Source organism: Sphingomonas sp. BL-S-28 (assembly GCF_055521515.1).
Genome location: NZ_CM145484.1, coordinates 2369805 through 2485147, shown reverse-complemented (window position 1 = coordinate 2485147; position 115343 = coordinate 2369805). Strand labels below are relative to the sequence as shown.

Annotated in this window: 100 protein-coding genes, 2 tRNA genes and 1 pseudogene (2 of these 103 cut by a window edge); 51 read left to right on the top strand and 52 right to left on the bottom strand. The window is 63.6% G+C overall.

Annotated features, from left to right (window positions below):
• The 4 genes from ACZ1JC_RS20450 to parC all read left to right on the top strand — a co-directional run.
• A protein-coding gene (locus tag ACZ1JC_RS20450; RefSeq protein WP_465138421.1) for a cysteine desulfurase family protein crosses the window boundary here: on the top strand, positions 1–761 show its 3' portion. Its footprint begins 295 nt before the window's first position; the window shows 761 of its 1056 coding nt (coding positions 296–1056); its start codon lies beyond the left edge, outside the window; its stop codon occupies positions 759–761.
• Entirely contained in the window at positions 758–1837 is a 1080-nt protein-coding gene (locus tag ACZ1JC_RS20445) for a cysteine desulfurase family protein (protein ID WP_465138422.1), read from the top strand. The genes ACZ1JC_RS20450 and ACZ1JC_RS20445 overlap by 4 nt, the downstream gene beginning before the upstream one ends.
• Before the next feature lies 1 nt (position 1838).
• Positions 1839–2171 (top strand): 2Fe-2S iron-sulfur cluster-binding protein, encoded by a 333-nt coding sequence (locus tag ACZ1JC_RS20440; RefSeq protein WP_465138423.1) that lies wholly within the window; start codon positions 1839–1841, stop codon positions 2169–2171.
• A gap of 91 nt (positions 2172–2262) precedes the next feature.
• Complete coding sequence (gene parC / locus ACZ1JC_RS20435) at positions 2263–4557, top strand: DNA topoisomerase IV subunit A (RefSeq protein ID WP_465138424.1); 2295 nt, start codon at positions 2263–2265, stop codon at positions 4555–4557.
• A 52-nt stretch (positions 4558–4609) separates the two neighbouring features.
• Here the strand turns inward: parC and ACZ1JC_RS20430 are convergent, their stop codons facing one another.
• A complete protein-coding gene (locus ACZ1JC_RS20430; RefSeq protein WP_465138425.1) occupies positions 4610–4924 on the bottom strand; it encodes a Rieske (2Fe-2S) protein in 315 nt (104 codons plus the stop codon).
• A 179-nt stretch (positions 4925–5103) separates the two neighbouring features.
• On the opposite strand from ACZ1JC_RS20430, the gene ACZ1JC_RS20425 reads away from it, so the two are divergent.
• Together ACZ1JC_RS20425 and ACZ1JC_RS20420 are read left to right on the top strand one after the other, a co-directional pair.
• Positions 5104–6834, top strand: coding sequence for an FAD-dependent oxidoreductase (locus ACZ1JC_RS20425; protein ID WP_465138426.1), 1731 nt, complete (start codon positions 5104–5106; stop codon positions 6832–6834).
• Positions 6835–7008: 174 nt separating this feature from the next.
• Positions 7009–7782, top strand: coding sequence for an SDR family NAD(P)-dependent oxidoreductase (locus ACZ1JC_RS20420; protein ID WP_465138427.1), 774 nt, complete (start codon positions 7009–7011; stop codon positions 7780–7782).
• Here the strand turns inward: ACZ1JC_RS20420 and ACZ1JC_RS20415 are convergent, their stop codons facing one another.
• Positions 7783–8268 (bottom strand): hypothetical protein, encoded by a 486-nt coding sequence (locus ACZ1JC_RS20415; protein ID WP_465138428.1) that lies wholly within the window; start codon positions 8266–8268, stop codon positions 7783–7785.
• Between the two features lie 186 nt (positions 8269–8454).
• On the opposite strand from ACZ1JC_RS20415, the gene ACZ1JC_RS20410 reads away from it, so the two are divergent.
• From ACZ1JC_RS20410 to ACZ1JC_RS20400, 3 genes are all read left to right on the top strand, one after another.
• Positions 8455–9600 carry an acyl-CoA dehydrogenase family protein gene (locus ACZ1JC_RS20410; protein ID WP_465138429.1) on the top strand — a complete coding sequence of 382 codons (1146 nt, stop codon included), beginning with the start codon at positions 8455–8457 and terminating at the stop codon, positions 9598–9600.
• Positions 9600–10523, top strand: a complete 924-nt coding sequence (locus ACZ1JC_RS20405; RefSeq protein WP_465138430.1) for an acyl-CoA dehydrogenase family protein — start codon at positions 9600–9602, stop codon at positions 10521–10523. The genes ACZ1JC_RS20410 and ACZ1JC_RS20405 overlap by 1 nt, the downstream gene beginning before the upstream one ends.
• Positions 10524–10833: 310 nt before the next feature.
• Positions 10834–11637 carry an SDR family NAD(P)-dependent oxidoreductase gene (locus tag ACZ1JC_RS20400; protein ID WP_465138431.1) on the top strand — a complete coding sequence of 268 codons (804 nt, stop codon included), beginning with the start codon at positions 10834–10836 and terminating at the stop codon, positions 11635–11637.
• Between the two features lie 33 nt (positions 11638–11670).
• On the opposite strand, the gene ACZ1JC_RS20395 is transcribed toward ACZ1JC_RS20400, so the two are convergent.
• The 3 genes from ACZ1JC_RS20395 to ACZ1JC_RS20385 all read right to left on the bottom strand — a co-directional run bounded on the left by ACZ1JC_RS20395 (position 11671) and on the right by ACZ1JC_RS20385 (position 13577).
• Entirely contained in the window at positions 11671–12198 is a 528-nt protein-coding gene (locus tag ACZ1JC_RS20395; protein WP_465138432.1) for a nuclear transport factor 2 family protein, read from the bottom strand.
• 27 nt (positions 12199–12225) lie between these two features.
• Entirely contained in the window at positions 12226–13038 is an 813-nt protein-coding gene (locus tag ACZ1JC_RS20390; RefSeq protein WP_465138433.1) for an SDR family NAD(P)-dependent oxidoreductase, read from the bottom strand.
• A 104-nt stretch (positions 13039–13142) separates the two neighbouring features.
• Positions 13143–13577, bottom strand: coding sequence for a hypothetical protein (locus ACZ1JC_RS20385; RefSeq protein WP_465138434.1), 435 nt, complete (start codon positions 13575–13577; stop codon positions 13143–13145).
• 105 nt (positions 13578–13682) lie between these two features.
• On the opposite strand from ACZ1JC_RS20385, the gene efp reads away from it, so the two are divergent.
• From efp to prsR, 9 genes are all read left to right on the top strand, one after another.
• On the top strand, positions 13683–14246 hold the full coding sequence (gene efp, locus ACZ1JC_RS20380) for an elongation factor P (RefSeq protein ID WP_395395106.1): 564 nt from the start codon (positions 13683–13685) through the stop codon (positions 14244–14246).
• A complete protein-coding gene (locus ACZ1JC_RS20375) occupies positions 14246–14641 on the top strand; it encodes a hypothetical protein (protein ID WP_465138435.1) in 396 nt (131 codons plus the stop codon). The genes efp and ACZ1JC_RS20375 overlap by 1 nt, the downstream gene beginning before the upstream one ends.
• A gap of 83 nt (positions 14642–14724) precedes the next feature.
• Positions 14725–15543 carry an inositol monophosphatase family protein gene (locus ACZ1JC_RS20370; RefSeq protein WP_465138529.1) on the top strand — a complete coding sequence of 273 codons (819 nt, stop codon included), beginning with the start codon at positions 14725–14727 and terminating at the stop codon, positions 15541–15543.
• An 82-nt stretch (positions 15544–15625) separates the two neighbouring features.
• Positions 15626–15709, top strand: a tRNA-Leu gene (locus tag ACZ1JC_RS20365).
• Positions 15710–16290: 581 nt separating this feature from the next.
• Positions 16291–18117 (top strand): tetratricopeptide repeat protein, encoded by a 1827-nt coding sequence (locus ACZ1JC_RS20360; protein ID WP_465138436.1) that lies wholly within the window; start codon positions 16291–16293, stop codon positions 18115–18117.
• A gap of 76 nt (positions 18118–18193) precedes the next feature.
• Complete coding sequence (locus ACZ1JC_RS20355; protein ID WP_465138437.1) at positions 18194–19528, top strand: amidohydrolase; 1335 nt, start codon at positions 18194–18196, stop codon at positions 19526–19528.
• 183 nt (positions 19529–19711) lie between these two features.
• Positions 19712–21097: a TIGR03013 family XrtA/PEP-CTERM system glycosyltransferase gene (locus tag ACZ1JC_RS20350; RefSeq protein WP_465138438.1), complete on the top strand. Its 1386-nt coding sequence runs from the start codon at positions 19712–19714 to the stop codon at positions 21095–21097.
• Positions 21094–23214, top strand: a complete 2121-nt coding sequence (gene prsK / locus ACZ1JC_RS20345) for an XrtA/PEP-CTERM system histidine kinase PrsK (protein WP_465138439.1) — start codon at positions 21094–21096, stop codon at positions 23212–23214. The genes ACZ1JC_RS20350 and prsK overlap by 4 nt, the downstream gene beginning before the upstream one ends.
• A gap of 1 nt (position 23215) precedes the next feature.
• Positions 23216–24580 (top strand): PEP-CTERM-box response regulator transcription factor, encoded by a 1365-nt coding sequence (gene prsR, locus ACZ1JC_RS20340; RefSeq protein ID WP_465138440.1) that lies wholly within the window; start codon positions 23216–23218, stop codon positions 24578–24580.
• Positions 24581–24660: 80 nt separating this feature from the next.
• Here the strand turns inward: prsR and lpdA are convergent, their stop codons facing one another.
• The 10 genes from lpdA to ACZ1JC_RS20290 all read right to left on the bottom strand — a co-directional run bounded on the left by lpdA (position 24661) and on the right by ACZ1JC_RS20290 (position 37932).
• Positions 24661–26061, bottom strand: coding sequence for a dihydrolipoyl dehydrogenase (lpdA, locus tag ACZ1JC_RS20335; RefSeq protein ID WP_465138441.1), 1401 nt, complete (start codon positions 26059–26061; stop codon positions 24661–24663).
• A 172-nt stretch (positions 26062–26233) separates the two neighbouring features.
• A complete protein-coding gene (gene odhB, locus ACZ1JC_RS20330) occupies positions 26234–27466 on the bottom strand; it encodes a 2-oxoglutarate dehydrogenase complex dihydrolipoyllysine-residue succinyltransferase (RefSeq protein ID WP_465138442.1) in 1233 nt (410 codons plus the stop codon).
• An 8-nt stretch (positions 27467–27474) separates the two neighbouring features.
• The gene (locus tag ACZ1JC_RS20325) at positions 27475–30339 is read right to left on the bottom strand and encodes a 2-oxoglutarate dehydrogenase E1 component (protein WP_465138530.1); all 2865 of its coding nucleotides are present in this window, start codon (positions 30337–30339) and stop codon (positions 27475–27477) included.
• Between the two features lie 174 nt (positions 30340–30513).
• Positions 30514–31404, bottom strand: coding sequence for a succinate--CoA ligase subunit alpha (sucD, locus tag ACZ1JC_RS20320; protein ID WP_465138443.1), 891 nt, complete (start codon positions 31402–31404; stop codon positions 30514–30516).
• Between the two features lie 177 nt (positions 31405–31581).
• Entirely contained in the window at positions 31582–32544 is a 963-nt protein-coding gene (mdh, locus tag ACZ1JC_RS20315) for a malate dehydrogenase (RefSeq protein ID WP_395332903.1), read from the bottom strand.
• A 468-nt stretch (positions 32545–33012) separates the two neighbouring features.
• Positions 33013–33363, bottom strand: a complete 351-nt coding sequence (locus tag ACZ1JC_RS20310) for a hypothetical protein (protein ID WP_465138444.1) — start codon at positions 33361–33363, stop codon at positions 33013–33015.
• 112 nt (positions 33364–33475) lie between these two features.
• The gene (locus ACZ1JC_RS20305; RefSeq protein ID WP_465138445.1) at positions 33476–34444 is read right to left on the bottom strand and encodes a cell wall hydrolase; all 969 of its coding nucleotides are present in this window, start codon (positions 34442–34444) and stop codon (positions 33476–33478) included.
• A gap of 353 nt (positions 34445–34797) precedes the next feature.
• Positions 34798–36960, bottom strand: a complete 2163-nt coding sequence (locus ACZ1JC_RS20300; protein ID WP_465138446.1) for a M3 family metallopeptidase — start codon at positions 36958–36960, stop codon at positions 34798–34800.
• A 315-nt stretch (positions 36961–37275) separates the two neighbouring features.
• On the bottom strand, positions 37276–37437 hold the full coding sequence (locus ACZ1JC_RS20295; protein ID WP_465138447.1) for a hypothetical protein: 162 nt from the start codon (positions 37435–37437) through the stop codon (positions 37276–37278).
• Positions 37438–37512: 75 nt separating this feature from the next.
• Positions 37513–37932: an Rrf2 family transcriptional regulator gene (locus tag ACZ1JC_RS20290; RefSeq protein ID WP_465138448.1), complete on the bottom strand. Its 420-nt coding sequence runs from the start codon at positions 37930–37932 to the stop codon at positions 37513–37515.
• A gap of 92 nt (positions 37933–38024) precedes the next feature.
• Between ACZ1JC_RS20290 and ACZ1JC_RS20285 the strand changes: the two genes are divergently transcribed.
• Positions 38025–38474 (top strand): globin domain-containing protein, encoded by a 450-nt coding sequence (locus ACZ1JC_RS20285; RefSeq protein WP_465138449.1) that lies wholly within the window; start codon positions 38025–38027, stop codon positions 38472–38474.
• Between the two features lie 3 nt (positions 38475–38477).
• Here the strand turns inward: ACZ1JC_RS20285 and ACZ1JC_RS20280 are convergent, their stop codons facing one another.
• A complete protein-coding gene (locus ACZ1JC_RS20280) occupies positions 38478–39062 on the bottom strand; it encodes a septal ring lytic transglycosylase RlpA family protein (protein ID WP_465138450.1) in 585 nt (194 codons plus the stop codon).
• A gap of 117 nt (positions 39063–39179) precedes the next feature.
• Here ACZ1JC_RS20280 and ACZ1JC_RS20275 point away from each other — a divergent pair, with 117 nt between their 5' ends.
• Complete coding sequence (locus ACZ1JC_RS20275) at positions 39180–40703, top strand: ABC1 kinase family protein (RefSeq protein ID WP_465138451.1); 1524 nt, start codon at positions 39180–39182, stop codon at positions 40701–40703.
• A 14-nt stretch (positions 40704–40717) separates the two neighbouring features.
• Here the strand turns inward: ACZ1JC_RS20275 and ACZ1JC_RS20270 are convergent, their stop codons facing one another.
• The 3 genes from ACZ1JC_RS20270 to panB are packed head-to-tail and all read right to left on the bottom strand — an operon-like array spanning position 40718 to position 43767.
• Positions 40718–42394, bottom strand: a complete 1677-nt coding sequence (locus ACZ1JC_RS20270) for a M28 family metallopeptidase (protein ID WP_465138452.1) — start codon at positions 42392–42394, stop codon at positions 40718–40720.
• 42 nt (positions 42395–42436) lie between these two features.
• Entirely contained in the window at positions 42437–42892 is a 456-nt protein-coding gene (locus ACZ1JC_RS20265; protein ID WP_465138453.1) for a GNAT family N-acetyltransferase, read from the bottom strand.
• Positions 42893–42897: 5 nt separating this feature from the next.
• On the bottom strand, positions 42898–43767 hold the full coding sequence (panB, locus tag ACZ1JC_RS20260; RefSeq protein WP_465138454.1) for a 3-methyl-2-oxobutanoate hydroxymethyltransferase: 870 nt from the start codon (positions 43765–43767) through the stop codon (positions 42898–42900).
• Positions 43768–43948: 181 nt separating this feature from the next.
• On the opposite strand from panB, the gene ACZ1JC_RS20255 reads away from it, so the two are divergent.
• The 3 genes from ACZ1JC_RS20255 to ACZ1JC_RS20245 all read left to right on the top strand — a co-directional run bounded on the left by ACZ1JC_RS20255 (position 43949) and on the right by ACZ1JC_RS20245 (position 46670).
• Positions 43949–45511, top strand: coding sequence for an amino acid permease (locus ACZ1JC_RS20255; RefSeq protein WP_465138455.1), 1563 nt, complete (start codon positions 43949–43951; stop codon positions 45509–45511).
• 209 nt (positions 45512–45720) lie between these two features.
• Positions 45721–45918 carry a hypothetical protein gene (locus ACZ1JC_RS20250; protein ID WP_465138456.1) on the top strand — a complete coding sequence of 66 codons (198 nt, stop codon included), beginning with the start codon at positions 45721–45723 and terminating at the stop codon, positions 45916–45918.
• Between the two features lie 41 nt (positions 45919–45959).
• Positions 45960–46670, top strand: coding sequence for an extensin-like domain-containing protein (locus ACZ1JC_RS20245; protein WP_465138457.1), 711 nt, complete (start codon positions 45960–45962; stop codon positions 46668–46670).
• 37 nt (positions 46671–46707) lie between these two features.
• Here the strand turns inward: ACZ1JC_RS20245 and ACZ1JC_RS20240 are convergent, their stop codons facing one another.
• From ACZ1JC_RS20240 to ACZ1JC_RS20230, 3 genes and pseudogenes are all read right to left on the bottom strand, one after another.
• Positions 46708–47109 carry a TonB-dependent receptor domain-containing protein gene (locus ACZ1JC_RS20240; RefSeq protein ID WP_465138458.1) on the bottom strand — a complete coding sequence of 134 codons (402 nt, stop codon included), beginning with the start codon at positions 47107–47109 and terminating at the stop codon, positions 46708–46710.
• Between the two features lie 73 nt (positions 47110–47182).
• On the bottom strand, positions 47183–47494 hold the full coding sequence (locus ACZ1JC_RS20235; RefSeq protein WP_465138531.1) for an Lrp/AsnC family transcriptional regulator: 312 nt from the start codon (positions 47492–47494) through the stop codon (positions 47183–47185).
• 36 nt (positions 47495–47530) lie between these two features.
• A pseudogene (locus ACZ1JC_RS20230) lies at positions 47531–47629 on the bottom strand (winged helix-turn-helix transcriptional regulator); the annotation flags it as partial.
• 141 nt (positions 47630–47770) lie between these two features.
• Here ACZ1JC_RS20230 and ACZ1JC_RS20225 point away from each other — a divergent pair.
• Entirely contained in the window at positions 47771–49054 is a 1284-nt protein-coding gene (locus ACZ1JC_RS20225; RefSeq protein WP_465138532.1) for a cystathionine gamma-synthase family protein, read from the top strand.
• Positions 49055–49617: 563 nt separating this feature from the next.
• Here the strand turns inward: ACZ1JC_RS20225 and ACZ1JC_RS20220 are convergent.
• Positions 49618–51402: a transferrin-binding protein-like solute binding protein gene (locus ACZ1JC_RS20220; RefSeq protein WP_465138459.1), complete on the bottom strand. Its 1785-nt coding sequence runs from the start codon at positions 51400–51402 to the stop codon at positions 49618–49620.
• A gap of 38 nt (positions 51403–51440) precedes the next feature.
• A complete protein-coding gene (locus tag ACZ1JC_RS20215) occupies positions 51441–52769 on the bottom strand; it encodes a surface lipoprotein assembly modifier (RefSeq protein WP_465138460.1) in 1329 nt (442 codons plus the stop codon).
• Positions 52770–53070: 301 nt separating this feature from the next.
• Here ACZ1JC_RS20215 and ACZ1JC_RS20210 point away from each other — a divergent pair, with 301 nt between their 5' ends.
• From ACZ1JC_RS20210 to ACZ1JC_RS20200, 3 genes are read left to right on the top strand one after another with little or no spacing between them, the layout of a single operon-like run.
• Positions 53071–53250, top strand: a complete 180-nt coding sequence (locus ACZ1JC_RS20210; RefSeq protein ID WP_465138461.1) for a hypothetical protein — start codon at positions 53071–53073, stop codon at positions 53248–53250.
• A 54-nt stretch (positions 53251–53304) separates the two neighbouring features.
• Positions 53305–53871, top strand: coding sequence for a TetR/AcrR family transcriptional regulator (locus ACZ1JC_RS20205; protein ID WP_465138462.1), 567 nt, complete (start codon positions 53305–53307; stop codon positions 53869–53871).
• Positions 53868–55304, top strand: coding sequence for a hypothetical protein (locus tag ACZ1JC_RS20200; protein WP_465138463.1), 1437 nt, complete (start codon positions 53868–53870; stop codon positions 55302–55304). The genes ACZ1JC_RS20205 and ACZ1JC_RS20200 overlap by 4 nt, the downstream gene beginning before the upstream one ends.
• Before the next feature lie 247 nt (positions 55305–55551).
• Here the strand turns inward: ACZ1JC_RS20200 and ACZ1JC_RS20195 are convergent.
• Positions 55552–55641 (bottom strand) — tRNA-Ser (locus ACZ1JC_RS20195).
• Positions 55642–55908: 267 nt separating this feature from the next.
• Between ACZ1JC_RS20195 and ACZ1JC_RS20190 the strand changes: the two genes are divergently transcribed.
• From ACZ1JC_RS20190 to mazG, 10 genes are all read left to right on the top strand, one after another.
• Complete coding sequence (locus tag ACZ1JC_RS20190) at positions 55909–56877, top strand: lytic murein transglycosylase (RefSeq protein WP_465138533.1); 969 nt, start codon at positions 55909–55911, stop codon at positions 56875–56877.
• A complete protein-coding gene (locus ACZ1JC_RS20185; protein ID WP_465138464.1) occupies positions 56861–57850 on the top strand; it encodes an SPOR domain-containing protein in 990 nt (329 codons plus the stop codon). The genes ACZ1JC_RS20190 and ACZ1JC_RS20185 overlap by 17 nt, the downstream gene beginning before the upstream one ends.
• A gap of 190 nt (positions 57851–58040) precedes the next feature.
• Entirely contained in the window at positions 58041–59078 is a 1038-nt protein-coding gene (locus ACZ1JC_RS20180; protein WP_465138534.1) for a D-alanyl-D-alanine carboxypeptidase family protein, read from the top strand.
• Positions 59075–59713, top strand: coding sequence for a dTMP kinase (gene tmk, locus ACZ1JC_RS20175; RefSeq protein WP_465138465.1), 639 nt, complete (start codon positions 59075–59077; stop codon positions 59711–59713). Before ACZ1JC_RS20180 ends, tmk begins: the two co-directional genes overlap by 4 nt.
• Positions 59710–60687: an AAA family ATPase gene (locus tag ACZ1JC_RS20170; protein WP_465138466.1), complete on the top strand. Its 978-nt coding sequence runs from the start codon at positions 59710–59712 to the stop codon at positions 60685–60687. The genes tmk and ACZ1JC_RS20170 overlap by 4 nt, the downstream gene beginning before the upstream one ends.
• Positions 60688–60713: 26 nt before the next feature.
• Positions 60714–62279: a methionine--tRNA ligase gene (metG, locus tag ACZ1JC_RS20165; RefSeq protein WP_465138467.1), complete on the top strand. Its 1566-nt coding sequence runs from the start codon at positions 60714–60716 to the stop codon at positions 62277–62279.
• Positions 62279–63067 carry a TatD family hydrolase gene (locus tag ACZ1JC_RS20160; protein WP_465138468.1) on the top strand — a complete coding sequence of 263 codons (789 nt, stop codon included), beginning with the start codon at positions 62279–62281 and terminating at the stop codon, positions 63065–63067. The genes metG and ACZ1JC_RS20160 overlap by 1 nt, the downstream gene beginning before the upstream one ends.
• Entirely contained in the window at positions 63064–63843 is a 780-nt protein-coding gene (locus ACZ1JC_RS20155; RefSeq protein WP_465138469.1) for an MBL fold metallo-hydrolase, read from the top strand. Before ACZ1JC_RS20160 ends, ACZ1JC_RS20155 begins: the two co-directional genes overlap by 4 nt.
• On the top strand, positions 63840–64025 hold the full coding sequence (locus ACZ1JC_RS20150) for a hypothetical protein (RefSeq protein ID WP_465138470.1): 186 nt from the start codon (positions 63840–63842) through the stop codon (positions 64023–64025). The genes ACZ1JC_RS20155 and ACZ1JC_RS20150 overlap by 4 nt, the downstream gene beginning before the upstream one ends.
• 154 nt (positions 64026–64179) lie before the next feature.
• A complete protein-coding gene (gene mazG / locus ACZ1JC_RS20145; protein WP_465138471.1) occupies positions 64180–64965 on the top strand; it encodes a nucleoside triphosphate pyrophosphohydrolase in 786 nt (261 codons plus the stop codon).
• Here the strand turns inward: mazG and hflX are convergent.
• The 7 genes from hflX to dusB all read right to left on the bottom strand — a co-directional run bounded on the left by hflX (position 64942) and on the right by dusB (position 74428).
• A complete protein-coding gene (gene hflX / locus ACZ1JC_RS20140; protein ID WP_465138472.1) occupies positions 64942–66279 on the bottom strand; it encodes a GTPase HflX in 1338 nt (445 codons plus the stop codon). The two genes, mazG and hflX, sit on opposite strands and share 24 nt — an antisense overlap.
• A gap of 16 nt (positions 66280–66295) precedes the next feature.
• On the bottom strand, positions 66296–66871 hold the full coding sequence (gene hfq, locus ACZ1JC_RS20135) for an RNA chaperone Hfq (RefSeq protein WP_395333116.1): 576 nt from the start codon (positions 66869–66871) through the stop codon (positions 66296–66298).
• Between the two features lie 197 nt (positions 66872–67068).
• Entirely contained in the window at positions 67069–68466 is a 1398-nt protein-coding gene (ntrX, locus tag ACZ1JC_RS20130) for a nitrogen assimilation response regulator NtrX (protein WP_465138473.1), read from the bottom strand.
• A gap of 58 nt (positions 68467–68524) precedes the next feature.
• Positions 68525–70753: a sensor histidine kinase gene (locus tag ACZ1JC_RS20125; protein ID WP_465138474.1), complete on the bottom strand. Its 2229-nt coding sequence runs from the start codon at positions 70751–70753 to the stop codon at positions 68525–68527.
• A gap of 59 nt (positions 70754–70812) precedes the next feature.
• Positions 70813–72252 carry a sigma-54-dependent transcriptional regulator gene (locus ACZ1JC_RS20120; RefSeq protein WP_465138475.1) on the bottom strand — a complete coding sequence of 480 codons (1440 nt, stop codon included), beginning with the start codon at positions 72250–72252 and terminating at the stop codon, positions 70813–70815.
• Positions 72249–73388 (bottom strand): two-component system sensor histidine kinase NtrB, encoded by a 1140-nt coding sequence (locus tag ACZ1JC_RS20115; RefSeq protein WP_465138476.1) that lies wholly within the window; start codon positions 73386–73388, stop codon positions 72249–72251. The genes ACZ1JC_RS20120 and ACZ1JC_RS20115 overlap by 4 nt, the downstream gene beginning before the upstream one ends.
• On the bottom strand, positions 73385–74428 hold the full coding sequence (gene dusB, locus ACZ1JC_RS20110) for a tRNA dihydrouridine synthase DusB (RefSeq protein ID WP_465135198.1): 1044 nt from the start codon (positions 74426–74428) through the stop codon (positions 73385–73387). The genes ACZ1JC_RS20115 and dusB overlap by 4 nt, the downstream gene beginning before the upstream one ends.
• 161 nt (positions 74429–74589) lie before the next feature.
• On the opposite strand from dusB, the gene ACZ1JC_RS20105 reads away from it, so the two are divergent.
• From ACZ1JC_RS20105 to ACZ1JC_RS20095, 3 genes are read left to right on the top strand one after another with little or no spacing between them, the layout of a single operon-like run.
• Positions 74590–75732 (top strand): bifunctional 2-C-methyl-D-erythritol 4-phosphate cytidylyltransferase/2-C-methyl-D-erythritol 2,4-cyclodiphosphate synthase, encoded by a 1143-nt coding sequence (locus ACZ1JC_RS20105; protein WP_465135199.1) that lies wholly within the window; start codon positions 74590–74592, stop codon positions 75730–75732.
• 10 nt (positions 75733–75742) lie between these two features.
• A complete protein-coding gene (locus tag ACZ1JC_RS20100) occupies positions 75743–76306 on the top strand; it encodes a hypothetical protein (RefSeq protein ID WP_465135200.1) in 564 nt (187 codons plus the stop codon).
• Between the two features lies 1 nt (position 76307).
• Positions 76308–76817 (top strand): CinA family protein, encoded by a 510-nt coding sequence (locus ACZ1JC_RS20095; RefSeq protein ID WP_465135201.1) that lies wholly within the window; start codon positions 76308–76310, stop codon positions 76815–76817.
• Between the two features lie 49 nt (positions 76818–76866).
• Here ACZ1JC_RS20095 and ACZ1JC_RS20090 read toward each other — a convergent pair whose 3' ends face one another.
• Together ACZ1JC_RS20090 and lipA are read right to left on the bottom strand one after the other, a co-directional pair.
• Entirely contained in the window at positions 76867–77313 is a 447-nt protein-coding gene (locus ACZ1JC_RS20090; protein ID WP_465135202.1) for a type II toxin-antitoxin system RatA family toxin, read from the bottom strand.
• Positions 77314–77316: 3 nt separating this feature from the next.
• Positions 77317–78261: a lipoyl synthase gene (gene lipA / locus ACZ1JC_RS20085; protein WP_465138535.1), complete on the bottom strand. Its 945-nt coding sequence runs from the start codon at positions 78259–78261 to the stop codon at positions 77317–77319.
• A gap of 83 nt (positions 78262–78344) precedes the next feature.
• Here lipA and ACZ1JC_RS20080 point away from each other — a divergent pair, with 83 nt between their 5' ends.
• Positions 78345–79019: a carbonic anhydrase gene (locus ACZ1JC_RS20080; protein WP_465135203.1), complete on the top strand. Its 675-nt coding sequence runs from the start codon at positions 78345–78347 to the stop codon at positions 79017–79019.
• Between the two features lie 85 nt (positions 79020–79104).
• Here the strand turns inward: ACZ1JC_RS20080 and ACZ1JC_RS20075 are convergent, their stop codons facing one another.
• Complete coding sequence (locus ACZ1JC_RS20075; RefSeq protein ID WP_465135204.1) at positions 79105–80430, bottom strand: hypothetical protein; 1326 nt, start codon at positions 80428–80430, stop codon at positions 79105–79107.
• Positions 80431–80748: 318 nt separating this feature from the next.
• On the opposite strand from ACZ1JC_RS20075, the gene gyrA reads away from it, so the two are divergent.
• The 3 genes from gyrA to trmFO all read left to right on the top strand — a co-directional run bounded on the left by gyrA (position 80749) and on the right by trmFO (position 85329).
• Entirely contained in the window at positions 80749–83535 is a 2787-nt protein-coding gene (gene gyrA / locus ACZ1JC_RS20070; RefSeq protein ID WP_465135205.1) for a DNA gyrase subunit A, read from the top strand.
• Positions 83532–83873 carry a DUF952 domain-containing protein gene (locus tag ACZ1JC_RS20065; protein ID WP_465135206.1) on the top strand — a complete coding sequence of 114 codons (342 nt, stop codon included), beginning with the start codon at positions 83532–83534 and terminating at the stop codon, positions 83871–83873. Before gyrA ends, ACZ1JC_RS20065 begins: the two co-directional genes overlap by 4 nt.
• 94 nt (positions 83874–83967) lie before the next feature.
• Entirely contained in the window at positions 83968–85329 is a 1362-nt protein-coding gene (gene trmFO, locus ACZ1JC_RS20060) for a methylenetetrahydrofolate--tRNA-(uracil(54)-C(5))-methyltransferase (FADH(2)-oxidizing) TrmFO (protein WP_465135207.1), read from the top strand.
• 17 nt (positions 85330–85346) lie between these two features.
• On the opposite strand, the gene ACZ1JC_RS20055 is transcribed toward trmFO, so the two are convergent.
• From ACZ1JC_RS20055 to ACZ1JC_RS20010, 10 genes are all read right to left on the bottom strand, one after another.
• Entirely contained in the window at positions 85347–85811 is a 465-nt protein-coding gene (locus tag ACZ1JC_RS20055) for an EF-hand domain-containing protein (protein WP_465135208.1), read from the bottom strand.
• 80 nt (positions 85812–85891) lie between these two features.
• Positions 85892–86572: a hypothetical protein gene (locus ACZ1JC_RS20050; RefSeq protein WP_465135209.1), complete on the bottom strand. Its 681-nt coding sequence runs from the start codon at positions 86570–86572 to the stop codon at positions 85892–85894.
• A gap of 115 nt (positions 86573–86687) precedes the next feature.
• Entirely contained in the window at positions 86688–88049 is a 1362-nt protein-coding gene (locus ACZ1JC_RS20045) for a pyruvate dehydrogenase complex E1 component subunit beta (protein WP_465135210.1), read from the bottom strand.
• On the bottom strand, positions 88049–89134 hold the full coding sequence (pdhA, locus tag ACZ1JC_RS20040) for a pyruvate dehydrogenase (acetyl-transferring) E1 component subunit alpha (protein WP_465135211.1): 1086 nt from the start codon (positions 89132–89134) through the stop codon (positions 88049–88051). The genes ACZ1JC_RS20045 and pdhA overlap by 1 nt, the downstream gene beginning before the upstream one ends.
• 180 nt (positions 89135–89314) lie before the next feature.
• A complete protein-coding gene (locus ACZ1JC_RS20035) occupies positions 89315–89620 on the bottom strand; it encodes an FtsB family cell division protein (RefSeq protein WP_465135212.1) in 306 nt (101 codons plus the stop codon).
• Between the two features lie 170 nt (positions 89621–89790).
• The gene (locus ACZ1JC_RS20030; protein ID WP_465135213.1) at positions 89791–91311 is read right to left on the bottom strand and encodes an efflux transporter outer membrane subunit; all 1521 of its coding nucleotides are present in this window, start codon (positions 91309–91311) and stop codon (positions 89791–89793) included.
• 19 nt (positions 91312–91330) lie between these two features.
• Complete coding sequence (locus ACZ1JC_RS20025) at positions 91331–92443, bottom strand: ABC transporter permease (protein ID WP_465135214.1); 1113 nt, start codon at positions 92441–92443, stop codon at positions 91331–91333.
• A gap of 4 nt (positions 92444–92447) precedes the next feature.
• The gene (locus tag ACZ1JC_RS20020) at positions 92448–93587 is read right to left on the bottom strand and encodes an ABC transporter permease (protein ID WP_465135215.1); all 1140 of its coding nucleotides are present in this window, start codon (positions 93585–93587) and stop codon (positions 92448–92450) included.
• Positions 93584–95350, bottom strand: a complete 1767-nt coding sequence (locus tag ACZ1JC_RS20015; RefSeq protein ID WP_465135216.1) for an ATP-binding cassette domain-containing protein — start codon at positions 95348–95350, stop codon at positions 93584–93586. The genes ACZ1JC_RS20020 and ACZ1JC_RS20015 overlap by 4 nt, the downstream gene beginning before the upstream one ends.
• Complete coding sequence (locus ACZ1JC_RS20010) at positions 95347–96375, bottom strand: HlyD family secretion protein (RefSeq protein WP_465135217.1); 1029 nt, start codon at positions 96373–96375, stop codon at positions 95347–95349. The genes ACZ1JC_RS20015 and ACZ1JC_RS20010 overlap by 4 nt, the downstream gene beginning before the upstream one ends.
• A gap of 227 nt (positions 96376–96602) precedes the next feature.
• On the opposite strand from ACZ1JC_RS20010, the gene ACZ1JC_RS20005 reads away from it, so the two are divergent.
• Positions 96603–98474, top strand: a complete 1872-nt coding sequence (locus tag ACZ1JC_RS20005) for an ABC-F family ATP-binding cassette domain-containing protein (RefSeq protein WP_465135218.1) — start codon at positions 96603–96605, stop codon at positions 98472–98474.
• Complete coding sequence (locus ACZ1JC_RS20000) at positions 98471–98929, top strand: GreA/GreB family elongation factor (RefSeq protein WP_465135219.1); 459 nt, start codon at positions 98471–98473, stop codon at positions 98927–98929. The genes ACZ1JC_RS20005 and ACZ1JC_RS20000 overlap by 4 nt, the downstream gene beginning before the upstream one ends.
• A gap of 252 nt (positions 98930–99181) precedes the next feature.
• Here the strand turns inward: ACZ1JC_RS20000 and ACZ1JC_RS19995 are convergent, their stop codons facing one another.
• From ACZ1JC_RS19995 to ACZ1JC_RS19970, 6 genes are all read right to left on the bottom strand, one after another.
• A complete protein-coding gene (locus ACZ1JC_RS19995; protein WP_465135220.1) occupies positions 99182–100981 on the bottom strand; it encodes a DEAD/DEAH box helicase in 1800 nt (599 codons plus the stop codon).
• Positions 100982–101319: 338 nt separating this feature from the next.
• A complete protein-coding gene (locus ACZ1JC_RS19990; RefSeq protein WP_465138536.1) occupies positions 101320–102711 on the bottom strand; it encodes an efflux transporter outer membrane subunit in 1392 nt (463 codons plus the stop codon).
• Between the two features lie 41 nt (positions 102712–102752).
• Entirely contained in the window at positions 102753–103709 is a 957-nt protein-coding gene (locus ACZ1JC_RS19985) for an efflux RND transporter periplasmic adaptor subunit (RefSeq protein WP_465135221.1), read from the bottom strand.
• Positions 103706–103921 (bottom strand): DUF1656 domain-containing protein, encoded by a 216-nt coding sequence (locus tag ACZ1JC_RS19980; RefSeq protein WP_465135222.1) that lies wholly within the window; start codon positions 103919–103921, stop codon positions 103706–103708. The genes ACZ1JC_RS19985 and ACZ1JC_RS19980 overlap by 4 nt, the downstream gene beginning before the upstream one ends.
• Positions 103918–105966: an FUSC family protein gene (locus ACZ1JC_RS19975; RefSeq protein ID WP_465135223.1), complete on the bottom strand. Its 2049-nt coding sequence runs from the start codon at positions 105964–105966 to the stop codon at positions 103918–103920. Before ACZ1JC_RS19975 ends, ACZ1JC_RS19980 begins: the two co-directional genes overlap by 4 nt.
• The gene (locus ACZ1JC_RS19970; RefSeq protein WP_465135224.1) at positions 105963–106400 is read right to left on the bottom strand and encodes a MarR family winged helix-turn-helix transcriptional regulator; all 438 of its coding nucleotides are present in this window, start codon (positions 106398–106400) and stop codon (positions 105963–105965) included. Before ACZ1JC_RS19970 ends, ACZ1JC_RS19975 begins: the two co-directional genes overlap by 4 nt.
• Positions 106401–106648: 248 nt before the next feature.
• Here ACZ1JC_RS19970 and ACZ1JC_RS19965 point away from each other — a divergent pair, with 248 nt between their 5' ends.
• From ACZ1JC_RS19965 to ACZ1JC_RS19950, 4 genes are all read left to right on the top strand, one after another.
• Positions 106649–108385 (top strand): gamma-glutamyltransferase family protein, encoded by a 1737-nt coding sequence (locus tag ACZ1JC_RS19965; RefSeq protein ID WP_465135225.1) that lies wholly within the window; start codon positions 106649–106651, stop codon positions 108383–108385.
• 58 nt (positions 108386–108443) lie between these two features.
• Positions 108444–110225 (top strand): tetratricopeptide repeat-containing sulfotransferase family protein, encoded by a 1782-nt coding sequence (locus ACZ1JC_RS19960; RefSeq protein ID WP_465135226.1) that lies wholly within the window; start codon positions 108444–108446, stop codon positions 110223–110225.
• Between the two features lie 124 nt (positions 110226–110349).
• Entirely contained in the window at positions 110350–112755 is a 2406-nt protein-coding gene (locus ACZ1JC_RS19955; RefSeq protein ID WP_465135227.1) for a TonB-dependent receptor, read from the top strand.
• 64 nt (positions 112756–112819) lie between these two features.
• Positions 112820–114070, top strand: a complete 1251-nt coding sequence (locus ACZ1JC_RS19950; RefSeq protein ID WP_465148382.1) for an APC family permease — start codon at positions 112820–112822, stop codon at positions 114068–114070.
• Here the strand turns inward: ACZ1JC_RS19950 and ACZ1JC_RS19945 are convergent.
• On the bottom strand, positions 114032–114658 hold the full coding sequence (locus ACZ1JC_RS19945; RefSeq protein WP_465135228.1) for a TetR family transcriptional regulator C-terminal domain-containing protein: 627 nt from the start codon (positions 114656–114658) through the stop codon (positions 114032–114034). The two genes, ACZ1JC_RS19950 and ACZ1JC_RS19945, sit on opposite strands and share 39 nt — an antisense overlap.
• Before the next feature lie 36 nt (positions 114659–114694).
• Here ACZ1JC_RS19945 and ACZ1JC_RS19940 point away from each other — a divergent pair, with 36 nt between their 5' ends.
• Positions 114695–115343: the 5' portion of an aromatic ring-hydroxylating oxygenase subunit alpha gene (locus tag ACZ1JC_RS19940; protein ID WP_465135229.1), read on the top strand. Its footprint extends 518 nt past the window's final position; 649 of the gene's 1167 nt are visible here — the first part of the coding sequence; its start codon is at positions 114695–114697; its stop codon lies off the right edge, out of view.

The window sequence follows — 115343 nt, the reverse complement described above, 5'->3', positions numbered from 1 at the left end:
GCGCCGCGCCCGACGCGCAGGAATTGCCGATGCGGGAAGGGGAGGTCTATCCCGATGCTCTGGCCGCTGCGCTGGCAGAGGGCGCGCGCGCCGTGGTGGCGGTGCAGTCGATCAATTCGGAAACCGGCACGGTGCTGCTGCCTTATGCGCAGGACCCGCTGATTCAGCAGGTGCGTGAGGCAGGCGGGTTGTTTCTGGCCGACTGTTCGCAGTCGGCGGGCAAGGCGGCGCTTCCCGATGCGGACATGGTCGTGCTCTCGGCGCACAAGCTGGGCGGCCCCATCGGTATTGGCGCGCTGCTGGTGAAGGACTTCGCCATGCTTGAACCCAGCGGCGGCCAGGAACGCGGCTATCGGGCCGGAACGGAGAACCTACCGGGTGCGCTGGGCTTCGCGGCGGCGTTGGAGGCGCGCGGACTTGAGGACTGGGCCACCACTGCCGAACAGCGCTTCGACTTCAAGAATGCCCTGTTCGAACATGGTGAGGTGATCCAGCCCGGCGTGCAGTGCTCGCACATCTTTGCTGTCGCCGCGCCGCGCCTGGCGGCGACCGCGATGCTGATCCGCATGGATGCGATGGGCTTTGCGATTTCGGCCGGCAGCGCCTGTTCTTCGGGCACGCTCAAGCAAAGCCGTGTTCTGAAAGGCTTCGGCATCGATGAAGATCTCGCGCGCCGCACCGTGCGCATCAGCATCGGCTGGAACACAACGCCGACCGAACTCGATGCCTTCGCAGAGGCGTGGCGGCAGGTGAATGCGTGATCTACCTCGACTATCAGGCGACGACACCGCTCGCCCCTGAGGCGCGTGAGGCGATGTTGCCATGGCTGGGCGGGCCCGAAGGCGTCGGCTTCGCCAATCCGCATAGCCCGCACCGGCCCGGTCGCGGTGCCGCCGCCATCGTGGAAGTCGCGCGCGAGCAGGTCGCGGCGCTGCTGCCGCCGGGGGGCAGGGTGGTCTTCACCTCGGGTGCGACCGAGGCGATCAACCTGGCGCTATTCGGTAGCGGAAGGAACAGGCTGGCGGTCTCGGCCATCGAACACGCCGCCGTGCTCGACACCGCGCGGGTGATCGATCCCGCCGTGTCCGTTCTGCCGGTCGACGGTGACGGGCTGGTCGATCCCGATGCGGTGATCCCGGCGGGTGTCGGACTCGTGGCGGTCATGCAGGCGAACAATGAGATCGGCACCATCCAACCCGTGGATGCACTGGCCGAAGCCGCGCACCGCGCCGGCGCGCTGTTCCTTTGCGACGCCGTGCAAGGTGCAGGCAAGATCGCGCCGCCGGCCGGGGCCGACTTTATCGCGATCTCGGCGCACAAGCTCTACGGCCCCAAGGGCATCGGCGCGCTCTGGATTCGTGATGGCATCGAACTCAAGCCGCTGGTTTTCGGTGGCGGGCAGGAGCAGGGCTTGCGCTCCGGCACGTTGAGTCCGGCCCTTTGCGCAGGCTTTGGCATGGCGGCCAAGCTGGCAACTCGGCACATGACGGAGGATGCCGCCCATGTCGAAGCGCTCTGGGCCCGCGCACGCGAAATTCTCTTTCGCTGGACGCTCAATGGCTCGGCCGAGCATCGCTGGCGCGGAAATCTCAATTTGCGGCTCGATGGTCTGGATGTCGCCCGGCTGATGTCCGACTTGCGTGACGTGGCTTTTTCCGCCGGTTCCGCTTGCGCCAGCGGCTCTGGCCGGCCTAGCCATGTGCTGAAGGCACTGGGGCTTTCCGACGGACAAGCCAAAAGCTCTATCCGTCTGGGATTCGGGAGATATACTGATCTCCGGGAAATCGAGGATGCCTGCGCACGTATCGATGCCGCAGCAGCGGCGCAGGGAGTCTGAATTGTTGAACGTCAGATTTGTTACCGCCGAAGGTGCGTCCGTAACGGCTGAGGCCGAGCCGGGCACGCGCCTCCTTGCCCTTGCGCAGCGTTGCGGGATGCCGCTTGAGGGAACCTGCGAAGGCCAGATGGCCTGCTCCACCTGCCATGTGATCGTCTCGCCCGAATGGTTCGACGTGCTGGAACCTGCCTCCAACGACGAGGAAGACATGCTGGACCTGGCTGCCGGCGTCACCCGCACCAGTCGCCTGTCGTGCCAGATCGAACTGACAGACGCACTGGACGGTCTGGAAGTGCGCATCCCCGGCTTCTCGCGGGACATGCAGATCGGTTGATCCGCATAAATCGGAACGAATCGGGAAACCAAGCTCTGGAAAACGCGGGAATCCGACTTGGCACCGGGCGGAGCGCTGCTAGGTTCCGCCCATGGTGACCACGACTGACGAAGATTCCGATCCGTTTGACGCCATTGTCGACGCGCCTTTCGATGCCGCGCTTTCTCAGCGCTACCTCGTCTATGCGCTTTCGACGATCACGGCCCGCTCGCTGCCGGACTTGCGCGATGGTCTGAAGCCGGTGCATCGCCGCCTGCTCTGGGCGATGCGGCAGCTGAAGCTGGATCCGGCCAGCGCTTACAAGAAATCGGCCCGCGTCGTGGGTGACGTGATCGGTAAGTACCACCCGCATGGCGACGCTTCGGTCTACGATGCGATGGTGCGCCTCGCGCAGGACTTCTCGCTGCGCTATCCGCTGGTGCAGGGCCAGGGCAACTTCGGCAATATCGACGGCGATAACGCGGCCGCCTACCGCTACACCGAAGCACGCCTGACGCGTACGGCGATCCACCTGATGTCAGGGTTGGACGAAGGTACCGTCGACTTCATCCCAACCTACAATGGTGAAGAGAGCGAGCCGGAAATCTTCCCCGGCATGTTCCCGAACCTGCTGGCGAACGGTTCCACCGGCATTGCCGTGGGTATGGCGACCTCGATCCCCAGCCACAACGTCGCCGAGATCATCGATGCGACGATGATGCTGGTCGACAATCCCCATGCCGAGCACGAACAGCTGATGCAGGTGTTCCACGGCCCGGACTTCGCAACCGGCGGCCTGGTGGTGGACAGCCCCGAAGCGATCAGCCACGCCTATGAGACCGGCAAGGGCGCCTTCCGCGTGCGCGGCCGCTTCTCCACCGGCAAGGATGCGGCGGGCAATTGGGAGGAAACCGGGATCGAGCGGCTTGGCAGCGGCCAGTGGCAGCTCGTCATTTCCGAAATCCCCTACATGCTGCCCAAGGGCAAGCTGATCGAACAGGTTGCCGCGCTGATCGGCGACAAGAAGCTGCCGATCCTGGAAGACGTGCGTGACGAAAGCGATGAGCAGATCCGCATCGTCTTCGTGCCCAAGAGCCGCAACGTCGATCCCGAGATGCTCAAGGAGAGCCTCTACAAGCTGACCGATCTGGAAAGCCGCTTCTCGCTCAACCTCAACGTGCTGGATTCGCACCGCACGCCGGGGGTAATGGGTATCAAGCTGCTGCTGTCCGAATGGGTCTACAGCCAGATCGACATTCTGCTGCGGCGCACTCGGCACCGGCTGGAGAAGATCGCATCGCGGCTGGAACTGGTCGCCGGCTATATCATCGCCTACCTCAACCTCGACCGGATCATCGAGATCATCCGTACCGAGGACGAGCCCAAGCCGGTGATGATGGCGGAGTTCGAGCTGACCGATCGGCAGGCGGAAGCCATTCTCAACATGCGCCTGCGCAGCTTGCGCAAGCTGGAAGAGATGGAGCTTCGCAAGGAGCATGAGGAACTGCTGAAGGAGCAGGACGACCTCAACAAGCTGCTCGAAAGCCCGGCTCGCCAGCGCACGCGCCTGAAGCGCGACCTGACGACGCTGCGCAAGGAATATGCCGAGGATACCGCGCTTGGTCGTCGCCGCACGACCATTGCGCAGGCCAAGCCCACGGTGGAATTCAGCATGGACGCGATGATCGAGAAGGAGCCGGTGACGGTGATCCTCTCGGCGCGTGGCTGGGTGCGTGCGGCGAAGGGGCATGTGGCGCTCGACGGCGATTTCAAGTTCAAGGAAGGCGATGGCCCCGCCTTCGCCTTCCACGCGCAGACCACCGACAAGGTGCTTATCGCGCTGGACAACGGGCGGTTCTACACGGTCGGCGCGGACAAGCTTCCGGGGGCTCGTGGATTTGGTGAGCCGATCCGCACGATGGTCGATATCGATGCAGACGCGCACATCATCGCGGCGCTGGTTTACAAGCCGAAGTCGCAGATCCTGCTGGCCTCTAACATCGGGCGCGGTTTCGCTGTGGAAGCAGAGGAGCTGCTCGCCGAAACGCGCAAGGGCCGTGCGGTCATGTCCACCAAGCCGGGCGTTCAGCTCAAGATCGTGCGTGAAATTCCGGCGGAGCACGATCACGTCGCCGTTGTTGGCGACAATCGCAAGCTGGTGATCTTCAGCCTTGAGGAACTGCCGCTGATGGCAAAGGGGCAGGGCGTCACGCTCCAGCGCTATCGCGACGGCGGACTGTCCGACCTGATCACGCTGAAGCTTGAGGACGGCCTTTCGTGGACGATGGGCGGCGATAGCGGTCGTACGCGGACCGAAAAGGACATGGGGCTGTGGAAGGTCGCGCGCGGCGCGGCGGGCCGCTTGCCGCCGACCGGGTTCCCGCGGGATAACAAGTTTCAGGGATAGTGGCAGAGACCGGGGCGCCGATTGGTAAGCGCTCCGGTCTGGCCGGTGTGTTTCAAACGCACACTTCGATGGTGTCGCCTTCTATCCGCACTTCGTAAGTCTCGATCGCGATCGTCGCGGGCGGGTTCATCGGTGCGCCTGTCTCCAGATCGAAGCGGGCGCCGTGGACGGGGCACGATATCCAGCCATTGCGCATCCGCCCGCATTCCAGCGTTTCGTAGGCATGGCTGCACAAGTTGCGAACGGCGAAGATGCGATCCTTCGTGTTGCACAAGAGCATACTGATCCCATTCGCCTCGACAACGATCTTGGCGCCGGCGGGAACGTCTTCCAGTTTGGCTGCGGCAACGAAGGTCTTTTCGGTCATCTTCTTCCCGGTTTTGCGTGGGGTCTTGCTGTGCGACCTGCTTGTCGCGCCTTCGTGACGCAAGGGTCGGCGGGCCGCAAGCAGGATCAAGCAAGACGCTGTACCGTGGCGGTCATTTCGTGGGCAAGCCGCCGACGCGATAAGACGCGTGAAAGAACATGCGCTTCGGGAGAATACGGGTGGCAGCCAAAGGCAGAAGCGACGAGAGCTTCGATGTCGTGGTGGTGGGATCGGGCTCGGCCGGGGCGATGGCGGCGCTGCGCAGCGCGGACCTTGGCCTGAAAGTGCTGATCGTCGAGAAAGCGCACAAATTCGGTGGCACTTCTGCGACTTCGGGCGGGGTGATGTGGATACCCAACCACGGTCTGGACGGCGACCAGGGAGACAGCCGGGCCTCCGCTCTGGAGTATCTGGATGCCACCATCGGCGTGCCGGTGAACCGTGAGCGGCTGGAAGCTTTCGTGGATGAAGCGCCGAAGATGCTGCACTTTCTGAAATCGACCGGCGTGCAGGTGGCGGCGGCGGCATGGCCGGACTATTTCCCGAACCGTGCCGGCGCGCGGGCGGATCGTTCGGTGATTGTGCCAACTTTCGACGGGCGGCGGTTGGGCGACGGGCGCTATGCCCTGATGCGGGAGCAGTACAACCGCTTCAAGCTGTTCGGCCGGTATGCGATGGATTTGACCGAGACGTTTGCGTTGATGATGCAGTCGAAGGGCTGGCGCATGGTCGCGGGCAAGATGATCGGGCGGTATTGGATGGACCGCTCGACGCGCAAGGTCTCGCACCGCGACAAGCGCTTCACCCAAGGTGCGGCGCTGATGGGGGCGACGTACGAGCAGGTGTTTGCGCGCGGGGTTGACCTTCGAATAGAAACGGCGCTGGAAGGGCTGACCGTCGATGAGGGCGGCCGTGTCACCGGGATCGAGGTGTCCAATTTCGGGCGCAAGTATACGGTTGAGGCGCGGCACGGCGTGGTGCTGGCGGCCGGCGGGTTCGAGTGGAATCAGGCGCTGCGGGATCGGTTCTATCCGGTGCCGGGGCTGACGCGGCATTCCTCCACGCCGGAAGATGGCAATCGCGGCGAGGCGCTGGTCGCGGCAGAGGCGGTGGGGGCGTCCACCGAGCATACCTCGCAGGGCTGGTGGATCCCGACGATGACGCTGCCGATGAAGGGCGCATCGAACTTCCACGAGATCCATCAGGCCGCGTTCGACGTGGGCCGGCCGTGGAGCGTGGTGGTCAATCGCAAGGGCGTGCGCTTCGTGGACGAGGCCTGCGGGTACGACCAGTTCGGGCAGGCCATGGTGCGCGACCAGATCGCGAGCGGCGCGAACTGCCCGTGCTGGCTGATCTTCGATGCGAAGTTCCGCAAGAAATTCAGCGCTGGCGGCCTGATGCCCACGGTCCATACGCCCGAGCATAAAGTGCCGGACGACTGGTGGGATCACTACGTGTTCCGTGCCGACACGATTGAGGAGCTTTGCGCCAAGACGCATCTGCCGGTGGAGGCGGTGCGGCAGACGATCGCCAACATGAACGCCTATGCGAAGACCGGCGTCGATCCCGAGTTCGGCCGGGGCATGAACCCCTATGACCAGATGTTCGGCGATCCCTCCTCCACGCCCAATCCGAACATCGGGCCGATCGACAAGGCGCCGTTCTACGCGGTGCCGATCAACAATGGCGATCTGGGCACCAAGGGCGGCTTGCGCTGCGATGCTCGCGCGCGGGTGCTGGACGGGGTGGGGCAGCCGATTGCGGGGCTTTACGCGGCTGGCAACAATTCGGGGACGCCGTTCGGGGATACCTATCCGGGGGCGGGGGCGACCATCGGGCCGGCCATGACCTTCGGGTTTGTCGCCGCCAATGACATTGCCGAACGGGCGGGAAACCAGCGGGTGGGGTAGGCCCGAATGCTTTCAGGACCGCCTTCGCGGGGATGACGATGGGAGTGCGGAGATGATCTTTCAGGTCTCAGTACGGCCCAAATATTAGTCGCGTATCATATAGTCCCGTCATCCCCGCGAAGGCGGGGATCCCGCTTTTCTTCAAGCGGTGGCGGCACAAGCGGAGCAGGATAGATGCAAGGCAAGGTAGCAGTCGTCACCGGAGCGGCAGGCGGCATCGGTGAGGCGATCGTGCGCGCTCTGGGGGCCAAGGGCGTCAAGGTCCTCGGCACCGGGCGCAATACAGAGAAGCTTCAGGCGCTCAAGGACGCGCTGGCGGGTTCGGTGGAGTTCGACTTCATCGCCATCGACGCCACGGCCGACGAAGCCCCGCGCGCCATCGTCGATGTCGCGGTGGAGAAGTTCGGGCGGCTGGACGTGTTGGTGAACAATGCCGGTTCGTTCAACTTCGGCCCGGTGGACCAGACCACCGATGCCATGCTGGACGAAGTGCTGGGCATATCCCTGCGGGCTCCGTTCCGGCTCTGCCGAGAGGCGTTGAGGGTGATGGGTGAGGGGAGCTCGATCCTGTTCATCGGATCGACCTGGGGGCTTTACGGCACGCCGGGCGGCGGGGCCTATTCCACAGTGAAGGCCGGTCAGATCGGCCTGATGCAGACGATGGCCGCCGAATATGGCCCGTGCGGCATCCGCTCCAACTACATAGCGCCGACCGTGGTGCGAACCGAGATGACGACGGCGTTCTGGGACCTCGACTTCTTCCGTCGCACCAACCATGAACTGACGCCGCTCCAGCGCGATTGCTCGGCAGCGGACATCGGCAACATGGCGGCTTTCCTCGCTTCGGATGAGGCCGGGTTCGTCAACGGACAGACCATCGCCGTGGACGGCGGCATTTCGACCACGCGCTATGTTTCGCCCGCCGCAATTGGGGCCGTTCGCCAATAATCAGCGCGGAGGTTTGCACGCCTTGCCCTCGTAGGCGAAGCGGATCGTCTTGTATTCGCTGCCGCTCCAGCGGGCGATGGGGAAGCAGAAGCCGGGGCCGCCGATCTCGATATCGGGGTAGCCATCCACGCCGCGCGTCGTCTGGAACGTGGCGATGCCAGTCTCGTTGGCCATGACCTGCCAACCGGCTGGCGTCTGGCGCAGTAGTTGGAAGCCTGTGCCGGCCATGCCGAAGCATTCGGTGCCGTCCGCCGTGATCAGGGCTTCGGGGCGGCCGTCTCCGTTAAGGTCTTTGAACTCCACGTTCTGGCGCGTGACAGTGGTGGCTCCGTCGCAGCCTTTCCAGGAATTGCCGGCCTTCACATAGCCGGCCGTGCGCATCAGTTGATCGAACTGGGCGGGTGTCAGTGTGGCCTTCGGTGCCTGCGCCGCGACAGGAGTGGCAAGGATAAGGGCGAGCAGGGCGGTTCTGTAGGCGGCAGGCATTATTCATCCCCCATTCGAGCAAGCCCCTTGGCGTCGAGGGTGCGGCAATTCCTCTCCGCCCGTCAATCGGGGCGATCCACCAGCTGATTATTGCCAAAGGGCGGTTTTCGCCGGGGCGTTGGCCCTGCGCTTGTGGGCCGGGGGTGCGCTGGGTAACGCCGGAGGAAAGCAAAGACGAAGGATGCCATGCAGTTCGAATGGACCGAGGAACAGGACGCGTTCCGGCACAAGATCCGGGACTTCCTGCACGCGAACCTGCCGGATGACTGGGAAAAGTTCTCCGAACACGGCCCTGCCTCGCCTGCGCTGACGGCCTTTGCGCGCACGTTCTGCGTGAAGCTGGCTGAAGTCGGCCTGCTGTTCCCGCACTGGCCGAAAGAGATGGGCGGCGAGGGGCTGGGTCCGTGGGAACAGCAGATCCTTTCCGAAGAGATGTGGATCGCCGGCGAGCCGCGAGGCGGCCAGTACATGAACGTCAACTGGATCGGCCCGACGCTGGAAAAGTACGGCACGCCTGAGCAGAAGACGCGCTACCTGGAGCCGATCACGCGCGGGGAATCGCTGTGGTGCCAGGGCTTTTCGGAGCCCGATGCCGGATCGGACCTTGCCAGCCTGCGCACCCGAGCGGTGCTGACGGACGGCAATTACGTCATCAACGGACAGAAGATCTGGACCTCCTACGCGGGTCTTGCCGACACCTGCTTCCTGCTCACCCGCACCAGCGACGATCGCAAGAAGGGCATCACCATCGTCCTCGTGCCGATGGACACGCCGGGCATCACCGTGCGCCAGATCCCCTCGCTGATCGGTGAGGGTGACATTCACGAGGTCTTCTTCGACGATGTGACCGTGCCTGAAACCGCGCGTTTCGGTGAGGAAGGGCAGGCCTGGGAAATCATCGCCTATTCGCTGCGCAATGAACGGCTGGGCATTCCCCGCTTCACGCTGGCCCGTGCCGCGCTGGACCGGGCGGTCTTGATGCTGAAGGAGCGCGGCGATTTCACCCGCGAGTATGTTCGCATCGAAGCGGCGCGCTGCGCGGCGCTTTGCGAGTCGGCGGGCACGGCCAACTATGCTGTCGTGCAAAAGCGCGTGGACGGGCTGGCGATCGGCGCGGAGTCCAGTTCCGCACGCTATGCCACCGTCATGGCAGAGCGGGCCGTCTGCGAATTCGTGGTGGAGTTCCTGCCCGAAGCGCTCGCGGGTGCTTCGCCCTATCTCAAGATGCACCACCAGCGCGGCATCGTCGCCGGGGTCGCAGCCGGATCGGCGGAGATCCAGCTCAACATCATCGCCAGCGAAGTGCTGGAACTGCCGCGGGAGCCGCGCTGATGCAGCTTGCCCTCAATGAAGACCAGACGCAGGTCCTCGATTTCGTCGAAGCCCTTGCGCGGCCGTTCGCTTCCGCTCCGCTGCACGATGCGGGGCTGGCGCTGGAAAGCGAAGAACTCGACGCCGCCTTGGTGGAGAACGGTTTCCTCGATGTCATGGCGGTCGAGGAACTCGGCCCGGTAACTGCCGCGCTGGTGGTGGAGAAACTGGCGCGCCTGCCCTTCGCGGTGGAGGCGGCGGCCTCCGCGCTGGTGCGTCCGCTGATCGATCCCGAACTGCCGCGCCCGCTCTGTCTGGTGGAGGAAGGGCGTACCTCGGCGCCGCTGCGCTTCCTTCGTCCGGGAGCGACGGTGGTTGTCGTCGGGCCTTCCGGCGTGCGCAGCTTCACTGCGAGTGAGGACCTGATCGCACCGGCGCAGGAGGATACGCTCTATGCCTATCCGGTCGCGTTCCTTACCGGCCTGCCCGAAGCGATGACTGCGCACGATGTCGATCCGGCCGAAGTGACCCGCGCATGGCGCGTGGCGATGGCGGCCGAAGCGGCGGGCCTGCTGGGCGCGGCGCTGGCGAGCGTGGTGACGTACGTGTCAGAGCGCAAGCAGTTCGGCCGTCCGCTCGCGACGTTTCAGGCGATGCGGCACCGTCTTGCGGAGGCGCAAGTGGTGACGAACACGGCTTACTGGCTCGCCATGCGCGCGGCAGCGAGCGGGGATCGGGCCGATGCGGCCATGGCGCTGCTCCATGCGCAGGAGGCGGCCAAGCGGGTTTGTTACGATTACCACCAGTTCCTTGGCGGCATGGGTATGACGCTGGAGCATCCGCTGCACTTGTGGACTTATCGGCTCAAGCTGCTGACAGCGGAACTGGGCGGACGGGGCGCGCAGGGTCTGGCAGCGGCAGAGGCGCTCTGGGGGGCTGCCTGACATCTTACTCGTCAATGCTGCGTAAGGCGGGCCGCTTGTCCTTTGCGACATTGCAGAAGGGAAGCGGGGTCCCCGCCTTCGCGGGGACGACGAGGTTTGTTGTGATATGCTGGTTTTTGGTTGGAGCCTTGGCTTTTGGCTCTTTCGTGTCGCGTGTCAGCGCACCAGTTACCTTTGATCTGCGCTCCCCGATCACTCCCCGCGCGATGGCGTAAACGCGCTCGCGATATCCGGCTCGGCGCTGTCGCGGCACGGGGTAGGCCATGCAAAAATCCCTGCCGACACAGAACATGGACGAGTGAGAGCAAGGATGCAGGGAAGAGATCTGATCGATCTGGACGGTCAAGTGGCGTTGGTCACGGGCGCGGGCCAGAATGCCGGTCGTGCGACGGCGCTGGAACTGGCGCGGCACAATGCCGGGGGGATCGCGGTCAACGATTTCGTGCCCGAACGGGCCGAGGCGGTGGCTGCCGAAGTGCGTGCCTTGGGCGTGCCGGCACTGGCGGTTCCGTTCGACGTTACCGATCTTGACGCGGCAAAGGCTGCCAATGCCGCGATTACGGCGGAACTGGGCGCGGCCACGGTGCTGGTGAACAATGCCGGCATGGCGGGACCCGGCGCCTCGATCCGACCTTCGCAGAACTTCTGGGAGGAAGATCCTGCGAACTGGCAGCGCTATCTCGGCACCAATCTCTACGGCGTCTACAACTGCTGTTTCGCCTTCATTCCCAACATGGTCGAGGCAAAGCGCGGTCGCATCGTCACCATCGTTTCGGATTCGGGCCGCGTGGGTGAGGCGAAGCTGGCGGTCTATGCCTCCTCGAAAGCAGGTGCTCAGGGCTTCATGCGCTCCATCGCCAAGGAACTCGGGCGCTACCACGTCACCGCCAACTGCGTATCGCTCTCTGCCCTGCTGCCCGACATGGATGACGCGCAGCGAGAGCAGATCATGCAGGGCGATCACATGAAGGGGCTGATGTCACGCTATTCGATCCGTCGCTGCGGCAAATCGACCGACGTGGCCGCGCTGGTCACGTTCCTCTGCTCCGATGCGGCGGAATGGATCACGGGGCAGACCTATCCGCTTAACGGAGGCTACGCGCCGTCCGCCTAAGGCAATATGGGATGACGCGGAGCGGGTCGGCAATCAGCCGGCCCGCTCACCAAGCGCGAAGAGCGGATGGTTGCAGACGGCATAGCTGGGGTCTGCCGCGCCCTGACCCAGAATGCCGCCGCCGTCGAACGGCCGGCGCAGCTTGAAGTCGTAAGTGACGACGCGTTTTGCAAAGCGCCACTTGCCGTCAGCACAGCGGCGGTAATTGTCGATATATCGAACCGCCATGAAGTCTTCTTCTCGTGTGCCTTCGCGGGATGGGATCAGGTGCCAGGCAAGCGCGTAGACTTCGCCGCAGGCATTGTCTCCGTCCACGGCGATCAGGTGATTGCACACGTGATGGCCGGAATAGGGCATGTAGGGAAACGAGCCCTCGATGAATTTGCAGTAGTCTGCCGCTGATCCGTCGAAACTGTCACCATGCGTGTCCGTCGCGTCCTGCGTATAGAGGTCGCGGAGCAGGGCGATGTCCTGCCGGTCTATCGCGCGCGAATAGAGCAGCACGAGATCGCGGATGGCATCCTTGTCCAGCAATTGGCGCAGCGCATTGTCATCTGCCATGTCTTCTCCCTCCCGTTTTGTGGCGTTCTAGAGCAGGGCACCGCCATCTACGGGGTAGACCTGCCCGGTGATGAAGCTGGCGCGCTGGCTGGCAAGGAAGGCGACCATGCCCGCCATCTCGTCCGGGTTCGCAAAGGGCCGGCCGACGAAAGTACGACGCTGGCGGATCGCCCGGTCTTCTTCGGCCACGCTGGCGGTGCCTTGGCTGAACAGGCCGGATTGGGGGTGGAACCTGCTGCCTTTGCTGAAGTCGGCGGGATCGCGGGAAATCGTGGCGTAGGGTGCCACTGCGTTCACGCGGATGCCGTGCTGGCCCAATTCCTTTGCCAGCACGGTTGTGAAGCTGTGCACCGCGCCCTTCGCTGCAGAATAGACCGCCAATTGGTAATCGCCGACCAGCGCTGCCGTCGATCCGATATTGACGATGGCGCCGGCCCTGCGCTCGATCATTCCCGGCAGAACCGCATGGGTCATGCGCAGTACGGTGCCGAAGTTGAGGTCGATATCGGCCATCCATGTGGCAGGATCGGAGTCGGCAAAGAAGCCCTGCGAGACATTGCCGCCCACATTGTTGACCAGCACGTCGACCGGGCCAAGCGTTTCGGCGGCCGCCAGCACGTGAGCGGGGCTGGCCGGATCGGTAAGGTCTGCCGAGACGAACAGGGCGGCCGCGGCTCCGGCGTTCAGGCAATCGTCCACCAGTCTTGCACCGGCTTCCTCATCGCGGCCGACCAGCAGCGTCTTCGCACCTTCGCCCGACAGTTCAAGGGCGATGGCGCGTCCGATGTTGGCGGTGGCCCCCGAAACGATCGCCAGCTTCCCTGCAAGTCCCAGGTCCATTGCCCAGCTCTCCGCATTCCCGTTGAGGGAATTGCGCTAGTGGGGAACGAAGGGCAGGGCAAACCGCCAGAGCGATCAGCCGTGATGCTAGGCGGGAAGCGAAATCAATCTTCGGTATCCACGGAAGAGTCGTCGCGCAGTCGCGGTTTGCGCGATGTCAGTACGCAGCGTGTCTCCGTATCGTTGCCGTCCGCCCCCACGATGCGCACGAAGCCGGGTGAGATGCGGTGCAGGCGCAGGCCCTTAAGCCCACCTCCGGTCATCACGACGGAATCGCCGGTCAGCAGATAGCTGCCGCGAACGCCGTCCACGCCCTTGTAGCTGGAGAAATTGACCACCTGGAAATCGAGCGTCGGTACCGGGATGCCGACGGCACCGCCTGCATCGCCATCCTTTTCACAGGAATATCGGCCCAGAGAGAGCGTGCCGAGCGTGCCGCCGGGAACCGGCGGCGGAGCGGGCCTAGCCGCGAGCGGAGATGCCAGCGCAACCAAGGCGATGGACAATACGGGCAATAAGGCAAGGCGAGCGCGATTCATGACCAAAGCGCTAGCATCCGCGCGAAGCAATTGCCACAGTCGGTGTCCTAAGCTAAGGGCGGCTGCTTCGCCGCCCAGCGGCTCTTTCCCATCGAAGGCTCACTCATGAAGATCAGCGGCGTCGACATTCGTCCCGGCAATATTCTCGAATACGAAAAGGGCATCTGGAAAGTTGCCAAGACGCAGCACACCCAGCCGGGCAAGGGCGGCGCCTTCATGCAGGTCGAGATGAAGAACCTGATCGATGGCCGCAAGACCAACGTGCGCTTTCGCAGCGCCGACACGGTTGAGAAGGTTCGCCTCGACACCAAGGACTTCCAGTTCCTTTACGCCGAAAGCGACCAGCTGGTGTTCATGGACATCGAAACCTACGAACAGATCCAGCTTCCGGCCGATCTTCTGGGCGACGCCGCAGCCTTCCTGCAGGACGGTATGCAGGTCCTGCTCGAAATGTGGGAAGAACGCCCGATCTCGGTTGAGCTTCCCGAGCAGGTCGAAGCCACCATCGTCGAGGCTGACGCCGTGGTGAAGGGGCAGACCGCTTCGTCCAGCTACAAGCCTGCCATGCTCGACAACGGCGTGCGCGTGATGGTTCCGCCGCACATCGAAAGCGGTACCCGCATCGTCGTCGACGTCTACGAGCGCGCGTACGTGCGCAAGGCTGACTGATGCGCCGGGCGGTCGTTTCCGCGCTGGCCATGGGCTCGCTGGCGTTCGGCTCGGTGCCGGCGCTGGCTGCAGCCAAGCCTGCCGCACCGGCGGGAGCAGCGACCCACGCCGCGCCCCCGCCAGAGGTGCAGCACGCGCTGCTCTACCTGAAGGTGCTGATCTCCGGTCTCCAGTCCGACAAGGTCGAGGAACCGGTCAAAGGCGTTTTGGTGGGCTGCCTCTACAACAATTCCCTGTCGCGGATCAGCGGTGCGATGGACAAGGTCATCGCTCAAAATCCCGACAAAGTACACCGCGACAAGCCTGACGAAATGTTGCGCGCCATGGTCGCGATCTGCGATCACAGCGATCAGAAGCCGGCAGGCGCTCCCGGTCAGCAGCCGCAGGGCCGCTGATCAGAATGGCGGGCCCGCATCTGCGGGGCCGCCCCAAGCCAGTAAACATCGGCCGGTAGATCCGGCCCACGAAGGACTAAGGTATTATGGCCATCTCCGGTCTCATTCGCGTCATGGAAAAGGCGGCCCGTAAGGCGGGTAGCCGGCTGCGTCGCGACTTCGGCGAAATCGAGCACCTTCAGGTCTCGCGCAAGGGCCCGGCTGACTTCGTTTCGAAGGCCGATCAGGCGTCCGAACGCACGATCTGGGACGAACTGCGCGCCGCTCGCCCCGATTGGGGCTTCCTGTTCGAGGAAGCGGGCGAAATCCTGGGCGAGCCCGACAAGCCGCGCTTCATCGTCGATCCGCTGGACGGCACGACCAACTTCCTGCACGGCATCCCGCACTTCGCGATCTCCATCGCGGTGCAGGAACCGCGTCTGGACGGTAAGGGCTGGGGCGAAGTGACCGCCGGCCTGATCTACAACCCGGTTACCGACGAATCGTACTGGGCCGAAAAGAGCCGCGGCGCCTGGCTGCACGACAAGCGCCTGCGCGTTTCGTCGCGCCGCCATATGGACGAGAGCGTGATTGCCACCGGCATTCCTTTCGCCGGTCATGGCGACGCCGGCCAGTGGACCCGTATCTATCACGCGCTGGCGCCGCAGGTTGCAGGCATCCGCCGTTTCGGCTCGGCCGCGCTGGATCTGGCATGGGTTGCTGCCGGTCGCTATGAAGGCTTCTGGGAAGCCGATCTCAAGCCGTGGGATACGGCGGCGGGCTGTCTGCTGGTGCGTGAGGCCGGTGGCTTCGTGTCGGACTGGAAGGGCCGTTCGCAGCCGATCTGCGACACCGAAATCCTTGCTGGCAACGATGTTCTCCACTCCCGTCTGCATAAGTTGCTGGTAACCGCACTTAAGTGACTTGAGTACGACGTCCGGCGCGGCTAAGCGTGGCGCGCCGGAGCCGTCCGCTTCCATGCGGCGGCAATCACGCGTGAAGCGTGCCCCTGTGGCGGAATGGTAGACGCGAACGACTCAAAATCGTTTGTAGCAATACGTGCCCGTTCGAGTCGGGCCAGGGGCACCACGCGAATCATGGCAAGGGCAGCTATCTTTTAGCTGCCCGCCCGCAATCGGCATGTGACGGGCAATTCGCCAAGCTATTGTTATAATGGCGTTTCGCATGGCCTTGCGCGCAGTGTAACGGTTAAACACTGCCATCCTTCCCCAATTTGCGGCATTGCAGGTTCGTCGCTCGATGCGTCGATGTTTCCTGTCGTGGACCTTGCCGGCTCAGGCTGTCTTCCTCCGGGGCCAACGATAGGCATCCGCGTCGAGAACTGCTGGAATCCGGCCCGTTTCACGAGTGCCGAGATGGACCGGGCGCGTGCGGCTTCCCCTACTGCCGCCGATCGGTTTCCGGCATTTCCCGCAAGCCCGGCCATGCCGTCCCCCGAGGGCGGCTTGGGCCTCTTCGGGTCGCAAAACGGGTGAGAGTTGCCGCTCCACCCCGTCACGCCGGCATGCTCCGGGGGGAGCATGCCGGCGTCGATTGCTCGCATGAGATGCGGGCGGAACGCAAAAACCGCGCCCGATTGCAGGCAACGGGCGGCGAGCATGTTTGCCAAGTCTCTCTGTACGGACTATTTTGTTCGGAAAGGGGATGACATGGAACGTAGTGCCACCGAATTCCAGGACGCCCTTTCGCGTGTTGTGGATTCCGCTACTTTCCGTTCTTCGCCGCGCCTTGCGGAACTTCTTACTCATCTTGTTCAGCAGACTGTCGCAGGCCATGCCGATCGCCTGAAAGGCTATGCGATAGCCCTCGATGTCTTCGGACGGGATGAGGATTTCGACGCTTCTTCGGATTCGATCGTGCGCGTGCAGATGACGCGCCTGCGCAAGGCGCTGGTCGAACACTATGCAGGTGAAGGACTGGACGACCCGGTCCGCATCGTCATTCCGCGCGGATCCTACGTCCCGTCGCTGGAAGATGCTCCGGTCCGCGTAGCGCCGGCCGCGCCAGAGCTGACGGCTGCGCCGGAAGTTGCGGGCGCGCAGGTGCCGACGCCGACGCAAGGAGAAGGGGCTGCTGAACAGCCGCTCGCGCCTGTCGTTCCGGCAGCGGCAACGTCTGGGGCCGCCCCTGCCACAAAACAAGCGCCGATCCGCGAGGACATGGTCCATTCCACCAGCGCGCTCAATCTTCGCCGCCGCGCCTGGGTTCTGCTCGCCGTTCTGGCGCTCGCGGCAGCCTTGCTGATCGTCTACTGGCCGGGTGACGAACGCGATACGGCCATAGCCCGCGCCGGCGAGATGCCGCAGGGACCGACCGTTTTCGTCATGCCCTACGCCCTCAGCGGAGCGACGCCGCAGATCGCGCAAGTGCGCGACGGCATTCAGTACAACCTGGTCAATTACCTGTCGCAGCTTCCCAATCTGGCAGTGGTCGCTCTGGACGACGGGCCGATTTCGCCTGCGGTAGACCGGCAGGCCAGAGCGGCACCGCGCGGTAGTACATTCGTGTTGCAAGGCTCCATAGTCGCATCTGGCGACAAGTTCCGCGTCAATTCCAGCCTTGTGCGGATTCCCGGCGGCGTGGTGGTGTGGTCGGAGAATAGTGAACTGCTCTCCTATGACCCTCTCCATGTTCTGCAGTTGCAATCCGACATCGCACTGGGCGTGGCGTCGCGCCTCGGCCAACCATACGGTGTGATCCACGAGACCATGCGGCAGAACCTTGAGAACCACCGTAACCTCTCGATGGAGCACTATTTCTGCGAATTGCGCGCGTTCGAATTCATGCGAAACAAGGAACCCGGCACGCTCGCGCCTGTAAGGGCCTGTCTGGAACGTGCAGTCCAGGACAAACCGAACTATTCCGACGGTTGGGCTCTGCTGTCCTGGCTGCATACTTATGAGGCTGTAGCCCAAGGCACCGGCAATTCACCCGCCGCATTGGACGCCGCAAACCGGGCGGTCGCAGCCAACGCCACGAACGCGATGGCCTATCAGTATCTGGCGATTGCTCGCTTTCACGCGGGCGATTTCGACGCCGCGCGCGACGCGATCGGCAAGGCGCTGGAGATCAGCCCCAACAATTCAGAAACCCTCGCAGAGGCAAGTCGCCTTCTGGGCGTGCTGGGAGAGCACGATGTGGCGCCTGCGCTGGCCGAAAAGGCCATCCGGCTCAATCCCGGCCACCCGGCGTGGTACTGGTCCGGACTGGTGATCGATGCCCTTTACCGTGAGGATGGAGCGCAGGCGGTGCACTTCGCCAGGCTCAATGCCGAAGATCGAGGTCTGATCCCGCGTTATCTCCTGGCATCCGCCTATGCGCTGAACGGGCAAAAGGATGAAGCGGCCAAAGTGCTGGAGAAGGCTGCGCGGGATTATCCCAAGGTCGCGCGTGACCGTCGGCAGCTGGTGCGCGAACTGCACATGCCCGACTTCGTGACCGGCCCGCTGGAGGAGCATGGCCTGCTGGGGCCTTGAGATATTGGCACGAAGTCGCTGAACGATCGGGGAATCGAACTTGTTATGCGGCACGATGCGCCATAGGCTTCCTGCCATGAACGCCGCCGTCCTTGCCGCCGCTCTCGGCCTGATCGCCCCTATCTCTTCACCTGCGCTGGCCGCTGCGCCGCAGGAGGAAATTTCCGCCACCATCTCCCGCGATCTGCCGGGGTTGATGACCGTCTACCGCGATCTCCATGCCAATCCGGAACTGAGCATGCAGGAAGTGCGCAGCGCTGCAATCCTGGCCAAGGCGGCGCGCGCGGCCGGTTTCACCGTTACCGAGAAGGTCGGCGGAACCGGCGTGGTCGCCATCCTGAAGAACGGCGAAGGGCCGACCGTCTTGATCCGGGCAGACATGGATGGCTTGCCCGTGGTAGAGCAGACGGGCCTGTCATTTGCCTCTACCCGGCGCGGAACGTCCACCGCCGGGGTCGAGAGCGGCATCATGCACGCATGTGGCCACGATACGCATATGACGGCGTGGATAGAGACCGCGCGCCTGATGGCGGCGCACAAGTCCGAATGGTCCGGCACGCTGGTGATGATCGGCCAACCGGCGGAAGAGACCGGGGAAGGGGCGTTGGCGATGCTCAAGGACGGGCTCTACTCACGTTTCCCGAAGCCGGACTACACTTTGGCCTTCCACGATTCGGCAGATCTGCCGGCCGGGCAAGTGGGGGCGGCGGTGGGCTGGGCACTTGCCAACGTGGACAGCGTCGATATCGACGTGAAGGGCATCGGCGGCCATGGCGCCTATCCGCAGACGACCAAGGACCCCATCGTCCTTGCCAGCGCCATCGTGATGAAATTGCAGACGCTGGCAAGCCGGGAAACCAATCCGCTCGATCCGGTGGTGGTGACCGTCGGGTCGTTCCATTCCGGCGCGAAGCACAATGTCATTTCCGACGATGCGAAGCTGCAACTGACGGTGCGCAGCTATTCGGATGAGACGCGCGCGCATCTTCTGGACGGCATCCGCCGTATCGCGCGCGGGGAAGCGATTGCGTCCGGCCTGTCGGACGATCTCATGCCGGTGATCACGGTGAAGGAGCCGCATACCCGAGCGACGTGGAATTCGCCTGAGTTCACGCAGGCGGCTGTCGCCGATCTCAAGGCGAAGATGGGTGATGCGAACGTCGTGGTGACGCCCTCGGTCATGGGGGGCGAGGATTTCGGCGAATTCCGGCGCGCGGACGACAAGAACATCCAGTCCGTGATCTTCTGGGTGGGCGGCGTCGATCCTGCGAAGCTGGCCGCAGCAAAATCGGGCGGTGCGCCGCTGCCTTCGTTGCACAGCCCGTTCTGGGCGCCGGTAGCGGAAAAGGTCATCTCATCAGGCAGTGAGGCAACCACGTTGACCGCGATGCGGCTGATGGCGCGCAAATAGCGCGCCTTGGGTATCGGGGTGCTGTAAATCCGTCCGACAGATCCTGCTGTTTATGCGAGAGTTTGGCTGAAAATTTGGCATTTTTGCGGTAAACGCCATTGTCAGATTTACCGACAGTTTACCCATTCTGCCTAATTTGGCGTCAAGGCCGCATCCGGCCCGGAAGATGGCTCCCCCGCGAAGATGATCCGCCTTTTCAAACATTACATCCCCCACGCGGTGGTGCTGCTCTGGCTGGTCGACGTCGTGCTGCTGGCCACCGCGAACGAGATTTCCTGGCGGTTGCGGGCGGAACAGATCGGGATGGAGGCCGGCGATCTGGGCGGACGTCTTGGCGTCCATGCCGCATTTGCGGGCGTGATCGTTCTCGCGATGATCGCTGTAGGCGTCTACGGGGCGGACGCGCTGCGCTCCATGCGTTTCGCCGCCGCGCGTCTGCTGGTGGCGGTGTCGCTGGGCATCATTGCCCTGTCCTTCGTGGACTTTCTTGTTGCCGGACAGCATTTCTGGCGTTCGACGCTCGCCTATTCGATGGCATTTGCCATCGTTCTGCTGATGGCCAATCGGCTACTGCTGGGCGCATTCCTTGGAACATCCGCTTTCCGCCGCCGGGTTCTTGTGCTGGGTGCGGGCCATCGTGCGCAGCGCTTGCGGGATCTGGCAGAGCGGCCGGAAAGCGGCTTTGCCATCGTCGGCTATATCGCGATGAGCGAAGGCGATCCGGTCGTCGAAGAAGCCATCACCCGCGCTGCGATCCACGATCTTACGCGCTTCGTGAACAATCTGGGCGTCAGCGAAGTGGTGCTTGCGCTGGAAGAGCGCCGTAACGCGCTGCCGCTGAAGGACCTCTTGCGGATCAAAACCACCGGCGTCCACGTCAACGAATTTTCCAGTTTCCTTGAGCGCGAGACCGGGCGCGTCGATCTGGACACCGTGAATCCCAGTTGGTTGATCTTCTCCGACGGCTTTTCGTCCGGCCGCATGGTTTCCAGCGCGGCCAAGCGCCTGTTCGATATCTGCGCAAGTGCGCTGTTGCTGATGCTGACGGCGCCCGTGATCCTGCTTTTCGCGCTGCTCGTAAAAATCGATAGCAGAGGGCCCGCCTTCTACCGCCAGTCCCGCGTGGGCCTTTATGGCCAGCCGTTCAACGTCGTGAAGCTGCGGTCCATGCGGACGGATGCGGAAGCAGCGGGTGCGCAATGGGCGGAACGGGATGATCCGCGCGTTACGCGTGTGGGCCGGTTCATTCGCAAGGTGAGGATCGATGAACTGCCCCAGGCCTGGAGCGTGCTGAAGGGCGAGATGAGCTTCGTCGGCCCGCGTCCGGAACGCCCGCAATTCGTCGCCGACCTGGAAGAGCAGCTTCGCTATTACGCCGAACGGCACATGGTGAAGCCGGGCATCACCGGCTGGGCGCAGATCAACTATCCTTACGGCGCCTCTATCGAGGATTCCCGGCACAAGCTGGAATACGACCTCTATTACGCCAAGAATTACACGCCCTTCCTCGATCTGCTTATCATTCTGCAGACGCTGCGGGTGGTGCTTTGGAGCGAGGGCGCGCGATGACCATGGGGCACGCAGGCGCATTCTGGGCCGGTATCGGGTCTGCGCTCAACCTTGCTGGGGCAATCGGCATCGCCAGCCTGGGATTGTGGCTTCTGCCGCGCAGGGCGCGCTTCGGCAAGGCGGGTATTCCGATCCTGGCGGCGTTGCTGTTGACCGCGGGCTGGGCGGTGGCCGCTGCAGCCAGCGGAAACATGCTGACGATTTCCTTTGCCGAAAGCGCCCGCAACCTCGGCTGGTTGGTGGCGGTCTACACGCTGTTCGCCAGTGATGGGCGCCACGCAACGCTCGCGCCCATTCGCCCGGTTATCTACGCGCTGGTCTTCGTTGAGTTGCTTCAGTTGGGAACGGATGTCGCTCTGTTGCGTCTCGCCTTCGAGCCGCGGGTCTTGCGGGACGCATTCGACTTTACCGTGATGTTCCGCTTGCTGGTCGCGATCGGCGGGCTGGTTCTTGCGCACAACCTCTATGCCGGAGCGGCGCGGGAAGCGCGCGGTGCGCTGCGGTGGCCGGCGGCGGGATTGGCCGTGCTATGGGCATTCGATCTCAACCTCTACACGGTCGCCTACCTTGGAAATGCATGGCCCGTTGAAATTGCAGCCATGCGCGGACTGGCAACTTTGGCACTGGCCGCCTGCCTCGCCATAGGAGCGGCGCGAAATCGGGATGAACTGCGCCTGCGCCCGTCGCGCGCGGTGACATTTCAGACGTTCTCGCTGCTGGTGATCGGCATCTACCTCGCCGCGATGGTGGCGGTTGGGCAGTGGTTGGCCTACGCCGGCGGTGACTTCGCGCGCCTGATCGAATTGGCCTTCCTGACAATGGCCAGCGCTTTCGCACTGGTCGTGTTGCCCTCCCGGCGGGTGCGGGGATGGCTGAAAGTGACGATGGCCAAGCACTTCTTCCAGCACCGCTATGACTACCGCGAGGAATGGCTGCGTTTCACGCGTACCATCGGCAGCGGCGGCGAACAGGCGCTGCCATTGGGTGAGCGCGTGGTTCAGGCCGTGGCCGACGTTACCGGCAGCGCGGCCGGGCTGTTGTTGACCCCTGGCGATCAGGGGGACCTGACGCTTGCGGCCCGTTGGAACTGGCGCGACATCGATGTGCCGGCAATTGCCTATCCGCTGCGGGCGCTGGTGCCGTTCGAAAATCACGCCTTCATCGCCGATCTGGATGAGCAACGCACTGGCGTCATGGCGGCGGGATACGAGGTGGAAGTTCCGGCGTGGCTTCTGGCTGAACAGCGTGCCTGGGCACTGGTGCCACTCGTTCACTACGAGCGCCTGGTAGGCATGGTGGTGCTGGCTCGGCCGCAACTGGCCCGCAAGTTCGACTGGGAGGATTTCGACCTGCTGCGCGTCATCGGCCAGCAGCTTGCCAGCTATCTGGCTGAGAATTCCAGCCAGGAAGCATTGGCGGAATCAAGTCGGTTTGAGGATTTTCATCGCCGCATCGCTTTCGTGATGCACGATATCAAAAACCTTGCGAGCCAGTTCAGCTTGCTCGCCCGCAACGCTGAACTGCATGCCGATAAGGCGGAATTCCGGGCCGACATGCTGGTGACCCTGCGCAATTCCTCCGACAAACTCAACGCGTTGCTGGCCCGCCTCTCCCGCTATGGAAATGGTGTGGTGGACAAGCTGGAACCTGTAGGGGCGGGTGAAATCGCGCGTTCGGTGATCGCACGCTTTCAGGGTAATCCGCAGGTGGTCCTGGCAGAGACGCTGGACGTTATGGTCACTGCCAATCGCCACTCGTTGGAGCAGGTCCTGGTCCATCTCCTCCAGAACGCGCTCGATGCGAGCGAGGCGGATAGCCCGGTGTTTCTCTCGCTGGTGAGCGACGGTCTCAATGCCCGGTTCGAAGTGCTCGATTCCGGCTGCGGCATGTCCGCCGAATTCGTCCGCAACCGGCTGTTCAAACCCTTCGTCTCAACCAAGAGCGGCGGCTTCGGAATCGGTGCGTTCGAGGCGCGCGAACTGGTGCGGGCGATGCGTGGCCGGATGGAAGTGGAATCGCGCGAAGGACTGGGATCGCGTTTCGTCGTGCGTATCCCGCTCGCCGCCGCCACCGATTTTTACCAGACACTTGCCGCCAAGGATCAGAAAGTAGCCTGAGATGACCGAGACACTTCCCAAGTTGCTGGTCGTAGAGGACGATGCCGGGCTTCAGGCCCAGCTCAAGTGGGCTTACGAGGATTTCGAAGTTTTGATCGCGGGTGACCGCGCGCAGGCCATGGCTCTGTTGCGCTCGGAAATGCCCGATGTGGTGACGCTCGATCTGGGCCTGCCGCCCGATCCCGATGGCGTGAGCGAGGGTTTTGCCGTGCTCGACGAGATCATGGCGCTGAAGCCCGATACCAAGGTGATCGTCGCATCCGGTCATGGCGCCCGCGAATCCGCGCTTCAGGCGATCGCGCGCGGGGCTTACGACTTCTACAAGAAGCCGGTCGATATCGATGCGCTGGGGCTGATCGTGCGCCGTGCGCTCCAGCTTCACCGGCTTGAGGATGAGAACCGCCGTCTGGCCTCCAAGGTCGAGAAGGACGACAAGGTTTTGGGCCGTATGATTACCGCCGCGCCGGAAATGGTGCGTGTGGCGCGGACGATCGAGCGGGTCGCCAACACCAATGTCTCGGTGATGCTGCTGGGGGCTTCGGGCACCGGCAAGGAACTGCTGGCGCGCGGGCTGCATGAGGCAAGCGGGCGGGCCAAGGGCGAATTCGTGGCGATCAACTGCGCCGCGATCCCTGAGAACCTGCTGGAAAGCGAGTTGTTCGGCCACGAGAAGGGCGCCTTCACCGGGGCTGTGAAAACCACGCCGGGCAAGATCGAGCAGGCCGGCGGCGGTACGCTGTTCCTCGACGAAGTGGGTGACATTCCGCTTCAGCTTCAGGTCAAGCTGCTGCGCTTCCTTCAGGAGCGGGTGATCGAACGCGTGGGCTCGCGGGAGTCGATCCCGGTCGATACGCGCATCGTCTGCGCCACGCATCAGGATTTGGAAGCGATGATCGCGGACGGGCGTTTCCGCGAGGACTTGTTCTACCGGCTTGCCGAAATCGTCGTGAAGATCCCCAGCCTTGCCGAGCGGCCGGGCGATGCGACCCTGCTCGCGAAGGCTTTCCTCAATCGCTACGCCAAGGAAATGAACCCGCGGGTGCGGGGCTTTTCCGCCGATGCGCTGGCCGCCATCGATGCCTGGCAATGGCCGGGCAATGTGCGCGAACTGGAGAACCGGGTGAAGCGCGCGGTCATCATGGCGGACGAAAAGCTTGTCTCCGCCATCGATCTGGACCTTGCCGAACCCGACGAGCAGGTGGCCAACGCCCTCAATCTCAAGACCGCGCGCGAGCAGGCCGACCGTAAGGTGATCCGCCATGCGCTGGCCCGCAGCGAGGGCAATATTTCCAGCACCGCCAAGATGCTGGGTATCAGCCGGCCGACGCTTTACGATCTGCTGAAGCAGTACGACTTACAAAGTTGATTGGGGCAGACTGTCAAAGAAAAAGGCCGGTGGCGCGTTCAGCACCACCGGCCTTTTCTATGCCTTCAAGGCGGCCCCGATCAGATGTGGATCGGCTTGCCCTGCACGGCCATGGCCGCTTCCTTGATCGCTTCCGAGTGGGTCGGGTGCGCGTGGCAGGTGTAGGCGATGTCTTCCGACGTCGCGCCGAATTCCATAGCCTGGGCAGCCTGGGCGATCATCGTGCCCGCCACCGAAGCGATGCACCACACGCCGAGCACGCGGTCGGTTTCGGCGTCCGCGATCACCTTCACGAAGCCGTCGGGCTCATGGTTGGTCTTGGCGCGCGAGTTGGCGAGCATCGGGAATTTGCCGACCTTCACGGCTCCGCGAGCCTTGGCGGCCTCTTCGGTCAGGCCCACGCCGGCGATTTCCGGCTGCGTGTAGACCACGCCCGGGATAACGTCGTGGTTCACGATGCCGGTCAGGCCCGCGATGTTCTCGGCGACCGCGATGCCTTCGTCTTCGGCCTTGTGGGCGAGCATCGGGCCGGGGATCACGTCGCCGATGGCCCAGACGCCGTCGACCTTGGTCGCGAAGTCGTGGTCGGTCTCGATCTGGCCGCGCTGGTTGAGTTCGAGGCCGATGTTGCCGAGGCCGAGGCCGTCGGTGTTCGGCTTGCGGCCGATGGCGACGAGCACGACGTCTGCATCGATCACCTCGGCAGCGCCGCCGGCGGCGGGCTCGACAGTGACCTTGGCAGCCTTGCCTTCAACGGCAACGCCAGTGACCTTGGTCGAAAGCTTGAGCGTCATGCCCTGCTTCTTGAAGATCTTGGCGGCTTCCTTGCGGACGTCGAGGTCCATGCCGGGGAGCAGCTGGTCGAGGAATTCGACGACGGTGACTTCCGCGCCGAGACGACGCCAGACCGAGCCGAGCTCAAGGCCGATCACGCCGCCACCGATGACGACCATCTTCTTGGGGACCGAGGCCAGTTCCAGCGCGCCGGTCGAGTCCACGACCACGCCGCCGGCGTTGTCGATTTCCACGCCGGGAAGCGGGGTGACCGAGGAACCGGTGGCGATCACGATGTTCTTGGCGGTGACGGTCTTGCCGGCAACTTCGACGCTGTGCGCGTCCTTGAACTGGGCGTAACCCTTCAGCCAGTCGATCTTGTTCTTCTTGAACAGGAACTCGATGCCGCCGGTCAGGCCCTTGACTGCGTCGAGGCGCTGGCCCTGCATCGTGTCGAGGTCCAGTTCCGGGGTGACCTTGATGCCCATCTTGGCCATCGAGCCGCCTTCCTTGGCCGCTTCGAAGTATTCCGAAGCGTGGAGCAGGGCCTTCGAGGGGATGCAGCCGACGTTGAGGCAGGTTCCGCCCAGCGTCTCGCGGCCTTCGGCGCAAGCGGTCTTCAGACCGAGCTGCGCGGCGCGGATCGCGGCGACATAGCCGCCAGGGCCGGCACCGATGACAAGGACGTCGTAATCGTAATCAGCCATTGTTTAGGCCTCCGTCGCGCTAGGGGCTTCGACAAGCTCAGCCTGAGCGGGAAATGGTATTCAAGTCAATCAAACCCGCTCACCCTGAGCTTGTCGAAGGGTGTTTGGGGCTTGCCGCTCCGCCTGCCGTGAAGACAATGCCCGTGAAGGCTGGCGGAGCGGCGAGGCAACCTCAGAGGTCGATGAGGAGACGCGTGGGATCCTCGATCGCTTCCTTGATGGTCTTCAGCGCGGTAACCGCTTCGCGACCGTCGATGATGCGGTGGTCGTAAGACAGCGCGATGTACATCATCGGGCGGATCACGATCTCACCGTTGCGCACGACCGGGCGGTCTTCGATGCGGTGCAGGCCGAGCACGGCCGACTGCGGCGGGTTGATTATCGGGGTCGACATCAGACCGCCGAACACGCCGCCGTTCGAGATGGTGAAGGTGCCGCCGGCCATGTCGGCCATGGTCAGCGTGCCTTCCTTGGCCTTCTTGCCGAAGTCGGCAATGGCCTTCTCGATGCCGGCGAAGCCCAGCTTGTCGCAGTCCTTCACGACCGGAACGACAAGGCCGTTCGGGGCCGAGACGGCGATCGAGATGTCGACGTAGTCGTGGTAGACGATCTCGTCACCGTCGATCTGCGCGTTGACGGCCGGGATGTCCTTGAGCGCGAGGACCGAAGCCTTGGCGAAGAACGACATGAAGCCCAGCTTGATGCCGTGCTTCTTCTGGAACACGTCCTTGTACTTCTCGCGCGCTTCGATGACAGCCGACATGTCGACGTCGTTGAAGGTGGTGAGAAGCGCGGCGTTGTCCTGCGCGGACTTCAGGCGCTTGGCGATGGTCTGGCGCAGACGCGTCATCTTGACGCGCTCTTCGTTGCGCGCAGCCGGAGCAGCGGCAGCCGAAGCAGCAACAGGGGCCGAAGCCGGCTTGTTCTTGGCCGCTTCAAGGACGTCGTCCTTGGTGATGCGGCCGTCCTTGCCGGTGCCCTTGATGGTGGCGGGATCGATGCCATGCTCCAGGATTGCGCGGCGCACGGCCGGCGACAGCACCGAGGAACCGGCCGAAGCGTCATCCGCGGCGGGAGCCGGGGCGGGTGCAACGGCAGCAGCAGCCGGGGCAGGGGCCGGAGCCGAAGCGGCGGGGGCCGCTGCGGCGGCGGGAGCGGCAGCGCCCGAACCGGCTTCGATCGTGGCGATCAGCGCGCCGACGACGACGGTGTCGCCTTCCTTGGCAAGCTGCTGGCCCATGACGCCGGCGTGCGGCGCCATGACGTCGATGGCGACCTTGTCGGTCTCCAGGCTGGCGATGGGCTCGTCAGCGGCAACCGCTTCGCCGGGCTGCTTCAGCCACTGGCCGATGGTGGCCTCGGCGACGGATTCCCCAAGGACGGGGACCTTGACTTCGGTGGTCATGATTTATCTCAAGCCTTCTGCTTGCGGCGGAGTTCGGAACGGACGGAGAGGTGCAGCGCATCGGCAACCAGCGCAGCCTGTTCGGCGACGTGGCGCTTGGCGAGACCGGTGGCCGGCGAGGCCGAGGCGTTGCGGCCGGCGTAGCGGGGACGCGGCTGGGCGACACCGGCTTCCTTGGCGGCAGCTTCGATCTGCGATTCGACGAAGAACCAGGAACCGTTGTTCTGCGGTTCTTCCTGGCACCAGACGATCTCTTCGAGATTCGGCATGCGCGACAGGCGCTTGGTCAGCGGTTCGCCCGGGAAGGGGTAGAGCTGCTCAAGACGGATGATCTGGGTATCGTCGATCTCGGCGGCGTCACGTGCTTCGAGGATGTCGTAGAAGACCTTGCCCGAGCACAGGATGACCTTCTTCGTTGCCTCGTCGCTCGCACCGTTCGGGTCCGAGAGCAGGCGGCGGAAGTGGCCGTCACCGAGGAATTCCGAAGCGGCCGACTTTGCCAGCGGATGACGCAGAAGCGACTTCGGCGTCATGATGACCAGCGGCTTGCGGAACGGACGGTGCATCTGACGGCGCAGAACGTGGAAGTAGTTCGCGGGCGTCGTGATGTTGCAGACCTGGATGTTGTCCTGCGCGCAGAGCTGCAGGTAACGTTCCAGACGGGCCGACGAGTGCTCCGGACCCTGGCCTTCGTAGCCATGGGGCAGCAGCATGACGAGGCCGTTGGCGCGCAGCCACTTGGACTCGGCCGAGGCGACGTACTGGTCGATGATGATCTGCGCGCCGTTGGCGAAGTCGCCGAACTGCGCTTCCCACAGCACCAGGGTCTTCGGATCGGCGCTGGCGTAGCCATACTCGAAGCCGAGCACGCCATATTCCGAAAGCGTCGAGTTCAGCACCTCGAAGCTGCCGTGGGGCAGGGTCTTGATCGGGGTGTACTTGTGCTCGTCCTTCTGGTCGACCCAGACGGCGTGACGCTGCGAGAAGGTGCCGCGTTCGCAGTCCTGACCGGACAGACGCACGCTGTAGCCTTCGGTGACGAGGCTGCCGAAAGCGAGCGCTTCCGCCGTGGCCCAGTCGAAACCTTCGCCCGACTTGAACATCTCGTCCTTGGCGGCGATCACGCGGGCCAGCGTCTTGTGGACGGTGAGGTCCTCAGGAACGGTGGTCAACACGCGGCCGAGGCTGTCGAACAGCTTGTTCTCGATGCCGGTTTCGACGTTGCGACGCGCGGTTTCGGGATCGGCAGGCTTGTGGAAGCCGCTCCACTGGCCGGCGAACCAGTCGGCCTGGTTGGCCTTGTAGGTCTTGGCGGCCTCGAACTGCTCTTCCAGATGCTGCGTGAACGCGGCTTCGGTCTGCGGCAGGAACGCGTCGTCGATGACGCCTTCCTTCTTCAGACGCTCGGCATAGATCTGGCTGACCGGCGGGTGCTGGCGGATCTGCGCGTACATCAACGGCTGCGTGAAACCGGGCTCGTCGCCTTCGTTGTGGCCGAAGCGGCGATAGCACCACATGTCGATCACGATGTCGCGGCCGAAGGTCTGGCGATAGTCGATCGCCAGCTTGCACGCGAAAGTCACGGCAGCCGGATCGTCGCCGTTGACGTGCAGGATCGGGGCCTGAACGCCCTTCGCCACGTCCGACGGGTACGGCGAGTTGCGCGCGAACTGCGGGCTTGTCGTGAAGCCGATCTGGTTGTTGATGATGAAGTGGATGCAACCGCCGGTGTTGTAGCCCTTCACGCCCGAGAGGCCGAAGCACTCCCAGATGATGCCCTGGCCGGCGAAGGCCGCGTCACCGTGGATGAGAACCGGCAGCACCTGCTTGTGCTTTGCACCGGGGCCGACATCGTCGCCGATATCGTCGGCGATCGTCTGGTAGGCGCGGACCTTGCCGAGCACGACCGGATCGACGGTTTCGAGGTGCGACGGGTTGGGCATCAGGCTCATGTGGACCTTGATGCCGTCGAACTCACGGTCGGCAGAAGTGCCGAGGTGGTACTTCACGTCGCCCGAGCCGCCGACGTCTTCCGGATTGGCGGTGCCGCCCGAGAATTCGTGGAAGATGACCTTGTACGGCTTGGCAAGGACGTTCGCGAGGACGTTCAGGCGGCCGCGGTGGGCCATGCCGTACACGATTTCCTTCACGCCCAGTGTGCCGCCGTACTTGATCACGGCTTCCAGCGCCGGGATCATGGCTTCGCCGCCGTCGAGGCCGAAGCGCTTCGTGCCGACGTACTTCTTGCCGAGGAACTTTTCGTACTGCTCACCGCGGACGACGGCCTGAAGGATCGCCTTCTTGCCTTCGACGGTGAACTCGATCTCCTTGTCGGCGCCTTCCATGCGCTCCTGGAGGAAGCGGCGTTCCTCGACATCGGAGATGTGCATGTATTCGAGGCCGACCTTGCCGCAATAGTTTGCGCGCAGGATCTGCACGATCTCGCGAACGGTCGTCCACTCAAGGCCCAGCGCGCCGCCAACGTAGACCGGACGGTCCTGCGCAGCGCCCACGAAGCCGTGGTATTCGGGGGTCAGGTCAGCGGGGAGCTGACGCTGGTTCAGGCCAAGCGGGTCGAGTTCCGCCGCCAGGTGACCGCGCACGCGATATGTGCGGATCAGCATCATGGCGCGGATGGCATCGGCCGCCGCTTCGTCTATGCGGGACTGGTCGATCTTCGGACCACCCTTGGCGGCCGCTTTCTCGATCTGGACCTTCAGCGCTGCGGGGTCGAGGCCCTGCGTAAGGTCGTCCTCGAACTCGGCGCCGACCAAGGGCCAGTTCTTGCGCTGCCAGCTGGGTCCGGCCTGTGGGCCATCGAGGGGGCCATTGTCAGCCGAGCCGGGGGTGAAGTCGAAACTCTCGTCGCCCATGGGAATCACCTTCATGTGGCGTCGGGAGGGGATTCCCGGCGCTACCGAGCATAGTCTGCGCGAAGTCGGGAAATGGGGGAGGTCCCGTGTCTTCGCAAATCGTCCGGCGTCAGATCGCACCGGTTATTTATAGACCCGTGGCGGCGGCGAACCGCCGCCACGGGCAAAACTGGTTTACGCCAGTTCCTTGAGAACCTCGACCAGCGTCTCGCCAAGCAGCGAGGGCGAGGGGGAGACGCGGATGCCCGCTTCTTCCATCGCCGCGATCTTGTCCTCGGCGCCGCCCTGGCCGCCCGACACGATCGCGCCGGCGTGGCCCATGCGACGGCCCGGAGGGGCCGTGCGGCCGGCGATGAAGCCAACCATCGGCTTCTTGCGGCCACGCTTGGCTTCGTCCTTCAGGAACTGAGCCGCTTCTTCTTCGGCGCTGCCGCCGATTTCGCCGATCATGATGATCGACTTGGTAGCTTCGTCGGCCAGGAACAGTTCCAGGACGTCGATGAAGTTGGTGCCGTTGACCGGGTCACCGCCGATGCCGACGGCCGTGGTCTGGCCGAGGCCGGCGTTGGTGGTCTGGAACACCGCTTCATAGGTAAGCGTGCCCGAGCGCGAAACAACGCCCACCGAACCCTTGGAGAAGATGCTGCCGGGCATGATGCCGATCTTGCACTCGCCGGGGGTCAGGACACCGGGGCAGTTCGGACCGATCAGGCGCGACTTCGAGCCCGAGAGGGCGCGCTTCACGCGGACCATGTCCAGAACCGGAACGCCTTCGGTGATGGCAACGATCAGTTCCATCTCGGCGTCGATCGCTTCGAGGATGGCGTCGGCGCAGCCGGCGGGCGGAACGTAGATGCACGAGGCAGTCGCACCGGTAGCCGCCTTGGCTTCGGCAACGGTGTCGTACTGGGGCAGGTCAAGGTGGCTGGTGCCGCCCTTGCCGGGGGTGACGCCGGCAACCATCTGGGTGCCGTAGGCCAGCGCGGCTTCGGTGTGGAAGCTGCCGGTCTTGCCGGTCATACCCTGGGTAATGACCTTGGTGTTCTTGTCGACGAGAATGGACATAGGGAAATCCTAATTCCTGTTCCTGGGGTAGGCCGTGTTACGGCTTGGGAAGCGCCATGGCGCAAATTCCGCGAAGTGCAACCGTCCAAGTCGTAAAATCAACGACCCGATGAGCCGAAACCCCGCCAACCCCATCGAAACGCATCGTCGGGGGCAGGCGGGGCCGGTTCAGTCAGATCAGGCGAGCGAGCTGTCGATGCCCTTGCAGGCAACCAGCAGTTCCTTGACCGCGTCGATCGAAACCTGAAGGCCGGCCTTGGCCTGCTCGTTCAGTTCGATCTCGATCACCTGCTCGACGCCGCCGGCGCCGATCACGACCGGCACGCCGACGTAAAGGTTGTCGACGCCATACTGGCCTTCGAGGTGCGCGGCGCAGGGCAGGACGCGCTTCTGGTCGCCCAGGTACGATTCAGCCATGGCGATCGCCGAGGCGGCCGGTGCGTAGAAGGCCGAGCCGGTCTTGAGTAGGCCGACCACTTCGCCGCCGCCGTTGGCGGTGCGCTTGACGATGGCGTCGATACGCTCCTGCGTGGACTTGCCCATCTTGATGAGGTCGGGAACCGGGATGCCCTTGACGGTCGAGTATTCGACCACCGGCACCATGGTGTCGCCATGGCCGCCGAGCACGAACGAGGTCACGTCGCGGACCGAAACGCCGAATTCCCAGGCCAGGAAGGTCGAGAAGCGGGCCGAATCCAGCACGCCAGCCATGCCGACGACCTTGTTGTGGGGCAGGCCCGAGAATTCGCGCAGCGCCCAGACCATCGCGTCGAGCGGGTTGGTGATGCAGATCACGAAAGCGTCGGGAGCGTTGGCGGCGATGCCTTCGCCGACCGACTTCATCACCTTCAGGTTGATGCCGAGCAGGTCGTCGCGGCTCATGCCGGGCTTGCGGGCGACACCGGCGGTGACGATGATGACGTCTGCGCCGGCGATGTCGGCATAGTCGTTGGTGCCGGTGATCTTGGCGTCGAAGCCTTCGACCGGGCCGCACTGCGACAGATCGAGCGCCTTGCCCTGCGGCAGGCCTTCAGCGACGTCGAACAGGACGATGTCGCCCAGTTCCTTCTGTGCCGCGAGGTGCGCGAGAGTGCCGCCGATGTTGCCGGCGCCGATAAGGGCAATCTTCTTACGAGCCATGTTGCTGCTTGTCCTTCCCACAAGGCGGGCGCTTCGGACGAAATGGCTCCTGCTGTGTCCCGCTAAAGGCAGGTGCCGGTGTTGACGAAGGGCGCCGTACGCCCCTCAATCCGACAATGCAACCGGGAAACGGCCGTCAAAAGGCAGCTGGGCGCAGAAATTAATGATAATAGTTCGCAATTGCAATAGGTCGAGTGAAAGTGCGGGATTAGGCGCAGGAACGCGTGCGAACCCAGCCATTCGGCGCAATCGCGACCGCGCTATTCGCAAGCTCTCAAGCTGGCTGCGGCACGGCGATTCTCCCGCACCGGGATTACGCTGGCAAGAACGTTGCGAGCGAGTCGGCGCGTCGACAAGGCGCGTGGTCGCGAACAATACTGCGGAAACGAGTAAAGAGCGCCGCCGAAGCAAACGCTCTGTGGGTCTGGGCAATATGGAAGGGGAATATGTGTGAGCCCCGCCGATGGCTCAACCGCTGCGCGCAATGCGCTTTTCGAAGGCTTCCGCCATGCGGCGATCAAGCTGGCGACATACCGCGATCCACCAATGGCAGGCCTTGTCATCTCCGGCGAGACGTGCCGCTTCCGCATTCGAGCGGGCGCGGCGGGCGGCAGATAGGCCGTAGACGGCAAAGTGGCGCAATGCCTCGGTCAACATCCGTTGATCATGGCCGTTCTGATTGGCAGCGGAGGGCAGCACGGGAGAGGTGCGCCGTACGGAGCCGTTGTCATTGACGGCATCAAGCGGAGTCCATGAACAGCGCATGCGCATGACCGCCGGTGTCGTCCCGCCCCGGGCGGCGGAAAAGCGGATGGTCATTGTCGCGGGCCCTTTTGTCGTTGTCGCAGGCCCTTTCTGCCACGCTGGGCGCTAAGTCTTCGTGAGGGGCTATGGTTGCCAGAGCGTTATCTTCGTCTTCAGCCCGTCCTTTTCAGGTGCCAGGCGCGGCTATCCATTTGCCGGAATTGGCATATTCGGAGCGAATGCCTTGTGCCTCGGGCAAGTTTTGCGCGCGGTAAAGATTGTCGCCTCCGCGCGCGCGCACTTCTTCGGAATAGCGTGGTGCTGGTGTGCCGTCGGCATTCGTCGTGGCCGGACGAACTGCGGGAGCGGCGACAGGCGCGGCGAAGACGCGTTGCAGGGCAACAGGATCGAGCGCGGCATCTGCCAAAGCAGTCGCGGCCGAGAGATCGCGAGGACGCGGCGCTGCCAAGGGTTCGCCGCCCAGATAGGCGAAGCGGAACGAGCCGGGGGCGCCTGCCGCGCCGTTGAAGCTGTAGAACCGGTGCGCGCCTATCGTCGTGAGGTAGTGAAGGCTTGGTGCCCAGTAGGGATTGATCTGGATCGTGTGATAATGCGTGGCCAGGCCCACCGGCGCATAGACGTCGCCGGCCAGCGCCGAGCGGGCGACGGCGGCGGCGCGGTCCCAGAAGAAACGCTGCGGCGCGCGGGTCAGCGATCCGTCGCAGGCAAACGTGAACTGGCAGCCGGTAGGCCGTTCGGATCCTTCGAACACGACCCCGCAGACCGTCTTGGGATAGGCCGGATGCGCCACGCGGTTGAGCACCACTTGCGCCACGGCGCGCTGCCCGGCGTCTGGTTCGGTTGCGGCTTCGTAATAGATCGCCATGGTCATGCACTGCTGTGCACGCGCGCGGTCCAGCGCCGATCCTTCGAAGCGGAACGGCCGCGCGATCGGGCCTGATGGATTGCTGAAGGCGTTGTCGGTAGTGGTCGTCTGAACGGCGGGTTCCGCTTTCAAGTAGTAATAGGCGGACCCCGGAAAGCTTTCGCCCTTCTGTTCGAACGGCATCGGCAGCACGGATTCGTTTCCGCTCGGCGCATCGCCGATGGAAAATCGGGCCCAGGTACCCGGCTCGGCGAAGGCGGGAAGGGCCATCGCTGCCAGTGTGCAAATCGACAGGGCCCACCGCTTCTGCGCCCGCTTGCGCCGATACCTCCAACCGCCACGCACGGCGAAGTCGCGCGGGAGCGGCTCCATTCCGCGTAGTTTAGGGATGGGGGCGATATCCATCACAAGCAGTCCCAAGGTTCAAGGGTGGCGCGCCTTTTGCGCCTAACGCATCGGGCGGTGTTCCGCATGGGCGGTCTCGGTGGCGTCCCGAAGCGGCACGATATCGGCGGAAAGGATGAAGGAGTGGCGAACGCGCCATTCCGGTCGAATAAATGAGCGGTGCAACGAAAAACGGGCAGGTCGCGCCTGCCCGTTTCCCTTATCCTTGCGTGGTGCCCTTACTTGGAGCCCTGCGTCAGCCCGCGTGCTTCCAGCATTGGTTCCACGCTGGGATCATGCCCGGTGAAATCGCGATACATCTGCGCGAAGTCCTTGGAATGGCCTTGGCCCAGGAAGCTGGCGCGAATGTGATCGCCATTCGCGCGCGTCATGCCGCCATTCTTTTCCACCCAGGCCCAGCCGTCGTGCGCCAGCACTTCGGTCCAGATATAGGCGTAGTAGCCGGCTGCGTAGCCGTTGTCCCAGATATGGCGGAAGTACGGCGTCTTGTAGCGCGGCGGGATCAGGTCCGTGCGCAGGCCGGTCTCTGCGAGCGCCTTGGCTTCGAAAGCCATCGGCGGCTGTGCGGCTTGCTCGGGGCTCAGCGTGTGCCAGCGCATGTCGAGCATGGCCGAGGTCAGCGTCTCGCCCAGGCCAAGGCCCTGGTTGAACTTGCCCGCAGCCTGGATCTTGTCGAGCAGCCCCGCCGGCAGCGGCGCGCCGGTCTGGTAGTGCTTGGCGAAGTTGTTCAGCACCTGCGGAACGGTGGCGAAGTTCTCGTTGAACTGGCTGGGGAACTCCACGAAGTCGCGCGCGGTGTTGGTGCCCGAGAGCGAGGTGTACTTCTGGCTGGCGAAGAAGCCGTGCAGCGCGTGGCCGAATTCGTGGAACATCGTCGTCACATTGTCCCATGTGGCAAGCGGGGGCTGGCCATCGGCGGGCGGATCGATGTTGAGCGTATTGACGATCACCGGCTTGGTGCCGTTGATGTAGGACTGGTCTACGAAGTTGTTCATCCATGCGCCGCCCTTCTTGTTGGGGCGGGCGAAGGGATCGTAGTAGAACAGCGCCAGCGACGAGCCATCCTTGTCGAACACTTCATAGACGCGCATCGACGGGTGATAGCCCGAAAGGTCGGTGCGGCGCTTGAAGGTGATGCCGTAGGTCTGCGTGGCGGCATAGAAAACGCCGTTTTCCAGCACGTTCCACACTTCGAAGTACGGCTTGATAGTCGCTTCGTCGAGGTCGAACTTAGCCTTGCGGACCTTCTCCGCGTAGTAGCTCCAGTCCCAGGGCTGAAGAGCGTCGGTCACGCCATCCGCCTTGGCGGCTTCGGTCAGCAGGCCGGCCTCACGGTCTTGCGTGGCGCGCAGAGCGGGGACGAAGCCCTTCATGAAGTCCATCGCCTGCTTGGGCGAGGTGACCATCTGGTTGTACATGTTGAGCGTGGCGAAATCCGGCTTGCCCAGCAGTTGCGCCTTCTTGGCGCGCGCCACGGCGATCTGGCTGACGATGCCGGTGGTGTCGTACTGGTCGCCCGAACTGGTGCGGTTGATGCTGGCTTCGAACACCTTCTTGCGGCTGTCGCGGTTGGTCAGCTGCGTCAGCACCGGCTGCTGCGTGAAGTTGAGCAGCGGGATCAGGTACTTGCCCGGCTTGCCCTGTTCGGTGGCCCGCTTTGCGGCTTCGGCGATGGCGGCATCGCTCATGCCCTTCAGTGCGGCGGCATTGTCGAACACGACTGCATGCGCGGCGGTGCCGGCGGTCAGCGTCTGCGAGAACTTGGTCTCCAGCGTCGCGATCTCAAGGTTGAGCTTCTTCAGCTCCACCTTCTGCGCGGCCGAGAGCAGCGCGCCGCGATTGACGAACTTCTCGTACGTGGTCGAAAGCAGCATCGCGTCTTCGCCGGTCAGCGCCTTGCCCTCGGCGCTGTCATGCACGGCCTTCACGCGGGCGAAGAGCGCATCGTCGAGATAGATGTCATCGTTGAGCGCGGAAATCTGCGGGCTGAGCGCGGTATCCGCAGCGTCCAGCGTGTCATTGGTGTTGGCCGAGGTCAGCTGGCTGAACACATTGTCCACGCGGTCGTACATGCTGCCCGCGCGTTCCATGGCGACCAGCGTGTTCTCGAAAGTCGGCTTGGCCTTGTTGGTGGCGATCGCCTTGATCTCGGCGCGCTTGATGGCAATGGCGGCTTCGATGGCGGGCTGCCAGTCGCTATCCTTGTACTTCGAGAAGTCCGGCGCGCCGTAGGGCAGGGTGCTGGGCTGTGCGAAGGGGCCGATATAGGCCGGAGCGGCGGCCTTCGGAGCTTCCTTGGCAAATGCAGTCATGGGCATGCCTCCAAGCAGGCCGGCGCCGAGTACAATCGGGGCAGCGGCGGCCATGAGCCGGGTCTTCATCGGTCATTTCTCCTGGCGGCGGCAACCCGGAAATAAGGGGCCGGAAACCGGATCGCAGAGCCGCTTGAATGGCCCCGTCCGGTGCGCCGGAACGGGCGCCGCAATTGGTGGACGGCCGGGGTTGAAGCGCAGAAAATCGCCACTGGCAAGCGCACAGGCGGCCAATCGTGGCAGGTTGCGCAAACACGGTTTCCAGCTTTGCTGATCACCAAGAATCATGACGCCGGGGCGCAACATGCTTGCGCCCCGGCGCCTCGACGGTCGCGGGAAGCCTCTTGAAGAGGCTCTATCGCCGGCGGGGGGATTCCGGCCCGGTCAGTTCGACCGGAAGCGACCGTTCGACCAAATCTGCATAGGGTGATCCCGGCCTTCCTCGTGCTGGCGCACGCGATCTTCAAGCTGGCGATCGAAGATCAGCGATCCGGTGCGGCGTGCAAAGCGGCTGCGGCGGTAAGGAAGTTCTGCGCCGATGTTCATGATCCATCTCCTCTCAAGGCGGCAAACGCGGACTTGTCGGCGTTGGTTCCCGACTTTCGTCCAGTTTCGGGACTATCAGGCGAAGGCGGGAAGAGGAAGCGGAAGGCGCGTTCCGTTCGCCGCATCGGCCAGCGTATGCGCGTCGAGTTCTGCCAGAAATGCGCCCATTGCCTTGCGCAACAGAGCGGTAAGGCCGCAGGCACCCCGCAGCAGGCAATTGTCGCAATCGGCGGGCTGGAGATTGGGTTCCGTGAGTCTCACGACCTCGCCCAGGGTGATCGCAGTGGCCGGCCGCCCAAGGCGGAAGCCGCCGCCGCGCCCGCGCACAGTCTCCAGCAGCCCGGCGTTGCCCAACAGGTTCACCACCTTCATCGCGTGGTTACGCGAGATGGCGTGTGCCTCTGCCACTTGCGCGATCGAGAACAGCCGGTCCGGATCGACGGCGGCGTGAAGCAGGATGCGCAGGGCGTAATCGGTGTGCGCGGTAAGGCGCAATCGCGTTCTCCGGATAAATGATGCTTCGTATTTACATCTTTTCAGGTGGGAGTATAGATGCATTCAGTTTGCATCTTTAAGGACGATTCGAGATGGCTGCTCCCCTCAGCGAAACTACCGTCGCCGTGATCAAGGCCACCGCCCCCGCGCTTCAGCAGCACGGCGTGGAGATCACCACCCGCATGTACGCGCGCCTTTTCGAGAACGAAGATGTGCGCGCCATGTTCGATCAGGCCGCACAGACTTCGGGCGAACAGCCCCGCCGTCTCGCGGCCGCGATCCTTGGCTATGCGCAGAACGTCGACAAGTTGCAGAACCTGACCGGCGCGGTTGCGCGCATGGTGCAGCGCCATGTCGAAACGGGCGTGAAGGCCGAACATTATCCGCTGGTGGCCGAAGCGTTGCTTCCCGCGATCCGCGACGTTCTGGGGGAAGCCGCGACCGACGAAGTGCTCGCCGCGTGGGGGGAAGCGTACTGGTTCCTCGCCGACATTCTGATCGGCAAGGAGGCCGATGCCTACGCCGAACTGGAAACGGTTTGACTCCTATCGTGTGCCGACGCCGCGCTCGAACTGGGATTGCAGGTTTGTCAGTGCCGCAGGGGTGACCGGTGGCAGTTCCTCCGCCGCCTTGCCCTTGCGCAGGGCGGCGCGGTCCTTTTCTGAAGGCTGCACTATGCGGACGCGAACGGCAGCCTTGCCCTTGGCCCGGATGCCCAGTGCCTCGGCGGCTCCGCGCGACAGGTCGATCACGCGGGCACTATCCCCATAGGGCCCCCGATCGTTGACGCGCACCAGGATGCGTCGGCCGGTGTCGAGCGAGGTAACCTCGACATAGCTGGGCAGCGGCAGGGTCTTGTGCGCCGCGGTGATCCAATCCGGGCGGAAGCGTTCGCCATTGGCAACCTGGTTGCCGGACTCTTGCCCGTACCACGTGGCATAGCCGAGCACGTCATAGGCTGGTTGGTTGGCCGGCGTATAAGTGACACCGCGCACCTTGTAGGGCGGGCCGACGCGCACGGGCGTATCGCTGACCGCGCGGAACTTTGTGCCGCCGCCGCAGGCTGCCAGCGCCGAAATCAGTACAATTGCAAATATGGGCTTGAGCGCCCCCGTTAAACTGCCGCTCATGCCCGATCCCTAGCGTTGCTTGCGGTGCACTGTCCAATCGGCCTGACGCCGGGGAAGGGCGGATTAGCGGAACCACGGGCCGGTTCGGCCGGTTGTCCACCGCTGAAGGAGTGACGCATGTTCAAGTCGATAGCCGTGGCCGCGCGGGACCGGGGGCGAATGGCGGAAGTCTCCGCCGTGATCGCGCGTTTCGGGCTGGAATCGCTGGCCGTGCGGCTGGGGATCGGGGAGGGCGATGACAGCGCTGGCACAGAGGCGCGGGATCTGCCCAGTCGCACCCGGCGCGGACTGGAGGCACTAGGGCCGACTTACGTGAAGCTGGGCCAGATCCTGGCCACTCGGCGCGACTTGCTGCCCGACGCCTGGATCGCCGCTTTCGAGCAGTTGCAGAGCGACGCGCCGCGTGTGCCGTTCGAGGATTTGCGCGGTGAGGTGGAGGCGGCGCTGGGTGAGCCGCCGGAAAGCGCGTTCGCCTGTTTCGATACCGAACCGCTTGCGGCCGCCTCCATCGCGCAAGTCCACCGTGCGCGCCTGCATGATGGCGGTGAGGTGGTGGTGAAGATCCGCCGACCGGGGATCCGCGCGCGGATGGAGGCGGACCTCAGGCTCATGCGGCATCTCGCCGCGCTGGCGGAAGCGCGTAGTACCGCGGTACGCAGGATGAAGCCGGCCGCCATGATCGAGCAGCTTGGCCGCGAAATTCTGGACGAACTCGATTTCACCAATGAGGGTCGCAATGCCGATCTGTTGCGGGCCGATCTTGCTTCGCTGGATCGCGTTACCGTGCCGCGTATCCATTGGCAGTGGACCGGCGAACAAGTGCTGGTCATGGACTATATCGACGGGTTGCCGCCGCGCGACCCGGACGCGTTGAGAGCGGCCGGCATCGATCCGTCGCGTATCGCCTCGCTCGGGGCGGAACTGGTGCTGGAGATGGTGCTGGTCAATGGGCGGTTCCATGCTGATCCGCATCCGGGCAACCTGTTATGCCTGCGTCCTGAAACCGCAGGGAGCGATGGGCTGGCGCTGCTCGATCTGGGCTCGGTCGGCTTTGTCAGTCCGCGCCGACAGCATGAATTTCTGACCTTTGTACTCGCCTTGCGCAGTGGCGATCCTGGCGGTGTGGCGGACATGCTCGCCACATGGTCGGAAGGTGGCGATGTTCCGCGTGAAAAGCTGCTGCGCGCTTCCGAACGGCTTGTCGCGCGGCATGGCACCGGGGCCTTGGTGCTGAACGCTATGGTAGCGGACTTCTTTCCACTCCTGCGGCAGGAGGGGCTGGTCCTGCCGCCCGATCTTGTGCTTATCTTCAAGGCCATGGTGACGATGGACGGCGTGCTTGCCGGGATCGCGCCGGATTTCGACTTGTCGGATGCCTTGGAACGGATGCGGGGCAAGCTCGTCGCCTCGCGGCTTTCGCGTCTTGCCGCGCCGGACAAGCTGGAAACCGCACTGCTGGAATTCTCGCGCCTTGCAGAGGAAGCGCCGCGCTTTCTGCGGGCGGCCTCTTCGCGAATGGAGGCTCCATCCCCTCCGCCCCGCGATGAGGGCACGGCCAAGGCTATTCGGTTGGCCGGGTGGCTGGTCGGCGGAGCGGTGGTGTTCCACGCGCTCGCCGACCTGCTCGTTCACTGGACTTGAGTTGCTGGCGGGAGTTACTGGCGTGCGCCCTCGGACTTGTCGCGCGCGGCCTTGAATTCGGAGCCCGGCTTCCACTGCGGCCACTTGGCCGAATTGGCGAGTTCCTCGCCGATGGTGCGGATCAGCTCCACGTCCTGCACGGCGCCTTCCATCTTCCAGTCGGGCGACCACGCATCGCAGGCCTGGTGGTAGCACTGGCCGGTATAGGCATCGATCCACGCCTGCCCCGCCTTGATGCCGCCCTGCTTCAGGTCGGAGGCGCCGGCGATGCCCATCATCAGCATGACCGGCACGCCGCGCTTGGCGAAGGAGAAGTGATCGGCGCGGTAGAACAGCCCGCGCTCGGGCAGGCTTTCCGGCGTGACGCGGCGGCCCTGCGTGGCGGCGACGCGGGCCATGTCATCCTCCAGCGTGTCCTGCCCCTTGCCGATCAGCGTCACGTCGTTTGCGGCACCGGCCGTCTGGAGCACATCGATGGTGAGATTGGCGACAGTCTTTTCCATCGGGAACACCGGGTTGGCGGCATAGAATTCCGAGCCCAGAAGCCCGCGCTCCTCGGCCGACCACGCGGCGAAGACCACCGTGCGTTGCGGCGCGGCTTCCGCTTTCATGACGCGGGCAATGTCGAGAATGCCGGCGATGCCGATGCCATCGTCATTGGCGCCGGCGCGGTAGATGCGGCCCTGCGCATCGGGGGCACCCTTGCCATAGGCGTCCCAGTGGGCGCCGAACATCACCACTTCGTCCTTGCGTGTGGTGCCGGGAATCTGTGCCAGCACGTTGTGGCTCATGACTTCTTCGTGGTTCACCGGCACGTCGGCATCGAAGGTCACGCCCTTGAGTTCCACGGGCTTGAAGTTCGGGCTGCGCGCGGCGACCGACAGCTTGGCAAGGTCCAGCCCGGCCGAGGTGAACAGCCGCGTGGCCGCATCGCCTGACAGCCAGCCCTGAAGAGCAAGGCTGGTGAGGTGGTCCGGCTGGCGCACGATGTCGTAATTCTCGCCGCCCGGGCTGGTGACGACGTTCCAGCCATAGCCGGCACCGGCAGTGTCATGGACGATCAGCGCGCCGATGGCGCCCTGGCGTGCGGCTTCCTCGAACTTGTAGGTCCAGCGGCCGTAGTAGGTCATCGTCCGGTCGCCGAACTTGCCTGCGGCCGGCTCGCCCTTCTTTGCGTAGAAATCCGGGTCGTTGATGAGGAAGACGACGACCTTGCCCTTGAGGCCCATACCCTTGAAGTCGTCCCAGCCGCGTTCGGGCGCGTTTACGCCGTAGCCGACGAAGACCACCGGAGCCCCGGCGATACGCGCGCTGTCGTCCGGGCGGATGGTGGAGATATAGATGTCCTTGGCCACCGTGACGGGCATCGTGCCCTTGGGGCCGCCGAACGCCAGCGTTTTAGGCGTGCCCAGCTTGGTGTGCAGCAGCGGCACCTTCTGCACCCATTGCCCGTCAGGTCCTGCTGGCTGGAGGCCAATGTCCTGGAAACGTGCGATCAGATAGCCGATCGTGCGCTCTTCGCCCACGGTGCCCGGCGCGCGGCCTTCGAAAGTGTCGGAGGCGAGTGTCTTCACATCGGCGACCATCCGGTCGGGATCGATCGCTTCCTTCGCGATGGCAGGGTGGGACACGGATGCGAGCAGCGCTGCAATGGCCATGGCGGGGGGCGCCAGAAGGGGGGATATTTTCATGGCACCCGCTTTTAGGCGCGGAGGCAGGGGAGGCAAGGGCGCTTAACGCAAGTCCAGCACCATGAACTGATTGTGCGGGCTCGATTCGTAGTCCGCGAAGGGCGGGCAGGAGATGAAGCCGCTTTTGCGGTAGAGGTCGATGGCAGGTTGGTGAAGCGGTGCGGTGCCGGTCTCAAGATAGAGCCGCTGCAGCCCTCGGTTGCGTGCCTCCGCAACGACGTGGTCGATCAGCGCGCGGCCGACGCCGGTGCCCCGCGCCTCGGGCGCCGCGCGCATCGATTTCACCTCGCCGGCGTCATCGCTCAACAGCTTGAGCGCCGCGAATCCCGCCAGCTTCTCGTCGCGCCACGCGGTCCAGAAGGTGACTTCCGGTTCGGACAGGCCGCTGGCGTCGAGTGCGAAGGCCTGTTCGCCCATCACCGAGGCCAGTTCGGCAAGGTGATGGGTGAGCAAGTCGGCAACGTAAGGTGCGGCCGGGTCGTCGACCCGTAATTCCAAACCCGTCACTTCGGCTGATAGGTCTGTTCCGGGCCCGGGAAGGCGCGCGCGCGAACTTCTTCGGCGTATTTGGCGGCAGCTTCGGAAACCAGCGTAGCCATGTCGGCATAGCGCTTCACGAAACGGGGTACGCGGTCGAACATGCCCAGCATGTCCTCGGCGACCAGCACCTGCCCATCACACTGTGCGGAGGCGCCGATGCCGATCACGGGGATTTCAAGGCTATGGGTAAGCGAGATGGCGATGGGTTCCAGCACGCCTTCCACCACCACGGAGAACGCGCCGGCCTCGGCCACGGCTTTGCCGTCGGACACGATCTTGGCATGTTCTTCCTGGCTGCGGCCGCGCGCGCCATAGCCGCCCAGCGCATTTACGGCCTGCGGCGTGAGGCCAATATGCGCCATCACCGGAATGCCCCGGCTGGTAAGGAATGCGATCGTTTCCGCCATGGCGACGCCGCCTTCCAGCTTCACCGCCGCGCAGCCCGTCTCGGCCATGATGCGCGCAGCCGAAGCGAAAGCCTGCTGCGGGCTCCCTTCGTAAGAGCCGAACGGCATGTCGACGACGACAAGCGAATGATAGCTGCCGCGCACGACGGCGGCGCCATGCGCAATCATCATGTCGAGCGTGACGGGCAGGGTGGAAGGCAGGCCGTAGATCACCTGTGCCAGCGAATCTCCGACCAGCAGCATATCGCAATGCTCGTCGAGGATTTGCGCTTGGCGGGCGGTGTAGGCGGTCAGCATGACCAGCGGATCGGCGGTGATGCCGCCGGCCTTGCGGCGCTGGATGGCGGGAACCGTCAGGCGCTTCATCGGCGCCGGGGTGGGATTGGCGCGGCTGGTCGCGGTATCGAGCTGGAAGGTCGTGGACATGACCGGCCTTCTAGCCGCCCCGGTCCCGTGCGAAAACCCCGGAACCGCGATACATGCGCCGGCACATCGGTCGGCCCACGTCGACAGGATGCAGTAATATGGGGAACCAACCGCCTTAACGCTTGCGATACGGCCGCAGCACGCTAGCGTCGCCGTCATACAAGAACTCGGGGGTCCAATAATGTTCGGACGCGTAAAACCGCTGGACGCCATTCTGGCGACCGCGGAAAAGAAATCTCTCCACAGGACGTTGGGGCCTGTGCAACTGACGCTGCTCGGCGTCGGCGCAATTATCGGCACCGGCATTTTCGTTCTCACCGCCGCCGCGGCCCAGAAAGCTGGCCCCGGCATGATGTGGAGCTTCGTGATTGCCGGCGCCATCTGCGCGGTCGCGGCGCTCTGCTATTCGGAACTGGCCTCGATGGTGCCGGTTTCGGGCTCCGCCTATACCTACAGCTACGCCGTCGTCGGCGAACTTCTGGCCTGGATGGTCGGCTGGGCGCTGATCCTGGAATATGCGGTTGCCGCCTCGGCCGTTTCGGTCGGCTGGTCGGGCTACTTCATGGGCCTCTTGAAAAGTCTGACGGGGTTCGAGTTACCCGCCTTACTATCCTCAGGCCCGGCATGGTCGCTTTCGGGCGTCGATTTCAGCCACGGCATCATCAACGTCCCCGCCATCTTCGTGGCGCTGGCGGTGACGGCGCTGCTGGTGATCGGCACCAAGGAAAGCGCCACTTTCAACGCCGTCCTTGTCGCCATCAAGGTTAGCGCGCTGACCATGTTCATCATTTTCACCCTGCCGATGATGAAGGGCGAACACTTCGCGCCTTTCGCACCCAACGGCTGGTTCGGCCCGGCAGGCAGCAGCGGCCTTGGCATCGTGGGCGCGGCGGCGTCGATCTTCTTCGCCTATGTGGGCTTCGACGCGGTTTCCACCGCGGCTGAGGAAACCAAGAACCCCCAGCGCAACGTGCCGATCGGCCTGATCGGTAGCCTTGCGCTGTGCACCGTGTTCTATCTGCTGGTCGCAGGCGGCGCCATCGGCGCAGTGGGCGCGCAGCCCACCGCTCTTGGTGTGCAGCCGGGTTCGGCCGAATTCGCCGCCCAGTGCGCCGCGCTTGCCAAGCAGGACCAGGTGCCGCTGGTGTGCTCGAACGAGGCGCTGGCCCACGTTCTGCGCTCGATCAATTACACGGTTGCGGGTGACCTTATCGGCCTTGCCGCAAACCTTGCGCTGCCGTCGGTTATCCTGATGATGCTCTATGGCCAGACCCGCATCTTCTTCGTGATGGCGCGCGACGGTCTGCTTCCCGAGAAGCTGGCGACCGTCCACCCCAAGTGGAAGACGCCGCACATCGTGACGATCATCACCGGCGTGTTCGTGGCTATTGCCGCGGCGCTGCTGCCGGTCGGCCAGCTGGCCGACATCTCCAACTCGGGCACGCTGTTCGCGTTCCTGATGGTGTCGATCGCGGTGCTGATCCTGCGCGTGCGCGATCCGAAGCGTCACCGCCCGTTCCGCACGCCGCTGGTGTGGCTGGTCGCGCCGATCGCGATCCTGGGCTGCGTGATCCTGTTCTTCAACCTGCCGTTCGAAGCGATGATGGTGCTCCCCGTGTGGGGTGGCATCGGCCTGATCGTCTACTTCGCCTATGGCTACCGCAAGAGCCACATCGGCCAGGGTATCGTGGACGTTCACGAGGTTGACGCCGATGCGCCGCCGCAGCCGGTTCCGCCGGTGTAAGCCAGGCCACGCATGGCAAAAACGGAAAAAGGGGGCTGTGCGGCCCCCTTTTTTCTTATGCGGGATTTGAACGGCTCCTTAAGCTCCACAAGCTATCAAGAATTTACCCACAGCACGATCCACAGGCGGCGCGGTGTCGCAGTAAGAGCAAATTAACCAGTTGGTGGCACCTCTAGCACCAGGCATAGGCAAAAAATTCAGGCACCGTCATGGCAATCATCAAAGCCTTGATTCCGGCATTCCTGCTCACGTGGGTGGTATCGCTGGTTATTGGTTCCCAAGGCTCGCGCGGTGGGATGCTGGCGATCACTCACACACTTTACGAAGGGCATGAGCTTTATTGGTCCTGGCCGCTGTTCCTCGGCGCCACCGGGCTTGCCTGGGCGATCTTCTCGCTGCTCGATTAGCTCTGGCCGGAGCGAAGCGGCGGGGACGGCGTTGAGGGTGCATGTCCTTTCCCGTAGACCGCATAACAGTCTCGCTCCTGGTATTCGCCTGCCTGGCACTTGCCGGTCTGAACTGGCTGCATGATCATCCGGGCGACAATCCCTGGGCGCCGCTTACGTTGGATGAGCAGCCGGGCTGGGCAACAGATCGCAAGCTGGCGGCGCTGCGTGCCGATTCTACCGAATGCCGCGCCTTTCTGGAACGAAGCTCATTACCTAACGCGCCGCTGCCACCGGAAGGCTCGGGCGCGTGCCGACGCGAGGACCGCGGCATTCTCTCGCTGCCCGACGTCAGGCTGAAACCGCAGCGCGTGGAAGCGACCTGTGCGGTGGACGCAGGCTTGGCATTTTGGCTTCGGCATACCGTCGAGCCGCAGGCGAAAGCGATGTTCGGCAGCCGCGTTGCCCGGATTGAGCATCTGGGAACCGTGAACTGCCGCCGGATCGGCAACGGCGACAGAGGGGCATGGAGCGAGCATGCCACGGGCAATGCCATCGACATCTCTGCCTTTGTGCTGGAAAACGGACGCCGCATCGAGGTCAAGCGCGACTGGAAAGGGGGCGTGGACGATGCCGCCTTCCTGCACGTGGTGCGCGACGGGGCCTGCGACACTTTCGCTACGGTGCTTTCGCCCGACTATAACGCGGCCCACGCCGATCATCTGCATCTCGACCAGGCAAGGCGCTTGGGTGGGTGGCAAGCCTGTCGCTAGCCGTCCGGCGGAATGACAACCGATATGGCGCCAAGCCTCATTCCAGCAGAAAAGACTTAGGCGGGCGTATTGGACCGATGTCGCCCAATGGCAAGGCAGATGGGGCGGCGTTGCGGGAAGTCGTGAATGTGCGGGTGGTAGTGCCGATAACCGCCAGACCGAACGGCAGGCGGGCCTTGGCCTCCAGTTCGATCCCGCGCACGCGGCCCTCGCCGGTTTGGACGAAACAGGTGGAAGTGCCGCATAGCGTCCCTGCGGGATCGGGCGCCATCACGTTCTGTTGGGTGATCTGGTAACCACCCAACGTCACGTAGATGCCCTTATGCTGGTAACGCAGGCTGATGTTCACCGAATGAATGCCTTGGAAATCCGCGATCGGTTCAGCAGCGGGGATCTCACGGGGTACCGCTTTGGCATGTTGCAACCAGCCAAGCCTCATCGCGGCACCGCCAGCAAACTTGATCGGCCCGGAATAAACACTGCAAAGGGATGTTGTCGCTGTCGCGCCGCTCTCATTTGATCGTGCTCATGATGAAACTCGTCTCGATCGACGCGACACATTTAAGGCGGGCGATCTTCTGCTTCACGAACTGCTCATAGTCCTCCAACCCGCGAGCCCTGACTTTCAGTACATAGTCTGGAGAGCCGGTGACGAGATGGCATTCGGCCACTTCGTCCCACCCGCGTACCGCGTCCTCGAACATCAGGATTTCATCCTCATGCTGGCGTGACAGGCGTATCAGGACGAGAGCGCGGATCGACCAGCCTTCCACGGCCGGATCCACGCGGGCAGTATAGCCCTGAATGATTCCGGCCTCTTCCATCCGGCGTACGCGCCGCAAGCAGGGCGATGCGGAAAGCCCCACCCGCTCAGCCAGTTCCGCATTCGAGATTCGTCCTTCGCATTGAAGGACCTGAAGAATTCGGCGGTCCGCCGAGTCAGCAATTTTCTGCGGCACAAAATCAACTTTCAGCTACTTTCTGCCAATAACGATGGCATTCGAGGCGAGATTTCGCAAACATTGACCTCGCAACTGCTGTTAGTCTGCCGAAGACCGGCCTTGTCCAGCCAGGCCAACCATTCTGCCAGGAGAGTTGAAATGACGGCGCCCCGCGAGAGCAAGACCAGGATTGGTGAACAGGCGCTGCATCCCGAAACCCTGATGCTGAATTACGGTTACGACCCCCTCCTATCGGAAGGTGCTGTAAAGCCTCCGGTATTCCTGACGTCGACTTTCGTTTTCCCAACGGCGGAAGAGGGCCGGGATTTCTTCGACTATGTCGCAGGCCGCAAGGATCCGCCGCCGGGGCAGGGGCGGGGTCTTGTCTATTCGCGGTTCAACCACCCCAACAGCGAGATCGTGGAAGATCGCCTTTCGGTCTACGAAGGCGCGGAGGCCGGCGTGGTCTTCTCTTCCGGGATGGCTGCGATCACGACGACCATTCTGGCCTTCGTGCGACCCGGCGATGTGATCCTGCATTCCCAGCCGCTCTATGGCGGCACTGAAACGCTGCTGGCCCGCACACTGGCGAACCTTGGCATCAAGGCGGTGGGGTTTGCCGATGGACTTGACGAAGAAGCCATTGCGGCCGCGGCACGCCACGCCGCCACGTTGGGGCGCGTTTCGATGGTGCTGATCGAAACGCCCGCAAACCCGACCAACAGCCTGGTCGATATCGAGCTTCTGAAGCGCATGTGCGACAAACTTGCCGATGAAGAAGGGCGCCGTCCGCTGCTCGTCGTCGACAATACTCTGCTTGGTCCGGTCTACCAGCATCCGCTGCGACATGGCGCGGATATTTCCCTCTATTCGCTCACCAAGTACGTGGGCGGTCATTCCGATCTTGTCGCAGGGGCGGCACTCGGATCGGCAAGCCTGATGCGCGAAGTGCGTTTGCTGCGTAGTGCCATCGGTACGCAATTGGATCCGCATAGCTGCTGGATGTTGAGCCGTTCGCTGGAAACATTGGGGCTGAGGATGGATCGCGCCAATGCGAATGCAGCGAGGGCGGCGGCATTTCTGCAATCGCACCCCAAGGTGATGGGCGTGGCTTATCCGCCCTATTATCCAGAAGGTTCGCGAGCTGCGGAGGTTTTTGCCGCGCAATGCAGCGGGGCCGGGTCCACGTTCTCGTTCGATATACAGGGCGGGCAGCCAGCGGCCTTCCGCTTTCTGAACGCGCTTCAGATATTCAAGCTGGCGGTCAGCCTGGGCGGCACGGAGTCGCTGGCGAGCCATCCCGCCACCGCGACGCATTCCGGGGTCCCGTTGGATGTTCGCGATCGCATCGGGGTGCTGGAGGCGACCATCCGCCTGTCTATCGGCATCGAGCATGCAGACGATATCGTTGCCGATCTTTCGCAAGCGCTGGACGCGGCCTGACCGGTTTCGAGGGGCGGGCCTGCCTGGCTCGTCCCTCGCCCTGTCGGAGATCATATAAGTTCATGCCTGAAAAATCGGCGAAAATACGCCGCTTTTAAGGCTTTTGGGAGGGGCGCTTGGCGCACAGGGCGTTCGTCAAAATCACCAATTAAATCTTGATTTAAAAGAGAAAATTTAATCGCGTTCTTTCGCGATACCCCGCATTGTACCCACTCGACGGTGGGCTAGTTGCAGGAAATCGAGCCCACATTTTACTGGGTAGCGAGAATTTCCGAATCACTTTCTCCATCGTAGCACGTTGGCTTCGATTGGCAGATCGGGGCGTCATTCCCGGCGTCGTTTGACACCCCGAAACCGGACAGTCAGCGTCGGTAGGGCAGAGCCAACACGGTGGGCCGCAAATTGCGGATTGGCTCGCTGGTCCGAGCGCTTCGAATTGCGGGCCCATCTCTTAACAGGAACGCGTCGAATTGATCCAGGGCTGTGTTCACCAGCGAATATTGGGTGTGACAACGTGGCAATGGAGAGACGTATCCACTGCCACGCGGCCAAAACATGGGGCTTTAAGGCCGTTTCCCGATGCTGATGCCCGTCATTTTTCCGACCGCAGGGTCGTTGATATTAAATACCGCTGCATACTCCTGCGCCTTGTCTCCATAGAACCGCCCAGTCAGATCGCCGCCGCCCCCATTCCGCAAAGCAACGAATGCGGCGGTATAGGCATCGATTGTTCCGTTGAAATCATACCTGCCCAGTGCAGTCGAACTGCCATCAGCATTAACTCGGGTGGGCAGCAGAGTGGACGACAGCGCTCCCGTGGCGAAATTAGCGGACAATTCCGATTGCCCCGTTACGGAAGCAATCGGCCCGGTGCCATCGAAGACGTCACCATAGAGAAGGCCCGTGTAAGTTGCGCTGCCGGTTCGCGGCATTTGGTCGGCAGGCGTGAAATTGCCAAAGCCAACATAGTTGACGGCCTTCCCCGTGACGTTGTCATCCAAATCCGTTCGGATGGAAAGAACGCGCATGAAACTTGCGTACGTGAATTCGATGCCGTCTGCCCGGCCATCGAACACGCCTATCGAATATTGCGCCTTGCCATCAAAAGTGCGGAGCGCAGCGCCATAACTGCGCAGATCGCCCGCATCCTTGTCGGGCGTGCGGTTTTCAGGGCCGAACGAAAACGAGAACGTGTCCAGGCCATTACCCAGGTAGGTGTATGTCTGGCTATCGGCATCATAGATGAGCGCCTCGCCAACCGGATTGCTCATGGGGGCTGGAGTAGACGATGCCACAACCGTTCGGAACCGTGTCGTGCCTTTCAGGTTGGCAAGGGTATCGTTCACCCCTGTCGCCGTTACGGTGTAACCTGCGAAAGCCAGACTGAAGAAAAGCGGGTTGGAGTTGCCGTAAAGCGTTCCACCAATCTCTTGCGACTTGGGGCCATAGAACGAGCCGGTGAGATCACCCGCATATGCGTCTGCAGAGCCCGCTGTGGCCGTGAACGTGCCAGTGAAGCGATTTGCAGTCGAGGAGATCCTCCCCTGCGCTTTCACCTCGCCGGGATTTTCAACACCTGTGATGCCCCCGCTGGGCCAGTTGTATGACGAGGTCTTGCCGGAAATGTCGACCAATCCCCCTGCGAAATCGACCAAGGCGGTTCCCGAACCGGACATTTGCAAGAGGCTGTCTGTCGCTTTCGAGGTGCGAGTGCCGACAAAAGAGAGCGCGTATGAGGCACTGCCCGCTCGGGGGATGGACGATGCCTCGCTGGGCGACCCGAAAACAAAATCCATTGCCTCGAAATCATCCAGCCCCGTCGTAACGTCGCTTGTCTTCGAGAGTACTTGTCCCAGCACGACGTATTCAGGCGCAGTGGTCCATTCTGATCGATTTCCCCACAATATCTCTAGACGCGTAAGGTTTTTGCCGTCGGATTTCTCATATCGGGAGAGATTGCTTGCCGGTGCAAGCAAGTCTGTCGGCAAAAAAATGATCGCATCCCCATCGGTAGTGATAGTCATGCTGCCCGTATCGGCGTCATAAGCAATGCTTGCTTCTTCGGCGGTTGAGCCTGAGGCCGACTTTATGCGGCCGACATCGTACTTTGCCTGCGAAACATTGGCGTCCGTCACGAATTGCGATGTGACGGTGGGCTGCCCGATTATCTTTGTTGGAGTTGGAGTCGGAGTGGGCGTAGGAGTGGGCGTGGGCGTGGGCGTGGGCGTGGGTGTGGGTGTTGGCGCAGGAGTCGGGGTTGGCGAGGGGGTGGAATTGACGCCGCCGGCGCCGCCACCACCGCAGGCAGCAAGTGTCAGGCTGAGCACTGTCAGCGAAGTCATCGTCATCAGCTTGCAAGAATGGATTGAACGCACAAGTTGCCCCCTCAAAACGCCGACGTGATGCCAAATTCAGCGGCCACGCGGCGGTAGTCATAAATTTCGATGGAAGAGCGGTTTCGCTCCCATTTAACGCGAACCACCGGGGCGAAGCGACCCAGATGCAACGTCCTCAGCGTGGCCGCAATGCTGGCGCTGTACCGGTTTTCAATGCGGCGGTCAGGATACAGGAATAGGCGCCTATCGGCTTCCAGGTGGCTATATCCCAGCGTGCCGACCACCGTGGTGCGGCCAAGCTCACGGAACAGGTAGATCGAGGTCCCGCCGCTGGCCAAAGAATAGCCGGGGTCTCGCGCGGCTTCCCGGAACCCGACAATCTGAAGGCCTCCCCCTGACCTCGCACCGAAAGCGCGGTCGAGTGCTGCTGACAGCGTGAAGTCGTCAGCAGTCTGGAGGGCATTTTGCTTGTTGGTAATATGCGCAATGCCTCCGTCGATGCGGACTTGGCTGCGTTTGCCGGACGGGCGCTGCCAAGTGACATAGCCGCCGACCTTTGCGCTGTAGAGATCGCGACCATACCAGCGCCATGCTGGGCCTGCCGAAAAGGTCAGCTGGTTGCCGTTCCAGTTGTATTGCGGACCGGCCTCAATCCCGGTGGTAATATCGTTGAAGTCGGCATCGCCATAAAGCATTGCACTGCCTGAGACTCTGACAAGAAGGTCAGCGCCGGGCTCGATGCCGATCCGAGAATAGGCCTGGCCTTGCGCGTCTATGCCCAAACCCGACTTCGCCTTTGCATCTTTGCCGAGCGTGAAGTCGCCGATAACCGTGCCCAGCGTATCTGATCGCGTGGCGCGATTGATGTTGCTGTCCGGAGCGAGCGCTAGTTCGAAGGAGCCGCCGAATGGCTTTCGAGCATCCAGCGCGCGCGAATAAAAGCGTACTAGCTGTTCCACCGCGCGCGGAAGGCCGGCTGCCTCGGCGGCGCGCAATTCCTTCCGCGCCGCTCCGAAATTACCAAGCGCAGCGTGCATTCGTGCAAGCTCAAGGCGTACGCGTGCGGCGCCGGGCTTGTCGTCGAGGATCCGGCGAAACTCGAAGGCGGCTTCTGAATAGCGTTTGAGCTGGTCAGCCAACATCATTCCGAGACGAAATCTCGCTTCCGTGCGGATCTCCAGATTCGGATCATGGCTGAGGGCGCGATAAGCCATCTCCGCAGTCGCGAAATCGCGTTTGCTGAGCGCTTCCTCTGCAAGCGCAAAAACCTGCGACGCAGAAAGCCCTGAACTGGCGGTTTTTGGCGCGCCAACTGCCGCGACAGAGGCACTCCGGCTGTCTGTCACTTGAGCGCCAACGCTGGTTGCAAGGCCCGCCAAGACCGTTGCCACCAACAATCGCTGAATTTGAATGTCACACCCCTGTCTGGGGGCGATTTAGCGGACGAAGAAGCCGCTTGTCTAGAAAGTGCCTTTTCGGCTCGCCGCAGAACGCATTCATGACAAATATTGTCATTATCGCCGGAATGGCGTCTCCCACCTCATCCTTGTAACCCGACTTAAGCCTCCGGTTGACAACCGCCCGCATTGCGATCGTTCGGCGGGATTTTGGCGATCCTGGAAGCCGCCTGTCCGCTTTCCTAGCCAACCTCAAAGGATACCTGCGGGTAGCATCTTTTTGATGCCCGATCCGCCCCAACATCCCGGTCATATGCGGCGCTCAGCAGCGCTGCCGAAAGCGCAACTGCAGAATTTCAGCGTTTCAACCGGAAATCTGCCGTTCCGGACCCGGGCGGTTGCTGCCGGCAATCGCGAGCCCAAGCTCGCTCAAACTTCAACGGTCTTTACCTTGATGATGTGATCTGGTGACACAATCCAATTGCGCTGCATGTCCCGGCAGGTATACGGTGTATACATGGAGACGAGAGAGCGCATCCTTTCGGCCGCCTGGCGGCAATTCGAGACCGTTGGTGAGGCAGGCCTGTCGTTGCGCAAGGTGGCGGGAGAAGTTGGTGTCACGCCGATGGCGATCTATCGCCACTTCGAAAATCGGCAGTCGCTGATCGACGCTTTGGTTGCTGAAGGCGTAGCCGAATGGCGAAGGAGAGTGGACGCCATCAGTAGTCGACCCGCGCGGGAATGGCTCGAGGCAATCGGTGAGGCATACCTCGCCTATGCCCTCGATGCGCCTGCACGGTTTGACGCGGCTTTCATGGTCTATTCCGACAAGGCGCTCAAATATCCGGATGATTTTCTTGCCGGAGGATCGCCAGCGGTATCGCTGCAAATGCGTCTGATCGCCGAGTTCGCAGGCCCGGACCGCGCGGGTGAGATCATGGTTGCGGTCGCCGCCCTGGGGCAGGGGCTCATTTCTTTCCATCGGGCAGGGCGAGTTTCCGGCGATGTCGAGGACTTTAAGGCCTTCTACCGAAATACGATGCGCCGTCTGATCGAAAGTCAGGTACGGGAGGGCAGGGCATGATCGTCTGGCTGGTTGCAACGCTACTTTCTGCGGCGGGATTTTTCCTGTCGCTGGGGCTCGGCGAACATTGGTATCTCGCCTGGATCGCTCCGGTTCCGGTGCTGTGGTACGCCTTTTCTGGAAGGCAAGCGGGTGCGACTTTCCTGGCGGCCTTTGCCAGTTATGCGCTTGGAACGAGCAACCTGCTGGGCGCATACGGCTCGATCATGCCCGTAGCGGTACTTGCACAGATACTGTGCGGCCCTGCGTTGATTTACGGGCTGACAGTGATGATTGCACGGCGCGTTCACTTACGGCTTGGGGCAATGGCGGGTGTGTTCGCTTTTGCCACCGGGTTTGCGGCAGCCGATTACCTGCTCTCGTTCGCCCCGGCCGGCGGCGCGGTAATGTCTCCCGCCAACTCTCAGGTCGATATGCCTATGATGGCGCAGTCCGCTGCTTTGGGCGGCTTCGCCGCAGTGACTTTCTTGATCGGACTGGTCGCCGCTGCTCTCGCTGAAAGTTCCAGGCAGCGCAGTGTCCCCTGGCTGATTGCAGCAGTCTCGATCTTCGCCCTCAACGCCGGTCTCGGGGGATGGCGTGCGACCAACCAAAGCGAGGGTTCGATACGCGTGGCACTGATGGCGGGCAACAGCCTCGTCGGTGACACCGGCCAACTGGACGAGGCGCGAACGCGGCTGATATTTGCTCGATATGCGAAAGGAATCGAGGCGCTTGCCGGAAAGCGCGTTGCTCTCGTCTTGCTGCCTGAAAACAGTGCTCGCCTGGCGCCGCAATGGGGGGCTGCAGCGCTTGCGCCTGTAGACGCCGCAGCGCGCGCCATCGGCGCGGTGGCGCTTGTTGGATACAATGGCGATTTCGCGGGCGCGCGGCGCAATCTCGTGACTGTGCTCGGCACCATCAAAGATACAGCCACACCTAATCCGACTTACGCCAAGCGGCATCTGGTGGTCGGCCTGGAGACCCGATATTTCACGCCCGGCACTGGATCCCTCATGCTTCCGGGCGGCATAATGCCGGAAATCTGCAAGGACATGGATTTTCATGCCACGATCCGGAAGGATGCAGCGGCCAACCATCCGGCCATGCTTGCGGTACCTGCATGGGATTTCGGCAGCGATGCCTGGGCGCATGCTAGGCCGGCTATCCTGCGCTCCATCGAGACAGGGACACCGCTCGCGCGAAGCGCGCGGGATGGTCTGCTCACACTCAATGACCGCTATGGACGGCTGATAACGAAGCAGGTGGTTGGGGAGGGGCTGACCGTGGTGATCGGTGAATTGCCCCTCGCAGGCCCGGGCGGCGAGACGCTCTATGCCAGGATAGGGGATGTCTTTGCGTGGATGTGTCTGGCGGTAGCATCGTTCCTTGCGATCGTGGCAATCGCGCGCGGGCGCGAACCGAAGGACCCCAAACAGGACGACGCCTCCTGAGCGTTACGCTTGCGAAGGCGAGTTTGTAGCCTGCAGCCAAGGATATGCCAGCCAATGAACGGAGGACAATCGAATCTGTGGCCGAAAACTGGCCGTCCCGCCCAGACTTCGCATGTCCATATTGGATGCAAGCGATTTCAGCGGGCATGTGCGGTAAAACAAACCGGGGTCTTCAGGAACTATACCAGAATTTTCCGTAGAAATCAGCGGTTTTTCGGTACTCCTGGGATCTCTTGGGAAGGGCCGTTGGCGGACAGGGTGGGATTCGAACCCACGGTGAGCTTGCACCCACGGCGGTTTTCAAGACCGCTGCCTTAAACCACTCGGCCACCTGTCCGTTCGGCCAATGCGCATAGAGCAATCGATGCGGCTTGCAAGGGGCCACGCGCGGCCAACCACAGATCATTGAAAATGCGATTGGGGTGGGTTGCCGCGCGTTTGCGGCGGCTGTCCACGGCTCTGGTGCCTCAACCATTTGCATCCGGAGCGCATTGTGCGAGATTTGCAGGCGATGACTGGTTCTTCAAAGCTTCGTTCCTTGCGCATCCCGTTTCTTGCAGTCGCCATTGCACCGGTGCTTGGATTGCTGCCGCTTTCACCGCTGATGGCTCAGCCCGTTGTGCAGAGCGTCGCCGGGCAAACTTTCGATGCGTATCTGCAGACTGTCGCCGCGCGGGCTAAACGCGAAGGCATCAGCCAGCAGACCATCTCTCGGGTTCTGACCGGCCTGACGCCGAACGATCGGGTTATCTCGCTAGACAGCGCTCAGCCCAATCGCAGCAGTTCACCGCCGCCCGTCGCGCCCTATATCGCCCAGCATGTCGGACCCAGCATCATTGCCCGGGGCCGCGATCGCTATGCGCAGAATGCGGCGCTACTGCCGGCCATCGAAAAGCGTTACGGCGTGCCGGCGAAGATGCTGTTCGCGATCTGGGGGCATGAAACCAACTACGGCAGCTATGTTGGCGATTTCGACTTGGCTCGTTCGCTGGCCACGCTGGCGTGGGAAGGCCGGCGTCGCCAGCTTTTCGAAAACGAGCTCATCGCGCTGATGAAAATGGTCGATCAGGGTGTGCCGACCTACAAGCTGAAGGGAAGCTGGGCGGGTGCCTTTGGCTATCCGCAATTCCTGCCCAGCGTCTATCTTCGCCTTGCGGCCGATGGTGACGGCAACGGTACGCGCGACATTTTCTCCAGCCCGGCCGACACCTTGGCCTCCATCGCCAACTATTTCCGCGATGCCGGCTGGCGGCCAGGACAGCCCTGGGGCGTCCGCGCCTCTATTCCCGCCGGTTTTCCGATCAGCGCATATGCGTCCAAGCTTTCGGCGCCAACCTGCACGGCAGTCCATGCGCGGCACTCGCAGTGGAAGAGTGTGGCCGAATGGCGTGCGCTTGGCGTGAACGCACTTGGTCCAATTGGCGATCAGGTTCAGGCCTCGCTTTTCCAGCCCGACGGTCCGGGTACGGCGGCCTATCTGTTAACCGGGAATTATCGTGTGATCCTCCAGTACAACTGCTCGAACTACTACGCGTTGTCGGTGGGATTGCTTGCAGATGAGATTGCCCGTTAACCATGCACTGCCTTTGGCGGTGCTGATTTCCCTTGCCGTATTGCCCACTGCATCTCCCGCAAAGGACAGAACCGCCGCAGCAGACACCGCCAACAGCCCGGCTGCCGACTATCCGGTGATCGTCGGCGATCCGTTTACCATCGGCGGGACGACGTGGACGCCTTCCGACCAGTTGAATTATGACGCTGTGGGTTATGGCGTGGTGGGCGAGGGGGGCGGCGTAACCGCCGCGCACAAGACGCTGCCCTTGCCCAGTTATGCCGAGATCACCGCGCTGGATAGCGGCCGCACAATCCTGGTGCGCATCACGCAGCGCGGTCCCATGGCGAACGAGGATTTGGCCGAACTGTCCCCCGATGCGGCAGCGCAACTGGGCATTGTACCCGGCGCTCATGCCGCGATCCGCGTGCGCCGCGTAAACCCGCCCGAAGTGGAACGCGCCTTGCTGCGCGCGGGAAACCATGCACCGGAACGCATGGCAACGCCGGAGGGATTGCTCAAGGTTCTGCGGCGCAAGCTTTCCGAACAATCGCCGCTGCTGCAGCCGCCGTCCACGCCACCGACGATGCCCAAGGGGCCGCCTCCCCAGCAGCCAGGCGATTCGGCTGTTCCGCCAGCCTCGAAGCCGGTCTCGATGTTGGAAGCCGCCCCTCGGCCGGTCGCTCCGGCAGTGCAGAAGCCTAAGCCTGCGCCCGCGGCCGATGCCGTACGGAAGCCGGAGCCCTCTGCGCCTGCGGCCCAGCATTCGACGGCAACGGCGACGAAGGACCAGCAGGTCGTGCAGATCGGCATGTTTGGCGTGGAGGCAAACGCCCGAAAAGCGGCCAAGCAACTCGGTGCTCAAGTTTCACCTGCCGGCAAGTTCTGGCGCGTGCGACTCGGTCCCTTCGCAAATGGTGCACAAGCTGCCGCAGCGCTGGAGAAGGCCCGCGCCGCAGGGTATAGCGACGCACGAATCCAGCGCGCCGACTGAAACCTTCGGGCGCATCCACCTCCGTTCCCGCCTTTCGCGAGGGGTCGCCGGGAGAAGTCGCGTCTTGAAGTCGTTCCGTAAGTCCGCCCGTTTTCTCGTTCCTGCACTTGCTGTTGCACTCGGCGTTCCGGCCAACGCAGCCGTTCCGACGCCGCCTGCGGAGCTTGCAGGCATTCCGGTTAGCCTGCTCGTGGACCTCGGTTCCGGGCAGGTTTTGGTCCAGAATCACCCTGACGTTCCCTTTCTCCCCGCCTCGGTGACAAAGGTGATGACGGCTTTCGTCGCGTTCGAGGAAATCGATGCCGGCCGGCTGCCGCTGGACCGTCGCTTCTCCGTCCGCCCGGAAACCGCGAAGGAATGGTTCGCCAAGGGTACCTCGATGTACCTCACGGAAAAGGACCAGCCGACCACCACCGATCTGTTGCACGGCATCATGACCGCCTCGTCGAATGACGGGGCCATCGTGCTGGCGCAGGGATATGCGGGAAGCGTTCCGGCCTGGACCGCAAAGATGAACGATGCCGCGCGCCGCCTGGGCATGACGCGCAGCCACTACAACACGCCGAATGGCTGGATGGACGAAGGCAACACTTACGTCACCGCCAGCGATCTGGTGCGCCTGGCGGACGCCATGATCACTCGCCATCCCGCGCTTTATCGCGAATTTTCGGGCGTGAAGCACTACTTCTGGCGTGACGTAGCCATGCGCAGCCATGATCCGACGGTCGGCGTCGTCCCCGGCGCGGATGGCATCAAGACCGGGTACACGCGCGAAGCCGGCTACAACTTCCTTGGCACGGCCGAGCGCGATGGGCGCCGACTGGTCATGGTGCTGGCGGCATCGCCGCTGCCGAAGCAGCGCGATGCCGCAGCGCGTGCGCTGCTGGAATGGGGCTTTGACGCCTGGACGCCGCGCCATCTGTTCGATCAGGGGCAACCCGTTACCGAAGCACAAGTGCAGGGCGGCGTTGACCGTTCGGTGCCGTTGGTTGCCAATCGCGAGGTCCATGCGACGCTGCCCAAGGGCGATAACCGCAAGGTTACGCTGGCGGTTCACTACAAGGGGCCATTACAGGCTCCGATCCGCAAGGGTGACGAGGTCGGCCAGCTTGAGATCAAGGTCGACGGCCTCGCCCCCGGCCACGTTCCACTTTACGCCGCGCGCGATGTCGCTGTCGGCGGACCGCTGGACAGACTGTGGAACGGGTTTATCAATCTTTTCGCATGATGCAGGGAAAATTCATCGCGCTTGAGGGCGGGGAAGGGGCGGGCAAGTCCACCCAGGCACGGCTTGTGGCAGAGGCGCTGCGCGCTCGCGGGATCGAGGTGGTGATCACCCGCGAACCCGGCGGCACCCAGGGCGCCGAGGCCATTCGCAACCTTGTCCTCCATGCGGAGGGTGAAGGCTGGGGCCCGCGCGCCGAAGCGCTGCTGTTCGCTGCCGCGCGTTCCGACCACGTCGAAAAGCTGATCCGCCCCGCCATCGAGCGTGGGGCATGGGTGATCTGCGACCGCTATCTCGATTCGAGCCGGGCCTATCAGGGGGGCGGAGGCGGCCTTTCCGATGCCGACATCCGCACGCTCCACGCCATCGGCAGCGAGGGACTACTGCCCGATCTGACCCTGCTTTTCGTGGTGTCTCCTGCAGAGTCCGCCGCCCGCCTCGCGCGGCGTGATGTTGATGGAACCGACCGGATCGGCGGTCGCGAAGCGGCCTATCACGCCCGCGTTGCTGAGGCTTTCGGCCGCATCGCGGATGCCGAGCCGACGCGCTTTGCCCGGATCGATGGCAACGGCACGCCGGAGCAAACCTCGGCGCTGGCCATGGCCGCGCTTGAGCCGCTGCTGGCAGGTGCGGCTTGAACGAGGACCTGCCTTTCATCGGCCAGCGCGGGGCGTGGCAGGAATGGCTGGCGGCGATCGCGTCCGAGCGTATGCACCACGCGTGGTTGCTTGCCGGCCAGCGGGGCCTGGGCAAGCGGGCCTTTGCGCGCGCTGCGGCTGCCGAACTGGTGCGCCAACCCGGCCGACCGCGGCCCGACTTTGCTACGCATCCCGATATTCACATTCTCGAAGCGCTTCCCGCGAATGAGGATGAAGCCAAGAAGAAGGCGGAAGGCAAACCCTGGCAGGCCAAGCGCAGCATCTCAGTCGATCAGGTGCGCGAGATGATCCGCCGCCTTGCGACCAAACCCACGCTGGGCGACCGCCGCGCCATCGTCATAGATCCGGCCGATGAGCTGGAAAAAAGTGCGGTCAACGCGCTGCTGAAAGCGCTGGAGGAGCCGCCCGCCGGCACATTCTTCCTGCTCGTTACGCACCAGCCCGACCGCTTGTTGCCAACGGTTCGCTCGCGCTGCCGCGTCCTGCGCTTCGCTGCGCTCGATGAAGCGGAACTGGACGCGGTGATCCGCCGGGACGTGCCGGAATCCGACGCCTTGACGCGTCAGGCGGCGATCAAGGCGGCACAAGGCTCGCCGGGGATGGCGCTCAGCTTCGTAGAAAACGACCTTGCTGGCATTCACAACCTGATGCTGCGAATTCTGCGCGAAGGCGATCGCAGCTATCACTTGCGCGGGGCCCTGGCAGAGGAGATGGGCGCGCGTCCCACCCGAAACCGACAACTGGCCGCGCTGGAACTGGCCCGTACCGTACTAGCCAGCGAACTGGGCTCGGCATCCCGCGCAGGTCAACTCGCGCTGATCGAGGCGCATGGCGCGCTGATGCGGATTTCCGCGCAGGCGCCGACCTACAATTTCGACGCCGGGCTCCTCATAATGGAAATTGGCGGCTTGCTGGCATCCGCGGCGATGCCTAGAGAGGCGGCTCGCCCGTAAACTCCAGCAAGGAATTGCGACGCCGCATGGCCGAGCCTTACTACGTCACCACCGCCATCTCCTACCCCAACGGCAAGCCGCATATCGGCCATGCCTATGAGGCCATTGCCGCCGACGTCATCGCCCGCCACCGCAAGGCGGAAGGCTTCGACGTGCGGTTCCAGACGGGAACCGACGAGCACGGCTTGAAGATGGCGCAGAAGGCCCGTGACCTTGGCATTACGCCGGCGCAGCTTGCGACTGAAATGTCGCAGCATTTCATAGATATGTGCGCGGCTCTTAACATCGTTTACGATGTATTCATCCGCACGACCGAGCCGCGCCACCACGCCGCCACGCAGGAACTGTGGCGCCGCATGGAAGCCAATGGCGACCTCTACCTCGACCGTTACGAGGGTTGGTATTCGGTCCGTGACGAAGCCTATTACGACGAGTCCGAACTGGTAGCAGGGGAAGGGGGCGCCAAGCTCTCGCCGCAGGGCACCCCGGTCGAATGGACGGTGGAGGAATCGTGGTTCTTCCGGCTGTCCAAGTATCAGGACAAGCTGCTCGACCTCTACAATTCCGGCGATTTCATTCGCCCGGAAACGCGCCGTAACGAGATCCAGCGCTTCGTCGAAGGCGGCCTGCGTGATCTCTCCGTTTCGCGCACCAGCTTCGACTGGGGCATCAAGGTACCCGGCAGCGACAACCATGTGATGTATGTCTGGGTCGACGCCCTAACCAACTATGTCACCGGTCTCGGCTTCCCGGACGAAACCGGCGATTATGCGAAGTACTGGCCGGCCGACCTTCATCTGATCGGCAAGGACATCGTCCGTTTCCACACCGTCTACTGGCCGGCTTTTCTGATGAGCGCGGGCCTGCCGCTGCCCAAGCAGGTCTATGGCCACGGGTTCCTGCTCAATCGCGGGCAAAAGGAATCGAAGTCGCTCGGCAACGTCACCGATCCGATCGCGCTGGCAGGAACTTTCGGCGTCGACGCCGTGCGTTACTTCCTCCTGCGCGAAGTCGCTTTTGGACAGGACGGATCGTGGTCGCCGGAAGCGATCGTCACGCGCGCCAACGCCGAACTGGCGAACAGTTTCGGCAACCTCGCGCAACGCAGTCTTTCCATGATTTTCAAAAACATGGATGGCGTTCTGAAAGCCGGTTACGAGGAATCCGAAGCGGACAAGGCGCTCTTCGGTGCTGTTGCCGAGGGGATCGCCGGGCTGCGCAAGGGCTTCACCGATCTGGCGTTCAGTGACGGTCTTGAAGCGTGGATGCGCGCGGTATTCGCCTGCAATCAGTACGTGGACGAACAGGCGCCGTGGACGCTGCGCAAGACCGATCCCGCCCGAATGGAAGCCGTACTGATGACGCTGTTCCGCGTCGTGCGCGATCTTGCCATTGCCGTGCGTCCGGTCGTGCCGACGGCGATCGACAAGTTGCTGGACCAGATGGGCGTCGCTGCCGATGCGCGTAATTACAGCGTTCTGGAGGATGCGAACTGGTTCGCGGCCCTGACGGCCAGTGGCTTCAAGATAGACAAGCCGGAGGGCGTGTTCCCCCGCCTCGAACTGCCCGAGGATACGGAAGCAACTGCTTGATGTTTATAGATTCGCACTGCCACCTCGAATACGAAGGCCTTGTTGAGGACCAGCAGGGTGTGCTCGATCGCGCTCGTGCTGCCGGGATCAAGGGCTTCCTCAATATCTCGACGCGGCAGAGCGAATGGGATCGCGTGGTCGGCACGGCTGCGCGCATCCCGGATGTCTGGGCTTCGGTCGGCATTCATCCGCACGAGGCGGATCAGCATGCCGACCTTGGCGAAGCGGCGTTGCTGGAAGCGACCCGGCACCCCAAGGTCATTGGCATTGGCGAGACCGGACTAGACTACTATTACGACAAGTCCGACCGCGAGGTGCAGCAGGCATTGTTCCGCACGCACATCCAGGTTTCGCGCGAATCCGGATTGCCGCTGATCATCCATACCCGGGATGCGGAAGACGATACGTTCCGCATCCTTGAGGAGGAGGCGGGGAAGGGGACCTTCCCCGCGCTGATCCACTGCTTCACCGCCAGCGCCGATTTCGGCCGCAAGGTACTGGACCTAGGCCTGACGATCTCAATTTCCGGCATCGTCACTTTTAAGAATGCCCTGGACTTGCAGGAAGTAGTTAAGATCATTCCTGAAGATCGTTTGCTGGTTGAGACCGATTCTCCATTCCTTGCGCCGGTGCCACATCGCGGCAGGCGCTGTGAGCCGGCCTATACGGCCGATACCGCGCGTTTCGTCGCGAACTTGCGCGGCGTGAGCGTGGAGGAACTGGGCGAAGTTACGTCGCGCAACTTCTTCGCACTGTTCAGGAAAGCCGATCGAGAGGTCGCCGCGTGAAGGTCGTGATCCTCGGCAGCGGCACGTCGACCGGCGTACCGCGCCTCGGCGGCGAATTTGGCGCAGATTGGGGACTTTGCGATCCCAATGAGCCCAAGAACCGGCGCACACGCGTTTCGATCCTGCTGGAAAGCGATGCCGGAAACCGCATTCTTGTCGATACGTCGACCGATTTGCGCGGCCAGCTTCTCGCCAATGACATCCATCGCATCGACGCGGTGTTCTGGACGCACGACCATGCGGACCATTGCCACGGTATCGATGACATGCGGCCGCTGCGCTACGGCCGCGCCGGGCCGATCCCGGGGTTTGCCAATTCCGAGACCGTGCGCCGCCTGCGGCAGCGCTTCGGCTATGTCTTTGCCGGACAGTTCGGCTATCCGACGCTCGTCAGCCTCGATAATCTGGACACCTTGCGCCTTTGCGAAGGATTTCGCGTCGATCACGTGCAGATGCCGCACGGGCCGGCGGAATCGACGGCTTTCCGCTTCGATTGTGATGGAAAATCAGTCTGTTACGCTACGGACTTCAGCGAAATCACCAGAGGCATGATCGATCTCTGCTACGGCGCCGATCTGCTGGTGGTGGACTGCCTGCGCCGGGAACCGCATCCGACTCATGCGCATCTGGGCATGGCGTTGGAACTGGCCTCGGTATGCCGGGTCGGCAAGGCCGTGCTTACACATCTCGACAAGTCGATGGACTATGCCACACTGAGCGCGGAAGTGCCGGACAACGTGGTGGTCGGCTATGACGGGATGGTAATCGAACCATGAGCAACACGGCGACGATCGTTGGTGTCATTTCGGTGATCGGCGCGCTCATTCTGGTCACGAGCAATTCGCGGTTTCGACAGCTGGGTTTTTCGAAAGGTCTGAAGCTCGCACTGATCTGGGCGGCCATCATCATTGGGTTGGTGATGCTGATCCAGGTGCTGGGGCTGCATGGGCGGCAGTAGTCGAGCGGCTGCGGCGGATGTCGATATTTAACATAATACATATTATCAATCTTACTTTGAGGCGTGTCGACGCGCCCTACGCACGGCAAGCGTGCGTCCCGCGATCCCTGCCGCTATAGATCGCGAGCCCCATCCACTTCGAATCCCGGCAGGAATGACCCAGCACCATCATCAGATCGATCGTCTTCTCGGCATCATGGCGCGTCTGCGCGATCCGGTTTCGGGTTGCGAATGGGACCGTGCGCAGGATTTCTCGACAATCGCGCCCTACACGATCGAGGAAGCCTACGAGGTTGCCGACGCTATCGCGCGCGACGATCTTGCCGATCTGCGTGGTGAGCTAGGTGATCTTCTGCTTCAGGTCGTGTTCCATGCCCGCATGGCGGAGGAACTCGGCCACTTCGCCTTTGCCGATGTGGCGTCGGCCATTTCGGACAAGCTGGAGGCGCGCCATCCGCATATCTTCGGCGATGAGACCTCCGGCGATGCCCAGACCGAACGCTGGGAAAAACTCAAGGCCAAGGAACGCGCCAGCAAAGGCGAAACCAGCGCCGTCGACGGTGTGGCAATCTCGCTTCCGGCATTGATGCGCGCGGAAAAGCTCCAGAAACGAGCGGCTCGCGTCGGTTTCGACTGGCCGGATCCAAGCGGTGCTGCCGAAAAGGTGGCCGAAGAGGTCATCGAACTGGCCGAAGCGTCGGATTCCGAAAAACTTGAGGAAGCCGGCGACCTGCTGTTCGCCGCCGTCAACCTCGTGCGCCTCAACGGAATTGCGCCCGAAGACGCCCTGCGCGCCGCCAATGCCAAGTTCGAACGCCGCTTCCGGGCCATGGAAGCCTTCGCAACCAAGGATGGCCAGGATTTCGCGGCGCTTTCGCTGGACGAACAGGAAGCCTACTGGCAGGCGGTCAAGGCATCAGAGCGCGCTGAAACGGCCTAGTTCGCGGTCTGAAAGGCGCACTTGGAGCCGGAGCAGAGGCCCTTCCTCACCCTCGCCCGCGTCCTCTTCGGAAACGACTTCGCCGCGCGCATGCAGGAACGCGATGCGCTGACCGTCTGCCGCCGGCAGGACGAAGCTGTAGAGCTTGGAATCCTCGGTCAGCAACTGGCCAACCGTGTCGAGCAGCGCCTCGCACCCCATGCCGGTCAGAGCGGAAATCGGAACGATCGTTTCGCCTACTCGGTGAGCGATCGCTTCGCGCAACTCGTCCGCCTGGACGGAGTCGAGCAGATCCCATTTGTTCCAGACCTCGATCATCGGGATCGCGGGTTCAGGCTCCCCTTCCCCATCCTCCTCGCCACTGCCCAGAACGCCAAGGTCCGCCAGCACGTCGAGCACCTGGCGTTTTTGCGCTTCGGTATCGGGATTCGCGATGTCACGAACGTGCAGGATCAGGTCCGCCGCAGTCACTTCCTCCAGCGTCGCGCGGAAAGCCGCGACGAGCTGGGTCGGCAGGTCCGAAATGAACCCCACGGTATCCGACAGGATCGCCTTTTCGATACCGGGCACGCGAATGCCACGCATCGTCGGGTCCAGAGTGGCGAACAGGAGATCCTGCGCCATCACTTCTGCGCCCGTCAGATAATTGAAAAGAGTGGACTTTCCTGCGTTCGTATAGCCGACGAGCGCCACGATCGGCCAAGGTGCCTTTTCGCGCCGATCGCGGTGAAGCCCGCGGGTACGCCGCACCTGTTCCAGTTCGCGGCGGATCTTGGCCATGCGATCGCGGATCAAGCGCCGGTCGGCCTCGATCTGCGTTTCGCCCGGACCGCCGAGGAAGCCGAAGCCGCCGCGCTGACGTTCAAGGTGGGTCCAACTGCGTACAAGGCGGCCGGCCTGATAATCGAGATGGGCTAGTTCGACCTGCAGGCGACCTTCGGCAGTCGCCGCGCGCTCACCAAAGATTTCCAGGATCAGACCGGTGCGGTCGATCACCTTGCGCTTGAGCTTTTCCTCAAGGTTACGCTGCTGGATCGCCGACAGCGAACCGTCGACGATGATCAGTTCGGCCTCGTTCAGTTCACAGGCAACGCCGATGTTCTGGATCTGGCCTTCGCCGAAAAGCGTGCCGGCGCGCGGTTCGCGGATGGGGATGGCCAAGGCTTCCGCCACTACGAGGCCAATCGCCAGGGCAAGGCCCTTCGCTTCCTCAAGCCGGGCCTCGGGGTCCAGATCGCTCCGGCCCCGCATTTGCGGATAGACGACGAGGGCACGCGCACCGCGCGTGACCTCGCCCTTAAGTTCGTCGTTCAATTTTATTCAGCTTTGCTCAGTCTTCGTCGGCTTCTTCATGCGCCTGAAGGTCGACCGGAGTCACGGGCTGAATCGTGGAAACGGCATGCTTGTACGCAAGCTGGACGTAGCCTTCACGCTCCAGAAGCATGCAGAACAGGTCGTAAGCCGCGACGCGGCCCTGCAGCATGACGCCGTTGATCAGGAACATCGTGACCTGCACACCGGCATTGCGGATGCTGGAAAGGAACACGTCCTGCAGCACGCGCGTCTTCTTGGCGTTTTCGGCGCCGTTCGAGAACTGGCGCGCGTCGATCGGGGTCGACGGCATGATCGTAGAAATCGCGTGCTTGTAGACAAGCTGCGATTGACCATCGCGGCGGAGCAGGATCGAGAAGTTATCGAACCAGGTGACGATGCCCTGCAGCTTGACGCCCTTCACCAGGAACATGGTGACGGGAATCTTGTTCTTGCGAAGGAGGTTCAGGAACTGGTCCTGGAGGTTCTGCCCCTTGCTTGCCGAAGTACCTGCAGCCACCGGCGGCGGTGCAAGCGTTTCTTCCGCGGGGGGCGGCGTGGGACGAGGACGCGCGGTAAGCGTGCGGCCAGCCATGTTCATGCTCCTTTTTTTGGCGGCTGCTCATGCAGTCCGCGATCTGGCCCCGCCCGATGGCGGTGACCGTTCTCGAATCAAAATCTATCGACTTGCTGCAGTGCAGTAAACGCGAAAAATGTAGCAGGAGCATGACATCGCCGGTCACATGCGGGAAATTGGGGAAATCCCTTAGCCCTTCGCGCGCGACCTGGCGGTTAGATTTCGTCGTCGCCCTCCGGATCGCCCTCTCTTCGTTCGGCCATGCCTAGCAGCTTCAGCTTGCGGTGCAGGGCCGAGCGCTCCATGCCGATGAAAGACGCGGTTTTCGAGATATTTCCCGAAAAACGGCGGATCTGCAGGCGTAGATACTCTCGTTCGAAGGTTTCGCGCGCTTCGCGCAGCGGGGCGCTCATCATCACCGAAATACCCGCCTCCCCGCCGGCGCGGTTGGCGAAGATTTCGGGCGGCAGCATGTCCACTTCGATCCGCGCCAGCTTCTCGCGCGGGGCCATGATCACCGTACGTTCGACCACGTTGCGAAGCTGGCGGACGTTGCCCGGCCATTCGTAGGCCTGCAGCGCGGTCATCGCCTCGGCACTGACATGCGGGGGGGCGACGCCCTGCTCGTTGGCGTAGCGGGCGAAGAAATGATCGATCAGCGAGGGGATGTCGTCGCGCCGTTCACGCAGTGCCGGGATCGAGACAGGCACGACGTTGAGGCGATAGAACAGATCTTCGCGGAAGCGCCGCTCCGCAATCTCCTTTTCGAGATCGCGCGAGGTGGAGGAAACCACGCGTACATCCACGCGGATCTGGCGGGTGCCGCCAACGCGTACGAATGCCTGATCGGTCAGCACCCGCAGGATGCGGGCCTGCGTGGAAAGCGGCATGTCTGCTACTTCGTCGAAGTAAAGCGTGCCGCCGTCCGCCATTTCCAGAAGACCGGGGCGAACCAGCGCACCGTCGCTTTCCTCGCCGAACAGTTCCTGTTCGAAGCGTTCGGGCGTGATGCGGGCCGAATTGACGCTAACGAAGGCACCGTCCGCGCGCGCGCTCCAGGCGTGGAGGAGGCGTGCGGCCACTTCCTTGCCTGATCCGGCCGGGCCGGTGATCAGCAGGCGACTGCCAGTGTTGGCCACACGCTTCAGCGTCGCGCGGACCTGATTGATTGCGCCGCTGGATCCGGTGAATTCCTCACCCGTGGTGAAATCCGAACGCAGTTGGGCATTTTCGCGGCGCAAGCGTTCGGTCTCGGTCGCACGTTCGACCAGATGCAACAGCTTTTCGGCTTCGAAAGGCTTCTCGATGAAGTCCACGGCACCGCGGCTGATCGCCGCCACCGCTGTATCGATGTTACCGTGACCGGAGAAGATGATCACCGGCAACGCGGGTTCGCGCGCCTTGATCGCATCCAGCACTTCCAGTCCGTCCATGGGGCTTCCGTGCAGCCATACGTCCAGCAGCACCAGCGACGGCCTGCGTGCATCGATAGCGGCCAGCGCCGCCTCGCTGTCGCCGGCGGTGCGGCATTCGTAGCCTTCGTCGCTCAGCACGCCCGCAACCAGTTCGCGGATATCGCGTTCGTCGTCGACGATCAGGATTTCGAGAGCCATGACTTCATCTTCTTGGACTTGAATGAATGGAAGGGCGGAAGCGGAAGCTGCGTCTGTATCATTCGGCAGCCTCAGCCTTGCGGGCTTGCGCCGTGGGGTCGATGGCGAAGCGCATCGTTACTGTGGTTCCCCCGCCGGGCGTTGGCAGGAATTGCATCTCGCCGCCGTGCTCCTCGATGATCTTGTTGACGATGGCGAGGCCGAGGCCCGTGCCCTTTTCCCGCGTGGTGACATAAGGCTCGATGATCCGCTCGCGATCCTGGCTCAGACCGACGCCATTGTCGGCAATTCGGACCAGAATGGCCTCCGGAAGCGATTCGACAGCCACGGTGACGGCGCCGCGAAAATCCTCGGGCGCATCCTTGGCCTTGGCCTCGATCGCTTCGACGGCGTTTTTCAGAACGTTGGTCATCGCCTGACCGAACTGATGGCGATCGCAATCGATGGTGCCGATAGCGGGGTCGCTGCCGAAGCTGAAACCGATGTCCGGCCGGGCGACTTCCTGCAGGAACAGCGCCTGTCGCGTCAAAGCCACTGGATCTTCCGCTCGGAAAACCGGCTTTGGCAGGCGTGCGAAGGACGAGAATTCGTCCACCATCTTGCGCAGATCGCCCACCTGCCGGATGATCGTACGCGTAAGATCTTCGAAAAGTTCGGGGTTATCGACGATCTGTTTGCGGTAACGGCGGCTGAGCCGCTCTGTTGCCAGTTGGATCGGCGTGAGCGGATTCTTGATCTCGTGCGCGATGCGGCGGGCTACGTCAGACCAGGCCGCAGTGCGCTGGTCCAGAAGCTGCCGGGTAATGTCCTCGAACGTCAGCACGTGACCGGTGGCATCGCGGGTCACCTTGACCGCGAAAGTCAGCAGATCGCCCTTTCGGTGATACTGGACCAGACCGCCCGTGCTGTTCTGATCGATCAAAGCCGCGAACTGGGGGGCCAGATCGGCAACCGGCATTTCTTCCGGGACTTGCGGAAGATCGGTCAGCAACTTGAGCGCCGTGCTGTTCATCAGCAGTATCCGGCCTTGGTTGTCGAGCGAGATAATCCCGGAAGTCACCGATTCCAGGACGGCCTCGATGAACACGCGGCGCTCATGGAGCTGACGGTTTGCCCCCAACAATGCCTGCGTCTGTTTTTCGAGTTGTGCGGTCATGCGGTTGAACGCCCGGTTGAGCAGGCCAATCTCATCCGCGCCGGTACGGCCTTCCAGGCGTAGGGCAAAGTTGCCGCTGCCAACCGTCCGTGCCGCATCAACCAATTCGTAGAGCGGCTTGACCTGTCGGTCGGCGAAACGGAGTGCGAACCACACCGCCAGGCCGACTAGTGCGAGAGAGGCGATGAACAGCGCTATATTGAAGCGAAGCTGATAGACGCGGGCGCGGCTTGTCAGTTCTTCATAAGCCTGCACGATATTCTCGGCATTTTCGGCGCGCTGCCCCTGGCTCAGTGCCAGCAGGTCGTTACTTCGGGCGGCGTAAAGATAGACGCCCGCTTGCCGCTCCACCGGCACCGCCGCGACAATGCGGTTGGCATCGGACGTGACGACATAGGGTTCGCCCTTCTGCAGCCTTTGCTGCACTTCCGGCACGATCCGCTTCGCGTCGGATTTACCATCCGGATCGACGATGATCGGCGTGCGCTGGCTGCCGTCCTGCGCGACTTGGATCAGCGCGGCAACGGACAGGTTCCGGCGGAAGACCTGATCGGCGAAGAACGCTTGAAACTCACGACTGGCAACGGGATATTCGCCCAGCATGAGGCGCGTATCCTGCGCCATAGCCACCGATTCGTAACCCACATCGCGCTGGGTCTGCTCATAGTAGCCGCGAGCCAGCTTGTTCGCGTTTTCCAATAGCCCGCGCGAAGTATCGGAAAACCAGAACTCCACGCCGGACTGGAATAGCCACGATGCAAAGACCACGACCAGCAAGGTGGGCACGGCGGCGATCAGCGAGAAGATGAACACCATGCGCACGTGCATCTGGCCGGTGCCGCCGATATGTTCGGCGGCGCGGCGCAGGGCCATGCGACGGCCAAACAGCACCAAGATCGCCATTGCCGGCACCAAAGTGCCGATCAGCAGGGTGGCGGTAAGGTTCGACGGCAGCAGCGTGCGCTTGTCGCCGCCATTGTCGAGCGCCATCCAGGTCGCGGCGGACATGACCACGAAAGCCAGGCCGGAGACCACTTCCATCACGGCAAAGAAATTCGCCCGGCGTGCCGCGATCTGGACACGCCGCCACCAACGCGGCCATGCGCGCTTGCGGACCCTTGTTTCTATCATCGTGGCCCAGTTACAACGCCAGTGTTGCCGATTTGCAAGAGCAAAACATCGAGGTGCGCTCATGAACGACGAGTGAATTCCTCAGGGTCGAGCGCCAACTCGCTGAGCCGCTTGCGCAAGGTGTTGCGATTAATGCCCAATGCCTGCGCCGCCCGCAGTTGGTTGCCGCCGGTTTCGCGCAGCACTTCGGAAAATAGCGGCCGCTCGAATGCAGCAACGGCCGCCTCATAGATAGTGCCTGCGGCCGGACGCTCGGCCGCCAGCCAACGCGAAACGGCATCCGCGATCCCATCGCCTTCGGTAACGGTCCAGCTTTCGCCGTCGGCCAAGGTGCCGGCGACTGCCGGGCCTTCAGGGGCAAGCAGGGATTGCGCAGTTTCATGGTCGATCATGTCTTCGCGCGCCAGCAGCGCCACGCGATAGATGAAGTTCTTGAGTTCGCGCACATTGCCCCGCCATGGCTGACGGGCAAGCAATTGCGCGGCTTCCGTGCTCAACTGGCGGCGCGGCAGCCCCTCCCCGGCTGCAAGCTGGAGGAAGTGGCGTGCCAGCACCTCGATGTCGTCGCGGCGTTCGCGCAGCGGCGGCATGTTTATGGGCACGACGTTGAGGCGATAGTAGAGATCCTCGCGGAAGCGGCCAGCGGCGATCTCGGGTTCGAGATCCTTGTTGGTCGCTGCCACGATGCGGACGTCAAGCCGTACTTCCTCACGTCCGCCGACGCGCCGCACGGTGCCGGATTGCAGCGCGCGCAGCAGGCGGGTCTGCGCCTGCATCGGCATGTCGCCGATCTCGTCCAGAAACAGCGTGCCGCCCGATGCCTGTTCGAACTTGCCGACATGCCGGGCGACGGCACCAGTGAAGGCGCCCTTCTCATGCCCGAATAGTTCGCTTTCGATCAGATCGGCGGGAATCGCGGCGGTGTTGACGGCGATGAACGGTCCGCCCCGGCGGTGGCCCAGATTGTGGATCGCTTCTGCCACCAGTTCCTTGCCAGTGCCCGATTCGCCCAGGATCAGCACGGTCAGATCGTTGCGCAGAACACGGGTGATCATCCGGAACACCGTCTGCATGGCCAAGCTGCGCCCGACGAGCGGCAGGCCGTCTCCTAGCGGCTCGTCACCGAGGCTGGAGAGTTCCTTCCCCGCGCCGGCGGCCTGGCGGACGGTGCGGGCCAGTTCGTCGATGTCGAAGGGTTTCGGGAAATATTCGAAGGCGCCGGTGTCGCTGGCGCGCACGGCGGTATCGAGGGTGTTCTGGGCCGAGAGGATGATGATCGGCATCGCCGGATGGGCGCTGCGCACGCGATCGATCGTCTCGATCCCGTCCCCATCGGGCAGCATCACATCCGTCACCAATGCGTCGAAGCTGCCTTCGTCCAGCAGCCGGTCCCGCTCCCCGATGGTCTGGCAATGGACGACGTCGAAGCCTTCCGCTTCAAGCGCCGCAGTGATGACGATGGCGATCGAGAGGTCGTCCTCGACCAGCAGAACACTCATGATGCGACCTTCCTCCTGCTCACCCGGCCACGGGTTTCGCGTGCCAGCGGCAGGCGCACGCGGAAATGCGTCAGCCCAGCCTCCTCGTCGCGCTCATGCGTGATGCGCCCGTTCATGTCGCGAACGAGCTTGCGCACCAGCGGCAACCCAAGCCCCTGCCCCGCCTTCTTGGTGGTGACGAAAGGCTCGAAAATATGGTCGCGCATCGCCGTATCGACGCCGGGGCCATTGTCGGTGACACGCAGTTCGACTGGAAGCCGCACGGGCTCCCCCGAATCGGTAGTGTGAAGCTGAAGCCCACTGGCGAAGCGCGTGCGGATAGTGACGCGCGGCTCGGTCTCGCCTTGGCAGGCTTCCCGCGCATTGGCGATGAGGTTGATGATGACCTGAACCAACGCATCCGGGCTGCCCAGCACTGCGGGCAATGAAGGGTCGAATTCCTCGACGATGCGAACCGTGCTTGCCTTCTCCTGCGCCACCGAAAGCACGTCGATCGCGCGCCGGGCAGCCTCATGCAGGTTGCAGGGCTCGACCGGAGGGGCGGTACGGCGCGAAAGCTTTTGCATACGCTCGATAAGATTGGCGATGCGGTCGACTTCGGACGTGATCAGTTCGGTCAGCGGAAGATCGCGCTCGCTGGCATTGCGGGCCAGAAGCTGGGCGGCGCCGCGGATCCCCGCGAGCGGGTTCTTGATCTCGTGCGCCATGATTTCGGGGCCGCGCAGCATGGCATTGTCGGCACTGCCCGAATCGTCGCCCAGCGCATCGGTCGCGCTGTTGTCGTGGATCGTCAGCACCTGCCAGCCCGGCGTATCGGCTACTGGCGCCACGTTGACGTCGATCCGCCGCACGCCGCGTCCGCGAATCGAAACCGTGACTTCGCGGGCGGAAACCGGCGTCTCGTAATCGGCCAGGCGCTCCAGCAGGCGTGCATCAGGCACCGTCATGACGTCATTCAGCCGGCTGCCGACAAGCCGGCGCTGGGACTGGCCGAAGAACTGTTCCGCCGCCTGATTGAGCGACGCAATCCGCAGCCCCGGTTCCAGCACGGCCACCGCAAGCGGCAGGCTCGCCATGAGCTTGCCGATGTCCGGGCGTGCGGTGTCCGGCCTTGCACTAGCCGGCGTGGCGTTCATGCCGCCCGGCGTTGCAGGGTGTTCGCTTCGGCCGGTTCGTCCCGGTAAGGGGCGTAGAATTCGGCAAGTTCGGCAAGAACGCGATCGGGATCGTCGATGAAGTTCACGTGGTTTCTGAACTCCGCCGAGCCGCGAATACCGCGGACGTACCAACCCAGATGCTTACGCGCCATCTTCACGCCGGTTTCGCGGCCATAGTGGCTGAGCATCTCTTCGTAATGCTCGCGAATGATTTCGTACTGCGCACCGAAGCCCGGTTCGACCATCAGGCCGTTGCCGCGCCACCACTGCATGACTTGCGCCAGTGCCCATGGCTTGCCGTAGGCACCGCGCCCGATCATCAGGCCGTCGGCGCCGGACTGTTCCAGAGCCTTGGCGGCATCGTCGATCCCGCAGATGTCACCGTTGACGATGACCGGGATCGAGACCGCCTCCTTCACGCTGCGAACGAAGGCCCAATCGGCCGAGCCCTTGTACATCTGGTTGCGGGTGCGACCGTGAACGGTGATCATCTTCGCGCCCAGATCCTCGGCAATGCGTGCGAGTTCGGGGGCGTTCAGGCTATCATGGCACCAGCCCATGCGCATCTTCACGGTGACGGGCACCTTCACGGCCTTCACCGTCGCCTCGATCAGGCGGGTCGCCAGCGGAATGTCGCGCATCAATGCCGAGCCTGCATCACCGGTAACGACCTTACGCACCGGGCAGCCCATGTTGATATCGACGATGGCCGCACCGCGATCTTCGACCAGCTTGGCCGCTTCGCCCATCTGTTCGGGATCGCAGCCGACAAGCTGCATCGAGACCGGATCTTCTACCGGATCCCACATCGCCTTCTGCAGCGACACGCGCGTCTCACGAATGGCCGCCGGGCTGGCGATCATCTCGGTGACGTTCAGGCCCGAGCCAAAGCTGCGCACCATGCGGCGGAACGGTAGGTCCGAAACCCCGGTCATCGGCGCGAGCACGACCGGGCAGTCGATCCGCACCGGGCCGACTTCGATCGGCTTCATGGCCGGAGGAGTAGGAAGTTCGTTCATATGCGTACTCAAGAATCTGCCTGAAAAACGCCGCGTGCCCAAAAAACGCGGCATGCCTAAAAAACAGGCAGCGCATAGTGGATTGCCCTCTCGACGGCAAGCGATTACCGGCAGGCACGATGTCGCACGACCAGACAATTCCGCAGCCGCAAACCGGACGAATGCAAACGGTGGCGGCGATCGTGGTCGCAGCGGGCCAGGGCCTGCGCGCCGGACAGCCCCTCCCCAAGCAATTCGCGCTTTGGCGCGGCAAGCCCGTGCTGCGCCATTCGGTGGAGGCGCTGGCGGCTGCGGGCGTTTCGCCGATCGTGGTGGCAATCCCCGAGGGTGCGGATGCGCTGGTTCGGGAGGTGCTGGCCGGGATCGAATGCATTCAACTCACCACCGGCGGGGCGACTCGTCAGGAATCGGTGCGGATCGGTCTTGAGGTTCTTGCCGGCGCGGCGCCCGATCTGGTGCTGATCCACGATGCTGCCCGCCCTCTCCTGCCCGCCTCGGTCATCGATCGGCTGATTGCGGCGCTGGACCGCCATCCCGGCGCGATACCGGTGCTGCCCGTCGTCGACAGCCTTGCACATGCAGAGCCGGGCGAACTGGGCGAGACCATGGGCGCGCCGGCCCGCCGCGAGGCGCTGCGCCGGGTGCAGACCCCGCAGGCTTTCCGTTTCACCGATATTCTAACCGCCCATCGTGACTGGGAGGGCCCTGCCCTTGCCGGTGACGACGCGCAGGTTGCGCAGGCCAATGGCCTGGAAATCGCGCTCGTCGAAGGAGACGAAGCCTTGCACAAGCTGACTTTCGCCACCGATTTCGCGCCGTCCGCCCCGCCGATCCGTGTCGGCACCGGCTACGACGTGCACCGCCTTGAGGAAGGCGAGGAACTTTGGCTCTGCGGTGTGAAGATCGAACACACCCATGGCCTGTCCGGCCACAGCGACGCGGATGTTGCCATTCACGCGCTTGTCGATGCCTTGTTGGGCGCGATCGGCGCGGGTGATATCGGTCAGCACTTCCCACCCAGTGATCCGCAGTGGAAGGGCGCGGCGTCGGATCGGTTCCTTGCCCATGCCGGATCGCTCGTCGCGAAGGCTGGCTACAGGCTGGCCAACGCCGATGTGACGATCATCTGCGAGGCGCCGAAAATCGGCCCGCATCGCGAAGCCATGCGCACGCGCCTCGCTCAAATTCTGGGCGCGGATCTGGCTGCTATCAGCGTCAAGGCAACCACTACCGAAAAGCTGGGTTTCACCGGCAGGTCCGAAGGCATCGCCGCGCAAGCGGCAGTCAGCCTGATCCGCCTCTAGGGAATAGTCGATGACCATTCACCGCAAGATACTGACTTCCGCGGCTGCGCTGCTGGTGCTTGTTCCCGGGTTGGCGCAAGCCGAAACCGCCTGCCTGACACGGCCCGAAGCGCAGGCAATGTTCACCTATGCGCTGCCCCAGGTCATTTCCGGCACCGCCAAGCGCTGCCAGCAGGTTCTGCCTGCCGACTCCTATCTGCGCAATCACGGCACCGAACTGGCCAACCGCTATGCCACGCAAAAGGGCCGGTCCTGGCCTGAAGCCAAGGCCGCTTTCCTGAAGCTTTCCGAAGGGCAGAGCAGCGACGTTGCCAAGTTCGCGCGCAACCTGCCTGACGATTCGCTGCGCCCGCTGGTCGACATCACGGTCGAAGGGCTGGTTTCGCAGCACCTCCCCCTCAAGTCGTGTGACCGCATCGACCTCGCGGTCGACCTGCTGGCCCCGCTTCCCCCCGAGAACACTGCCGGACTGATCGCGCTGATCGTCGAGATGACCGCGAAAGCCAAGGATGTCGCGCCCGCCGATGTGGTCGACAAGGCGCAAATCGCCGGCCTGACCCTCTGCAAGGACTGACATGTCGAACATCCTCCTTTTCCCGCAGGATCTCTACGATCTTGCTGAGCGCGTCATCGTCGAGAACAAGGCCATCGGCCGCAAGGTGGCCGTGGCGGAAAGCTGCACCGGCGGCCTTGTCTGCGCGGCGCTGACCGAAGTGCCGGGATCCTCGGCCGTGCTCGATCGCGGCTTCGTGACCTATTCGAACGAGGCGAAGCAGGATCTGCTGGGCGTCTCGCCCAATATCATCGATACTTTGGGTGCTGTCTCGCCCGCGACGGCCTGGGCCATGGCACAAGGTGCGATCGCCCATAGCCGCGCGGATGTGGCGGTGGCGATTAGCGGCATTGCCGGGCCCGACGGCGGCAGCGAACTCAAGCCGGTGGGAACCGTGGTTTTCGCCCGCGCGCTACGCGGTGCGGAAGAGGAAGATGCCGAGCAGAAGTTGCTCGATGGCAAGGGGCGCACGGAAATTCGTCATCAGGCGGCGCTTATCGCGCTGGAACTTCTGCTGCCGGAAAACGCCTGAGGATCGTTGGTGCGGCTATCGCAGCAAGCCGCACCAATCCCGAAAAAAATCAGCTTTCCTGCGGTTCGCCGTAAAGTTCGTGCGCGCGCGCCTCGAAGGCAGCGACCATTTTGCGGAAGGCCTTATCGAAGTACTGGCCCGCCAGCTTCTCGAACAGCACGTTGCGGAAGCTGAAGCGCACGTCGAACTCGATATCGCAGCTATGCGCGTCCACCGGGTGGAAGGTCCAGCAGTTGTCGAGGTCCTTCATCGGCCCATCGACATAGTGGACCTTGATCTCGCGCGGGCGGACCTTCTCGACGCGTGAGGTGAACTTCTCGCGCAGCGCCTTGAAGCCGACCAGCATGTCCGCGATCATCTCGCTACCATCGTCCGATTTGACCCGGGTGGCGACTACCCAGGGCAGGAACTCCTGATAGCGGCCCACGTCGGCGACGAGATCGAACATCTGTTCGGCGCTGTAGGGCAGCCGTTGGGTTTCGTGAATTCCGGGCACGGATCAGGCCTTCGCGATGGCCTTGGCCAGCTTCGCCTCACGCGCGGCGCGCATTTCGGCGAAGTCCTTGCCCGCATGATAGCTGGAACGCGTCAGCGGCGAGGAAGCGACCTGCAGGAAGCCCTTCGCACGGGCGATTGCGCCATAGGCGTCGAACGCCTTCGGGGTGACGAACTCCTTCACCTCGGCATGCTTCGGCGTCGGGCGCAGGTACTGGCCCATGGTCAGGAAGTCGATATCCGCGCAGCGCATGTCGTCCATCACCTGATGGACTTCAAGGCGTTCTTCGCCGAGGCCCAGCATCACGCCGGACTTGGTGAAGATCATCGGATTGTGGGCCTTCACCTCTTCCAGCAGGCGGAGCGAAGCGTAGTAGCGCGCGCCGGGGCGGATGGTCGGGTAAAGCCGGGGAACCGTTTCAAGGTTGTGGTTGTAGACGTCCGGGCCGGCAGCAACGATAGCCTCCACCGCGCGGCGCATCTTGCCGCGGAAGTCGGGCGTCAGGATTTCGATCGTGGTGTTCGGCGTCGCGGCGCGCAGGGCCTGTATCACCTTCACGAACTGGTTCGCACCGCCATCGGGAAGGTCATCACGGTCGACCGAGGTGATGACGATGTGCTCAAGGCCGGTCTTCACTGCCAGTTCGGCAACATGCTCCGGCTCAAGCGGATCGACGCGGCCGGGCATGCCGGTCTTCACGTTGCAGAATGCGCAGGCGCGAGTGCAGGTGTCGCCCAGAATCATCACCGTGGCGTGCTTCTTGGTCCAGCACTCACCGATGTTCGGGCAGGCAGCCTCTTCGCAGACCGTGTTGAGCTTCAGATCCCGCATCAACTGGCGCGTTTCGCCATAGCCCTTGCTGGTCGGCGCCTTGACGCGGATCCAGTCGGGCTTGCGCTGACGTTCGGGCTTCTGCTCGGGGCTCGGGACGGAAGACAGGTCGTTCATGGGGCCCAGATAGTCGCAAGCGCTGCCGCTTGCCAGTGCGAATATCCGGTCTATGGGTTGCGTGCGTTTCAACGGAGGCCCCCATGACCGATTCTTCCACCGGAACCAGCACGCCGGAAAACCGCGTACTGAATGGCCTGATCGACGGCTACCGCCGCTTTCGCGACTCGGGCTGGAACCCGCATAGGGAGCGCTGGGCGCGCCTGAGCGAAGGCCAGCAGCCCGAAGTGATGATCGTCGCCTGCTCCGACAGCCGCGTCGATCCCTCGCAGATCTTCGACGTTGATCCCGGCGAAATCTTCGTCGTCCGCAACGTCGCCGCGCTCGTCCCGCCGTTCGAGACATCGCCCGGGCATCACGGCGTTTCCGCCGCGCTGGAATTCGCGGTGCAGGTGCTGAAGGTGAAGGAAATCGTGGTCATGGGCCACGGCATGTGCGGCGGCTGCAAGGCCGCGCTGACGCAGGAGCTTCACGGTACCGAGCCGGGTGAAGGCGGCTTCATTGCCGACTGGATTTCGATGCTCGACGAAGCCCGTGCGCCGGTCGCCGCCGAATTCGGCACCACCGGCCGCCCGGCCGAACGCGAGATGGAGCAGGCAGCGGTGCGCGTCAGCATCGAGAACCTGATGACCTTCCCCTGCGTCCGCCACAAGGTGAAGACCGGGGAACTGACGCTGCGCGGCACCTTCTTCGCGATCTCCGATGGCGTGCTGCATCTGATGGACAAGGACACCGGCCAGTTCGCGCCGGTCACCTGATTTCCATCTCCCCCCTTCCAGGGGCAAACGAAAAGGGCGGCGGGTAATCCCGCCGCCCTTTCCTTTTTCTGGCAGTCGAAGGTTATCAGGCTGCCGGAGTGGTCTTGTTGGCTGCGTAGGCGGCCCAGAGCTTGGCGATCGACGAGCGCTTGTCGGTAACCTTGGCGAGGGTTGCCTTGGCGTCGGCCGACTTGCCCTGCATCGCCTGCGACATGCCGAGGCGCAGGTTCGCCTTGTTGGCATCGACGCCCGGCTTGGCCAGCGCTGCCTTGAACAGCGTTTCGGCCTTGTCGTACTGGCCATAGCTGAGGAAGACGTCTGCGGCGCTCATGATCTGCGCGGCAGTGGCGCCGGGCTTCATGGCGTCACGCTCGGTCGCGGGCAGCGAGGCCTTGTCCGCCGAAACGCGGCCGGCAGCCGTGGCGCGATCCGCACCAACGTCAGCCTGGGTGAGCAGGCCCTTGGCCAGGCCCTGGTCCATGACCTTCAGCGCTTCGCCCGGATAGGCGCGCGGATCTGCGTTCTCCAGGTATTCGTAGTAGTCGCGCTTGTCCTTCATGCCGCCGCTGACGAACATCAGGCGCATAAGGTCAAGGTTGTCCGACTTCTCGAACGAACCGAGCTGACGCACGATCGAGGTCGAGATGTTCCACGCGTTGTCGCTGGGATAGTTCTGCGCCAGCATCGCCGCGTAGTCCGCCGAAGCGTCGAGCTGCTTGGCGTTGTAGGTTTCCTGCAGAACCTGGCGCAGCGAGCTTTCGCTGGGCTTGGTGCCGTTGGCCTTTGCCGCTTCGATATCGGCCTTGGCCATATCCATCACCGCGGCCGAGTTACCGCCGCGCTTGTAGGAATCGGCCAGGATCAGGTCCAGTTGGTTCTGCGGATCCTTGTAGCCGGCGTCCTTGGCCTGCTTCAGGTAAGTAGCGGCCGAGGCGTAGTCCTTCAGGTTGTAAGCATTCACGCCCGCGTCGAAGTAGGTCGCGCCGGTCGAGGCAGCGGGCAGCTTGCCGCTCTGAATCATCATGACCACGCCCTGCTGCTTGAAGGCGGTGTCCTGCGAAAGCACGCCATAAGTGCGCGCGAACTGGCCCATGGCCAGCTTGTCGTCCGGCGTGGTGGCTGAAGGCATGGCTGCTTCGATCGCGGCCTTGCCGTTACCGCCCAGCGCGGTGTCGATGCTGGACTTGGCGGCCGGGAACGCGTCGGCACCGGCGCCCTGCGGGAGAGCGGCGGTTGCTGCGTTGATCGCCTTTTCGATCGGGCCGGCGGCCTTGATGAAGGCATCCGAATACTTGGCGTCGGACTTCGGCTTGGCTTCCTTTGCGGAAGCGACCGGGGCCATGGCCACTGCCATGCCGCCGCCCAGGGCTACGGCAAGAGCAATACGGGAAATCAGGAACTTGCGAGCCATCAAGGCCAACTCCTCAACAAGACACATACGGTCGCACCGCGAACAGCGGCACCGCATAAAGCGCTGCGCCGGTTTGGCGTCGAAATGTTCGCTTGGCAACCTCGCAGCCGGATTAGAAGTGCGCCGCTGAACGCTGATTGAATGCGTTTCGTCGCAAGTCTGGCGGTTTCCATCGCGGATGCCGAAGGGGCTATGGCCATAAGTGTGGAAAAAGGAACGCTTCACGCTCTCCCCGCCCCCGTTCCAGTGGCTTTCGCGCGCGGCATGTCCTAGGGCGGTCCATCATCCCTTGTCCCGCAGCAACGAACGATCCAGCGCGTGAGCGACGACACCGACATTCCTGAGAACGGTTCCGGCCACACCGGTCCCGAAGGCGAATATACCCGCATCGACATCGTCGATGAGATGAAGACCAGCTATCTCGATTACGCGATGAGCGTGATCGTGAGCCGCGCGCTGCCCGACGTGCGCGACGGGCTAAAGCCGGTCCATCGCCGCATTCTCTATAGCTGCCACGAAGCGGGCTACGTTGCGGGCCGCCCGTACCGTAAGTCTAGCCGCATCGTCGGTGACGTCATGGGTAAGTATCACCCGCATGGCGACAGTGCGATCTACGACGCATTGGCGCGCATGACGCAGCCGTGGTCGATGCGACTGCCGCTGATCGACGGTCAGGGCAACTTCGGTTCGATGGACCCCGATCCGCCGGCCGCCATGCGTTACACCGAAGCGCGTCTCGACAAGGTCTCGAACGAGCTGCTGGCCGATATCGAGAAGGCCACGGTCGACTTCGCCGACAACTACGACGGTTCCGAAAGCGAACCGACCGTGCTGCCGGCCCGCTTCCCGAACCTGCTGGTCAATGGCGCGGGCGGTATCGCCGTCGGCATGGCCACGAACATTCCGCCGCACAACCTGGGCGAAGTGATCGATGGCTGCCTTGCCATGATCGACAACCCGGCCGTGACGATCGAGGAACTGATCCAGATCATTCCGGGGCCGGACTTCCCGACGGCACCGCTGATCCTCGGCCAGGGTGGCGCTCGCAACGCCTACCTTACCGGTCGCGGCTCGATCATCATGCGCTGCCGCCATGAGATCGAGGAAGGTCGCGGCGATCGTCGTTCGATCGTGCTCACCTCGATCCCCTATCAGGTCGGCAAGGCCGGCCTGGTCGAGAAGATCGCAGAAGCCGCCAAGGACAAGCGGATCGACGGCGTTGCGGACATCCGCGACGAATCGAACCGTGAAGGTATGCGCGTGGTCATCGACCTGAAACGCGATGCCACGCCCGAAGTCGTGCTCAACCAACTCTGGCGCAACACGCCGGCGCAGTCGAACTTCGCGGCCAACATGCTGGCCATCAAGAACGGCCGCCCTGAAGTCTTCAACCTGCGCGACATCCTCGCCTCGTTCATCCAGTTCCGCGAAGAGGTCATCACCCGCCGCACCAAGTTCGAACTGAACAAGGCGCGTGACCGGGCGCACATCTTGCTCGGTTTGGTCGTCGCGGTCTCGAACCTCGACGAAGTGGTGAAGATCATTCGCGGCGCGCCGAACCCAGCGGAAGCCCGCGCCCGCCTGCTGACGCGCGAATGGCCGATCGGCGATATCGCGCCCTACATCCGCCTCGTTGAAGCGATCGAGCCCAATGCCGAGGAAACCGGCGGCGTCTATCGCCTGTCCGAGATCCAGGTGAAGGCGATCCTCGACTTGCGCCTGCACCGTCTGACGGCGCTGGGCCGCGACGAGATTGGCGACGAACTCAAGGAACTGGCCGCAGCGATCGAGGAATACCTTTCGATCCTGTCCGACCGCGTGAAGCTCTATGGCGTCATGCGCGGCGAACTGGTCGCCGTGCGCGACCTCTATGCCACGAAGCGCGTGTCCGAGATGACCGGCGCCGCCGAAGGCATCGAAGACGAGGACCTGATCGAGCGCGAGGACATGGTCGTTACCGTGACCATGGACGGCTATATCAAGCGCACCCCGCTTTCGACCTTCCGCGCCCAGAACCGTGGCGGCAAGGGCCGCGCCGGCATGGCGACCAAGGATGAGGACGTGGTGACGACGATGTTCGTTACCTCCACCCACAACCCGGTGCTGTTCTTCTCCACCGCCGGCAAGGTCTATCGCCTCAAGGTCTACAAGCTGCCCGAAGGCGGCCCGACCACGCGCGGTCGCCCGATCGTCAACCTTCTGCCCGCGCTGGACAAGGACGAGACGATCCAGACCGTTCTCGCCCTGCCCGAGGACGAAAAGGAGTGGAGCAAGCTCTCGGTGGTGTTCGCCACTGCCAAGGGCAACGTGCGCCGCAACTCGATGGACGCCTTCGCGAACATCCCGTCGAACGGCAAGTTCGCGATGAAGTTCGAAGAGGATAGCGCCGACCGCCTGATCGGCGTTGCCCTGCTCAGCCATCAGGACGATGTGCTGCTCGCAAGCCGTCAAGGCAAGGCGATCCGCTTCGCCGGCGATCTCGTCCGTGAATTCGCAAGCCGCACCTCCACCGGTGTGAAGGCTATGACGCTGAAGGACGATGACGAGGTGATCTCGCTCTCGATCCTCCACCGCGTCGGCGTGAAGGATCAGGACGAGCGCGAGGCCTATCTGCGCTTCGCTCCGTGGAAGGGCGAAAAGGACGGCGAACCCTCGCTCGATGCCGAACGTTACGCCTATCTGGCCGAGAAGGAGCAGTTCATCCTTACGGTCTGCGCCAACGGTTACGGCAAGATGTCCTCGGCCTACGAGTACCGTCGCACCGGCCGTGGCGGCCAGGGTATCACGAATATCGACAACATCGCCCGCAATGGCCCGGTTGTCGCCAGCTTCCCGGCTACGCGCGCCGATCAGCTGATGCTGGTGACCGATCAGGCCAAGCTGATCCGCCTGCCGCTCGATTCGCTGCGCGTGATCGGTCGCGGTTCGGCGGGCGTCCGCCTGTTCAACGTCTCCGGCGATGAACACGTGGTGAGCGCGGTTCGCCTCGATGAGGACGAGGAAGACGTGGTCGAAGGCGCAGAGGGTGAAGCACCTGCCGCCGACACCACTGCAACCGACACCCCGGCATCAGAAGCACCCGAAGCACCGGAAACCGAAGAGTGAGCGACAGCGTCGCCTACAAGATCCTGACCGGCGAGCAGCTCCAGCAGCTGCTCGCCGACGGGGTTTTTACCGGCGCGCCGATCGACAAGGCGGACGGCTATATCCACATGTCCACTGCCGCTCAGGCGCGGGAGACGCTGGAAAAGCACTTTGCCGGCCAGTCGGACCTCGCCCTCGCGGCGGTCGATCTCGGCCTGCTGGGCGACGCGGTGAAGTGGGAAGTCTCGCGCGGCGGTGCTCTGTTTCCGCACATCTACGCCGATCTGCCGCTTTCGGCCGTAATCGCACATGCGCCCGTCGCCTATGGCGGCGATGGTGAACTGATCCTTCCTGCCTGAACGCGCGGCACCGAACGATCAGGGCGCGCAAGGGGACAAGAACGGTAAAGCTTGCCCTTCCCCATCGCGCCCCGAAGGTCTAGGCGCAACCGCCATGACATACGACGTCCATATCATCGGCGGCGGCCTTGCCGGCAGCGAAGCCGCCTGGCAGCTCGCCCGTCGCGGCTTCAAGGTCCGCCTTTCGGAAATGCGCGGCGCCTCGCCTGACAAGGGGGGTGAGAGAAGCCCGGCACATCAAGGCGATGGCCTTGCCGAGCTGGTCTGCTCGAACTCGTTCCGGTCCGACGACCATGAAAAGAACGCCGTGGGCCTCCTCCACGAGGAAATGCGACGCTGCGATTCGCTGATCATGTCGGCGGCTGCCAAGGCGGAAGTTCCCGCCGGCTCCGCACTGGCGGTGGACCGCGACGTGTTCTCGGCCGAAGTGGAAGCGCGGCTTGCCGCCCTGCCCAATCTCGATATCGTGCGAGAACGGATCGACGTTCTGCCTCAGGCCGGCACCACGATCGTCGCCACCGGTCCGCTGACCGCTGAAGCGCTTGCCCACAGCATCGGCGCGGCGACCGGGTCGGACAGCCTTGCCTTCTTCGACGCGATCGCCCCCATCGTCTATCGCGACACGATCGACATGGACGTGTGCTGGATGGCCTCGCGCTGGGATAAGGGCGAGACCAAGGACTACATCAACTGCCCGATGAACAAGGAGCAGTACCTGGCCTTCCATCAGGGGCTGGTCGAAGGCGAAAAGACCGCCTTCAAGGAATGGGAAGCCAACACGCCTTATTTCGACGGCTGCATGCCGATCGAAGTCATGGCTGAGCGCGGCGTCGAGACCCTGCGCTTCGGGCCGATGAAGCCGGTTGGCCTCGACAATCCGCACTGGGCCACACCGGAACACCCCAATGGCCGCTGGGCCTATGCGGTCGTCCAGTTGCGGCAGGACAATAAGCTGGGCACACTGTGGAACATGGTCGGCTTCCAGACCAAGCTGAAGCATGCCGAGCAGGTGCGCCTGTTCCGGACGATTCCCGGACTTGAGAACGCAGACTTCGCCCGCCTTGGCGGGTTGCATCGCAACACCTTTCTCAATTCGCCGGTGCTGCTCGATCGCCAGCTTCGCCTGAAAACCGCCCCGCACGTGCGTTTCGCCGGCCAGATTACCGGTTGCGAAGGCTATGTCGAAAGCGCGGCCGTTGGCATGATGGCGGGCCTTATGACGGCGACGGAACTCGCCGGCCGCGAATGGCAGGCTCCGCCGCGCACCACCGCACTAGGCGCCCTGCTCTCCCACATCACCGGCGATGCCGAGGCGGAGAGCTATCAGCCGATGAACGTCAACTTCGGCCTGTTTCCGCCCCTCCACGACGTGAAGAAGAAGCAGCGCAAGGAAGCGTATACCTCGCGCGCCAAGGAAGACCTCGTGCCGTGGCTATCGGAACTCACGCCCGCCTGAGCTTAATATCGATTGACCTACGGTTTGCAGGAACACTTCGGCTTCGCCTTGGGTGGCGGCGCGGTTGCGCGGAACTCGTCCGCCGTCAGGATCTGGTCGTGGTCGGCGTCGGCCTTGTCGAACTTGTCGACCGTCGCCACGGCCCATTCCTCGAAGGTCAGCAGGTTGTTGCCGTCCTTGTCCAGCTTGCGGAACGCCGCCGTGCGCGTCGAAAGCATCTCTTCCCGGCTGATCCTGCCGTCACGATTAAAATCGTAACGCCCGAAGCGACGCTGCTCCCGCGTGAGCGGCGTCGCTTCGGGTAGTTCCGGGCCGGCAAGGTCTTCCAGATCGGCGCTGGGAATTTCGGTGGGCTGCGGCTGCGGTTTGGCGGCGACCGGAGGCGGCGCGGCCTTCTCCACTTCGGCCCGCCCCTGCCACCAGAACAGTCCGAGCGACAGCAGCAGAAACACCGTCACGCCGCCGAGGATGAAGCGCTGCATCGCTAATCTCCCTGAATTCGGGCGGCTTATCCTCTCGGGAAGCCGGATCAGGGAAATTACATAACTGTTATGCCGAGGAATTAGCGGCCGAGCAGGCCGATCCGCATAGCTTTCAGCACCGTTCGCGCCGAGCCCCGCCCGTCGCTCGTCATCGAATCGCGGGCCAGCCCCTCAAGCACGGCCAGCGGCCGCAGTGCCCGGGATACGCGCGCCGTGCGCCCAACTTCCGCTTGGGCAAGACGGCGGACAACCACGCTCTCGCCGGGATGGTTCAGCTTCGTTGCAAGGTCTGCCAGCGCCCAGCGACGCCCAAGGGTTCGCGCCGTTTCGACTTCACTCTCACGGCCGAGCGCCTGGGCAAGACCGGCGAAAGCCGCGGCCCGCCCATCCACCATCTCTTCCAGCGCGGAAGGAGCCAGCGGGGCTTCGCCCGTCAGCGCTTCCCACCCGTCGACAAGGGCAACGAGAGCGGTGTGCTTGCCGTTCCAGCTCCGCAGGGCGGCGAGCAGGGGCTCACCCTCGGGCCATTCGCTGGCATCGCGCGCCAAGGTCTCGCGCCACCAGGCGAGGCGGATTTGCGCCATCATCGGTTCGCGTGAATGGCGCAGTAGGCCGGCAAGCCGCTGATCCAGCGCCAGCAGCGCCAGCAGCGGCAATCGCGCACCCGACGGTGCATAGGCCAGTGCAAGCCGCATCGTTTGCGGCAGCACAGGCAGGAGCAGGTCTTCGGGACGGCTTGCGGGGGCAGATGGATCGGACACGGGGCCTCTCTAGTCCGCGCGGATCATCGCGCAAGCCTGTAAACTGGCCCACAACGCAAGACGGCGGCGAAGCGCTTGCTTCGCCGCCGTCTCACTTGTCAGCGCTTACGCCAGATCAGCGATAGCAGACCTTCCGGACCGCCTCGACGATGCGCGGCGTGTCGATCAGCGCGAGCTTTTCGAGGTTGGCCGCGTAAGGCAGCGGCACGTCTTCGTTGCAGACGCGGACCACCGGGGCGTCGAGGTCGTCGAAGCCGTCTTCCATGCAGATCGCGATGATCTCGGACGCGATCGAGCAGACCGGGAAGCCCTCTTCAGCAACGACCATGCGGTTCGTCTTGGCAAGGCTGGCAAGCACGGTTTCCTTGTCGAGCGGACGCAGGGTGCGAAGATCGATGACTTCGGCATCGATGCCTTCACCGGCCAGCTGCTCGGCGGCTTCGAGCGCGAGGCCGACGCCGATCGAGTAGGACACGATGGTCACGTCCTTGCCTTCACGCATGATGCGCGCCTTGCCGATCGGAAGGACGTGATCGTCGAGTTCGGGCAGTTCGAAGGTGCGGCCGTAGACCAGCTCGTTCTCAAGGAACACGACCGGGTCTTCGCTGCGGATCGCTGCCTTCAGCAGGCCCTTGGCGTCCGACGCGTCGTAGGGCGCGATCACGACCAGGCCCGGCACGTTGGCGTACCACGGACCGTAGTTCTGCGAGTGCTGCGCGCCGACGCGGGCTGCCGCGCCGTTCGGACCACGGAACACCACCGGGCAACGCATCTGGCCGCCGGACATGTAGTTGGTCTTGGCCGCCGAGTTGATGATGTGGTCGATCGCTTGCATGGCGAAGTTGAACGTCATGAACTCGATGATCGGGCGCAGGCCGCCCATGGCGGCACCGGTGCCGATGCCGGCAAAGCCGTACTCGGTGATCGGAGTGTCGATCACGCGGCGCGGACCGAACTCTTCCAGCAGGCCCTGGGTCACCTTGTAGGCGCCCTGGTACTCGGCCACTTCCTCACCCATCACGAAGACGCGGTCGTCGCGGCGCATTTCCTCGGCCATGGCGTCGCGCAGCGCTTCGCGGACGGTCGAGGTCTTCATGTTGGTGCCGTAAGGAACCTCAGGATCCTTCTTCGCAACCGGAGCGGGGGCTTCGGGGCGAGCAGCAGCCGGAGCGCCTTCAGCGGCAGGGGCTGCCTCGGCCTTCGGCGCAGAGGCCGAAACCGCCGATGCGTCTTCGCCTTCACCGGCGATGACGGCGATTACGGTGCCGACCTTCACGCCCTCGGTGCCTTCGGGCACGAGGATCTTGCCAACAGTGCCTTCGTCGACGGCTTCGAATTCCATCGTCGCCTTGTCGGTTTCGATTTCGGCAATGATGTCACCCGAAGTGACATTGTCGCCTTCCTTCACCAGCCAGCGGGCAAGCTTGCCCTCTTCCATCGTCGGAGAGAGCGCCGGCATCTTCAGTTCGATCGCCATCAGTAGCGCTCCACCAGGACGTCAGTATAGAGTTCAGCAGCTTCGGGTTCGGGCGAATTCTCGGCAAAGTCGGCCGATTCCGCCACGGCGGCACGCACGCGCTTGTCGATGTCCTTCAGTGCGGCTTCGTCCACACCCATGGCCATCAGTTCGGTCTTGGCGTGATCGATCGGATCGCGCTTTTCACGCACGTCCTGCACTTCCTCACGGCTGCGATACTTCGCCGGGTCGGACATCGAGTGGCCGCGATAGCGATAGGTGTTCAGTTCCATGAGAACCGGACCATTGCCGGCGCGGACATATTCCAGCGCCACTTCGGCAGCCTTGCGGACTTCGAGCACGTCCATGCCGTCCACCTGCATGCCCGGGATGCGGAACGCGGTGCCGCGGCGGTAGAAGTGCGTCTCGGCCGAGCCGCGCTTCACGGCAGTGCCCATGGCATAGCCGTTGTTTTCGATCACGAAGATGATCGGCAGCTTCCAGAGAGCCGCCATGTTGAAGCTCTCGTAGACCTGGCCCTGGTTGGCCGCGCCGTCACCGAAGTAAGCCATCGCGACGCCGCCGTCTTCACGGTACTTGTGCGCGAAAGCGAGGCCAGCACCCAGCGAGACCTGTGCGCCGACGATGCCGTGGCCGCCGTAGAACTTATGTTCGACGCTGAACATGTGCATCGAACCGCCCTTGCCGCGCGAGATACCGGCAGCGCGGCCGGTCAGCTCGGCCATGATCACCTTGGGATCGATGCCGTAGGCAAGCATGTGGCCGTGGTCGCGATAGCCGGTGATAACCGAATCGCGTTCACCGTCGAGCGCGGACTGCAGGCCCACGGCAACGGCTTCCTGGCCGATGTAAAGGTGGCAGAAGCCGCCGATCAGGCCCAGGCCGTAAAGCTGGCCTGCGCGTTCCTCGAAGCGGCGAATGAGCAGCATCTGCTCATAGAAATGAAGCAGCTCTTCCTTGCTGGGCTTGTAGCGCTTGTCAGCTTCCAGAGCTTCCTGGAGGCTGTGCAGCGCAAAGTCTTCGTCCTGTGCCGGTACTGCGGCAGGCTCGGCGCCGGACCCGGCGTCACTCTTAGCTTTGGGCAACGGGACTCCCCATCGTTGGTGCGATTGATTTCGGGCTGCTTATAGGACGCCGCGCGGAAATCGAAAGCACGATGACGGAAATTTGCCGTGCCCGGCACAAAAATTATGGCGAACAGAAATGTTGCATCGCAACATGATGCGATGCGAAGCTCAGGTTGGCTGCCCCAAAAGGGCAGAAACTCAACGTTTGATCAGCATGACCATTTCGTCAGGGCGAGCAACATTGAGGTTCGAGCGCAACAATTCGCCCGCCAGATCCGGATCAACCTTGCTACCATCGAGCAAAGCAACGCGATTCTTCAGGCGATCGCGCTGGCTTTCCAACTCTGCAAGCTTTTCGTGGCGCTGTTCCAAAAGGCGCTGATTTTCGCCCCAGGCCAGAATGCCGCTGGGGCCCGCGATGACGAACCCGCCCATGAGCAGCAGCAAGGCCAGGGCGCCGCCCTGAACCAATCGCTCCTTCGCAAGGTTGTTATCGTGACGCATGGCCCCTCATGCCGTGATAGAATCACAAGTGATTCAGCGTTGCAAGCACGAATGTTACGCGATTCGCACCCTCTTGCGACAGGTCTTGCGGCGTGCTGCACTGCAAAATGGGCGAGATATGTGTTGATAACTTGTTCGCGGCCCGTGCGAGGCGGCTGAACGCCATCCGATCAGTGTGACGCTGCGGGATTCGACGCAGGCGGAACGTTGCCGATAGCCTTGTTGATGGCCGCAAGCCGCGTGCGGAGTCGCGCGTCGCTTTCATCCAGTTCCCGTCGGGCTGCCAACGCCGCGCGGCGGGCATCGATCACCGGCAGATAGTTCACCTGACCGCCGCGATAGCGCGCTTCCACCAGATCCGCATTGGCCCGGGCGTGCTCCAGTCTGTCGGCCCGCCGCTGCCGCGCTTGCCAATCGGCGGTGTAGCCGGTCAAGGCGTCGTCGATTTCCTGCCAAGCCTTCAGCACGGCGACCTGGAAGTTCACCGCCGCCTCTCGCTGTTCGAGCTTGCGCAGTTCCACCGTGGCGCGCCGACGCCCGCCGTCGAATATCGGCAGGCTCAGGCTTGGCCCGATCTGCCAGGTTCGGCTCGCCCAATCGAACAGGTTCTGCGATCGGTAACTTTCCAGCCCGAACCCACCGCCTAGGGTGATGCTGGGGTAAAGATCGGCCACGGCCACGCCGATTTGCGCGGTGGCGGCGTGAAGTTTCGCCTCGGCCGCCCGCACTTCCGGGCGCTGCAAAGCAACTTCGGACGGCATTCCCAAGGAAAGATCCGGAAGTGCCGGGGGCAACGGGCCCAGCGCGGCCGGCTTCAATTCGTCGCGGAGGGTTCCGGGCTGCACCCCCAGTGCAATGGCGATGCGGTTGGCTTGTGCGGCGGCTTCGGCCTGAAGCGCCGGCAGGTTCGCTTCCGACGCGCGCAGGCCGGCTTGATCGCTCTCGATAGCCGTGTGATCGCTCATTCCGCCATCGACCCGCGCGGCGACCAACCCGACGCGATCCTTGAGTAACGCAATATCCTCACCCGCTGCCGCGCCTTGCGCCTGAGCGTTGCGCATGGCGAAATAGGCCTGCGCCACCTCGGCCGTCACGGAAAGGCGCGTAAGATCCAGCAAGGCCCCTTGCTGCGCGATCCCGGCATCAGCCGCCTCTACCGAACGGCGCACCTTGCCCCACAAGTCGATCTCCCACCCCGCATCGAATCCGCCTTGATAGAGCGTGAAGGGGCGGGCGAGGTATTCGGCGAGCTGATCGCGATTATCGCCGGCCAATACATCAAAGAGGCGCGTAGATGCGCCATATTCGCTCATCCGTTCGCGCGTTACTTGGGTGCTGGCATCGACTTGCGGGAGGGCGGCCGACGCTGCTGCGCCGCGCTGGGCACGCGCCTGCGCAAGGTGGAGGGCCGCAGTCTGAAGGTCGGGATTCGCGGCCAGAGCGCGGCGTTCCAGATCGTCCAGCACCGGGTCGCCCAGCAGCGTCCACCATTCGGCGGGCATGGTCTGCTTGCCAGCCGGAACCGCGATCATATCGGTGGTGCCGCTGCGCCATTGCGACCAGTCATCCGGCGCTTGCGCGACGGGGGCCTTGAAATCGGGGCCAACCGCGCATCCAGCCGCGCCCAGCGCCAACGATAGGGCCGCCATGGCCGCGGCGGGAAGTCTGGCGCTAGTCCGGACACGAAACATGGCAGCAGATCCTTGCATTTCAGGCCAGCCGGTGGCGGAACAGCCAGGCGGCCAGCGGCAACGTGACTGCGGCAACTGCCAGCAAGGGCAGAAAATTGATGGCAACATCCCCGATCCCCGCGCCTTCCAGATAGACGCGGCGCACAATGGCAACGCCGAACCTCAGCGGGTTCACGTAAGTCGCGTATTGGAGCATGGCGGGCATGTTGCGGATCGGGGTCAGCATGCCGGACAGCAGGGTCAGAGGCATGATCAGCACGAAGGAATAGAGCATGGCCTGCTGCATGTTCAGCGCGAACGCCGATAGCGTCATGCCGATGCCGACCGAGGCGATATTGAAGCAGAGCAGCCCGAAATAGAGCACGAATGGCGATCCGCTCATCGGCACGCGGAACCAGAGCAGCACGATCAGCAAGACGATCGTCGATTGCAGCAGGCCGACGACGATCGACGGAAGCGCCTTGCCCACCAGGATCTGCAGCGGGGTCATCGGCGTGACCAGCAACTGGTCGAAGGTCCCCTGCTCCCGTTCCCGCGCAACGGAGAGCGCGGCCAGAAGCATGGTCTGGAGCATGGAAAGCGTGGCGATCATCGCAGGCATGATCTGCCAGCGCGATTCGAGGTTGGGGTTGAACCATGCCCGCCGAACCACCGTCACCCCATGCGCGCCGGATCGGGATGCATTGAAGGCCTGTACGACCGAAGCGATGTAGGCCGCGGCAGAGCCTGCCGTGGTGGAATTGCGCCCGTCGAACACCACCTGCACTTCGGCGTTCCGGCCGTTTGCCAGTTTCCGATCGAAATCCGCCGGAATGGTGACGACCATCAGCACTTTCTGCCGGTCGATCAGCCGCGCGATCTGATTGGCATTGTCCAGCGTCGCCTGGCGCGAAAACACGCCGGTGCCGTCCAGCCTGGCGATCAGTTCGCTGGCCGCCTGCCCCCGGCTCTGGTCCAGCAGGGCATAGGGGACGTGTTGAAGATCCAGGATCGCGCCGTACCCGAACAATAGCGTTTGGATGAATGCCGGCGCGAAAAGGATGATGCGGTTGGCCGGATCCTTGAACAGCGCCAGCACTTCCTTGCGAAAGAGAAAGGCAACCGCAGCCAACCATGCCGATGCTCGGTTCATCGGCTCAGTCCAGTCGCTTGCGCAAGGTGCGGCGGGTGAGCACCGTCAGAACCACGATGTAGCCCAGCATGATCAGGCTGTTGCTGGCCACCATGCCCCAATCGGTTCCGGCCAGGAAAAGCGTCTTGATCACGCCCATGAAGTGAGTTGCCGGCAGGATCTGCGCCACCAGGCGGACGGCCAAAGGGATGTTGCGCAGGTCGAATATGAAGCCCGAAAGCATCAGGGCCGGCATGAAACTGGCCAGCAGCGCGACCTGGCTCGCCGCGAACTGATTGCGTGTCACGCCGGAGATCAGCAGGCCCACCAGCAACGATACGAGCAGATAGAGGAACGAGATGAAGGTGATGGCCAGCAGCGATCCCCGGATCGGCACATCGAATAGGAAAACCGCCGCCAACAGGCACATGGTCAGATCGATCAACCCGATCACGATGTAAGGCGCCAGCTTCGCCATCACGAGTTCCAGCGGGCGCACGGGGGTGACGAACAGGGCCTCCAGCGTACCCCTCTCCCACTCGCGCGCGATCAGCAGCGAACTGAGAAAGGCACCCACCAGCGTCATGATCAGGACGACGAGGCCCGGCACCAGATACCAGCGGCTGTTGCCTTCCTCGTTGAACCAGGTCCGCGTCATCACGGTAACCGTGCCACCGGACGGTGCCGTGCCGCCACGATCGGCCTGCCGCGCCATGGCTGCCGCCACAGCGCCTTGGACGTACGCCTCCAGCGTCTGCGCCGTTGTCGAATCGACGCCGTTCAGGATGAGCTGCATTTCAGCCCCGCCCATTACTTGCCTACGGGCGAAATCGTTGGGAACCTGGACGATCGCATCCACTTTGCCTTCGCGCAGCATCCGGCTCGCCACGTCCATGGTTTCGACATCGACTGGATCGAGGTACGCCGAACCGCGCAGGCCGGAGACGATTTCCCGCGCCGCGGCGGAACGGTCCTGCATAACCAACGCCACCGGGGCGTTTTTAACGTCGAACGAAAGACCGAATCCGAACAGCAGGATCAGCGCGATTGGCAGCAGCAGGCCGACCATCAGGTTGCTGCGATCCCGCAGCATCTGGCGCGTTTCCTTGCGTGCCAACGCGATCAGCCGGGTGAGGAAGGCACTTTCGGTGCGATCGTCGCTCATGCCGCGGACTTCTCCCCGCCGTCATGCGCCCGCCCCTGCTCGACGATGGCGATGAAGGCCTGGTTCATGTCGCCCATACTGTCGCCGCCGGCCTGCTCGCGCACCTCCTGCGGCGTGCCGAGCGCCAGCATGTGGCCAGCGTCCTGAATGGCGATGCGGTCGCAGTATTCGGCTTCTTCCATGAAATGCGTGGTGACGATCACCGTCACGCCCGATTGCGATAGCGATGTGATCGTTCGCCAGAAAGCGCGCCGCGCGATGGGATCGATGCCGCTGGTCGGTTCGTCCAGAAAGAGGATTTCCGGCTCGTGCACCAGCCCCGCCGCCATGGCCAGACGCTGCTTGTAGCCATGCGGCAAGGCCCCGCTGGTGGCTGCGGGATCGAGGCCGAACTGATCGAGAATAGCCTGAACGCGCTGCTTCAGGTCATGCCGGCGCAGGCCATAGGCGCCGCCGAAGAATTCCAAATTCTCTCGCACGGAAAGATTGGCGTAGAGGGAGAATTTCTGCGCCACATACCCGATCCGCCGCCGCGCCTCGGCCCGGGCGGAGCGTAAATTGACGCCCGCCACCTCCAGCGTGCCGCTGGTCGCGGGAAGTAGGCCGCAGAGCATACGGAACGTCGTCGTCTTGCCGGCACCATTGGGGCCGAGCAGGCCGAATATCTCCCCACGACGCACATCGAACGACGTGTTGGCAACGGCGGTGAAGTCTCCGAAACGGCGAACCAGATTGCGCACGTGGATCACATTCTCGCTGCCCGATGGCTGTTTGTCCGCATTCACGCGCAGCTGCGGGCTCGCCGCCTCCAATTCCGTCTTGTTCGCATCATGCTGGCGCAGCAGAAGCATGAAGGCGTCTTCCAGTTCCTCCTCGCGCGGCTCGGCAGGCTGGCCTTGCAGCAGATCGTCCAGCGCCTCCAACGGAGAGTCGGGCTGGCGGATGAAACGCACCGCGCCGCCGCGCGGCACTGCGTCCACGACTTTGCCCGGCGAATCGATCAGGCGGGCCTGCAGGTCCCGCGCGGGTGTGCCGGGTGGCGGCGCGGTGACGTAAGTGAGGCCATGTGCCTTTGCCGTGATCGCCTCGGGCTTGTCCTGAGCCAGCAGACGCCCGCGGTCCATCACCAGCACTTCGTCGCAGCGCCCCGCCTCATCCATGTAGGCGGTGCTTACAAGGACGCTGAGACCATCCGATTCGATCAGCTGCTCGATGATTTGCCACAAGTCACGGCGCGAGAGCGGATCGACCCCGACGCTTGGCTCATCCAGCAGCAACAGATCCGGCACGCGGACCAAGGTGCAGGCCAGACCCAGCTTCTGTTTCATGCCGCCCGAAAGATTGCCCGCGGCGCGATCCGTAAACCGGGCCATGTCGGTCATGTCCAGCATGCGCTTGAAGCGTTCGGCGCGTACCTCTTGCGGCACGCCGTGGAGATCGGCGTAGAGGTTCAGATTTTCCTGCACGGACAGATCTTCGTAGAGCCCGAAGCGCTGCGGCAGGTAGCTGATGCGGTTCTGCACCGCCTGCGGGTTGGCGGCGACATCGATGCCCAGCACTTCCAGGCTGCCGCCATCGGGCTTGAGCAACCCGGTCGCCATCCGCATCAGCGTAGTCTTGCCTGCCCCGTCCGGCCCCACCAGCGCCGTGATCGTCCCCGCACGCAGCGAGAACGAGAGGTCGTCAACGGCATCAAATGGCTTGCCATCCGGACCGTCGAAGACCTTGCGCAGGTTCTTGCAGGCGACGGTGAAGTCGCTCACCTTGGCGACCCTGCCTGCCCTGCGGCTTTCGGCGGGCCCGCCGCGATCCGCACCGTTACCGGCTGCCCCAACCTCAGGCGTCCGTCCTTGTCGTCCACCCGTACGCGCACTTCGTAGACCAGCGCCGTGCGCAGCGATTCGGTCTCCACCGACTTCGGCGTGAATTCCGCGACTGAGGAGATGAAGCCTACCGTGCCGGGCACCGGCCGATCGGGAAAGCTGTCGCTGGTCACGCTGGCGCGCTGGCCCATGCGGATACGGCCGAGATCGGCCTCCTCCACGTAGACGCGAATCCACTTGGGGCTGGTTAGCGCCAGCTCGTAAACCGGCTTTTGCGGCGTCGCCATGTCGCCCACTTCCAGCAGGCGGGACCGGACGACCGCATCGGCCGGTGCCTTCAATTCACCCTGGTCGATCTGATGGCGCAGCAAGGCCAGTTGCGCGTCGGCACTCTTCACTTGCGCTTCGGCAGCAGCGATATCTTCCGCACGGGGGCCACGCGTCGCCACGTTCAGCGCCTCGCCCGCCTCTTTCAGTTGGGCATTGGCCACCTGTGAGGCATTGCGCGCCTGATCGAGTTCCTGCGCGCTGACGCCGCGCCCTGCGGTATTTGCGGAGACCGATTGGGCGCGCTTGTAGTCGTCCGCTGCCCGCGCGGCATTGGCGCGGGCGGATTCGACCTTGGCGCGGGCCTGGGCGATGTCTTCCGGACGAGTGCCGTTGCGCAATTTTAGCAGGTTTTCCTGCATTGCAGCCATCTGCGCCTCGGCATTGCGAGCCTGCAGGCCCAGCGTCACCGTATCGAGCCGGGCAAGCACCTGCCCTGCCCTCACCGCATCACCTTCCTCGACCGTCATCTGCGTCACGCGCCCGGAACCATCGAAGGCGAGCGAAACCTGCCGAATATCGACATTGCCGTGGAGGACGAGCGTATCGGGATCCTGATGGCCCCGCGTCAGCCACCAGACCAATCCGGCCGCCAGCAGAACCGCAACGATCACTGCGGCGACCACGGATTTCTTCATCGACGTTCCTCAAGCCAGGATCATTGCAGCCGGAAACGCCCGGCGATCGGTCAAGTACTCACGCGATACCAGTCACATACTGACATCGCCTTGGCGCAAATCAATTCTTCTTTCCGCATGGGGAAGTTGGCCGGGCCACACCTTGGAAGCTGCAAAACCCCGTCGCGAAAAACTTGCCGCCGGAAGATGTTTCCAACCGGGCGCAAAATCCTCTAGGCGCTCCCCCCATGTTGACGATCCGCGATATTACCGTTCGCCTTGGGGGGCGCACTATCCTCGACCAGGCCGCCGCCACCATTCCCAAGGACGGCAAGGTGGGCCTGATCGGCCGCAACGGCGCGGGCAAATCCACGCTGGTGAAGGCCATCATCGGCCAGTTGGAACCCGATGGCGGTTCGGTCGAGATGCCGCGCCGTGCCCGGCTGGGCTACATTGCCCAAGAGGCACCTACCGGCACCCGAACCGCACTCGAAGCGGTTCTGGATGCCGATACCGAACGCAAGGACCTGCTCGCCGAATCCGAAACCTGCGTCGACCCCCATCGTCTCGGCGACGTGCACGAACGTCTGCTGGCGATCGATGCCTATACCGGCGAGGCACGTGCCGCGCGCATTCTTGTCGGCCTGGGTTTCGATGAGGAGATGCAGAACCGGCCGCTCGACAGTTTCTCGGGCGGTTGGAAGATGCGCGTGGCGCTGGCCGGCCTGCTGTTCTCTCAGCCCGACGTGCTGCTGCTCGACGAACCCTCGAACCACCTCGACCTCGAAGCGACGCTCTGGTTGGAGAATTTCCTCCAGACCTACCCCAAGACGCTGATCGTCATCAGCCACGAACGCGATCTGCTGAACAATGTGGTCGACCACATCCTGCACCTTCAGCAGGGCAAGCTGACGCTTTACCCCGGGACATACGACAGCTTCGAGCGCATCCGCGCCGAACGCGCCGCGCAGGCGGCCGCCGCGCGTGCCAATCAGGATGCGCAGCGCAAGAAGCTGGCCGACTACGTCGCCCGCAACTCCGCCCGCGCCTCCACCGCCAAGCAGGCGCAGTCGCGCGCCAAGATGCTGGCGAAGATGCAGCCGATCGCGGCGATGGCCGAGGATTCCTCGCTCAGCTTCGATTTCCCCAGCCCCGACGAGCTGCGCCCGCCGCTGGTTACGCTGGATCTTGCCGCCGTTGGCTACGAGGCGGAAAAGCCGATCCTGCGCCGCCTTAACCTGCGCATCGATCCCGAAGACCGCATCGCCCTGCTCGGCCGCAACGGTAACGGCAAGACCACGCTGGCGCGCCTGCTGGCCCGCCAGTTGCAGCCGATGGAAGGTTCGCTGACCTTCTCTCCCAAAATCCGCATCGGCTACTTCACCCAGTATCAGGTGGAGGAACTGCCCTCCGATTCGACGCCGCTCGAACTGATGACCCGCGCGATGGAGGGTAAGCCACCGGTCGCGGTGCGCGGTCAGCTTGGCCGCTTCGGCTTCTCGGGCGACCGGGCAACCGCGCAGATTTCCACGCTTTCTGGTGGTGAGCGCGCGCGTCTTGCCCTGGCACTGGTCACCCGTGATGCGCCGCACATGCTGATCCTCGACGAACCGACCAACCACCTTGACGTCGACGCACGTGAGGCACTGGTGCAGGCGCTCAATCAGTTCGAAGGCGCGGTGATCCTGGTCAGCCACGACCGTCACATGGTCGAACTCGCGGCCGACCGGCTCGTGCTGGTCGATCAGGGCACGGCGGCGAACTACGACGGGTCGATGGAGGACTACATCGACTTTGTCCTCGGCCGGAACCAGCCCAAGGCAGTGCAAGCCGAAGCCAAGCCCGCTCGCAAGAACGGCGCCGTGGCGCGGGAAGAACTCAAGGCCCTGCGCAAGAAGGTTTCCGAGACCGAAACGCGGATGAAGCGCATCCAGCAACAGATCGACGCACTCGATGCCGTGCTGGCCGATCCGGGTTCCGCCAAGGGCGACTTGGCCAAGCTCAACATCGGTGAGATCGGCAAGCGCCGCACGCAGGCAGCCGAGGAACTCGAAGTGGCCGAAGCCGGCTGGTTCGAAGCGAGCGAGGCCATGGACGAATACATGGGAGGCGGTGCGTGAGCGTCGCTTTCCGGCGCGACGGAGACGAGGAGCATCTCGAACCCAAGTTCGAGGTGCCGATACCGCCGGGGCCGAACTTCGTTACCGTTGAAGGCCGTACACTGATCGACACGCGCATCGCGGCGCTAGAGGCTGAAATCCCGGCCCTTGCCGACGAAACCGCGCTCAATACCGCCAAGCGAGATTTGCGCTACTGGCGCAAGCGCCTGGCGACGGCGGAAGTGCAGCCCGTGCCTTCCGGCGACAGGGCGATGTTCGGGCACCGCGTGCGCTTCGTCCTCAACGGCAAGGAGCGCGAAGTGCATATCGTCGGCCATGACGAGGCCGATCCGGCCAAGGGCGCCCTTGCCTTCACCGCACCGCTTGCCCGCGCGCTGCTGGGTGCCGAAGTTGGCGATTTCGTCGATTTCAATGGGCAGGAAGAGGCCATTGAGGTGCTGGCTCTGGGTGCTTGAGGTCCTCTCCCTCTAAACCACGCGCACCTCACGAATAAAACCACATCGTCGCCCCCGCGCATGCGGGGGCCCCGCTTCCTTCTGCACGCTATCCGCCAACCGCAAGAGAAGCGGGATCCCCGCCTTCGCGGGGATGACGGGTATGGGTTTGAGCTGAACCGGCGCGGTCTGGACTGCGCCTCCAGTCCAGACCCAAAGAAAAAGGCGGGGAACCATGCCCCGCCTTCTCCTGATCCTTAGCGCCGAAAGAGCTTACCAGCTGCTCTTCTTCGGCTTCTTGTGGAACGGCTTGCCGCCGCCACCGCTGCGCTCCGGACGGGCACCGCCGGTCGGGCGCGGCTGATAGCGCTGGCCTTCGTAGCCACCGCGACCGCCTTCTTCACGGCCACCGTGCGGCTTGCGACCGCGACCCTGCGGGCCTTCGCGGCGACGCTCACGGGCGACTTCGCGCGGGGTGTCCTGTGCTTGCACGATGCGGATGGTGTTCTCCACGTCACCGCTATCGTCTTGCGCAGTCCGCTCGACGGCACGCACGAACTGGTCGGCCTGCGCGCGCGGGATCTGGAAGTAGGTCTCGTTGGCCATGATGCGGATCTGGCCAACGGCATTACGGGTCACGTGCCCGCGGCGGCACAGCAGCGGCAGGATCCAGCGCGGATCGGCATTCTGCTGGCGGCCCACGTCCATGGTGAACCACACAACATCGTCAAAGCCCGGACGCTGACGCGCTTCGCGCGCTTCGGGGCTGTTGCCGATCAGTTCTTCCGGCTGCGGCATGGCGGCGCGATGCGCGCGTACCAGAGCTGCGGCAAGATCCTCCGCGCTCACCTTTTCCAGGATTTCGCGGGCGATCTCGCGATCTTCCTCGTCCGCCTCGACCGGGGCGAGCAGCTTTTCCATCAGGCGGCCACGGTCGGCCGCGCGGATGACTTCGGGCGTCGGCGCGGCGACCCATTCGGCCTCGATCCGCGCACCGCGCAGCATGCCTTCCACGCGGCGACGGCGCGGGAACGGCACGATGATGACGGCGGTGCCCTTCTTGCCGGCGCGGCCGGTACGGCCCGAACGGTGCTGAAGCGTTTCGGCATCGCGCGGGATTTCGACGTGGATCACCAGCGTGAGCGAGGGAAGATCGATGCCGCGCGCGGCAACGTCGGTGGCGACGCAGACGCGGGCACGCTTGTCGCGCAGCGCCTGAAGCGCGTTGTTGCGCTCGTTCTGCGAATGCTCGCCCGAAAGCGCCACGGCAGAAAAGCCGCGCTCGGTCAGGGTCGAGTGCAGGTGCTTCACATTGTCGCGCGTGGCGCAGAACAGGATCGCGGTCTCTGCATCGTGAAGGCGCAGCAGGTTGACCACCGCGTTCTCGACATCGGCCGGAGCAACGGTGACGGCTTGATAGGTGATGTCACCATGGCCGCGGTTCTCGCTCATCGTCGAGATGCGCAGCGCGTCGGTCTGGTAGCGGCGGGCCAGCGCCTCGATCGGGCGCGGCATGGTGGCCGAGAACAGCAGCGTGCGGCGGCTCTCCGGCATCGCGTCGAGCATTTCTTCAAGGTCTTCGCGGAAGCCCATGTCGAGCATCTCGTCCGCTTCGTCCAGCACGACGACGCGCAGGGCCGAGAGGTCGAGCTTGCCGCGTTCCAGATGGTCGCGCAGGCGGCCGGGCGTGCCGACGACGATCGTCGCACCGCGTTCCAGAGCCTTGCGCTCACGCACGGGGTCCATGCCGCCAACGCAAGTGACGATGCGCGCGCCGGTCTTGCCGTAGAGCCATTCAAGCTCGCGGCTGACCTGCTGCGCCAGTTCGCGCGTAGGGGCGATGGCGAGGGCCAGCGGCGCCTCGGCATAAGGAATCGAGCCGTCCGCCAGCAGTTCGTCGCTCATGGCGATTCCGAAGGCGACGGTCTTGCCCGAACCGGTCTGCGCCGAAACCACCAGGTCGCGTCCACGCGCCTCGGCTTCTGCGACTGCGGCCTGAACGGGGGTCAGGGACTCGTAGCCCTGCGCCGTCAACGCATCGGCAAGGGGCTGGGGGAGCTGAGAAAAAATCATGAGTTTGTGAATCTGTCCTGTGCCGCTTGCGCGGTCTCTTGGGGGGTAAGTTTCCGTGGAGTTTTTTGGCGACCAAAGGGTCTTTGAGGGCCCCATAGCTGAAAAATCCCGGTTTGGCGCGCTCCAATTTCACATTGGCAATTCCATGTGCCGCAAGACGGCGAATATTCACCGCGCGCGGCAGCATTCCGCAGCCCGATGGAGCGCATGACCAGCGCCCTCAAAACCCCGGATCTGGCAGGTCCCGGTCTGTTGCATACGGGGCTTCAAAGGCGTCGTCTCCGCGCCGGCAGATATACCGGCTTCGCGGAGACCAGAGCGCCCCTTGAAAACCCGGTTTACTTTGCAGGCTGCCCTTCCCAGCCCCCGCCGAGCGCGAGGAAGACCGAAATCTGGTCATCCACCAGCGCGGCCTCTGCCGAGGCATGGGCAACTTCGGCGTTGGCAAGGTTGGCTTGCGTGGTCAGCAACGACAGCAGATCGCTGCGGCCGAACCGGAACAGCTTGGCCGCCTGCGCTTGCGAGACACCCGCGCTACGGGTCGCGCTGCCGAGAGCAGTGGCCCGATCGGTATCACGCGCATAGGTCTCCAGCGCCGTTTCGGTACCCCGCAGAGCTTCCAGAACGGTGGCATCGAATTTGGCCAGATCGATATCGACCTGGGCATTGGCCGCGTCGATCCGGGCCTTCACCAAAGGACGGTTCGGAAAACTCCAGTTCAGCAAGGGGCCGAAACTGAAGCCGAAGCTATGCGTCTTGCCCAGGTTCTCCAGCTTGCCGTCGTTGATGATCCCGCCGCCGATGCTGACGGTGGGATAGAGGTCTGCCGTGGCCACGCCGATCCGGGCGGTATCGCCCGCGATCGTCCGTTCTGCCTGACGGATATCCGGACGGCGGCGGATCATCGCCGCCCCGTCCCCGATCGGCATCGGACTGCGCAGCATGGGCAACTGCGAACAGCCTTCCACCTCCACCGGATAATCGGCAGGCGGTTTGCCCAGCAGCGTCGCCAGCAGATAGAGCGCCGCCTTGCGCTTGGCGGCAAAGGCCGGAAGGCTGGCCTTGCTGGTCTCCACAGCAGTGCGCGAACGGCTGACATCAAACGCCGTGCCGCGTCCGCCGCGCTGCAGTCGCGTGGTGGCGTCCAGCGTCTGCTGCTGCAGTGCGATCACTTTCTCGACCGTCGCCTGCTGGTAGTTTGCGGCGCATACGTCGGCATAGGCCTTGGCCGTGGCGGCGGCGACGCTGATCCGCACAGCGTCACGCGCGGCTTCCACCGCTTCCCGGTCGGCAAGGCTGCTCTCGATCGCGCGCCTCAGCTTGCCGTTGAGATCGAGCGGATAGCTGACCGAAAAGCCAAGGTCGTATGTCAGCACGCCCGGCATGTTGGTACCGGCCGAAGTGGTGGTGTAATCGCGCTCCAGATCGGCATCGGCCAGAACGGAGGTGCTCAGCGCCTTTTGCCCCACGTATTCGCGCACCACCGCATCCGCCTTGCGCAAGTTGGCATCGGCCGCGCGCAAGTTGGCATTGGCTTCCAGCGCCTGCTCGACCAATGCGTCGAGACGCGGGTCGTCATAGAGGCGCCACCAACGGTCGGGCAGCGGATCCTGCGAAAAGTTGGAACCCTGCCCGGAGGCGAAGGGACCATTGGCGGACGGCGCCGTGGCAACCGAATGCTCCGGCGGCTTGTAGTCCGGTCCGGCGACGCAGCCCGCCAGAAGCGCCATCGCGCCGAGCGAGCCGGCACCAAGAAGACGAACGGATCGGATCACTGCGCAGGCTCCGCCGATGCATTCGCCGTTGTCGCCGGTGCCGGTGCAGGCGTTGCGGCGGCGGGGCCGCGGCGCCTGGGGGGCTGATCGTGTTCCTCGATCGTCACCGTAGCGGTGCGGCCGGCGATCAGGCGGACATCCTTGGGCACATCGGTCAGGCGCACGCGCACCGGAATGCGCTGGGCCAGACGGACCCAGGTGAAGGTGGGATCGACGCTGGGCAGCAGGTTGCGGGAATCGCTGCGGGTGGTGTCGTTGATGCCGGCCGCGATGCTTTCCACGACGCCCTTGAGCGGACGGGATTCGCCCATCAGCACCACCGTGACTTTCGCACCGACATGGATGTGCGGCAGCTTGGTTTCCTCGAAATAGCCTTCCACGCGAACGGAATCGCGGTCGATCAGCGCCATCGCCTGACTGCCGGGCGCCACAAAGTCGCCGGGGTGCAGGTCAAGATTGGTGACCGTGCCGTTGACCGAGGCCCGCACATTGGTGCGCTCAAGGTCCAGCTTGGCCTTGTCCAGCGCGCTCAGGGCCTGATCCACTGCCGCGCGGGCGGTGGCGACGGCGGCCACGTTCTGCTCGTGACTTTCGGTGGCGACAAGGTCGCCCAGCGCAAGGTCGCGCTTGGCTTCGCGCTGGGCCTGCCCCAGCTTCGCCTGCGCGCTGGCCACGGCGGCCTGCGCCGCCTGCATCGCCAGCGTGTAGCGCGGACGGTCGATCACGAAGAGCAGGTCGCCCGCCTTCACTTCCTGATTGTCCCGCACTTCCACCGAAGTGACGAGGCCGCCGATATCCGGGGTGACGCGCACGACATCGGCGCGCACCCGGCCGTCGCGGGTCCAGGGCCGGTTCTCGTAATGGTTCCAGAGCCAGATCGCCACCAACGCGGCGATGACGACAAGTGCAAGCGTTGCGAGGCTCGGGGCTATCCGGGCAAGCAGGTTCTTCATTGGTGGAAACCGATCAGCGGAGCGGCCCAGACCAGAAGCCCGAGCACAAGGATATAGAGGCACAGGTCAACCGCCGCACGATAGGCGAAAAGGCGGTAGAAACCCACGATATTGGCAATGCGCATCAGTGCCAGCGTGATGATCGAGGCGATTACGCCCAGCACCAGCAGCGTCGGCACGAACACGCCGTCGAAGGACATTTCCCCGTTCATGCCGCCAGCCTTTCGATCGGCGCGGCTTCGGGGAAGATGTTGCGCCGCAGGCTCACCAGCGCCAGCGCGCCGGCACGGGCAGCCTCCCGGTCGCCGTCGCGCAGGACGGCTTCCAGCGCCAGGTCGATGTCCTGCAGCAATTCGGGATCGGCCGGTGCCGGGCGGTCCGGCACGAGGCTGCGATAGTACGCGCCCACGCGGCGAAGCACGGCGGTGAGCGGCGCGCTGCGCTCGGGCGACATGTCCAGGCGCAGTTCGCGCAGTTCACCGATGGCGATGCCGGTGCGCAGATCGCGCAGGGCATCGTAGAGCGGCTTTCCGGGCGAGCGGCCGGCCATCGCAAGGCGCGGGGCAAGTTGGGCGATACGGTCGAGCATACGGTTGATCCAGGCGCGCACGTCGGGCGGGGCCATGAGGTTGGAGCGTTCGGCAATATCCACCCAGCCCGCGCGCAGAGTGCGCCGGATCGCGCTTTCGGCCCCGGTCGAGCTGAGCAGGCGGATCATGACGATGGCGTAGAGAATGCCGGTAAGCTGGGCGAGCGAGCCGTTCATGTAGCTGGCAAAGCCGCCGATGTACTGGTCCGCCACCAGGACCGGCGAGCCCAGCCCCAGCAGCAGCGGCACGGCGATGCCGCCATAGCGGGGCGATTGCATCAGCATCCCCAACATCAGCAGCATCGGCGCCATGGCCGCCGCGAACTGCACATACCCGTCAAGGCGGGGGAGCAGGACGAAGCCATAGAGCAGGCCCAGCAACGTCGCGATGAAAGTGCCCACGAAGAACGAGCGCAGCGGTGCCAGCGGATCGGGCGCAGCCGCGAACAGAGCGGTGAACACGCCGGCCAGCATGATCGCCGTGCCGCCATCATGCCAACCGCTGAATATCCAGAGCACGCAGCCGAAAACGATAGTGATGAAAGCGCTGAGCGCGCCGCGAACGGCGCCGCCATAGTCGCGGTGAAGCTCACGCCCGCGCCGGCCTTCCACCAGCGCCGCCGCGCGCTCGGTCACCGGGCGGGTCGAGGGCGAGGCAAGCTGGTCCGCCAGATCGCGGCAATCGCGATGCGCGCCGATCAGCGTGGCGAGGCGCGAAAGCAGGCTGAGCAGGATCAGATCGTGCCACGACGCGCCCTCGCCCACTTGCGGCTCCAACGCCTTGCAGCGTGCGCGCAGGGCTTCGGCTTCTTCGCTACGTTGGGCTACGGGCATCGCGGCAAGCCGGTCGAACCAATCGCGCGTATCGGCCAGCAAAGTCGCAACTTCGGCAGGTCCGCCGCCAGCTTCATGAAGCTGAGCGATGCGATCCGCCACCGCTGCGCCCAGCGGCATGATCATCGAAAGCTGATCCTGCAGCGCGCGCACCGTGCGGATGCGCGGCGCGATCCGCGTGCTCTCGTAAGGCAGGTGGGTGGAAAGCTGGTGCAGTTCGGTCACGTCCAGCGCAAGGCGGCGACGCTCACGGTCGACCGAGGGATCGACATCGATATGCAGCGAATCCTTCGACCAGCGCTCAGCATCCGCAAGGATCGTCGAAACGCGCTGGAGCAGGAAGGCCGAAACGGACTGCGGAAAGACCAGCGCGTGCACGAAGCTGCTGCACAGGATGCCGATCGTGATCTCCTGCACGCGCAGCGCGGCGGTGGTGAAGATCAGTTGCGGGGTATCGACGCTGGGCAGCACGATCAGCACCGCCGTATAGCCCGCAAGGACAGAGGCGTAGGAACGCGGCGTGCGGTCCAGCAATGAGATGAACACGCAGATCGCCAGCCAGCTGCCGATCGCCAAAGTCAGCAGTTCGGGCGAATTGACCAGCGGGGGCACCATCAGAACCGCCGCCGCCGCGCCGACGAACGTTCCCACCACGCGGAACATCGCTTTTGACACCACGGCGCCTGCCAGCGGCTGCGCGACGATGTAGGAGGTGAGGAAAGCCCAGTACGGCCGGTCCAGCCCGATAGACAGCGCGATATAGACGGCCAGAATCGCGGCGATGTACGCCTTTACCGAAAACAGCGCTGCATCGAATCCAAAGCGCTTGGTCATGGCTTGCCGCCGCTTTCGGCCACGCGGGCAGCGATCCGATCGAGAACCGCCATCGTGGTTTCAAGGTCTTCGTCAGGAATGCCATCAAGCAGGCTTGCGCGCAATGCGTTGAGACGCGTGTCTATTCTCTCTGCCAGCGCCTCTCCCTCAGCCGTCAGCGCAAGGTGCTTGGCCCGGCGGTCGGTCTCATCGGCGATGCGTTCGATCAGGCCAGCGCCTTCCAGCAGATTGAGCGTGCGCACCAGCGAGGGTTCGGTAATGCCGACGATCCGCGCAAGCTCGCTCTGGCGCAGCGTCTTGCCCTGGCGCAGCAAGTGCACCAGCGCCCAGCCCGAGGAATTGGATATCCCGAGCGATGAAAGCGCATCGTCCGCCAGTTGTCGCCATGATCGCGATACCGGCAGCAGCCTTTCGGCCAGTGCCCGCTCGCGCAATCGTCGTTCCTGCATGGATGGGTAATTAGCAGCCTAACTAATGCCCGCAAGTCACCCGAACGGAGATATTATTGCAAGTAACGCAAGCCAATGGGCAATTGCGTTTGTTGCGATTGCGAAGTGCCGGCCTTGGGGAATCGCCGGGAAGCCGGTTGATTACCGGGTTCGGCTGACCGCAGGGCTGGTGCAACGCGGAAAGGCTCGTTAAGCCACGGGAAAATCGGTCGCTCCCAGACAGGAGAACGCGCTTGCGTCGTCCCACCGCCTTTTCCCGAATCACTGCCCTTGCCCTCGCGCTGTCCCTGACTGTTCCCTCGGTCGTTCAGGCCGAAGCGCCGGCCAATGTTGCCGCTGCGAAGGCGCGTCCCCAGCAATGGGGCCTCGCGCGCCATGCAATGGTCGCCGCCGCCAATCCGCTGGCGGTGGAGGCCGGGGTAGAGGTGCTGCGCAAGGGTGGATCGGCCGTCGATGCGGCGGTGGCGATCCAGGCGGTGCTGGGTTTGGTGGAGCCGCAAAGCTCCGGCCTCGGCGGCGGCGGCTTCATGATCTATTACGACGCGAAGACGCAGAAGGTCACCGCCTACGACGGGCGCGAGATGGCGCCTTCCGGTGCGACCAACCGGCTTTTCGTGGATGACAGCGGCAAGCCCCTGCCCTTCTTCGATGCGGTGCTGGGCGGCATATCGACCGGCGTCCCCGGTGCCATCGCCATGCTGGACATGGCCCACCGCGATCACGGCAAGCTGGAATGGTCCGGCCTGTTCGACAAGGCGCATGCCTTGGCGCAGGAGGGCTTCATCGTCAGCCCGCGCCTTGCCGGCATGATCAAATCCCGCGCGCCGCAGGCCTCTTCGCCCGACGCGGTGCGCTATTTCACCAAGGCGGACGGCACGCGCTATGTTGCGGGCGACCGGCTGCGCAATCCGGCCTATGCCGGAACCTTGGAACGGATCGCCAAGTTCGGCGCATCCGGGCTGCTCACCGGCCCGGTGGCGCAGGATATCATTGCCCGCCTGCATGAAGGACCGCGCCCCAGCACGATGACGCTGGCGGACCTTGCCGCCTATCAGCCTCGTTCGGGCCCGGCGCTGTGCAATCCCTATCGCACCTACGTGGTCTGCACGCCGGAGGCGCCTTCCGGTGGCCCCGGCCTGCAGATCGCGCTCGGCGTGCTCGCGCATACGGACATTAACAAGCGCTCCGCCTCCGACGAGAAGGCATGGTTCCAATTCGCGCAGGCCAGCCGCCTCGCCTATGCCGACCGCGATCGTTACGTCGGCGATCCTGCTTTCGTGAAAGTGCCGGAAGCCGGGCTGCTCGATCCCGAATACCTTGCCACCCGCGCCGCGCTGATCGGGGAGAAAGCCGGGCCGGTCACGTTCGGCATGCCGAAGGGCGCGCCCGTCAATGGCTCGGACGCCACGGCGGAGCCGGGCGGCACCAGCCACTTCGTCATCATCGATACGCAGGGCAATGTCGTCTCGATGACGACCACGGTGGAAAGCATCTTCGGTTCGGGCCGCATGGTGGACGGGTTCTTCCTCAACAACCAGCTGACCGACTTCTCGTTCTCTCCCAACGATGCCGATGGGGCGCCTGCGGCCAATGCTCCCGCTGCCGGCAAGCGCCCGCGTTCGAGCATGGGGCCGGCGATCGTGCTGACGCCGCAGGGCAAGTTCGTGGCGGCGGCCGGTTCGCCCGGCGGTTCGGCGATCCAGGCCTATAACCTGAAGGTGCTGGTGGCGCTGCTCGACTGGAAGATGAGCCCGCAAGATGCGGTTTCCCTCCCCAACCTCGTAGCCAAGGGCGACGGCTACAGCGCGGACATGTTCCCCGATCCGATCATGGCGGGCCTTGCAGCACGCGGCATGGTGCTTTCGACCAGCCGGGGCGAGGAATCGGGGCTTCAGGCGGTGATCGCGACGCCCAAGGGTTATCTGGGCGGCGCCGATCCACGCCGTGAAGGCGTTGCCCGCGGTTTCTGAGACGCGTTCCGATGGAGCGGCTTGAGCGGATCGGATCGGCCCCGCATAGTCGGCGCCGATGAATCAGACCGCATCTGCCGTTCCGCTCGGCCAACTCGTCGCCACCGATCCCGCCCGCGCCGTGCCCTTGCTGCGCGAGGCGCTGGTGCGCAAAGGCGAAGACCCGCGTGTACTGCGACTGCTGGGTCAGGCCCTGCGCAAGCTGGGCAACGATGGCGAGGCGGAACTGGCAGAGAACGCGGCGATCCGTGCTTCGGTGCGCGATCCCGAACTGCTGGCCATTGCGCAGGCCCTGCTGGCGAACGACCTGCCTACTGCGGAAACGGGCTTGCGGCAGCGCCTGTCCACACAACCGCGCGACGTTGCCGCGATCCGGATGATGGCGGAACTCGCCGGGCGCATCGGCCGCTATCGCGATGCGGAGGCCTTGCTGCAGCGCGCGCTCGAACTCGCGCCCGGCTTTGCTGCAGCGCGCGCCAATCTGGCGACGGTGCTATACAAGCAGAACCGCTTCGCCGACGCCGTTGCAACGCTCGACACCGTGCTGGCCGCCGATGCCGCGAATGCCGGCGACCTCAATCTTCGTGCTGCCGCGCTGGGCCGGATCGGCGAGTACGAGGAATCGCGCCGGATCTATCGTGAATTGCTGGACAGCTTTCCGGAGCACGCGAAGCTCTGGATGAGTTACGGCCATATCCTGAAAACCCTTGGCGAACAGGCCGAGGCAGTCACTGCCTATCGCCGCTGCATCGCCGTCGAGCCGGGATTGGGGGAGGCATGGTGGAGCCTTGCCAACCTGAAGACGGTGCGCTTCGACGATGCCGATGTTGCCGCGATGCAGGCCGGGCTGGCGAACGAAAGCCAGCTTGCGCAGGAAGATCGCCTGCACCTTCATTTCGCACTCGCGAAGGCGCTGGAAGAACGCGGCGAGGCCGAAGCGGCATTCACGCACTATGCCCAAGGCAATGCGCTGCGCAGCACGGAATTGCAGCACGATCCCGATGCGGTGACCGCGCAAGTCGATGCCGTGATCGAGACGTTCACGCCTGCCTTCCTGTCCGCCCATGTCGGCGGCGGCGAACCATCGGCCGACCCGATCTTCGTCCTGGGCATGCCGCGTGCGGGCTCCACCTTGATAGAGCAGATCCTTGCCAGCCACTCGCAAGTCGAAGGCACGATGGAACTGCCGGACATTCCTGCGCTGGCGATGCGAGAGGCGCAGGTGACCGGTGGCCTTCCCCGCGATTGGCCCGCAGCGCTGGCGGCGATGTCTCCGGAACGGCGCGGCGAACTAGGTGCCGAATTCCTTGAACGCACGCGGGTCCAGCGCAAGACGGACAAGCCCTTCTACATCGACAAGCTGCCCAACAACTGGGCCTATCTCGGCTTCATCGCGCTGGTCCTGCCGAATGCGAAGATCATCGACGCGCGGCGCGATCCGCTCGATTGCTGCGTGTCCAACTACCGGCAGAACTACGCCAAGGGTCAGGCTTTTTCCTATGACCTGACGCACATGGGCCGTTATTACGCCGACTATGTTCGCGCCATGCGCCACTATGACGCCGTGATGCCCGGCCGCATCCACCGCGTGATCCACGAGCGTCTGCTGGACGATCCCGAATCCGAAGTGCGCGCCCTGCTCGATCACCTGAGCCTGCCGTTCGAACAGGCTTGTCTGGAATTCCACACGAACACCCGCGCCGTGCGTACTGCGTCCAGTGAGCAGGTGCGCCGTCCGATCAACCGGGACGGAGTGGGGCAATGGCGGATTTTCGCGGATCGGATCGCCCCTCTTCGCGCAGCATTGGGTGATTTGCCTGAGACTTACGCCGAATTCTGAACGGCTGTTCATGTGGCAGAAATGTCATAGTTGCACTGCAACATGAACGTCATCCGAAAGCCCTATTGCCGCCCACCAAAAATTATGGAGACCTACCGAGACACGACATAATGGGGGTCTTCGGGTGGTCGCTTCCGGTATATCCTTTCGTCGCGGCATCGTCGCGATACTGCTTGGCTCGTCGGCAATCGTTGCCGTGCAACCGGCACTGGCGCAGGACGCCAAGCCTGCAACAGCCGCTCCCGCCGATAGCGGCGTCATCTACGTCACCGCGCAAAAGCGCGTCGAGAACCTGCAGGACGTACCAATCGCGATCACCGCGCTCGGCACGGAGAAGCTGAAAGACCTTCAGGTCAAGGAACTGCAGGACGTTGTGAAGTTCCTGCCCTCGGTAACGATCCAGACCGTGCAGCCGGGCTTCAGCCAGGTCTATTTCCGCGGCGTCGCTTCGGGCGAGAATGCCAACCACTCCGGCCCGCTGCCCACCGTCGGCACCTATCTCGACGAAATGCCGATCACGACCATTCAGGGCGCGCTCGACATTCATGCCTATGACATCGCCCGCGTAGAGGCGCTGGCCGGACCGCAGGGCACGCTCTACGGCGCCAGTTCGATGGCCGGCACGATCAAGATCGTCACCAATGCGCCAGATACTACGGGCACTTATGGCGCGGTCGACGCCGAACTGAACAGCGTCTCGCACGGCGATATCGGCGGCGTGATGCAGGGCTTCATCAACTACCGGTTTTCGGACTCCATCGCCGCCCGCCTCGTCGGCTGGTATCGGCATGACGGCGGCTATATCGACAATGTCCACGGCAGCCGCACGTTCGCGGTTTCCGGCATCACGCAGGACAATGCCGATCTGGTCGAGGACAACTACAACGACGTAGACACTTACGGTGGCCGTCTTGCCCTCGGCATCGATCTGGATGGCAACTGGACGGTGAAGCCCACGATCATGGGGCAGGTCCAGAAGACCAACGGCAGCTTTGCGCAGGAACGCTCCACCGCCGTTTCGGGCAAGCTGCAGACCGTTCAGTACAACCCGGAAAAGAGCAAGGATGAATGGTATCAGGCCGCGCTCACCATCGAGGGCAAGATCGGCAACTGGGACCTTACCGCCACCGGCGGCATCCTGAACCGCAAGGATTGGACCCAGTCCGACTATTCGGACTATTCGTACTTCTATGACGCGCTGTTCGGATCGGGCGCCTATCTCACCGACAATGCCGGCGACCTGATCAGCCCGAACCAGTACATCAAGGGCAAGGACACCTATCACCGCCAATTCGGCGAAGTGCGCATCAGTTCGCCGCAGGACAATCCGCTGCGCTTCATCGGCGGCCTGTTCTACCAACGCCAGCAGCATCATATCGAGCAGAATTACATCATCGACGGTCTGGCCGATGATCTGAAGGTTCCCGGCACCACCAGCGATATCTGGCTGACCCAGCAAAAGCGCGTGGACCGCGACTATGCCGCCTTCGGCGAACTGACTTACGACATCACCGACAAGCTGACCGCCACCGGCGGCGTGCGCCTCTATCACTACAAGAACTCGCTGGTCGGTTTCTACGGCTACAGCGCCGGCTATTCGAGCAAGACCGGTGTTGCCGCCTGCTTTGCGGACGCCGTGGTCAGCGGATCGCCCTGCACCAATCTGGACAAGTCGACGTCCAAGACCGACGCGATCTACAAGGCGAACCTCACGTACAAAATCACGCCCGATGCGCTGGTCTACGCCACCTGGTCGCGCGGTTTCCGGCCCGGCGGCATCAACCGTCGCGGCACCCTGCCGCCCTACAAGCCGGACCAGTTGGACAACTACGAAATCGGCTGGAAAACCATGTGGGGCCCGGTCCGCTTCAACGGCGCGGTCTATCAGCAGATGTGGGACGACATTCAGCTCTCGTTCCTGGGCGCCAATGGCCTGACCGAGATCCGCAACGCCGGCAAGGCGCGCATTCGCGGCGTGGAATTCGATCTTGGCTACAACAAGAACGGTCTCTCTCTGGACCTTTCAGGCAGCTACAACGATGCGACGATCCGCAAGGACTTCTGTCTGATCGCCAACAGCGCCTTCGACTGTACGCTGCCGGGCACCGATGGGACTGAAAACGCCTTGCTTGCCCCGTCCGGCACGCATTTGCCGATCACGGCCAAGTTCAAAGGGAATGCCGTCGCCCGCTACGAATTCCCGGTCGGGGACTGGAGCGGCCACGTGCAATTCGCCGCAAACTACATCGGCAAGCGCCGCAGCGATCTGCGCACGCTGGAAAACCAGATCAAGGGCAATCTCGGCGCCTATACCACGGCCGACGTCAGCATCGGCGTGAAGCGGGACGGCTACCGTGTCGAACTCTACGCCACCAACCTGTTCAACAGCAACGGCGTGGTCAACACCAGCGTCCAGTGTCTGGAGACGACCTGCGGCGATCCCGATGGCGTCAGCAGCACGGGCGGGGTGTTCTATGACTATGTCATCCGCCCTCGCGTGATCGGCCTCAAGTTCGGGGCGGATTTCTGATAGCTAAGCAGGCGTGACGGAAGCGACTCCGAAAACCGCAGGCCCGGGCGCAAGCCTGGGCCTAGTGGCTGCCACCGCTCTGGTCATGGGCAACATGATCGGATCGGGCGTTTTCCTGCTGCCCGCCAGCCTCGCGCCGTTCGGCTGGAACGGCGTAGTCGGCTGGGTGGTGACGATCAGCGGAGCGCTGATCCTGGCCTACGTGCTGAGCCGGCTGACCAAGGCCTGTCCGCAGGCCGGTGGCCCGGCCGGCTTCGTCACCGATGCCTTCGGCCATACCGCCGGCTTCTTCATCAGCTGGATCTACCTCGTGTCGATCTGGACTTCGGTTGTGGCCATCGCGGTGGCTGCCGTAAGTTACCTCTCCGATATCTTCCCCGCGCTTGGGATGGGTGAGCACATACCCGCCCTCGCCGCGATGGCGCTGCTCTGGCTGATGGCGCTGATCAACTTGCGTGGCACCCGTGCTGCGGGCGGATTTCAGGTGGTGACGCTGGGGCTGAAAGTCATTCCGCTGATCGTCGTCATCGTGATCGCCGTAACCGTGCTGAACGACGGCCGCGCGCAGATCGCGCCGCCGGCGCCGGGCAGCATCAGCTTCGGCGCGGTCAACGGCGCAGCCAGCCTAACGCTCTGGGCCCTGCTCGGCTTCGAAAGCGCCAGCGTGGCGGCCGCGCGCGTGCGCAATCCGGAAGTGAACATCGCCCGCGCCACGCTTTGGGGCACCGGGCTTACCGGCATTCTCTACCTGATGGTCTGTTCGGCCATCGCGTTGCTGCTGCCCGTCGATCTGGCATCGCATTCGAATGCGCCTTTCGCGACGTTCGTCAGCTATTTCTGGCGCTCCGACGCGGCCACGCTGATCGCGATCTTCGCCGTGATCAGCTGCGTGGGCGCACTCAACGGCTGGACCTTGCTGGAAGCGGAAATGGTGCGCGACATGGCGCATCGCCGGCTGCTGCCCGCATGGTTCGCGGAGACCGATGCACGCGGTGTAGCCCGCCGCGCGCTGCTGATCTCCACGGTGATCGCCAGCCTCTTCGCGGCGATGAACGCCAGCCGTTCGATACAGAAGCTGTTCGAATATCTGCTGCTGCTCTCCACTTCGGCGACGCTGTGGCTCTACCTCGCCTGTGCCTTGTCGGCGTTCAGGCTCGGCATCGCGCGTCCCGCCGCCATTCTTGGCGCCGCCTATGCGCTCTGGACGCTGTGGGGGGCAGGCATCGGGGCGAGCGGGCTCAGCTTCGTGTTGATGGCGCTGGGCCTGCCGATCTGGCTACTGGTTCGCCGCAAGGCCGCCGAGCAGCGCGTCTAGCCAAGTTTCGACCAGCCCTTCCGCCTCCTCGGGCGTGAACGGCGCCTTGCCAAGGCTGAGTTCCAGCCAGAGCCCGTCGATCAGTGCCGTCAACGCCACGCCGACCAGCCGCGTATCGGCCATGTCCGGACGGCAGTCGCGGATCAGCGCATCCATGCCGCTGCGGAATTCGCCGTAGATATCCTCATGCAGCCGACCGATAGCGGGATCCTGCGGCGTCATTGCCCAGAACGCGAGCCAGGTGGCCAGTAGTTCCGGATCGGCAATCGGCGGACGGAAACTGGCGGCGAGATAAGCCAGCAGCCGAGCACGCGGATTGTCGTCCGCCGCCTCCACCGCTTCCTCCAGCGCCCGCGCCACCCGGTGTCCGGTCCAGCGATAGGCCTCGGCAATCGCATCGGACACGCCGCCGAAGTAGTGCCGCAGCAATCCCGGCGAAACGCCCGCCATCGCGCAGATCGTCCGCACCGAAGTGCCACCGACGCCATGCGTCGCAAGGCACCGCGCCGTCGCCTCGATCAGGCTCTGGCGCCGCTCGTCGGGATCACCCCGAGTATAGGCGGGCGTGGAGGATTGCTTGGTCGTCATGGCCTTGTTATACGATCGTACAACAAGGAGTCGCCCATGGCAACGCAGCTCAAGGATTTCGCGGAAAACGATCCGCTCGATGGCTGGAGCCTGCCGGCCTGGACTTATTCCGATCCCGAATTCCTGGCGGTGGAGAAGGAACGCGTCTTCGCCCCAAGCTGGCAGGTCGTGTGCCATGAGAGCGACGTGCCGAACGTGGGTGACTGGCACACGCTGGAATACATCGGCGAAAGCGTGATCGTCGTGCGCGGCAACGACCGGCAGCTGCGCGCCTTCACCAATGTCTGCCGCCACCGCGGATCGCGCGTGGTCGATGGCGCCAGCGGCTGCGCGAAGAAGCTGGTTTGCCCTTATCACGCCTGGGTCTACGATCTCGACGGCCGTCTTACCGGCGTTCCGGACAGCCAGAGCTATCCCGATTTCGACAAGGCCAGCCACGGCCTATCCCCGGTGGACATCGAAATCTGGCGCGGCTTCATCTTCGTCCGCCTCGTCGATGACGGCGGCCCCTCGATCGCGCAGATGATGGCCCCTTACGAGGAGATGGTCGCCCCCTATCGGTTCGAGGATCTGAAAGCGCTCGGCCGCGTCACCATGCGTCCGCGCGAGGTGAACTGGAAGAACGTGGGCGACAACTATTCGGACGGGCTTCACATTCCCGTCGCCCATCCCGGCCTTACCCGCC

Coding starts and splice junctions, on each gene's coding strand:
- ACZ1JC_RS20200 (WP_465138463.1), top strand. CDS start 53,868: ATGATCGTCTGGCTGGTTGCAACGCTACTTTCTGCGGCGGGATTTTTC.
- metG (WP_465138467.1), top strand. CDS start 60,714: ATGGCCGAGCCTTACTACGTCACCACCGCCATCTCCTACCCCAACGGC.
- ACZ1JC_RS20095 (WP_465135201.1), top strand. CDS start 76,308: ATGTCGAACATCCTCCTTTTCCCGCAGGATCTCTACGATCTTGCTGAG.
- ACZ1JC_RS20030 (WP_465135213.1), bottom strand. CDS start 91,311: ATGTTTCGTGTCCGGACTAGCGCCAGACTTCCCGCCGCGGCCATGGCG.
- ACZ1JC_RS20240 (WP_465138458.1), bottom strand. CDS start 47,109: ATGAGGCTTGGCTGGTTGCAACATGCCAAAGCGGTACCCCGTGAGATC.
- ntrX (WP_465138473.1), bottom strand. CDS start 68,466: ATGGCTCTCGAAATCCTGATCGTCGACGACGAACGCGATATCCGCGAA.
- ACZ1JC_RS20400 (WP_465138431.1), top strand. CDS start 10,834: ATGCAGGGAAGAGATCTGATCGATCTGGACGGTCAAGTGGCGTTGGTC.
- ACZ1JC_RS20395 (WP_465138432.1), bottom strand. CDS start 12,198: ATGGCAGATGACAATGCGCTGCGCCAATTGCTGGACAAGGATGCCATC.
- ACZ1JC_RS20300 (WP_465138446.1), bottom strand. CDS start 36,960: ATGAAGACCCGGCTCATGGCCGCCGCTGCCCCGATTGTACTCGGCGCC.
- panB (WP_465138454.1), bottom strand. CDS start 43,767: ATGTCCACGACCTTCCAGCTCGATACCGCGACCAGCCGCGCCAATCCC.
- ACZ1JC_RS20150 (WP_465138470.1), top strand. CDS start 63,840: ATGAGCAACACGGCGACGATCGTTGGTGTCATTTCGGTGATCGGCGCG.
- trmFO (WP_465135207.1), top strand. CDS start 83,968: ATGACATACGACGTCCATATCATCGGCGGCGGCCTTGCCGGCAGCGAA.
- ACZ1JC_RS20225 (WP_465138532.1), top strand. CDS start 47,771: ATGACGGCGCCCCGCGAGAGCAAGACCAGGATTGGTGAACAGGCGCTG.
- ACZ1JC_RS20415 (WP_465138428.1), bottom strand. CDS start 8,268: ATGCCTGCCGCCTACAGAACCGCCCTGCTCGCCCTTATCCTTGCCACT.
- ACZ1JC_RS20120 (WP_465138475.1), bottom strand. CDS start 72,252: ATGAGTGTTCTGCTGGTCGAGGACGACCTCTCGATCGCCATCGTCATC.
- ACZ1JC_RS20080 (WP_465135203.1), top strand. CDS start 78,345: ATGACCGATTCTTCCACCGGAACCAGCACGCCGGAAAACCGCGTACTG.
- ACZ1JC_RS19980 (WP_465135222.1), bottom strand. CDS start 103,921: ATGAACGGGGAAATGTCCTTCGACGGCGTGTTCGTGCCGACGCTGCTG.
- ACZ1JC_RS20280 (WP_465138450.1), bottom strand. CDS start 39,062: ATGAGCGGCAGTTTAACGGGGGCGCTCAAGCCCATATTTGCAATTGTA.
- ACZ1JC_RS20420 (WP_465138427.1), top strand. CDS start 7,009: ATGCAAGGCAAGGTAGCAGTCGTCACCGGAGCGGCAGGCGGCATCGGT.
- tmk (WP_465138465.1), top strand. CDS start 59,075: ATGATGCAGGGAAAATTCATCGCGCTTGAGGGCGGGGAAGGGGCGGGC.
- ACZ1JC_RS20390 (WP_465138433.1), bottom strand. CDS start 13,038: ATGGACCTGGGACTTGCAGGGAAGCTGGCGATCGTTTCGGGGGCCACC.
- ACZ1JC_RS20385 (WP_465138434.1), bottom strand. CDS start 13,577: ATGAATCGCGCTCGCCTTGCCTTATTGCCCGTATTGTCCATCGCCTTG.
- ACZ1JC_RS20100 (WP_465135200.1), top strand. CDS start 75,743: ATGACCATTCACCGCAAGATACTGACTTCCGCGGCTGCGCTGCTGGTG.
- ACZ1JC_RS19945 (WP_465135228.1), bottom strand. CDS start 114,658: ATGACGACCAAGCAATCCTCCACGCCCGCCTATACTCGGGGTGATCCC.
- lipA (WP_465138535.1), bottom strand. CDS start 78,261: ATGAACGACCTGTCTTCCGTCCCGAGCCCCGAGCAGAAGCCCGAACGT.
- prsK (WP_465138439.1), top strand. CDS start 21,094: ATGACCATGGGGCACGCAGGCGCATTCTGGGCCGGTATCGGGTCTGCG.
- ACZ1JC_RS20270 (WP_465138452.1), bottom strand. CDS start 42,394: ATGAAAATATCCCCCCTTCTGGCGCCCCCCGCCATGGCCATTGCAGCG.
- ACZ1JC_RS20125 (WP_465138474.1), bottom strand. CDS start 70,753: ATGATAGAAACAAGGGTCCGCAAGCGCGCATGGCCGCGTTGGTGGCGG.
- ACZ1JC_RS20245 (WP_465138457.1), top strand. CDS start 45,960: ATGTCCTTTCCCGTAGACCGCATAACAGTCTCGCTCCTGGTATTCGCC.
- dusB (WP_465135198.1), bottom strand. CDS start 74,428: ATGAACGAACTTCCTACTCCTCCGGCCATGAAGCCGATCGAAGTCGGC.
- ACZ1JC_RS20025 (WP_465135214.1), bottom strand. CDS start 92,443: ATGAACCGAGCATCGGCATGGTTGGCTGCGGTTGCCTTTCTCTTTCGC.
- ACZ1JC_RS20010 (WP_465135217.1), bottom strand. CDS start 96,375: ATGAAGAAATCCGTGGTCGCCGCAGTGATCGTTGCGGTTCTGCTGGCG.
- ACZ1JC_RS20205 (WP_465138462.1), top strand. CDS start 53,305: ATGGAGACGAGAGAGCGCATCCTTTCGGCCGCCTGGCGGCAATTCGAG.
- ACZ1JC_RS20350 (WP_465138438.1), top strand. CDS start 19,712: ATGATCCGCCTTTTCAAACATTACATCCCCCACGCGGTGGTGCTGCTC.
- ACZ1JC_RS20185 (WP_465138464.1), top strand. CDS start 56,861: ATGAGATTGCCCGTTAACCATGCACTGCCTTTGGCGGTGCTGATTTCC.
- ACZ1JC_RS20220 (WP_465138459.1), bottom strand. CDS start 51,402: ATGACGATGACTTCGCTGACAGTGCTCAGCCTGACACTTGCTGCCTGC.
- ACZ1JC_RS20035 (WP_465135212.1), bottom strand. CDS start 89,620: ATGCGTCACGATAACAACCTTGCGAAGGAGCGATTGGTTCAGGGCGGC.
- mazG (WP_465138471.1), top strand. CDS start 64,180: ATGACCCAGCACCATCATCAGATCGATCGTCTTCTCGGCATCATGGCG.
- ACZ1JC_RS20250 (WP_465138456.1), top strand. CDS start 45,721: ATGGCAATCATCAAAGCCTTGATTCCGGCATTCCTGCTCACGTGGGTG.
- ACZ1JC_RS20375 (WP_465138435.1), top strand. CDS start 14,246: ATGCGCCGGGCGGTCGTTTCCGCGCTGGCCATGGGCTCGCTGGCGTTC.
- ACZ1JC_RS20295 (WP_465138447.1), bottom strand. CDS start 37,437: ATGAACATCGGCGCAGAACTTCCTTACCGCCGCAGCCGCTTTGCACGC.
- ACZ1JC_RS20105 (WP_465135199.1), top strand. CDS start 74,590: ATGCAAACGGTGGCGGCGATCGTGGTCGCAGCGGGCCAGGGCCTGCGC.
- ACZ1JC_RS20355 (WP_465138437.1), top strand. CDS start 18,194: ATGAACGCCGCCGTCCTTGCCGCCGCTCTCGGCCTGATCGCCCCTATC.
- ACZ1JC_RS20405 (WP_465138430.1), top strand. CDS start 9,600: ATGCAGCTTGCCCTCAATGAAGACCAGACGCAGGTCCTCGATTTCGTC.
- ACZ1JC_RS20235 (WP_465138531.1), bottom strand. CDS start 47,494: ATGGAAGAGGCCGGAATCATTCAGGGCTATACTGCCCGCGTGGATCCG.
- ACZ1JC_RS20410 (WP_465138429.1), top strand. CDS start 8,455: ATGCAGTTCGAATGGACCGAGGAACAGGACGCGTTCCGGCACAAGATC.
- ACZ1JC_RS20005 (WP_465135218.1), top strand. CDS start 96,603: ATGTTGACGATCCGCGATATTACCGTTCGCCTTGGGGGGCGCACTATC.
- ACZ1JC_RS19985 (WP_465135221.1), bottom strand. CDS start 103,709: ATGAAGAACCTGCTTGCCCGGATAGCCCCGAGCCTCGCAACGCTTGCA.
- ACZ1JC_RS20255 (WP_465138455.1), top strand. CDS start 43,949: ATGTTCGGACGCGTAAAACCGCTGGACGCCATTCTGGCGACCGCGGAA.
- ACZ1JC_RS20360 (WP_465138436.1), top strand. CDS start 16,291: ATGGAACGTAGTGCCACCGAATTCCAGGACGCCCTTTCGCGTGTTGTG.
- mdh (WP_395332903.1), bottom strand. CDS start 32,544: ATGGCTCGTAAGAAGATTGCCCTTATCGGCGCCGGCAACATCGGCGGC.
- ACZ1JC_RS20310 (WP_465138444.1), bottom strand. CDS start 33,363: ATGACCATCCGCTTTTCCGCCGCCCGGGGCGGGACGACACCGGCGGTC.
- lpdA (WP_465138441.1), bottom strand. CDS start 26,061: ATGGCTGATTACGATTACGACGTCCTTGTCATCGGTGCCGGCCCTGGC.
- efp (WP_395395106.1), top strand. CDS start 13,683: ATGAAGATCAGCGGCGTCGACATTCGTCCCGGCAATATTCTCGAATAC.
- ACZ1JC_RS19995 (WP_465135220.1), bottom strand. CDS start 100,981: ATGATTTTTTCTCAGCTCCCCCAGCCCCTTGCCGATGCGTTGACGGCG.
- ACZ1JC_RS20430 (WP_465138425.1), bottom strand. CDS start 4,924: ATGACCGAAAAGACCTTCGTTGCCGCAGCCAAACTGGAAGACGTTCCC.
- sucD (WP_465138443.1), bottom strand. CDS start 31,404: ATGTCCATTCTCGTCGACAAGAACACCAAGGTCATTACCCAGGGTATG.
- ACZ1JC_RS20275 (WP_465138451.1), top strand. CDS start 39,180: ATGTTCAAGTCGATAGCCGTGGCCGCGCGGGACCGGGGGCGAATGGCG.
- ACZ1JC_RS20285 (WP_465138449.1), top strand. CDS start 38,025: ATGGCTGCTCCCCTCAGCGAAACTACCGTCGCCGTGATCAAGGCCACC.
- prsR (WP_465138440.1), top strand. CDS start 23,216: ATGACCGAGACACTTCCCAAGTTGCTGGTCGTAGAGGACGATGCCGGG.
- ACZ1JC_RS20325 (WP_465138530.1), bottom strand. CDS start 30,339: ATGGGCGACGAGAGTTTCGACTTCACCCCCGGCTCGGCTGACAATGGC.
- ACZ1JC_RS20055 (WP_465135208.1), bottom strand. CDS start 85,811: ATGCAGCGCTTCATCCTCGGCGGCGTGACGGTGTTTCTGCTGCTGTCG.
- ACZ1JC_RS20160 (WP_465138468.1), top strand. CDS start 62,279: ATGTTTATAGATTCGCACTGCCACCTCGAATACGAAGGCCTTGTTGAG.
- ACZ1JC_RS19960 (WP_465135226.1), top strand. CDS start 108,444: ATGAATCAGACCGCATCTGCCGTTCCGCTCGGCCAACTCGTCGCCACC.
- ACZ1JC_RS19975 (WP_465135223.1), bottom strand. CDS start 105,966: ATGACCAAGCGCTTTGGATTCGATGCAGCGCTGTTTTCGGTAAAGGCG.
- ACZ1JC_RS20020 (WP_465135215.1), bottom strand. CDS start 93,587: ATGAGCGACGATCGCACCGAAAGTGCCTTCCTCACCCGGCTGATCGCG.
- ACZ1JC_RS19990 (WP_465138536.1), bottom strand. CDS start 102,711: ATGGCGCTTCTGGCGGGCTGCGTCGCCGGACCGGACTACAAGCCGCCG.
- ACZ1JC_RS20115 (WP_465138476.1), bottom strand. CDS start 73,388: ATGAACGCCACGCCGGCTAGTGCAAGGCCGGACACCGCACGCCCGGAC.
- hfq (WP_395333116.1), bottom strand. CDS start 66,871: ATGGCTGGCCGCACGCTTACCGCGCGTCCTCGTCCCACGCCGCCCCCC.
- ACZ1JC_RS20210 (WP_465138461.1), top strand. CDS start 53,071: ATGCCCGATCCGCCCCAACATCCCGGTCATATGCGGCGCTCAGCAGCG.
- odhB (WP_465138442.1), bottom strand. CDS start 27,466: ATGACCACCGAAGTCAAGGTCCCCGTCCTTGGGGAATCCGTCGCCGAG.
- ACZ1JC_RS20305 (WP_465138445.1), bottom strand. CDS start 34,444: ATGGCCCTTCCCGCCTTCGCCGAGCCGGGTACCTGGGCCCGATTTTCC.
- ACZ1JC_RS20045 (WP_465135210.1), bottom strand. CDS start 88,049: ATGGCGATCGAACTGAAGATGCCGGCGCTCTCTCCGACGATGGAAGAG.
- ACZ1JC_RS20190 (WP_465138533.1), top strand. CDS start 55,909: ATGGCTCAGCCCGTTGTGCAGAGCGTCGCCGGGCAAACTTTCGATGCG.
- parC (WP_465138424.1), top strand. CDS start 2,263: ATGGTGACCACGACTGACGAAGATTCCGATCCGTTTGACGCCATTGTC.
- ACZ1JC_RS20075 (WP_465135204.1), bottom strand. CDS start 80,430: ATGGCTCGCAAGTTCCTGATTTCCCGTATTGCTCTTGCCGTAGCCCTG.